This window comes from Pseudarthrobacter sp. BIM B-2242, from assembly GCF_014764445.1.
GTDB lineage: Bacteria > Actinomycetota > Actinomycetes > Actinomycetales > Micrococcaceae > Arthrobacter > Arthrobacter luteus_A.
In genome coordinates, this window is sequence record NZ_CP061721.1 from 2,741,585 (window position 1) to 2,856,927 (window position 115,343).

Consider the following 115,343-nt stretch of genomic DNA (forward strand, 5'->3'; position numbering starts at 1 on the left):
GCTTCGCGGACACCGGTAACAACGTCTGGCCGCTCGGCGACTACCTGCTGCACAACGTGCCTGTCCAGGAGGTGACCACGCCGGTCTCCGCGTTGAAGGTAAAGGTTGACGAGGCGATCAGGGACAAGAAGTGGGTGGTGTTCACCTTCCACGACATCCGGCCGAATCCAAGCCAGGACCCGGACTACTACCAGTACGGAACCGCCGAGCTTGATGAGCTCGCCGCGTACGTCAAGACCAAGGTGGCGGCTGGCGAGATCAAGAATGTTAATGTCAGCCAGGGCCTGGTCACGGGTTCGCCGAACATGATGCCGAACCCCACGTTCAATAATGGGCTCGGGGACGGCTGGCGGACCGACTCCGTGACTTCCATCGCAGCCGATTCGGGAAATAACGGCAGCTACCCGGACTCCACCAATTCCATCAAGCTCGTTTCCGGCGCGACCCCGACCCATCTGTTCTCGCCGCTGGTCAGCGTCTCCCCGACGACGACCTATCTGTTCAAGGCCTTCCTCAATGTGGCTGCGATCACGACCGGTACTGTCACGTTCTACGTCGACGAGTACGACACGTCCGGCGCCTGGATTTCGGGTCAGTTCAAAAAGGTGGAGGATTCGCGGTGGGTGGAAGCCATGAACTTCTCCTACACACCGACATCGGCCAATGTTGCCAAGGCGAGCCTGCAGGTCGCCGTAGAGGGCACCGGCATTACCGCCTATGTGGACAACGTGCAGATGCTGGCCCCGGGCTACCTTCCGCCAACGGTCTCGCCCTTCGCGGACGTGGCTACGACCCATGACTTCTACAAGCAGATTGCGTGGCTGGCGGAGAAGGGCATTTCCCGGGGCTGGACTGAGAATGGAGTGGTGACCTTCCGTCCGGCAGAGAAAATCAACCGTGACCAGATGGCAGCGTTCCTCTACCGGATGAGCGGCACGACCGACGCCCAGTACACGCCGCCAGCGGTCTCGCCGTTCGCGGACGTGGCTACCAACCATGACTTCTACAGGCAGATTGCGTGGCTGGCGGAGAAGGGCATCTCGAAGGGCTGGACTGAGAATGGAGTAGTGACCTTCCGTCCGGCAGAGCAGATCAACCGTGACCAAATGGCAGCCTTCCTCTACCGGATGAGCGGCACGACCGACGCCCAGTACACGCCGCCAGCGGTCTCGCCGTTCGCGGACGTGGCTACCAACCATGACTTCTACAGGCAGATTGCGTGGCTGGCGGAGAAGGGCATCTCGAAGGGCTGGACTGAGAATGGAGTAGTGACCTTCCGTCCGGCAGAGCAGATCAACCGTGACCAAATGGCAGCCTTCCTCTACCGGATGAGTAACCCGGAAGGATAGCAGCCCCAACAAACGCACGATATGAAAAACAAAATGCGGGCCCGGAGCATCCGGGCCCGCCTTTTGCTCACTAACCGGCTCAGCCAGCCCTACCGCGCCGTCAGGCTGAGGCGGATCTGCACAGCCGTTCCGCCTTCGTCGCGGGGGTGCCACTGGATGGTACCGCCGAGCTCGCTGGTCACGAGCGTCCGGACGATCTGCAAGCCAAGGCCCTCAACATGGGGCGTATCCGGCAGTCCCACGCCATCGTCGGCAATGGTGACCGTCAGCAGTTCCTCACCGTCTTCTTCCTCGGACCGGTCCGCGATGAGCCAGACGGTGCCCGCGCGCCCCGCCAGGCCGTGCTCGACGGCGTTGGTCACCAGCTCGTTGATGACCAGTGCCAGCGGGGTGGCGAAGTCACTGGGCAGTTCCCCGAAGAGGCCCGACCGCTCGGTCTTGACCTGCTGCGAGGGTGATGCCACCTCGGCGGACAGCCTGAACTGACGGCCAATGAGCTCATCGAAGTCAACACTCTGCGCCAAGCCCTGGGACAGGGTCTCGTGAACCAGGGCGATGGTGGCCACCCGCCGCATCGCCTGTTCCAGCCCCTGTTTGGCCTCATCGCTGACCATCCGCCGGGACTGCATCCGCAGGAGGGCGGCCACGGTCTGAAGGTTGTTTTTCACGCGGTGGTGGATCTCGCGGATGGTGGCGTCCTTGGTGACGAGCTCCATCTCCCGGCGCCGCAGTTCCGAAACGTCACGGCACAGCACCAGTGCGCCGAAGCGCTGCTGCTCATCCCGCAGCGGAATTGCCCGCAGGGACAGGCTCACGCCGCGGGATTCAATCTCACTGCGCCACGGCATCCGTCCCGTGACCACCAGCGGCAGCGTCTCGTCCACCAGGCGCCGGTCCTTCAGCAGCCCGGCAGTGACTTCGGCCAACGACCTGCCTTCCAGCGACTCGCCGTCGCCGAGCCGCCGGAAAGCGGAGACCCCGTTAGGGCTTGCGTACTGCACAATCCCCTCGGCATCAAGCCTGATGAGCCCGTCCCCCACACGCGGCGCACCGCGGCGCGAGCCGGTGGGCGACGCGAAGTCGGGCCACAGCCCCAGGGTTCCCATTCGCAGCAGATCGTAGGCGCACTGCCGGTAGGTCAGCTCCAGCCGCGACGGCATCCTTGAACTGGACAGGTCCATGTGCGTGGTCACCACAGCTAGCGTCCGGCCGTTGCGGACCATCGGCACAGCCTCCACCCGCAGGGCCATGTCCGAGCTCCAGTTCGTCTCACTGGACCGTTCGATGGACCGGCTCGCCCACGCCTTATCCACCAGCGGCTGCAGGTCCTGCCGGATCGGTTCGCCCACAAAGTCACCGTGGAAAACGGTGTGCGTTGTGGAGGGCCTGACGTGGGCCAGCGCAACATAGCCGTGATCCGGGTGCGGGAACCACAAGGCCAGGTCAGCGAACGCAAGGTCCGCCACCATCTGCCAGTCGCCCACCAGGAGGTGCAGCCATTCGGCATCGCCCGGCCCAAAATCAGCGTGTTCCCTGATGGGGTCCGTAAAGATTGCCACTGCACCTCCAGTTACGACGCAGGGGTTTCCTAGCGTCGGACGATTGACCTCAAGAGCCTCAATGCTACCGACAGTGAAGCCATGTCGTCGGCTTCGAGCGCGTTGACCTCATCAAACATGCTCTTCGCACGGCCCAGCTGCTCGGCATTTTGCCCCTCCCAGTCCTTTAGCCGGTTCTCCGCGGAGTCCTGGGACCCCGTGGACTCAAGCACCGCCGTCGTCATGTCCGAAACGGTGGAATACAGGTCATCCCGCAGGGCGGCCCGCGCCAGGGCCTGCCACCTGTCCTGGCGCGGCAGGTTGGTGATCCGCTCCAACAGGGCGTCGGCATGGAACCGGTTGAACACTGTGTAGTAGACCGCGGCGATCTCTTCCACCGGCTCGTTGCGTGCGTGCACGATCTTGGCAATGTCCAGCAGGACGAAGCTCTCGAACAGCTCTGCCCACCGGACGGCAAGGTCTTCCGGAAGCTCCCAGCCGCGTGCTTTCTCCAGCCAGCCCGCAACCCGCTCGCGGTCGTCGCCGCGCAGGTACTCAAGCAACCGGCCCCGCATCGGATCCAGGAGCGGCTTGAACTCCGCCACCACCCCGGCGATGGGACGGGAACTGCCGCCCTGGGCCAGCAGCCATCGGACGGCACGGTCCAGGATGCGGCGGATGTCCAGATGGACAGTGCTCCAGTGTTCGGTGGGGAATGAGGCCGGCAGACTGTTCAGTTCGTCCACCATGACATCGAGTTCGAAGATCTCACGGAGCGCCACGAACGCCTTAGCGACGGCCACCTCGGTAGCCGATGTCTCCTCCATGGTGCGGAACGCGAACGTGATGCCGCCCAGGTTGATCATGTCGTTGGCCACGACCGTGGCAATAATCTCGCGCCGCAGCGGGTGGGTGTCCAGTTCGGCGTCAAACCGTTCCCGCAACTGCGCCGGGAAGTAGGCGCGCAGCGTCGCCCGGAACCACGGATCATCAGCCAGGTCGCTGTCACGCAATGCCGACGCCAGCTCAATTTTCGCGTAGGCAGCCAGCACCGAGAGCTCAGGCGACGTCAGCCCCTGCCCCTGGCCAAGCCGCTCCTGCAGTGTCTCCGTGCTCGGCAGGGCCTCCAGTTCACGCTTCAGGTCAGCAGACTTCTCAAGCCAGTCCATCAGGCGCTCATAACTGGGACTCCACTCGGCCACTTTCTGTCGGTCGTTCAGGAGTAGGATGTTCTGGTCCACGTTGTCCTCGAGGACCAGCCGCCCCACTTCATCGGTCATGGAAGCGAGGAAGCCTGCGCGTTCCTCCGCGGACAGCTTGCCCGCCGCCACCATCCGGTCCACGAAGATCTTGATGTTGACCTCATGGTCCGAACAGTCCACGCCGGCAGAGTTGTCGATCGCATCAGTGTTCAGGATGACGCCCTGGAGCGCAGCCTCGATGCGGCCGCGCTGGGTCATGCCCAAGTTGCCGCCTTCGCCCACCACCTTGACCCGCAGGTCTTTGCCGTCCACGCGGATGGCGTCGTTGGCCTTGTCTCCCACAGAGGCATTGGATTCGGTGCTTGCCTTCACGTAGGTCCCGATCCCGCCGTTGTAGAGCAAATCGGCGGGGGCCAGCAGGATGGCCCGCAGCAGCTCCGGCGGGCTCAATTCGGTGGTCGCCTCGGGGAGCCCGAGCGCCGCGCGGACCTGCGGCGAAACCGGTACGGACTTTACTTGGCGCGCATACACGCCGCCGCCCTCGCTGATCAGGGACTTGTTGTAGTCGTCCCAGGAGGACCGTGGCAACTCAAAGAGCCGTTTCCGTTCCTCAAATGACGTTTCCGCATCCGGCGTCGGGTCCAGGAAGATGTGCCGGTGGTCGAAGGCGGCGACAAGCCGGATCTGACGGGACAGCAGCATGCCGTTGCCGAACACGTCACCGGACATGTCACCCACACCCACCACGCTGAACGGCTGCGTCTGGGTGTCTACGTCCAGCTCGCTGAAGTGGCGCTTGACCGACTCCCAGGCCCCGCGGGCGGTGATGCCCATGGCCTTGTGGTCATAGCCGACCGAACCGCCGGAGGCGAACGCGTCGCCAAGCCAGAAACCGTATTCAGCGGCCAGTCCGTTGGCGATGTCCGAGAACGTGGCCGTCCCCTTGTCCGCCGCCACCACAAGGTAGGAATCGTCGTCGTCGTGCCTGACAACGTCCGACGGCGGCACAACAGTTTCCGCCCCGTCCCTGGTGACGAGGTTGTCAGTGATGTCCAGCAGGCCGCGGATAAAGGTCCTGTAGCTCTCGGTGCCCTCGGCCAGCCAGGCAGCGCGGTCGGCAGCCGGATCAGGGAGCCGCTTCGCAAAGAAGCCGCCCTTGGCCCCGGTGGGCACAATGACCGCGTTCTTGACTGTCTGCGCCTTCACGAGGCCGAGAATCTCCGTCCGGAAGTCCTCACGCCGGTCAGACCAGCGCAGGCCGCCGCGGGCCACCTTGCCGAAGCGCAGGTGCACACCTTCCACGCGCGGGGAATAGACCCAGATCTCGAACATCGGCCGGGGGAACGGCAACCCCTCAATCCGGGCGGGATCGAGCTTGAAGCTCAGGTGCGGCTTGTACTGGTAGTAGTTAGTGCGGAGGGTGGCCTCGATAAGGTTGGCCATGGTGCGCAGGACACGGTCGGCGTCGAGCGTTGCCACCTCTTCAATCGCGGCCGCAAGTTCGGCACGGACCTTCCCCTGGGCTGCTGCCCGCTCATCACCGGACAAAGCCGGATCGAACCTGGCGGCGAACAGCGCCAGCAAGGCCTTGGTGACGCGCGGGTTGGCGAGGAGGGTGTCCGCCATAAAGCCGAACGAGTTGGAATTGCCCATCTGCCGGATGTACCGCGCGTACGCCCGCAGGACGGTGATCTGGCGCCAGTGCATCCCCTCACGCAGCACCAGCCGGTCAAAGCTGTCCGACTCCACTGCTCCGGAGACTGCGGCACCGAAGGAATCGCCCAGCAGCTCGCCGGTAGCCAGCGGATCGACGCCCGCCGGGTACTTCAGACCCAGGTCGTAGAGGAAGAAATCGCGGCGGTCCGCCGTCTCAATCTCAAACGGCCGCTCGTCCAGCACCTCAAGTCCCAAATTATGGAAGTACGGCAGGATCTGGCTCAGGCTCTTGGGCTCAAGCATGTACAGCTTAACCCTGGCGTCCTCTTCGAGATCCTCCCCGGCACCCTTCGGAAGGTACACGTGGACGCCGGGCCGCTCCTGCCGGGCACCGGCAATCCGCTCGGCTTCCGCCCCGTACTTCTCGAACCGGGCGATGTCCTCCAGCGCGTCCTCTACCTCGTAGTCCACCCGGTAGCCGGCAGGGAAGGCTTCGGACCAGATGGCGGCGAGCTCCTTCGACTTCCCGTCTGCCCCGCGGTCGCGCAGGACTTCGGCAATCCCCTCACTCCAGGAGCGGGCCGCCCGGACCAACCGCTTTTCGAGCTCCTCAACATTGACATGGCTGAGCTCGGCGTTTTTGGGCAGGCGGATCCGGTAGAAGAGGCGGGCCAGGGCCGATTCGGTCATCCTGGCTTCGTAGTCGATGCTTTCCGCTTTGAACGTGGACCGCAACTCATCCTCGATGCGGAGCCGGACGTTGGTGGTGTACCGGTCACGGGGCAGGTAGATCACCGCGGACATAAAGCGGCCGTAAATGTCCGGGCGCAGGAACAACCGCGTCCGCCGGCGCTCCTGGAGCCGCTGGATTCCGGACGCCGTGGCCGCCAGGTCCTCAATTTCGATCTGGAACAGCTCGTCGCGCGGGTAGGTTTCCAGGATCCCCAGCAGGTCCTTTCCGGAGTGGGAATCCGGCGGGAATCCCGCACTGTTCAGCACTGCGTCCACCTTCTCGCGGACGATGGGGATGTTCCGGACGGATCCGGTGTAGGCGCTCGTAGCGAACAGGCCGATAAAGCGGCGCTCGCCGTTCACGTTTCCAGCCGCGTCAAAGCTCTTCACGCCGATGTAATCCAGGTAGGCCGGGCGATGGACGGTTGAGCGGGAGTTGGCCTTGGTAATCACCAGCGCGCGCTTCTCGCGGGCCTTCCGCCGGCCTGCGTCGGTCAGGTGCTGCATGTGAGGCGCACCTGGTTTGGCGCGAAGCAGGCCCAGCCCGCTGTCCTCGCGCAGTTCCAGCAAATCTTCGCCGTCAACGGTGACCAGGTCGTACTCGCGGTAGCCCAGGAACGTGAAGTTGCCGTCATCGAGCCACCGCAGCAGGTCCTGAGCCTGCCGCAGCTCGGCGATCTGGGACGGGTGGGCCACCTGGTCAAGGCTCGCTGCGATCTGCATGGCCTTGTTCCGCATTTTCGGCCAGTCTTCGACGGCGGCGCGCACGTCCGCAAGGATCCGTTCCAGTCCCTCCTTGAGGGATGCCCGCGCTTCATCGGAGACGCGGTTGATCTCCACAGCGATCCACGACTCCATGTGGGACGTGTTTTCACCCTGCGCAATGAGGTGGGACATGAGGGGCATCGCGGCGGTGTCACCACTGGAGATCCCGATGTGGGACGGCACCCGGTCCACCTTCACCAGCTCTCCTGTTTCCCTGTTTCGGGTCACAACAAAGAGCGGGTGCAGGACGAGCTTGATCGCGGCGTTCTGGCGGACGAGTTCGGCGTTGACCGAGTCCACGAGGAACGGCATGTCGTCCGTGACGATATAAACGACGCTGTTGTCTTCTTCGCTGACGATCGAAATGTTCGCTTGTCCCGGCCGCCGTGTGGCGGCCATGTTGCGGTGGGTCTCCGCGCGGGTGGCCAGCAACTCCTGGGGGTAGCTCCGGGCATCCTCTTCAGCCAGGTGCTCGTAATAGTCTGCCAGGAATCCCTCCCGGTCTCCGACGGCTACGGACTGATCCTCCACGCTGGATCCAGACGACATCAACAAACGCCTCCATCACAAGAAATTGTTGCTGCACCGTTGCAGCACCTATGGCGAGCCTAACCCTTAACGAAGCGCCGCGAGGTGGAAGAAAATACAGAGGATTTAGCTGATCGTTGGGCAGGTGCACAAACCAAATCAGCTATTGCACGCCGGAGCTTGGACTCGGGGGCCGTTTCGAGCAATAAAGAGCCTCCCAAGAGGGCAGCATCGGCCGCGGAGCTGTCGGCAGGCAGGAAGGCGCTCAACCGAGGCGACGGGCCGTACCGTTCCCAAGCATCCTTCAGCTGACGTTCGGGCGACCTCCCGACAGCCGATGCCCGGACCTTGTTCAGCACCACAACAGGTGAAACGTGGGGCACGGCCAATTCAAGTTCTGCGAGCCCGCGGACCAGCCGCGGAACCCCTACAGGGTCGGCGGCCCCGACGGCGAAAACGGTGTCCGCCAGTTCCAGGCTCCGCAGGGTGGCCGCGTTCCGGCGCGGTGCCACCGTGTCGAAGCTGAGTTCTTCATCGGCTTCCAGGCAAAAGCCGGTGTCCACCACAACGACGTCGGCGATCTCCCTGGCGCGTTCCAGCACCAAGGACAGGGCTGCTGCCCGGAGCTCAGTCCATCTGTCAGCCCGGGTGATTCCCGTAAGCACCCGGAAGGTACCCAGCTTGGTGGCGACAGGAGACGCCACCTTGAGCAAAGCTTCGGCCTCGAGCAATCCCTGGTCCGCGAGCCTGCAGGCCTGGGCGATGCCGGCGGACTCGTCCAGGAGGCCCAGGACGGCCGCGATGCTGGCCCCGTAACTGTCCGCATCCACCAGCAGGACGGATTTTCCTTCTGCCGCCAGTTCCCCGGCGATGTTGGCTGCGACGAAGGTGCGGCCAGGCGAGCCGGCGGGTCCCCACACTGCGATGATCCTGCCGGCGCCCGAGGCCTCCGGCACCCCGGCGGATTCGGCAGCCAGCGGACGCAGAGCTGCACCCGTGTCGCCCAGCGCACTCCCGGACGTGGCGCCCCGGGTGGCGACGGCTGGCTGTCCCGTCAGCTGGGAAACGGCCTCGGCGATCCTGCCTGCCAAGGCGGCCGATTCGACACCGGTCAGTGCGGACGCCACGCCGATCCCGCGCAGCCTGGCGGCCTCTTCAGCGTTATCCGTCAGGGCAATGATGGCCACGCCCACTGCCCCGAGCCGGTCAACCAGGGAAGCGGTCAGCCCCTCGGAGCCGTCGGCCACCACTGCTGCCCGCGCCAGCCCGCTCTGGCAGGCAGCGAGCAGCTCGGTCAGTTCGGCGCAGCGCCGGACGACCGTGACGGGACCGTGAAGCCGTTCCAGGCCTCCGACGACGTCTTCCCGCGCCTGGCCGACTGTCACCACGGGGATGCTCATGAGGTGCCGCCGCCCGGGTTCCAGACCACGGAGATTTTGGCCTGGTTGGCCTGCGCTCCAAGGATGGCCGGCATTTGGCTGTCCTCAACAAGGACCATCAGCACCGTGTTGCGCGACGAGCCGAGGGCAGTGGATGCGGCAGTAACCTGGGCTATTTCAGCTCCGGACAACAGCAGCTTCGGCTCGCTGAATCCGTTCCTGGCATCGGGCGGCGCCACCCAGACATCCACCCGAGTACCCGCTACCGCCTGAGGGGGAAGGGGTTCGTCAATGGTCAGGGCGACAGGTTTGCGGTCCAAAGCGTCCACCGTGGCGAGGCTTTCCTTGGGCAGCAGCTGGTTCTTGCCGATTCGCTGGACCGCCACCATGTCCTCAGGCAGGCCCGCCTCCACGGTAACGTAATGCTCCTCAGTTTCACCGAGGCGGACCTTTGCCCTGACCACGCTGTCCGTGGTCAGTTTCTCTCCCACGGCGATGGAGTCCCGGGCAGCGTATACCTCAGTGGTCTTATCGGCACTGCCCACCAGCGAGATCACCCCCACTACGGACGCCAGGACCAACAGGACCCCCACCAGCAACCGCGGGTCCTTCCAGGAAGGCGGCTTCAGCCTGGCTCCCGCGGTTCCTGCATCGTGGCTCATGCCCTGCTCCCCCTAGCTTCGAGCCAGGCGGCTGCATGCGCCCGGACACCTCATTGTTGCGGCCCGGGCCCCGGAACAAAAGTCAAAAGCCCAAACAACATCAAACTGTGGATAACCACACCAGATCACACCTTCAGTGGCAAAATGGTTTTATGCCCAGATTCCTCACCCTCGCCGATGTTGCTGAGCAACTCCAGATCAACTCGCCGGCAGCTTATGCACTGGTCCGAAGCGGGGAACTCAAGGCGATCCAGGTGGGTGGCCGCGGTCAGTGGCGTGTTGAGGAAAAAATGCTCGAGCAGTACATCGAGGAGCGTTACGCCGAGGCCAGCCGAATGATCCAGGAAGCCAAGGCCAAGCAGGGCTGACCCGGGACCGCGTTCCAATCGGCCGGGTCCCGCGCGCGTTGTGTTGTTGTCCGGAGAATCTGCGCACGCGGGTCCAAAAAACTTGATGGGTTGGACACGCGCTGGCCGACGGCTACATCCCGCCGACGTGCCATGACCGGATTGCGCCCAGCGATCCGAAGGGAATTGTGGCAACCTGCCGGACCTGCGCGGCCCGCCGCGCCTCGCCCGGGGTGACCAGCGCCAGGTCCATAAAATCACCGCCCACGCGGTCAATGACGCCGGTGAGCCCGCCTTCCTTCGCCATGTCATGCCGCACCATGACTGCCACCCCGGCCCGATCGCGCGCCAGGCCCCGCAAGGCATGCGCCAGCCCGATCCGCCGGCGCACCTGCGAAGGCTCCGCAACCGAGAGCCGCCCCAGCCCGGCGTAGCGCGCCACCGCGCCATAAGGGATCAGCACCTGCTGCAGACCCTCGTCCAGGACCAGCGCGTCTGCTCCGGCATGGCTGAGCCTGCCTTCGAACGTCCGCCCGCCCAGGAGATGTACAGCCACCTGGCTCCCGAGGCCGGCGCGCAACCTGCCGGCCAGGACAACTGAGGCGGCCTCCACCCTGGCTCGCTCGGAGATCTCGGACTCAACCGCGAGCTTGCCGTCCTCGGCAAACTGGGCCTCCATGTCAGTGAACAGTGCATCCCAACGCATGGGCCCAAGCGTAGGGCGAGGCTTCACCGGCGGTCAACGCATCAATCCATTCCTTCCAGTCTCTGGACAAATCAAGAGCAGCGCAGTCAAACTGAACTCAGAAGGATCAAACAACATCAAACGACATTAAACATATCGATTGGGACCTCATGACCAGGGCTACGACACGCGAGCTTCGCGCTGATGCACTCATGGCACTTTCCATCCTGCTGCTGGGGGCATTTCTTTTCGCATCCGGACTGGGACTGCTGGATCGCTGGGAGCTCTCGGCGGCACGAGGGCAGTCACTCAGCGTGGACGACCTGCTGGGAGCTTTCGCCGCGGCAGCCGGGTTGGCGATCGTGGCGTGGTGGACCTTCGCCGTCATGCTGGCGGTGACAGTTGCCGCCTTGGCACGCTGCGGAAGGCCGCGGGCTGCCGCCCGGGCTGGCAAATATTGTCCGGCTTTTATGCGTCGCCTCGCCGTGGCGGCGCTTTCAGTGCAGCTCCTCGCAGCTCCGATGGCCCAGGCCGCCGTCCCTCCCACAGGACCTGCCTGGGTGCCAACGCAGGAAGCTGCGGTGCAGGCCCAGTGGTCCCCCACGGCGGCGCAGCTGGCCGCGAACCCACCGGAAGCGGATGTGCCCGCCGCACCGGTCACGCAACTGCAGGCCACACCGGAATCGCCCCTCGCCACACAATCCCGGATGGCAGAACCCCGGGCACCACAAACGCCACTTGCAGAAGCGCCGACACCACAACCGCTGCCCACGGACGACCCGGCAACAGAAACGCCGTCAACTGACGCTCCGCCGGCCGCGGTCCGGCCAGACTGGAGGCCCAGCGCACCCGTACCCGGCCCCGGGCTGCTGGCACCCCGGCCTGTCCGCGCCGCTCAGGACACAGCGTCGACGGGGAACGCGGTCACTGTGCTGGCAGGCGACACACTGTGGGACATCGCAAAGCGTCATCTGGGACCAGCTGCTTCCGATGTTGATGTCGCATTGCACTGGCCCCGCTGGTATGAGGCCAACAAGGCCCGGATCGGCGAAAGCCCGCATGTCCTGCTCCCCGGCCAGATCCTGAATGCTCCTTCCACCCGCTAGCCGTTCGTTCCGATCTTCATCAGCACACAACTAAGGGGAATCACATGAACGCAGTCACGCCAATCCGCCCCGCCCGGGCCGACGGAGGGCCGGCGGCAGCAGTCCCCCCTGTTCCGCTACGGCCCGCCAACACGCCGGGGGCTCCGGGCCTGCCGCTGCGCGCAGCGGACGAAACTTCGGAAATCCTCGCCATCACGCGCAGTACGGTGCAGGCCGCGATGGAGGTGCTGGCCGGCATCAGGCCGATCCACCAGCTGGCACGACGACTGGATCCCCGGTGTCTTGCATTGCTCCAGCACCGTGCAGGGCTGATCCGCCGCGAACAGGCCCGATCCTCGTCGCCTGCCCTGGCCAGGCTGCACCGGAACTCAGTGGTGCGCTCGGTCAGGGCATGCGAAGTCTCCCCCGGCATCTATGAGGCCAGCGCAGTGGTTATTGACGATGTCCGGGCACGGGCGGTGGCGGTCCGGCTGGAACGGGGCAAACAGGTCTGGCGTGTGACGGAATTCGTCGTTGGCTGAAGGTAGTTGCCGGGTGGAGGGAGACCGGGCGCTGGAAGGAGCCGCTTGCCGAAACAGACACCCAATGAAACAGGAAATGCCCGGAGCAGATGGTCCGGGCATTTCCTGTTGCCTGTCGTGCTGTCATGCCATGCCGCACGATCGCATGGTCCGCTGGGGTCAGCGGCGCTTCTTTTTCGCCTGACGCTTGGCGGTGTCCTGCGTTGCGGCCTTGGCCGGGTTGCCGGACCGGGACGAGGCGCGGCCCTCAACCCGGGTCTGGGAAGCGCCGTCTTCGCCGGGTGCCGTGTACTGCAGCTGTGCCGGCTTTTCGGGCGCTTCCAGGCCGGCGGCGTGGATCTGCGGTTCAACGTGCTCGGTGTGGCCACCGGCGGCATCCGCCACCACAACGTCCTGCGCCGGGGTGACCTCGACCTCCAGGTTGTAGAGGAAGCCGACACTCTCTTCGCGGATGGCCTCCATCATGGCCTGGAACATGGTGAAACCCTCGCGCTGGTATTCCACCAGCGGGTCACGCTGGGCCATCGCACGCAGGCCGATGCCTTCCTTGAGGTAGTCCATCTCGTAGAGGTGTTCCTGCCACTTGCGCCCGATGACTGAAAGCACCACGCGGCGTTCCAGTTCCCGCATGCTCTCCGAGCCAATGGCCTCTTCGCGGGCCTGGTAGACCAGCCGGGCATCAGAGAGCAGCTCCTCCTTGAGCATCTCAACGGTCAGCCGCGACTTGCCGCCGGCCTCCTCGATGATCTCCTCCGGGGTGATGCTCACGGGGTAGAGCGTCTTCAGGTTGGTCCACAGCTGCGTGTAGTCCCAGTCGTCACCGTTGCCTTCGGCGGTGGCGGAGTCGATCAGCGCGGTGATCGTGTCCTCGATGAAGAACTGCACCTTCTCGTGCAGGTCATCGCCTTCCAGGATCCGGCGCCGGTCACCATAGATGGCTTCGCGCTGGCGGTTCAGGACGTCGTCGTACTTGAGCACGTTCTTCCGCTGCTCTGCGTTGCGGCCTTCCACCTGGCCCTGCGCAGACGCGATGGCCCGCGAAACCAGCTTTGATTCCAAGGCCACATCGTCCGGGACGGAACTGTTCATCAGCCGCTCGGCGGCGCCGGAGTTGAAGAGCCGCATCAGGTCATCGGTCAGCGAGAGATAGAAGCGCGACTCACCCGGGTCGCCCTGGCGGCCGGAGCGGCCGCGGAGCTGGTTGTCGATGCGCCGGGATTCGTGCCGCTCGGTGCCCAGGACGTAGAGCCCGCCGGTGTTCAGGACTTCCTCGTGCTCGTCCTTGACGGCCTGTTTGGCCGCTTCCAGGGCGGCAGGCCACGCGGCCTCGTACTCTTCGGAATTAGCTTCCGGATCCAGCCCGCGCCTGGCCAGTTCGGCCACGGCGGTGAACTCGGCATTGCCGCCCAGCATGATGTCCGTGCCGCGGCCTGCCATGTTGGTGGCCACGGTGACAGCACCCTTGCGGCCGGCCTGGGCCACGATGGCGGCCTCACGCGCGTGGTTCTTGGCGTTCAGGACCTCGTGCCGGATGCCTTCCTTGGCCAGCAGCCGGGACAGGTATTCGCTCTTCTCCACGCTGGTGGTGCCCACGAGGACGGGCTGGCCCTTTTCGTGGCGTTCGGCAATGTCCTGCACCACGGCGTCGAACTTCACGGTCTCGTTTTTGTAGACAAGGTCCGGCTGGTCGATGCGCTGCATGTCCCGATTGGTCGGGATGGCCACAACACCGAGCTTGTAGGTGCTCATGAACTCGGCGGCCTCGGTCTCGGCCGTACCTGTCATGCCTGCCAGCTTGGAGTACATGCGGAAGTAGTTCTGCAGGGTCACCGTGGCCAAGGTCTGGTTTTCGGCCTTGATCTCCACGGCTTCCTTGGCCTCGATGGCCTGGTGCATGCCCTCGTTGTAGCGCCGGCCGGCCAGGATGCGGCCGGTGTGCTCGTCAACGATGAGGACCTCGCCGTCGAGGATGACGTAGTCCTTGTCGCGCTTGAAGAGTTCCTTGGCCTTGATGGCGTTGTTGAGGAAGCCGATCAGCGGGGTGTTCGCGGACTCATAGAGGTTCTGGATGCCCAGGTAGTCCTCCACCTTTTCGATGCCACTCTCGAGGACGCCGACGGTGCGCTTCTTTTCGTCCGTTTCATAGTCTTCGCCCAGTTTCAGGCGCTGGACGACCTTCGCGAATTCGCTGTACCAGCGGTTTGTGTCGCCCTGGGCAGGGCCGGAAATGATGAGCGGCGTGCGGGCTTCGTCAATGAGGATGGAGTCGACCTCATCCACGATCGCGAAATTATGGCCCCGCTGGACCAGCTCGGATTTGTCCCACGCCATGTTGTCGCGCAGGTAGTCAAAGCCGAATTCGTTGTTGGTGCCGTACGTGATGTCTGCGGCGTACATCTGCCGGCGCACCGAAGGATCCTGATTGGACAGAATGCAGCCGCTGGTCAGGCCAAGGAACCGGTAAACCCTGCCCATGAGATCTGACTGATATTCGGCGAGGTAGTCGTTCACAGTAATCACGTGCACGCCGTTGCCGGTGAGGGCGTTGAGGTAGGCCGGAGCAGTGGCGACGAGGGTCTTACCTTCACCGGTCTTCATTTCGGCGATGTTGCCAAGGTGGAGGGCAGCGCCGCCCATCAGCTGGACATCGAAGTGGCGCATCCCGAGCGTCCGTGACGACGCCTCCCGCACGGCAGCAAAAGCCTCCGGGAGAAGGTCATCCAGCTGCTCCCCGTCCTTGTGGCGGGCCCGGAGCCGGTCTGTCTCCTCACGGAGTTCGGCGTCAGTGAACGTCTGGAACGATTCTTCGAGAGCATTGATGGAGTCGGCATAGTTCCGAAGTTGCCGCAGGGTTTTTTTGTCACCCGTACGGAGAAGTTTTTCGATAAGTGATGCCACGTGAAGATACTCCCAGTCTGATGCTGCCGAATTCTGGCGTTTTTAGTCTACGGGAGAGACACAGGCCACGCGGCCGGTGTTCCCTCAGAGCGGATCGCTTCCCCGCCGCTGCGGAGGGCCGCCGCCACGGGCCCCGCCAGGTCCCCTGCCGGGGTGACCACAATGTCCCCTAGTCCCAGCCATTCAGCCATGAGTTCCAGCTCCCCGGCAAGTTCGACGGCGGTTCCCGGCGGCGCGTCCGGCTCACCGTACGCGGACCTGACCAGGAGCTTTCCTGCGGCACGGTCAGCCTTCAGGTCGACGCGTGCCACGATGGTCTCACCCAGGAGGAAGGGCAGCACGTAATACCCAAAGCGGCGCCGGTGTTCGGGGGTGTAGATCTCAATCCGGTAGTGGAATCCGAATAGTTCCTCGAGCCGGCGCCGCTCGAACACCAGCGAATCGAAGGGGCTCAGCAACGCCCGCCCGGCAGCCCTGCGGGGCATTCTGGCATCCGCATGGAGGAACACCTTCCGGTCCCACCCCGTCACCGACACCGGCTCCAGCCGGCCGGCCCGGACCAAATGCTCCACCGAGTCAGCCGCCGCCTTGATCGGCGTGCGGAAGTAGTCCGCGAAGCACCGCACGGTGCCGATTCCGTGGGCCTGGGCCGCAGCGTCGATCAGCCGATGCAGGGCTTCCACAGGATCCCGCTGGTCTTCCGCCAGCGGCCGACGGTCCGGCAGCACCCGCGCGGTGAGGGCGTATCTGCGCTCGAACTGCTCCGTCCTGGAATCGGCCGAGATGAGGCCCTCCTGGAAGAGGTCTTCGAGGACCCGCTTGACCGCGTTCCAGTTCCATCCCCAGTTCTCGGTGCTCCGGTCCTCCACATGCCCGATTCTTACCGTAAGTTCGGCCGCTGTCAGGGGCTTACCCGCGGCGAGGACAGCAAGGATCTTGCCGGCCACATCTTCGCGGAGCTCGGGCTCCAGCCGGCCGGCGCCTACCCACGTGCGTTTCTGCCACAGGACAAGGTCCGGGAAAAGTTCGGGTCGGATGAAGCTGGCCTCATGCGCCCAGTACTCCATCATGCGCCTGGGGTGCGTTCCGGACATCCGCTGCAGGATGGTGCGGTCGTAGTTGCCCAGCCTGGAAAAGAAGGGAAGGAAATGACTGCGGGACAGCACATTGACGGAATCGATCTGGACCACCTGGAGCCGGGCAAAGGTGCGGCCCACCGTCCGTGAGGTCACGGGGCCGGCGGGCCGTCCTTTGTCGAGTCCTTGTGCTGCCAGTGCGATCCGCCGGGCCTGATTAAGGCTCAGCGTCGCTGACACGACAGTCCTTTCATTGGCGGGTGTGAACCAACCTAGACTTTTGCAGCCTCATCGTCGGAACGGTAGGCAATGATCTTCTCTTCCACCACGGTGTCCCCGGGTTCGCATTCGTGGTCAAGGGTGATGACGCCGTATGTCCAGCCACGGCGGCGGTAAACGACGGACGGGGTGTTGGTGGCTTTGTCCACAAACAGGTAGAAATCGTGGCCGACGAGCTCCATGTTGTCCACGGCGTCGTCGAGGCTAAGGGAGGCCGCCGGGAAAACCTTGCGCCGGATCAGCACCGGGGAATTTCCTGCGGGAATGTCGTTCTCGACCTCATAAGGCGATCGTTCTGCAACCGGTTCCTGGGGCTCACTGCGATGGCTGGCCTCCACGTAAAGCGGTTCAGTGGTACTGGCTGGCTCAAGCGAAGCGGTTGCCTCGCGCACAGCCTTGGGAGTGTGGCGCCCGTGGTGGACCTTTTTGCGGTCCTTGGCCCGGCGGAGCCGCTCAAGCAGTTTGGTGTAAGCGAGATCAAAGGCAGCAAACTTATCTGCGGCGCTGGCTTCCGCACGGATCACGGGTCCGCGGCCCAGAACGGTGACTTCAACGGTAAGTTGGTCGCCGGTCTGGCGTGCGTTCGTTTCTTTGGACACCTTCGCATCCACGCGCTGGACCTTGTCGCCCAATGATTCGATCTTCGAGATCTTCTCACCGGCGTATTCGCGGAACCGGTCCGAGACCGTCAGATTCCGTCCGCTGATCATAAACTCCATGGTGCCCTCCAAATGACTTCGGTGACACGACGACGGCACATCCCAGAGGCCGATCTGATTGACAGTCAAGCCCCTTTCCGAGCCGCCATCGAAAGGTACAACTTGTTCTTGGTACCCACCACCGACGTTAGTTCATCGCCACCGCTTATTCATCCTTTCTTCATTTATTTTTTCCCAAGTCGGGCCGCTTTCCGCCAGCTGCCGGGGACGGCGGTCCGCTGCCGGCTGAATCGGGCGGGCGTGTCGCCGCAAGGACAACCGCGCCGGCCACACCGGCGCCGCCGAGGTGGAGCGCACGCGCCGCTTCCGCCAAGGTGGCGCCGGTGGTAAGGACATCGTCGACAATGATGCACCGGCGTCCGGCGACCTGCCTGCGCTTCCGGGACGGGACTGTCATGGATCCTCTCACCCGTGCAGCCCTGGCTCCCCTGCCGAGTCCTTTTTGGCCGCCCGGCAGTCGTTCCAGGGCCGCCAGGCGGCGCGATTTCCTGAGCACATCCAGCACAGGAGGCCCGCCGCCCGCGTGGCCTTGGCGCCATCCGGCCAGCAGGAGGTGAACGGGGCTGAAGCCCCGCTTGATGAACGCGCCGGTACTGCCGGGGACTGGAACCAGGCAGACATTGCCCGCGCCGGCAGCCGCGGTGGCAATGCCCTGGCCCAGTCCCTTCGCCAGCACTGACTTGAGCTGGTGCTGTCCGTGGCGCTTAAACGACAACAGTGCCTGGCTTAACTCCTCGCGGTACACCCCTGCGGCCACCACGGGAAGGATGATGCCGCCGTCGACAGTCATCAGCGCCGGCGCCTGTTCCTCGGCCCTGAACGGGTGCCTGGTCAGAATGCGTATCCGGCGTTCGCAGGCAACGCAGAGGGCCAGGTCCTCGGCGCCACAGCAGACGCAGTCCACCGGAACCCCCAGCGCCAGCATCTCCGCACCGGCACGCATAACGTGATCGGCAACCAGCAGCCAGGCGCTGCGCTGCACGCCGCGGTGCTTGCCCGACACCACGGGCGCAAGGAGGTCCGGGTCCGCGGCGGCCACCGCCCTACGGACAGGGCGTTTGGTTTCAGGACGGGGTGGCTGTTCAGCTCGCACACCTCATGCTCCCCCGGCGGCAGCGGGCCCTCCACCGGGCACGCGCCCTATGTGGACAAACCTATCCGGGAAACGACGGATCGATGGGGCCTTTGAGCTGGGGCGACCAGCCGTTGCCCAGCCGCTGGAAGATCCCTTCTGCGGACTGGCCATAGATCTCCTCAGCCCCGTTGCCGGCGCTGAGCCAGACCAGGCCCGGCCAGGGGGCCAGCTGCTGGGGCTGGCCTGAAGTGAGGGACAGCAGCTCAGGCACGACATTTGCCGTGGCAGAGCCCTTCATCACGGCCACCGTTGTGTCGTTAACCCAGACGCCCTGATCCGGGTCGCTGGCGGTCACGAGGGTGATCGGGGCCGTCAGTTCTCTGGGCGTCCCGTCGGCGTTGCGGATAATCCCTGCGACCTGAACCTTGGTCTGGCCGTTCTGTTCCGAGATGACCAGTACACGGACACCCTCGCGGGAAATCCGCAGGTCCTTGACCGTCCTCCCGGCAAGCCAGGCCGGAGTCAGGGTGACAGTGGGAACTGTTGCCCCGTCCGCCACCCCTGCCGGCCGGAATGCCACCACTTCGGTGCCGCCGGTGGCTCCGGGGCCGGCCGCCCATACCCAGTCGTGGAGGCTGAACGAAGGATGGGTGATGGTACTGCGTGTGGTCAGCGCACGTGCGGGCTGGCCCGGCACCATGCTGTAGAGCGTGGTTCGGCTTTCGTTGAGGAAGGCCACAGTCTGTGACACGGGTGACTCCGCCGGGTAGCGGGGTCCGAGCGAGGACACCGGCTGCATGTCCGGAAGCGGGGACACCCTGTTGTTTTCGTAGCGCACCAGTTCGTTGCCGCTGACGGCGATCTCCCGGGACGGCACATTCTTGTCCCGCACCGGCGGCAGGACCGAGCCGTTGTCCTCTACGCGCACCAGGTCCTGGTTGGCACGCAACTCAACGTTGACGACGTCGGGCTGGCTGCGGAAAGTCAGCGAGAGCTGGGTCTGCATCCGGAGCCTGTCCTCGGCAGACGCCTCAGTAAGTTCCTTGGCGGTAAGTTCCACCTGGGCCGCTCCCGATACCACCGGCACCGACTCCCGGGCCAGCTTGATGCCTGACGGGAAGGCACTCACTACGGCTCCGCGAAGGTACGGGGCGGGGCCGGCGAGCAGGGCACTGGTCATGGCCTTGACCGTTTTGTTCCTGATGAACCAGCGGACGTCGGGCACGGCGTACGTGAAGCTGGGATCGTAGAAGTAGATGGGGTAGGCGCCGTAGATGACCTTGAACGTCTCCTCCGGGATAGCGGTCCCGTCCGGGATGGCCGAAATCCGCCACTCACCGTCCACCTGGGTGACCGTTGCCGGAATGTTCTCGATGGTGCCTTCCGGTGACTGGGTGGCGATGCCGTCGACATCCACCGTGTAGGCCACATCCAGCTGATAGTTGTAGACGTTTTCGACGCCGGTGCTCACCACCTTTGCGTCGCGGTACACGAGTGCCCGCTGGTCAGGCTTCCACGCAACCGCGGCTGCCTGCGTCAAGTACTCGCGAGCCACGGCGTAATCGCCTTCATACCCCGTACCGGCCCGGTAGAAGTAATCGATGATGTTCTCCGGAGTTGCCCCCTGCTGCGGCGCCGCGGGAAAAAACACCGGGGCGTTGCTGTTGCCGTCGCTGCCCTGGTCACTCTTCCCCACGGGTCCGGACGTGGGGATGCGCGCACAGGAGGCCAGCAGCAGCGCCACCATGAGCAGTACAACGGCCTTCAGCAGTCCCCGAGAGACTCGTCCCGTCATGAAGACTCCTTTGCCGATGGAGCTGCCCCGGCCCCTGGACCCGCGCCGACGGCGGTTCGGGGTGCCGGTTCAAGAACATCCGTGCCTGCAGGATCGTCGGCCGGAACGGTGTCTTCCGGTTCAAGGGGGACCGGTGAGTTTTCGATTTCCTCGCCTTGGTGCAGCGGGATGGTCAGCCGGAAGCTGGACCCGCTGCCTTTCATGCCCCACGCCTGAAGCCAGCCATTGTGCAGTTTTGTATCCTCCATGGCGATGGAGAGGCCCAGGCCGCTGCCGCCGGTGGTCCGGGCACGGGCAGGATCCGCACGCCAGAACCGGTCAAAGACCCGGGCGGCTTCGGCGGGTGTCATGCCTATTCCCTGGTCCCGCACGAGGACTCCCACTGCTGACCGGTTGGCGGCAACGGTGACCGTCACCGGCCGCCCTTCGCCGTGTTCCACCGCATTCAGGATGAGGTTGCGCAGGATCCGGTCGATCCGGCGGGCGTCCATTTCGGCCACGATGTCTCCGGCCGGTGCCCGAAGGATGATGTCCGATCCGTATTCCGCGGCGACGGGCGCTGCTCCGTCAATGACGTGGTTGATGACCTGCAGTATATCGGCGGGTTCGGCGTCGAGCATTGCCACCCCGGCGTCGAAGCGGGAGATCTCCAGGAGGTCAGCCAGCAAGGACTGGAACCTCTCCACCTGGTTGTAGAGCAGCTCGGCCGAGCGCTTGTTGATCGGGTCGAAGTCATGGCGTGCGTCGTAGAGCACTTCGGCGGCCATGCGTACCGTGGTCAGCGGCGTTCGAAGCTCATGGGAAACGTCCGAAACGAACCGCTGCTGCATCTGCGACAGCGTGGCCAGCTGCGTGATCTGTTCCTGGAGGCTGGCGGCCATGTGGTTGAAGGAGGCGCCGAGGCGTGCCACTTCGTCCTCGCCTTTGACCACCATCCGCTCCTGCAACTGGCCTGCTGCCAGTTTTTCCGAGACGAGGGCGGCGTGGCTGACCGGGCTCACCACGTTGCGGGTTACATACCAGGCGATCGCGCCGATCATGAGCACCAGCACCGCGCCGCCGGCCAGGAGCACGCGCTGGATTTCATCGAGTGTCTGCTGGGCTGTGTTGAGGTCGTAGATCAGGTACAGCTCGTACACAGTGCCGTTGAATGTAACGGTGTTGCCTACCGCAATGCCCGGCCGGTCTTCCGTCCCCACCGGGATCACCGTTGACGCCCAGTATTGGTCCTTGGGTGAGTCCTGGACGGCGCGGCGAAGTTCGGGCGGGATGACACTCACCGTCAACTGGTCCGACGCGCGCGATTCCACCCACCTGTTCCGGGGCTTGGTCTGCTCCGGCATGGCCTCAAAGACGTACCGCCGCTGGATGACCGAACCGCGGCCCTCCACCGCGTTCAGGGTGTCATAAACGAGGGTGATGACGCTGGACTGGTCGGTGACCTGGGCGCCGTCGAACGTGTCCTGGACCTGCTTGACGTTGTACCGGGTTTCAGATTCGGCCTGCGTCAGGCGCTCCTGGAACAGGTTGTTGGCGATCTGGTTCGACAAGTAGGCGCCAACAGCCCCGAAGGACGTCACGGCCAGCAGCAGCGTGGTGAGGACGGTGCGGAACTGCAGGGACCTGCGCCAACGCCGTTGGAGGGAGCGTCCCACATAGCGCACGGCCGGGAGAAAACGCTTCAGCCCGACCTGGATGAGTCGCGCCACACGCAGGGCAACGATGATGGCACGTCGGCGCCAGATTCGGGCGCGCAGGGGCAAGGCGGCCAGGGCATCCGTATGCTCAGGCCCCTTGCCAGCCGCCGGGTCCGGTGCAGGGGCCCCTTCCGGTCCCGGGGACTCAGGAACCTGCTTTGTAGCCGACACCACGAACCGTCAATACAACTTCCGGGGCTTCCGGGTCGCGTTCAATCTTGGACCGGAGCCGCTGCACGTGGACGTTGACCAGCCGGGTGTCTGCCGCGTGGCGGTAGCCCCAGACCTGCTCCAGCAGAAGTTCGCGGGTGAACACCTGCCAGGGTTTCCGTGCCAGCGCCACGAGGAGGTCGAACTCCAGGGGCGTCAGGGATATGCGCTCGTCCGCACGTTTGACCGTGTGGCCGGCAACGTCGATGGTGATGTCAGCGATCCGCAGTGTTTCGGGCGCCTTCTGGTCACCGGGACGCAGGCGCGCCCGGACCCGGGCAACCAGCTCGGCGGGCTTAAACGGTTTCGGCACATAGTCGTCGGCCCCGGACTCGAGCCCGCGGACGACGTCGGACGTGTCCGATTTGGCGGTGAGCATCACGATGGGCACGTCAGACTCAGCCCGGATCTGCCGGCAGACCTCGATGCCGTCCACACCGGGAAGCATCAGGTCAAGCAGCACAAGGTCCGGCTTCGATGAACGGAAGACATCGAGCGCCTGGCCGCCGTCAGCACAAAAGACGGGGTCAAAACCGTCATTGCGCAGAACAATACCGATCATTTCGGCCAGCGCCTCGTCATCATCAACTACCAGAATGCGTGCCTTCATAGTTATATATTCCCTTATTGAACAGGGTTTGTCCTGTTCAACGCCGTTCCGGCATGGCGCAGCACGCGACGCCGGGCAGGGCCGGGGCCGCGTGACCAGCCGGTACATTGGGAACAAACCGCAGCGCAGCCGGCGGTACCGTCCAGGAGGTTACTGATGAATGTCCCCATCTACCAGCGGGCCCTGGGCGCAGATTTCAGCCGCCTGCAGCCGGAGCTGCAGGAATATTTTTCGATGCTGCCCGGATCAGGGCGGTACGGCGTCGGGGAGGGCGTCTTCGACGTCGCCGGCTGCCGGCAGTCATGGCTGAGGCCGCTGCTGAAGCTCAGCTCCGGGGAGGAAGCGTTCTTCCCGGAATTCGGCGCGAACGTCCCGTTTCGGATCGAAAACCATGCGCATCTTGACCCGTTCGGGCGTCCCAGCCTTACCGCCCGGCGGGAGATCCGGTTCCCCGGCCGCAGCAGGATTTTCCAGGACACCACCAGCCTGGTGGAATCCGACGGCACTCCGCGGTTGGTGGACTACCTGGGCCGGTTCCGGCGCATGGTCACCGACCTGAAGCTCAGCGTGACCGAGGAGGGCAGGCTGCGTGGCGTTTCCGAAGATTCGCGGCTGTTCCTTGGCCATCTTCGCCTGCCGCTGCCGGGAGCGTTGGATGCCAAAGCATATGCCGAGCAGTGGTGGGAAAACACCGCGGACGGGCAGGGGCGGCACCGGATCCAGGTCAAGGTCCTCCAGCCGCAGATCGGCGAAGTCCTGGTTTATGCCGGCCACATGCAATACCGGCTGCGTCCGTATGTCGGCGGCAGCTCAGCCCCGAGCTTCCTGCCCCGCTACGCCCAGCCGGACCGCTGGGAAGAGCGCGTGTAACTCCAGGCCCATTGCCGCTAGCCGTGCGCCCGCTGGTTCAGCCCGTCGGCTAACTGGGTGAGCCGACCCAGCACAGCCGTGGCGGCCGCCGGAGTGAGGCCCGCCAATCCGCCTGCCGGAGTGACACGCACACTGCCCAATGACGACGCCGGCAAACCCATCTGGTGCCATGGGCGCCACACCGCGTCGACGGCGTCGGCCACTTTTGGCAGGGTGCCGACGCGGGGGTCCAGCGCACCGGCCCAGACTTTCTTGCCGGCCTCCACGGCGGCAGCCAGCTGCTCCCACTGCCGCGAGGTAAGCGCCTTTAACGGCACTGCCACGCCGTCGGCGCCGGCCTGTACGATACGTTCGATCGGCGCTTCCACTTCAGGTACTGCCATAACAACCTCGACGGCGCCGGCCGCCCGGAGCGCCTCAATGACCAGCTGCCAGGCCTCGGTGACCTCCTGGCCGCCCACCGCCCGCAGCGTTCGGTATCCGCTCGCTGTCGGAATGGTTCCTGCCAGGACGGCGGCGATGTCGGGTTCATCGAGCTGGACCACAGGCCGGGCACCGGGAACTGCACTGGAGATCCGCGAAAGGTACGCGCCCACCCCGGCGGCCAGCGATTCGGCGATGTCCCGTCTGGCGCCGTAATCGATCAGCGAACGTTCGCCGTTGTGCAGGTGCAGGGCAGCGGCCAGGCTGAGCGGGCCCAGCAGCTGGACCTTCAGTTCAGGGGCGGGAGTGTCCTCGGTACCGGCGACGTCAGCCAGGACATTGATGTCTGTGGACAGCGCCGAAGCGGCCCGGCGGAAGTCCTTGCCCGGACGGTCCACCAGCCGCCAGCCATAGGGCTGCACATCCACGGCCAGTTCCACAAGTAGCGACGCGGTGCGTCCCACTGCGTCGGAGCCGACTCCGCGGTCCGGGAGCTCAGCCAGGAACGGCAGGTGCGGGCTGCCCAGTTCGCCCCGGATAATCCGCGCGGCCTCCACGGGGTCCTCTCCAGGCCAGGGCCCCAGTGCTGTGGCTGTTACTTCCACTCTGCAGCGGCCTCGTGGTCCTCGGCGATGGCTTCGTGGTGGCGGATGACCTCACCGATGATGAAGTTCAGGAACTTCTCGGCGAAAGCGGGGTCGAGGTGGGCATCCTCAGCCAACCGCCGCAGCCGGGCGATCTGGGCGCTTTCGCGGCCCGGATCCCCGGCCGGCAGCCGGTGCGCAGCCTTGAGGAAGCCCACCTTCTGCGTCGCTTTGAACCGCTCAGCGAGGAGGTAGACCAGCGTGGCATCGATGTTGTCGATGCTGGACCGGATGGACAGCAGTTCCGCCATCACCGAGTTGTCCACCTGGCCGGCGAGCGAACTCGCAGCGGCGTCGTAGGTTTCGGCGTCGGGAACATCATGGTTTTGCTGCGTCATGCTCCAAGTCTATGTGGCCAGCAGCGCCCGGTGCGCCGCCCGCCGCCGTGCCTGCTCGTCCGGATCCGGCACAGGCAGGGACGCGATCAGCCGCTTGGTGTAGTCGTGCTGCGGGGCCCCCATCACCTGGCTGCCGATCCCCTGTTCCACCAGTTTGCCCTTGTACAGTACGCCCACCCACTGCGAGAGGATGTCCACCACCGCGAGGTCGTGGCTGATGAACAGGGCCGCGAAGCCGAACTCAGCCTGGATCTCCTTGAACAGTTCCAGCACTTTGGCCTGGACTGACACGTCCAGGGCCGAGGTGGGTTCGTCAGCGATCAGCAGCCGCGGGTTCAGGATGAGTGCGCGCGCCAGGGACGCCCGCTGACGCTGCCCGCCCGAGAGTTCGTGCGGGTACCGGTCAGCGTACGACGCCGGCAGCTGGACTGATTCGAGCAGCTCACCAACGCGTTTGCGCGCCTGCGCCGGACTGGGTTTGGTGTGGATGATCATGGGCTCTGCTACGCAGTCGCCGATAGTCAGCTGCGGATTGAAGGATGCCGCCGGGTCCTGGAACACAAAGCCGATGTCCTTCCGGAGCGGTTTGAACGTCCGCTCCTTGAGGTTCAGCATTTCGTAGCCGAGCACCTTCAGGCTGCCGCCCGTGGTCCGGTTCAGGCCCGCAATGGCCCGGCCGATGGTGGTTTTACCCGAGCCCGACTCCCCCACCAGCCCAAAGACCTCGCCTTGGGAGAGGGTGAAACTGACGCCGTCCACTGCTTTGAAAGCAGGGGTGCCCAGCCGGCCGGGGTATTCGATGGTCAGGTTGGTGGCTTCCACCAGCACCGGCGAGTCCTGGTGCGCACGTTCCGCCAGCCCCGCCGAGGCTGAATTATGGCCCAGGTGCGGCACGGCGGCCAGCAGTTTCCTGGTGTAGTCCTGCTTCGGCTCGGCAAACAGCACACGCGCCGGCGCCTCCTCCACGACGTCGCCCTGATACATCACCACCACGCGGTCAGCCAGGTCCGCCACCACACCCATGTTGTGCGTAATCAGCACGATCGACGTGCCGTACTTGTCCCTCAGATCCCGCAGCAGTTCCAGGATCTCCGCCTGCACGGTGACGTCCAGGGCAGTGGTGGGTTCATCCGCCACAATAAGGCCGGGGTTCAGCGCCAGGGCTGCGGCGATGACCACGCGCTGCTTCTGGCCGCCGGAGAACTGGTGCGGGTAATAGTTGACCCGGTGCTCAGGGTCCGGGATGCCCACCTTACGCAGCGCCTCGATGGCCCGGGTTTTGGCTTCCTTGGCTGTGACCCGCTTGCCGGCCGCCCCGCCGGCATGGGCGCGGATGCCCTCGGCAATCTGCCAGCCCACCGTAAACACCGGGTTCAGGGCGGTGGAGGGTTCCTGGAACACCATGGCAACATCGCGGCCGCGGATTTGCCTCAGCTTCGAGGCACTTACGCTGATCACGTTGCTCCCGTTGATCAGGACGGCGCCCTCGCTGGTTGCGGTCTCCGGCAGCAGCCCCAGGATGGTTTTCGCTGTCACCGTTTTGCCGGAACCGGATTCGCCCACGATGGCCAGGACTTCGCCGGAGCGGACGTCCAGGCTCACGTCCTTTACGGCGTAGACGTCTCCCCCGTCGGTGGCGAACGTGACTTTGAGGTGGTCAATGGCCAGGACCGGCTGGTCCGCAGGCCGTGCCTGGTCCGGTATGGAATCAATATTAATGGTCAAAATCCCCTCACATCCGCTGAGATGGCCGCCTGCCCGGCTACCGATGAATCCGGCCCGCCCGTGGTGCCTGCGGCTTTGCGCCCGCGCAAGCGCGGATCATTTAGGTCATTGATGCTTTCCCCGACGAGGGTGAGTCCGACCACCGTTAACACGATGGCCAGGCCGGGAAAGAGGCCCGTCCACCAGATGCCGGAGGTGGTGTCGGCGAGCGCCTTGTTCAGGTCGAAACCCCACTCGGCGGCGGAGCTCGGCTCGATACCGAATCCGAGGAAGCCGAGCCCGGCCAGTGTCAGGATGGCTTCCGAGGCGTTGAGCGTAAAGATCAGCGGCAGGGTCCGCGTGGCATTTTTATAGATATGCCGGGTCATGATGCGGATGTTCGAGGCTCCCACCACTTTGGCGGACTCCACAAAGGGCTCGGCCTTCAGCCTGACGGTTTCGGCACGGATGACCCTGAAATACTGCGGAATGAACACCAGGGTGATGGCTGTGCCGGCCGCGAAGACGCCGCCGATGAGGCTGGACTGGCCGCCGCTGATCACGATGGCCATCACGATGGCCACAAGCAGGGACGGAAACGCGTACACCGCGTCGGCGATGACCACCAGGATCCGGTCCAGCCAGCCGCCAATGTAGCCGCTCACCAGGCCAAGGATCACCCCGATGACGATGGACATCAGGACCGCCACCACAATGACGAACAGGGCGGTCTGCGCACCCCAGACAACCCGGGAGAAGACGTCATACCCGCCCACGGTAGTGCCGAGGAGGTGCTTTCCGCCGGGGGCCTCCTGGGTGGGGAAGTTGCCGTCGGCATCTGAGAGCTGGGCGTAACCGTAGGGCGCCAGCAGGGGTGCGAAGCACGCTGTCAGGAGGAAGAGCGCGGTCAGGACGAGGCCTGCCACCAGCATGCCGCGCTGGAGTCCGACGCTTTTCTGGAAATGCGAAATCACCGGCAGCCGGCGGTAGAACGGTGCCCGGGGGTTCACCACGGGCTCGTTTGCGGGAAGGACGCTCATGTCAGTACCTCACGCGGGGATCGATCAGCGCGGCCACAATGTCCACGATGAAGTTGGTGACGGCCACAATGATGGCCAGCAGGACCACAATGCCCTGGACCGCCACAAAGTCGCGTGCCGTCAGGTAGTTGGCCAGCTGGAAGCCCAGGCCCTTCCATTCGAAGGTCTTCTCCGTGAGGACGGCACCGCCCAGCATCACTGCGATTTGCAGCCCCATGACCGTGATGATGGGAATCAGCGCCGGCTTGTAGGCGTGCTTGGTCACCAGCCGGAATTCGCTGACTCCGCGGGAGCGGCCGGCTTCCACATAGTCCTTGCCCAGGGTGCCGATCACGTTGGTGCGGACAAGCCGGAGGAAGATTCCCGCGGTCAGCAGACCGAGGGCGACGGCGGGAAGCACTGCATGTGCCATCACGTCGCCGAGTGCCGCCATGTTCCCGCTGCGCACGGCGTCCAGCCAGTAGATCCCGGTAGGAGCCTGGAGAGAGGTCAGGGCCAGTTCGCTGGACGTTTTGGCGCGCCCGGCCACCGGCAGCCACCCCAGCCAGACTGCGAAGGTCAGTTTGAGCAGCATTCCGGCGAAGAACACCGGGGTTGCGTAGCAGAGGATCGCGAAGACCCTGAGGATGGCGTCCGGAGCATGGTCGCGGCGCTGGGCGGCGATCATGCCCAGCGGAATACCCACCAGCAGCGCGATGATCAGGGCGTTGACGGAGAGCTCCAGGGTGGCGGACCCGTAGGTGGCCAGCATCTCGGAAACTGCCCGGTTGTCAGTCAGGGTCCGGCCGAAGTTGCCTGTTGCCAGCTGCCCGAGGTATTCGAAGTACTGCACCAGGATGGGCCGGTCGTAGCCGGCGTTGTGGATGCGTTCCTGCAGCTGTTCGGCGGGCAATCTGCCGCCCATGGCGGCCGTGATGGGATCGCCCGTGATCCGCATCAGGAAGAACACCATGGTGACGAGGATGAATATGGTGGGAAAGATCAGGAGGAACCGGACCAGGATGTACTGTCCCAGTCCGCCGCCTGAAGATTTTTTACTGGCCGGAAGGATTCCGTCTGCGTCGATGGGCGGCGCGTCAATCAAAGTTGTCATTGGTACCTAAATTCGTGGTGGCCAAGGCCAGCGGCTCCCCCACAGCGCTGGCCTCTGACCAACAGCGAGGCGGGACACCGGTAGGGCGTCCCGCCTCGCTGCCGTGATCAGAGCCGGATGAGCTGGGAACCTACTTGGACATCACGCCAAGACGGGTCTTGAACGAGGCGTCCAGCGTCATTTCGACACCCTTCACGTCCGTTCCGGCAACCATGACCTGCGCGCCCTGGAGCAGCGGGATGGTGGAGAGGTCCTTGGCGATGGCCTCCTGGGCTTCGCCAATGAGCTTGCTGCGCTCGGCCTTGTCCGTGGTGACCAACTGCTTGTTGATGATCTCCGTGACGGCCGGGTTCTCGTAGTGGTTTCCGAGGAAGTTGTTCGGAATGAAAAACGGCGTCAGGTAGTTGTCCGCATCGGAGTAGTCCGGGAACCAGCCAAGCTGGTAGACGGGGTACGCGTCGGCACGGCGCTCCTTGGTGTACGTGGTCCATTCCGTTGACTTCAGGTCCACGGTGAAGAGGCCCGACTGCTCCAGCTGCTGCTTCACAAGCGCATACTCATCTGCCGCGGACGTGCCGTAACGGTCGGTGTACTGGAGTTTCAGGTCCACCACGGAGCTGACGCCGGCGTCTGCCAGCACCTTCTTGGCCTTTTCGAGGCTGGGCTTGCCGCTGCCGTCGCCGTAAAGGCTCTTCAGCGGCTCGGATGCCCCTTCAAAGCCCTGCGGAACGTAGGAGTACACCGGGGTGTAGGTGTTCTTGAAGACCTGGGAGGCGATCACGTCCCGGTCCACGAGGTGGGCCACAGCCTGGCGGACGGCCAGGGCCTTTGCCGGATCGGCTTCGGGGGTCTTGGCCCCGAACGGCATGGTGTCGAAGTTGAATACCATGTAGCGGAGTTCGCCGCCGGGGCCCTTGTGGACCTTGACCTTGGAGTCCTTCTCCAGGTCGGCGACATCGGTTGCTGTCAGGATGCGGCCGGCGACGTCGATGTTGCCCTGCTGGACGTCCAGCTTGAGGTTGTTCGGGTCGGCGTAGTGCTTGAGGTTCGCACCGTCATTGGAAGCCGCGCCCAACAGGCCCTTGTACTCAGCATTAGGTTTGAAGCTGACAAGCTCGTTCTTTTTGTAGCTTTCAATTGTGTACTGGCCCGCGAACGGCTTGCCCTGGATGATGGCATCGTCATCCATGACCTTGTCTGCAGGGAACACCTGTTCATCCACGATGGGCCCGGGGTTGGACGCGAGGACGCCCGGGAACACCTGGTCGTTGGCCGCTTTGAGCGTGAAGACCACCGTTGTGGGGTCCTTGGCCTCAACGGTGCTCATATTCGATAGCAGGGAGGCCGGACCGTTGGGGTCATTGATTGCTACAACGCGCTTGAAGGAAAAGACCACGTCCGAGGAGTCGAGCGTGTTCCCGTTGGCGAATTTGAGGCCGGACTTGAGCTTGACCGTGTACTCGGTGGGGCTGGTGAACGAGGCTGACTCTGCGATGTCGGGGGTGGCGTCCGCAGTGCCGGGCTTGTAGTTCAGCAGGAACGGGTAGATCTGGTTCATCACCATAAACGACCCGCCATCGTACGAGCCTGCAGGATCGAGCGTGACTACTTTGTCAGTCGTTCCGTACGTAATGGTGCCGCCACCGGCGTTCTCTGTTGAAGTTCCGCCGCCGCCGGAGGGGCCCGTGCAGGCTGTCAAAGCGAAGGCGGAAACGCCTGCGAGCGCGATTGCGCTGCGCCAGGCTGGAGTGCTCTTGGTCATCTGTGAACTTTCTGTTCGATGAGTACGCGTCCGCCGCCCGCCTAGGGGTGTTTACTCGGGCGGGCAGCGCGCTGTCCTGATGCGTAGATTCAATCAGACGCCGGGCTCATCAACCGGCCAATTTGTGAGTTGAGACACAAACTTTACCTGCGGCGGCTCGACAGCCCCGCCACAGGCTCCCCTCAGGGCTCCCTAAAGTTCGGCGCGCTGCAGTGACCGCGCAGCATCGATGGTGGCCTGGCCGAGTACGCGGCTGCCCTGGTAGAGGACCACAGTCTGGCCGGGCGCGACACCGCGAAGCGGCTCGGTCAGCGTCACCAGAAGCTGGGCCGCATCCTCGCCGGGAACCGTCACCATGCGTGCGGTTGCCGGCACCGGGTCCCCGTGCGCCCGGACCTGGGCATGGCACTCAAACTCCGCCCCGGTTTCGATCTCTGCGATGGGCAGGCCGGCCCAGGAGACCTTGATGCCGCGGATCTCGTCGATGGCCAGGAGCGTCTGGGGCCCTACGACTACCTTGTTTTCCTTTGGCCGGATCTCCAGCACGAAGCGGGGCTTGCCGTCCGCTGCAGGGGTGCCGAGCTTCAGGCCGCGTCGCTGGCCGATGGTGAAGGCGTTGGCGCCCGGGTGTTCCCCCACCTTGGATCCGGTTTCGTCCACGATGTCGCCGGTGGTCATTTCGATCTTTTCGGCCAGCCACCCGGCGGTGTCGCCGTCGGGAATGAAGCAGATGTCATGGCTGTCCGGCTTGTTTGCCACCGAGAGCCCGCGGCGCTCTGCTTCCGCACGGACTTCGGCCTTGGAGGGGGTATCGGCCAGCGGGAACATGGAGTGCTTCAGCTGCTCGTGGGTCAGGACGCCCAGGACGTAGCTTTGGTCCTTGGCCCAGTCCGCTGCACGGTGGAGTTCGGGGTTGCCTTCGGCGTCGGTGATCACCTTCGCGTAGTGGCCGGTGCAGACGGCGTCGAAGCCCAGGGCAATGGCCTTCTCCAGCAGCGCAGCGAACTTGATCCGCTCATTGCAGCGCATGCACGGGTTGGGTGTGCGGCCGGCAGCGTATTCGTCGATGAAGTCCTGGACCACGTCTTCCTTGAACCGCTCCGAGAAGTCCCAGACATAGTAAGGGATACCCAGCACGTCACAGGCACGCCAGGCGTCGCGGGAGTCTTCGATGGTGCAGCAGCCCCGGCTGCCCGTCCGCAGCGTGCCTGGCATCCGGGACAGCGCGAGGTGAACGCCCACGACGTCATGCCCGGCTTCAACGGCACGTGCTGCGGCTACGGCGGAGTCGACTCCGCCGCTCATGGCTGCTAAGACTCGCATACTGGCTTTCTCTGGGGTTCGGGGGGCTGCGTGCATCAAGGGAGGGCTGCCGTTACCGGCAGCCGAATAAATATCACAATGCCTGCCGGTCTATTCTATCGGCACGCCCAATCCTTCCCAAAAGACCTTGACTGCACCTGCTTGCGCTTCTAAAGTCAGGCATAACCGTTTTAGAATTGGGCTCACCAGCGGGAGGCAGGGATGGGTGTCCGGAGCATCATCATTGCGGGCGGCGGGCTGGCCGGTGCCACGGCAGCCAAAACCCTGCGGGCTGAAGGGTTCACCGGGCAGGTAACCGTTGTGGGCGCCGAAAGCCACCACCCCTACCTGCGCCCGCCGCTGTCCAAGGAGTACCTGCTGGGCAAGGCTGCAGAGGACGCCGTCCCGGTGGTGCCGGCCGGCTGGTACTCGGAAAACGACGTCGACCTCCGCCTGGGCGTGCGGGTCACTGCCGTTCAGGCGCGGGAGCGCAGGGTCCAGCTCGACGACGGAACATCCCTGGCCTACGAGTCACTGCTGCTCGCCACCGGCGCATCTCCCCGGCGGCTGCGCCTCCCGGGTACTGAGCTGGCGGGCGTTTCTACCTTTCGCACCCTGGATGACAGCAGGCGGCTCCGCGACCAGCTGTCACCGGGCGGAAAGAACGTGGTGATGATCGGTTCAGGCTGGATCGGCATGGAACTGGCGGCCGCCGCGGCCACGTACGGCAACCACGTCACCCTGCTGGGCCTGGAGGAGATTCCCCTGGCCGGTGCCATCGGCCCGGACCTCGGACGGTTCTTCCGCCGCCTTCACGAAGCCCAAGGGGTCAGCTTCCGGCTGCCCGCCTCAGCGCGGGAGATCACCGGGACGGACGGGACCGTCACAGGGGTTGTGACGGACTCCCGCGAACTGCTCCCGGCGGACATTGTGATCATTGCCGTGGGTGTGGTTCCGGAAACCGGACTTGCCGACGCTGCCGGCCTGGCGCTGGACAACGGCATCCTTACAGACGCGTCGCTGCAAACCAGCGAACCCGGCATTTATGCCGCCGGCGACGTCGCCAACGCCCTGCATCCCTTCACCGGCCGGCACCACCGCAGCGAACACTGGTCCAACGCCCTGAACGGCGGCAAGGTGGCAGCGAAGGCGATGCTGGGCCAGCACGCCACGCTCAGCACAATTCCCTATTTCTATACAGACCAGTTCGATATCAGCATGGAGTACTCCGGCTTCCCCGCACTGGCTGCAGGCGCCGAACCTGTGATCCGGGGGTCGCTGGAGGACAAGGAGTTCATCGCATTCTGGCAGCAGGATTCCCGGGTTGTGGCCGGGATGAGCGTCAACTGGCCGCGGAAGGCCCAGCCCGGCGCGCAGAAGACCATCAAGGCCCTCATCTCAGCCCGGACGCCGGTGACAGCTGAACGCCTTGCCGACGCTTCCGCCGGACTCGATCAGCTCCTGCCGGCGCCTGCCTGACGCGCAACCGTACCGGCAGTCTGGATGGACGATTCATGTCCGGCCATTCCGGCCTGGCGGGCGCGCTGGTATGCCGCGGGGAGTGCTGCAAGCAGGGCATCCACATCCTCCCGGGTGGAGGCATGTCCGAGCGTAAACCGTTGCGCGCCGCGGGCCGTTTCCTCGTCCAGCCCCATGGCCAGAAGCACATGGGACGGGCGCGGCACGCCGGCCGTGCAGGCGGACCCCGTGGACGATTCGACCCCCGCAAGGTCCAGCAGAAAAAGCAGCGAATCCCCCTCGCAGCCCGGGAAGGTGAAGTGCGCGTTGCCCGGCAGACGCCCCTCTCCTGCCGCTCCGCGAAGCACAGCCTCCGGCACGCGCTCAAGGACACCGTCGATAAGCCGATCACGGAGTGCCGCGATGCGGGCCGCCTCGGCGGCGAGCCCGGTGGTGGCTGCTTCGGCTGCCGCGGCGAACGCGGCAATGGATGCCGTGTCCAGCGTCCCGGAGCGAACATCGCGCTCCTGGCCGCCGCCGTGCTGCACCGGCGTCAGCTTGACCGCCCGTCCCAGCAACAGGGCACCCACACCGACGGGGCCGCCGATCTTGTGCCCGGAGACGGACATCGCGTCCACGCCGGAGGCTTTGAAATCGACGGGCAGCGAGCCGAACGCCTGTACCGCATCGGAATGGACCGGGATGCCCGCGGCGTGTGCCAGTTCCACAATCCGGTGCACAGGCTGGATGGTGCCCACTTCGTTGTTGGCCCACATCACGGTCACAAGGGCTATCGATTCCGGTTCGCGCGCCAGTTCGGCGCCGAGGACGTCCAGGTCCACCACACCGTCCCCGTCCACCGGCAGCCAGGTGACCTCGGCACCTTCGTGCCGCTCCAGCCATTCGACGGTGTCCAGCACGGCATGGTGCTCGACGGCGGAGCATAGGATGCGCCGCCGGGACGGGTCCTCGCCGGAGCGGGCCCAATACAGGCCCTTGACGGCCAGGTTGTCCGACTCAGTGCCGCCGGAGGTGAAGATGACCTCGGAGGGATGGGCGCCGGCTGCCTTCGCGATTGTTTCCCTGGCGTCCTCCACGGAGCGGCGGGCGCGGCGGCCCGAGCCATGCAGGGAGGACGGATTTCCGGTGCGGGAAAGCTCCCGCGTCATGGCTGCCAGAGCCTCGGCAGAAAGCGGCGTGGTGGCGGCATGATCGAGGTAGACGGGCACGCATCAATTCTAGCGGCGTCGGCCGCAAAGAATTCAGGGCGGCGTGATCCGTGCACAGCACTGCCCGGGGACGCTGTTCGATGCAATGCGTCCTTCCGGCTCGCCGCATGCTGTGGCGGCCCCCTGCAGGAACGAACCGTTCATGGCGCAGACCACGTCCGGGTGACCGTCGGCGAGCCGATGGAAAGGGCAATTGTCCAACACCAGGCCTCCGTCGCCGTCGGGCCGTGGCTGATAGCCCTCCCCCGCCAGAAACTCTGCCAGGCCCGTCGCCCCGGCGGCCAGCTCCTGGCCTTTACGGTACGAGGTGGTCCGCAGCGAATCAGCCACGGGCTCGCCGGTTGCCGTGGAGTGTTCGACGGCGGCGGCGAGCAGATCCCCGGCGAGATCGTAATTCCGATCAGGCACCGAGGCACCCACTTCGTTGGCCGCAGGCCGATACATCTTGGCGGGCCGGCCCGAACCCGGACCGGATTTGCCGGCCGCTTTGTGGAATTCCACTGCCAGCAGCCCGTCCTGGACCAGCCTGTCGAGGTGGAAGGAAGCAGTACTGCGGGGCAGGCCGAGGGCCACGGCGGCTTCGTCGCGCCCCACCGCGCCGTCCGCCGAGGCAATCAGCTCAAACAACTGCCGCCGCTTGTCATCCCCCAGCGATGCCACGGCTGCCATGCGGCGTCCCCATGGAAGTCTGCGCATACGCACCACTTTCTAAAAGCAATCTTCATTGCTTAAACCCTTGGATGTTTCTAAAATGATAATACCTACTTTTAGAAGGAGTCCACCATGAAAACCACCACAGAAAACGTGTCACGTGGCCGCCTGCAGTCGATGACACCGGACCGGCAGGCATTCCTCCTGCTCCGCACAGTGTTCACCGTGGCGCCTGTCCTCTTCGGGCTGGACAAGTTCACGAACATCCTCACCGACTGGACCATCTATCTCGCCCCCGTCGCCACCGCCGTTGTGCCCGTCCCGGCGCAAACATTTATGTACGTCGTGGGCGTGGTGGAGATCATCGCCGGTGTCATGGTGGCCGTCCGTCCCCGGTTCGGTTCCCTGCTGGTGGCCGTCTGGCTGCTGGGCATCATCATCAACCTGCTCGTACTGGGCAGCTTCTACGATGTGGCACTGCGGGACTTTGGCCTGCTGGTCGGCGCACTGGCCCTGAACCGGCTTTCACCCGCCGGGTCCTGGCGCCGTCACAGCTAGTTCGACGGCGGAACCACCACGAGCCGCGCTGCCACCTCGGCCTGAGCCGCCGCAAGGGTGGCAGCGTCCGGGCAGGACACCGAGACGTACACCGACGATGCTGCGGTGCCGAAGACCCTGGCCAGCACCGCCGTTGATGTGGCGCCCGACTGCCCAGGCTTCTCGAGCATCAGGACTTCAACATTCGGACCCGGCTTCTCAGGCTGGCCGCCCCACCGAAGCGTTGCCGTCTTCAGGTAGGCGGGCAGGATAGTCGGGTCCAAGTAGGTAAAGAGGCCAACGGTTGACTCCCTGTCGTCACCGAGCACCAGCGGCGACTGATTACTGCGGACCTTGGCCGCCACCAGGCAGCCGTCGCCTTTGAGGTATTGGCTCTCCCCCGCCACGTTCTGCTTGACCGGCGTCCACCCGGGCGCATCCTTGAGTCCGTCCGAGATCCCCACCGGGACGCCACTGGCCAGCGTCGCACCGGCCGAGAAGGGCATATCCTTGGCGGCCACTGCCGCGGCGTCATGGCCCGGTGTGATGGTGGGAGTGGCCAGCGCGGTGGCGGTCGGCACCACTTTGGGGGCGGCGGGGTCCGGAACGCCAACACTGCATCCTGCCAGCACCGCGGCGCCAAGCAGCGCCCCCGCCATGAGTACAGCCTGTGCCTTCACGTTCACCCCAATATTCCTTCCGGACGGCCGGCCTGCCGTCGCCATCCACGAGTCTAGACGGCGGGCCGGTGCCCGCGCCGTCAGCGCCCCACCGGCACGGGAACCACTTCCCCCCGCGCAGTCGTTGTGTGGACAGGCCGCTAAACTGGGGCCCAACCGGGCTGCCTGCCGTGGACTGGCCAGACGAACCGAAGGATGAGTGCTTGACCGAGAGCAGCAGCTCCTACTACGAGGTGCTCCGCGTCGCGGTGACAGCCACCGACAAAGAGATCAAGGTTGCCTACCGCCGGGCTGCGCGGACGGCGCATCCGGACCATGGCGGGGACGCCGCGGCGTTCCGCCGGGTAACGGCCGCGTACGAAACCCTGATAGACCCTTCGCGCCGTAAGGCCTACGACCGCTCGTACGCGGCGGGGACGGCCGGAAACACCTTCGGTGCCGGCGACACCGAAGCACACTTCGACGCACCGGCCGCCGGCAGCCGCGCCTCCGCCACCGTGCACAGGCCCAACACGCCCCGCAATACCGCCGGGGACCCGGCTGTCTACATCCCGCCTTACGACACGGCCGCCTTCGAAGCCTCCGGCACGGTTCCGCTGATCCCTCTCAGCCAGGCTAGCCAACAGGTGCACGGTATGCCCCGAAAACGCGGAATATTTGGCGCGGAGGCGCGCATCCAGCGTGAAATGCGCACCGTTCAGCTCATCAGCCGGCAGGTGCTGCCGCCCATACCGGCGGCCCGGCTGATCAACGGCCTTCAATCTCCCGCAGACAACAGCCACATCGATCACGCGCTGCTCTCCGGCTACCGGCTGGCGCTCATCGGCTCCATGCTCCTGCCCAAGGGGGCTTATGCCTGGGACGGGCAGAGCCTCAGGCACGGCGGGCGTTCCATCGCGCCGCCACAACTTGCCCACGTGGTCCGCGCCATGCAGGACATCTTCCCGGAACTCAACGTCACCGGCTGGACGGTCATCCACAGCCCCGACGGCAACCTCCACGAGCCCGTCATCGACCGCCACAAGCGCTCAGCCGGCGCCGGCGAAACTGTGCAGGTGGTCAACGCAGCGGGGCTGGTGCGCGGCCTCAAGCAGTTCCTGTCCTCCGGCCCCGCTCCCAACACAGTCAATGTACAGATTCTCGCGAGGCTGCTGCGCGGCATGCACTGACCCGCGTCATCAAGAACGGCAGCCACTGGCGGGCGGCCACGGAACGGCAGCGGGGGCTGGACTGGCTAGGATTGGACCGTGTTCCGTATCCTCTTCCACTCCCCCGAAATCCCCGGCAACACCGGCAATGCGATCAGGCTGGCGGCCATCACCGGCGCCGAACTGCACCTGGTGGAACCCCTGGGCTTTGATTTTTCCGACGCCAAGCTCCGGCGGGCCGGCCTGGATTACCACGACCTCGCGGTGGTGACCATCCATAAAACAATCGAGGACGCCTGGCATGCGCTGCAGCCCGAACGGGTGTATGCCTTCACCTCCGACGGCACCGCCAGCTATGCGGATATCGCCTACCTGCCGGGCGATGTGCTGATGTTCGGCCAGGAATCCGTGGGCCTGCCCGAGCACGTAAAGCGGGATCCGCATGTCACCGCAACCGTGCGCCTGCCCATGCTGCCCTCCCTGCGATCGCTGAACCTTGCCAATGCTGCCTCCATCGCCGTCTACGAGGCGTGGCGCCAGCAGGGATTCGCAGGAGCCCAAGTCTGAGCTAAATTCGGGCACGCACGGGCCCATCCGCGCCGGTCACGGCACCGAATCCCTCCTGACAGCAATTCCAGGGCGATGAAGGAGCGGCAGGTGACTCTGTTGAAAGCCGGGCCGGCCGCGGTGCCTGCCCTACCCGCTGCTCTCTTCAGTCCCGGCGGTAATGCCCCGGATTCACCGCCCGGACACCTATGCTTAGTGGTGATGGAAACTCCCAACGCGCCGAATTTTGAGTCCCGGGCCGCAGTCACAGACACACCGGCGGACCCTGGCCAGCGCCTGGCCGGGCTGCTCGCCCGGATTGCCGGTGGCGACCAGGCCGCGTTTGCGGAGTTCTACCAGCTGACCTCGCGCCGGGTTTTTGGCATGGCGCGCCGGGTCCTGATCGATCCCGAACTCAGCGAAGACACAACCCAGGAAGTTTTCCTCCAGGTGTGGCAGAACGCCACAAAGTTCAACCCGGAGGCAGGCAGTCCCATGTCGTGGCTGATGACCATTTCCCATCGCCGGGCAGTGGATAAAGTGCGGTCCGCGCAGTCGGCCACGGACCGTGAGGCCAAGTACGGTGCCAGCAGCCAGGATGTGGACCACGACTCCGTTTCAGCTGAAGTGGACAGCAAGCTTGAGGCCGAGGCGGTGGTCCGGTGCCTGGAAACGCTGACCGATACGCAGCAGGAATCCGTGCGGCTCGCCTACTACGGCGGCCTCACGTACCGCGAAGTCGCGGAAAAGCTCAATGCAGCAGTACCCACCATCAAGTCCCGCATCCGCGACGGACTGATCCGATTGAAGACCTGTCTGGGGGTGAGTTGAGATGACTGAAATGAACAGCCCCGGAGGCGCCCGCCGGCCCGGGTCCTTCGGCCTCGAAATCGCTGCCGACCTGGATTCAGGGCGGGCCGTGGACCTGGCCGAGCTCTATGCCCTGGACGCGGTGACCGACGACGAACGCGCCGCCATTGACCGCTACATCTCCGCTGCCCCGGAGGCTGAGCGGAATATCTTCCTGGAGCGGGTGCGCCAGGCCCGGGAAACCCTGGCCATGTCGTTTACCGCAGAGGAGGAACCTCCCGCGGATCTGTTTGCACGCATCGTGTCGCAGTTGCCCGCCCTCGCGCAGCTCCCTGCTGACGGTTCTGCGGTGCCTGTTTCCGCTCCCGCAGCCGCTCCGGCCGTCCGGCAGCAGGCAGTAGCACCGGATGAGCTCTCGGCTGCGAGGCTTCGCCGTGAACAAGGCGGGCAGGCACGACGCCGGCCTGCCGGCGCACGCCGCTGGCTCGCCGCAGCCGCTGCGGCTGCCGTGATCGCGCTCGGTGGCGTGGCCGTCGGCAGCTACGTTGCCGATCAGAACGACCCCCTGAACCAGGTGGTCCGGGCCGAGGACGTCCAGGAAGCGACAGTCCCCGTGGCGGCAGGCGGAACGGCAACGGTCCTGATCTCGTCCTCCAAGGATGCGCTTGTAGTCAAGATGAATGACGTCCCCGCCCCGCCGTCGGGCAAGGTCTACCAGATGTGGCTGATCCCGAAAGACGGCTCGGCACCTGTCTCGCAGGGCCTGATGGATGAGGCCGCGCTGTCCAAGCCGGCCGTGGTGAAGGGGATCGCGTCGGCTGCATCCCTGGGAATCACCGTGGAGCCGGTGGGTGGCTCAGCTGCCCCGACCTTCCCCATCGTCGCAGCCGCGCCGCTGGGTGCCTGAGGATCCCGGGTTTCCCCGGGGTTTTTGTCCAGATAATGAAGTTTCAGGCTTCATTATCTGGACAGCTACTCCCTAAAAACCCGCGATGGTCTCCGGACTGTTGACCGCAACCACGTGGAACGCTTCGGCGCTGCGGCCCTCCGCCAGCCCTGCACGCCCCGCGTTGGCCAGCATCCCCTTCCGGACCGCCACCTCCATGGCCGCAACGTCGGGATGCTGGCTGACGTGTACGTGGATGGCGTCAAGCTTCGCAGCCACATGGTCCGTGACGTCTACAAAGTGGTTCTCCCGCGCATCCGGACCGGCGTACAGCCACAGCCAGGGCAGCTTGTACGCAGCCAGTCCTGCGTCGGCCAGTTCAGGGTAGGCGAACGGGTTTTCCACTGCGGGATACACGGCCCGGGTCACGGCCTCGCCCACTGCCAGGTGATCCGGGTGACTCTTCTGGATACGGTTCCAGTTCCGCTCCGGATGCATGGCAAGCACGACGTCGGGACGGACTTCCCGGATGAGCTTCACCACGCTTTTGATCACTTCGTGCGTCGGTTCGAGGTAGCCGTCGCGTTCATGCAGGTAATGGATGTCGCTGACGCCCACCAGCTCGGCTGCCCGGCGCTGCTCGGCAGCCCTCAAGGTGATGATTTCGGCGCGGTGCGCCGGATCGAATCCGCCGGCGTCGCCGTCGGTCATGATGCAGTAGCTGACGTGGACGCCTGCGGCTGTCCAGGCGGCGATGGTGCCGGCGGCAGCGAAGTCAATGTCGTCGGGATGGGCGGCAAAACAGAGCACCCGCTCAATCCGGTGTGTGGCCGGGTTGAACGGGCTCTGTGCAGAGGCAGCGGATTCAGCCACAATCAGCCTTTGCGCTTCTTGATCTCTTCCGTGGCCTGGGGCAGGACGTCGAAAAGGTCCCCGATGATGCCGAAGTCGGCGATCTCGAAGACCGGGGACTCGGCGTCCTTGTTGACGGCAACAATGACCTTCGCTGTCTGCATCCCGGCCTTCTGCTGGATGGCACCGGAGATGCCGGCAGAGATGTAGAGCTGCGGGGACACGGTCTTGCCGGTCTGACCCACCTGTGCATCGTGGCTGATCCAGCCGGCGTCGGTGGCTGCGCGCGAGGCGCCCACGGCAGCACCCAAGGCATCTGCGAGTTCTTCCACCGGGCCGAAGTCGCCGTCGAGGCCGCGTCCGCCGGCCACAACGATCCGGGCGTCGGTGAGGTCCGGGCGGCCGCTGGCCACTTTCTGCTCGCGGGCTGTGATGCGTGCTGCCGCTGCTGTGCCGTCGGCGGGCACCTCAACGGTGCTTGTCGAGGGGGCACTCGGTGCCGAGGCCGGCTCGGGGGTAACGCTGTTGGCCTTCAGGGTCAGCACGGAAACGGGCGTTACAGCCTTGGCAGCTGTGGTGTAGGACCCGGCGAGGACCGACTTATGTGCTGTGCCGTCGGCGTCGACCGCGACAACGTCGGTGATGACGCCGGCGCTGAGCCTGATGCCGAGACGTGCCGCGATTTCCTTGCCTTCCGGTGAATTGTCGAGGAGCACGGTGGAGGCACCGGCAGCGCCGACGGCAGCCGCGAGGTAGGCCGCCTTGGGCGCCACGAGATAGTCATCCAGGTCTGCAGCGGAGGGCTGGAAGACGGCACTGACACCGTAGTCGGCGAAGGCGGCCAAAACAGCGGGGTTCAGGTCGCCGTTGACGGCGACGGCGGTTTCGCCCAGGGCGCGGCCTACCGTCAGCAGTTCCAGGCTGCTCTTCTTGAGCGCGTCCCCGGGGTTGTCAATGAATACAAGTACGTTAGCCATGTCTGTGATCCCTCTTAGAGCAGCTTCTGGGCGGCCAGGAAGTCGACGAGCTTAATGCCGGCGTCGCCTTCGTCGGTGATGATGGTGCCGGCGGTGCGCGGCGGGCGCTCGGCCGCGGACGTCACGGTGGTCCACGATCCGGGGTGGCCCACCTGCGCAGGATCAACCCCGATGTCTGCCAGAGACAGCGTGGTGATGCTCTTGCGCTTGGCCGCGATGATGCCCTTGAAGTTCGGGTAGCGCGGCTCGTTGATCTGGTCGGTCACGGAGACGACAGCCGGCAGGGGCGCCTCGACGGTTTCCGAGAAGGTGTCCGCGTCACGGCGCGCGGTGAGCCGTCCGCCGTCGACCGTCAGCGATGACGCGAAGGTGACCTGCGGGAGGCCGAGGCGCTCAGCCAGTTGCGCCGGCACCAGCGAGGTTTCGCCGTCGGTGGAGGCCATGCCGGTGAGGACAAGGTCTACCGCGCCGAGGTGGCGGATAGCGGCGGCGAGCGCCAGTGACGTGGCGGCAGCGTCTGAACCGGCCAGCGCCGCGTCCGTGAGGTGCACGCCTTCGGTGGCGCCCATCTGGAGCGACTTCTTGACCGCGTTGACCGCGCCGGACGGGCCCATGCTCAGCGCGATGACCTGATTGCCGGCCTTGGCGCCGCCACGGGCTTCTGCCAGTTGCAGGGCTGCCTCCAGCGCGTATTCGTCCAGCTCCGAAAGGATGCTTTCATCGCGGTCCGTGGTGTAGCCCTCCCCGTTGAGGTGACGGTCGAACTGCGCGTCCGGTACATGCTTGACCAGGACGATGATCTTCAATGTCTCTTCCACTGTGTTTACAGCAGCCTTCCATGCTTGTGGACAGCCAGCCGGATGGGGTCATGGCCTCGGAACGCCCGGGGTACGGGTAGATCCTAGCTAACCATATAGCCGTGTTCCGTTGCCGCCCCGTTAACGCCTGTGTCACTGCGTTTGCCTGTCGGGGTCAGCGGGCAACGGACGACGGCGGCGCTCACCGGAGCGCCGCCGTCGTTGTTGCTTCGTGCCGTACTGCCTATTGGTCCGCCGCAGTGCCGAGCGTAACGTCAACCGTCTGCTCCTGGCCGTTGCGCAGGACAGTGAGCTTGGCGGTTGAGCCGCCGGCCTGTTCACGGACTGCTGCCGTCAGCTGGTTGGACTCGCTGATGACCAGGTCGTTGAACTTGGTGATTACATCGCCCACCTTGATGCCGGCCTTGGCAGCCGCCGAGTTGGCCTCCACCGTGGCCACGTCCGCTCCTACCGAGAAGTTGGAGGACGAACTCCCGGACGCCTTATCCCTGACGCTGACGCCAAGCTGGCCGTGCGAGGCCTTGCCGGTATCGATGATCTCCTGGGCAACACGCTTGGCGTGGTTGATCGGGATGCTGAAGCCCACGCCGATGTTTCCGCTGGATGAGGAATCGGAGCCGGCGGATGCGATGGCCACATTCACGCCGATGATTTCGCCGTCGGTGTTGACCAGTGCACCGCCGGAGTTACCCGGGTTGATGGCAGCATCGGTCTGGATCACGTTGATGGAAATGGAGCCCTGTCCCGACGTGCTTTGACCCTGTTCGCCGCCCGGGGGCGCGAACTTAAAGCCGCCTTCGTCGTCCTGGGACTCGTCGCCGTCCTTGGGGGCCGCCGCGGATGCCACGCTGATGGTCCGGTTCAGCGTGGAGACAATGCCGTCCGTGACAGTGCCGGTGAGGCCCAGCGGGGAGCCGATGGCGATGGCCGTGTCACCCACATTGAGCTTGCCGGAATCGCCCAGGGCGGCCGGGGTGAGTCCGGAAGTGTCGTCCACCTTGATGACCGCCAGGTCAGAGAGCGGGTCCGTGCCCACGAGAGTGGCCTTGAGGACCTTGCCAGTGCTGGTGCGGACCTCCAGGGCGGCGTTTGCGCTCTGGCCGTCGAGCGTCACCACATGGGTGTTGGTCAGGATATGCCCTTCCTTGTCCAGGACGATGCCGGAGCCCGTCCCGCCGGAACCGCCACTGGAGGCGCTGATGGTCACCACGCTGGGGGTGGCCTTCAGTGCGGCAGCCGTGATGGCATTGACGTCATCCTGGTTGTTGACGATGACCGTGCCGGGCTGGCTGTTGCTGCTGACCGCCGCCGGGGACCCGTTGTCGAACATGCCGCCCGTCGCCACCGCCCCCACCCCGCCGCCGACGAGGCCGGCAGCGAGGATGCTTGCCACGAGGGTGCCGACGCCGAACGCGGCCTTCCGCCGCGGGGCGTCAGCCGGGTTGGGGGTGGCGTTGTTGTATTGGTTTGAGTTGTACTGGCCCGAATAGCTGCCGGGAAGCGCTGGGTGCGCGCCGGGCTGGGCGTATTGGTGTCCGCTGGTGGACTGGCCGTACGGGTTCTGGTCCTGTTGGTTCTGGGACTGCTGGTTTTGGGACTGCTGGCCGTAGAAGGGTTCGCGGGGAGGATAAACCGGACGGGGTGCCCCGGGCAGTTCCTGCGTAGGGTTTTCAGTTGGCCCGGGACGGTCCAACCGCTCGGTCGGATAGGAGTGACCGCCAGCGTCGCTGCGGTCCTCCGCAGGGGTCCGGGCCGGATTCCGGTTCTCGTCCGGCTCCCGGTTTCCAGGCGCTGCACCCGGGGTTGGGTTCTCAGTCATGTGACTTCCTTTCATCCTCGTCTGCATTAACTATGTACCGTCTGACTGGAACTGGGGCGTGCGTTCGCTGAGAGGTTCCTGAGAGCGGTGTTTGTGCCGCTTTCCCGGCCGGCCGGAGGTTTCGCTGGTGGCATATTCCCCCCAATGGACGCACTGCCGGGTGCACCATAGAATCAAAAGGAAATGCCACAGCGACCTGCGGCTTTACACCAATGCGTGGGGGCGCTGCTGCATTCTGAGACGCTCATTCGTCCCGAATAGGTGTCAAGCGTGCTGAAGGGTTGCACATGCGGTCAAAGTTCAAGCGTATCCTCGCCGTAATCGGCCTGACCGGTTTGCTCGCGGTTCCTGCCGGCGCGGCTTTTGCGGAGGATCCTGTCGCGCTGGACCCGGTGACAAAGATTGTCGACAAGGCCGGAGTCCTTGGCGGCGACAAAGCCGAGGTTGAGTCAGCAATCAAGAAGTTGGGCACAGACCACGCGATGACATTGCACGTGGTCTATGTTAAGACCTTCACCAATCCGGATGTTCCCGCGGAGTGGGCCGCCGAAGTGGCAACGAATGCCAAACTGGGGCAGAACGCCCTGGTTCTTGCGGTTGCGACCGAGTCCAGGAAGTACCAGCTCAGCAAACCCGGCAACAGCAAAATCACCAACGCGCAGCGGGACAAGATCCTGTCGAGCGCGGTGGACCCACAGCTCCGCGCCGGCGACTGGGCACAGGCAGCCGTTGACGCAGCCGCCGCCATTGGCGATGCAGCAGGCGGCGGGAGCGGAACCGTTCCCTCCGGTGACGGCGCCGGCGCAGCCATCCTGGTTGGAACGGGCATTGCGGCCGCCGGTGGAGCCGGCGCGTATCTCTACTTCCGAAACAAACGCAAGAAGGCCGCCCAGGCATCCAGCGCCAGCTACGGTCCCCAGGGCGCGGAGCTCGATCCGCTGGCATCACTGAGCATCGAGGAACTCCGGCGCAAGAGCGGATCGCTCATCATCGAAGCCGACGACGCCATCAAATCCAGCGAACAGGAACTCGGCTTCGCAGAGGCACAGTACGGTGACGCCGCTGTAGGGAACTTCACCAAGGCTTTGGCCGAGGCAAAAGCCCACATGACCGAATCCTTCAAACTTCAACAGCAGCTCGATGACCACATCCCGGATACTGAGGAGCAGCAACGCAGCTGGTACGGCGAGATCATCCGCCGCTCCGAGGCAGCGCTCGGCTCGCTCCAGGAGCAAAAAGCAGACTTTGATTCCCTGCGTGAACTCGAAAAGAACGCCCCGCAGGCCCTGGCCACTGTCAGTGCCGGAGCACGCGAGGCCGACGCCAAGATCACCAGCGCCGAACAGTCACTGACGGCGTTGCGGGCCAAGTATGCCGACAGCGCCCTGGTACAGGTGGCTGACAACATCACCCAGGCCAAGGAACGACTGGCATTCGTTCAGAACGCCACGGCCACGGCCGAGGAAAAGCTCGCAGCCGGCGAAGGCAGCCTGGCAGCTGTTGCCGTGCGCGCATCTGAGGAGAGCCTGCATCAGACCAACGTCCTGCTTGATGCCATCACCAAGGTGTCCGCCAGCCTGGACGAGGCGCGCAGCGGTCTGGAGGCGGCCGTCGTCGAGACTTCCCAGGACCTTGCCCAGGCGAAGGCCATGATCCAATCCGGACAGCATCCCGAACTCGCCGGCCCGGTGGCCGGGGTTGAAGCCGCGCTTAGCCAGGTCAAGGCAGAAATCCAGGGCGGGAAGATTGACCCGATCGCCACCCTGCAGCGGGTTGAGACCGCGCACCAGTCCCTGGACCAGTCCCTTACCGGCATCCGCAACCAGCAGGACCAGGCCCGTCGCGCCCAGGCGTCCCTGCAGCAGACCATCATGTCGGCCCAGGCACAGATCAGTGCCACCTCGGATTACATCACCGCCCGTCGTGGCGGAGTGGGCACTGAAGCCCGGACGCGGCTCGCTGAATCGCAGCGCAATCTGGACTACGCACTGTCCATTTCCCGCAACGATCCCGTGACCGCCCTCACCTACGCCCAGCAGGCGCACGCCCTCGCAGCCCAGGCAGCTCAGCTGGCCCAGGCAGACGTCGACAACTTCGGGGGTTATGCCAACCAGGGCTTCGGCGGCGGGGGCATGTTCGGCGGACGGGGTGGAGGCGGCGGCGGCCTCGGCGGCGCCATCCTTGGCGGCATCCTGATCAACTCCATCCTCAACGGCGGCAGCGGCGGCGGTTGGGGCGGCGGTCACAGCGACGGCGGCGGCTGGGGCGGTGACGGCGGCGGTTTCGGCGGCGGAGACATGGGCGGCTGGGGCGGTGACTCCGGCGGCGGCGGTGACTTCTAAGCGCTGAAGGCGGGGCGCCGACGCTACCGCGCGCCGGCGCAAGGAAGCTGTACAACAACGGTTCACTGATTTCAGTGGCCACCACTGAGCAGGACGAAAGGTAACACTATGGTTAAGCAGTCCATTTTCGGCCGGATCGCGCAGCTTGCAAAGGCGAACATCAACTCTTTGCTGGACAACGCTGAGGATCCGCAGAAGATGCTGGACCAGATGGTCCGGGACTACACGAACAACATTGCGGAAGCTGAATCCGCAGTTGCCCAGACCATCGGAAACCTCCGGATGCTCGAGGACGACTACCGCGAAGACGTCAAGAACGCACAGGACTGGGGCAACAAGGCCCTGGCCGCCTCGCGCAAGGCGGACGAGTATCGTGCCGGCGGCGACACCGTTGATGCCGAGAAGTTCGACAACCTCGCCAAGGTGGCCCTGCAGCGCCAGATGTCCGCTGAGAACGAGGCCAAGGGCGCAGAGCCCAGCATCGCCTCGCAGCGCGAAGTGGTGGACAAGCTCAAGACCGGCCTGGACCAGATGAAGGGCAAGCTCAACGAGCTGACCAGCAAGCGCAACGAACTGGTGGCCCGCTCGAAGACTGCGGCAGCACAGTCCCAGGTCCACGACGCCATCAAGAGCATCGACTTCATGGATCCCACCAGCGAGGTTGGCCGCTTCGAAGAGAAGATCCGCCGTGAAGAGGCCAAGGTCCGCGGCCAGCAGGAACTTGCTGCGTCGAGCCTGGACGCCCAGTTCAACCAGCTCGAGGACCTCGGGGAGCAGACCGAAATCGAAGCTCGCCTGGCAGCCCTGAAGTCCGGCGGCGCCAAGCCTGCGCTCGGAGCCTCGGGCGACTCCATCCGGTCCGGGTCCACCGTGGACGAAGCCGACTTCGACAAACTGTAGCCACCGGCCTCCGCTGGATCAGCGGGCGGCGCCGTCAAGGCCGGGGTTCATCATGAACTCCGGCCTTTGCCGGCTGGCGCTGCTGGTTGGTGTGTAGCGTGGAGTCCATGGCTTCTTCCGTCGCATCGACCATCGTCTGGCTCCGTGATGACCTCCGTCTGGACGATAATCCTGCCCTCTCCCACGCCGCCGGGCTCGGCCTGCCACTCACGGTGGTCTACATCCTGGACGAGGAATCAGACGGGATCCGGCCCCTCGGCGGTGCCGTCCGGTGGTGGCTGCACCACTCCCTGACGTCGCTGGCGGCCGATCTGGAAAAAACCGGTTCGGCCCTCACCCTCAGGCGCGGTCCGGCCGCCAAGGTCATACGGGAGCTGGCGGAGGAAACAGGTGCCCGGCAGCTGGTCTGGAACCGCCGCTATGGCGGCCCCGAACGTGCGCTGGACGCGGACATCAAGGCCTGGGCTGCGGAGAGCGGCATCGAAGCCACCAGCTTCCAGGCGAATCTCCTGTTCGAGCCGTGGACCATCACCACCGGCAGCGGTGGGCCCTACAAGGTGTTCACGCCGTTCTGGCGCGCCTGTGGGGCGGCAGGTGAACCCCGCAAACCCCTGGATGCGCCGACGCGCCTGCCCTCCCCCGCTCCGGCGGGCCGCAGGAAAATGGCAGTCAGTGAGCCGTTGGCCGACTGGAGCCTGCTGCCCGTGTCACCGGACTGGAGCGGCGGCCTGGCAAAGACCTGGGAGCCCGGGGAAGCCGGCGCGCACCAGCGGCTGGATGACTTCCTGGACGGACCGGCCGAGGACTACGGTACGGGGCGGAACGTGCCCGGAGTGGAGGGCACCAGCAGGCTCTCACCCCATCTTCGGTTCGGCGAGATCAGTCCGTTCCGCATCTGGCACGAAATCCGTCTCCGCTTCCCGCCGGAGGCGGGTCCCGACATCGGGATTTTCCGGTCCGAGCTTGGCTGGCGTGAGTTCTGCTGGCAGCTTCTGTACGTCAACCCGCAACTGGCTACGCGCAACTACCGGCCGGAGTTCGATGCCTTCGAATGGCAGAAACCCACCCCGGGCGAACTGGCGGCGTGGCAACAGGGCAGGACCGGATATCCGCTGGTGGACGCCGGGATGCGGCAACTGTGGCAGACAGGCTGGATGCATAACCGGGTCCGGATGGCCGCGGCTTCCTTCCTGGTCAAAAATCTCCTGGCCGATTGGCGGCTCGGGGAAGAGTGGTTCTGGGACACCCTGGTGGACGCCGATGCCGCCAGCAACCCAGCGAACTGGCAGTGGGTGGCGGGCTCAGGCGCCGACGCGTCCCCCTATTTCCGGATCTTTAACCCGGTGACGCAGAGCAAGAAGTTCGACGCCGAGGGCCGCTACCTGCGCGAGTTCATCCCGGAACTGGCCCCGTTGGACAGCGAGGCCATCCATGAACCGTGGAAACAGCCCGACGTGGAGGGCTACCCCGCGCCCGTGGTGGGGCTGCCCGAGTCCAGAGAGCGCGCGCTGGCCACCTACCAGCGGCTCAAGGACCAGAAGCAGGACTAAGGCGAAGGCGTGCGCAGTGCCTGGACGGGCCGTTAGCGGCTGACTTTGCCCGTCAGCGAGGCAATGGGGCGGAGGAAGAGTGGGCGCGCCAGGAACCAGGCCGCCACCATCACCGCAACAGAGGCGACGAACACCCAGAAACCAAACCAGCCGGCGTCGTCACTGCCCCCGTACATGTGGTTCAGGTTGCGCAAAGCTCCCGTAGCCAGGACGAGGAACACGTGCACCACAATGAACGCCACGAAGTAGATCATGACCGGGAAGTGGATGGCCCGCGCCAGTTCCATGGGATAGGCCTTGTTCAGGGCCGGTGCCTTCTTGGGCCAGGCCGGGGACGTCCGGATGCCGGAGATGAACGCCAGCGGGGCGGCGATGAAGACCGTGGCAAAGTACGTCAGCAGTTGCAGCGCGTTGTAGTTCACCCAGCCGTTGTCCGTGGGCCAGTTCAGCGAAGCGTACTGAAGTGCCGCAGACAGCGCATTGGGGATGACGTCCCAGTTGGTGGGCACGATCCGCATCCACTGGCCGGTGGCAAACAGCAGGACCACGAACACGAGTCCGTTGAGGATCCACAGCGCGTCCAGCGTCAGGTGCAGCCACAGCTCCAGCGTGATTTTGGCGGGCGGGTTCTTGGTCTTGATCAGGCCCTTGTTGTTACGCGTCCAGTGCCCGCTGGGGCGTGTGGTGGTCCGCACCTGCCAGCCGGTCCTGATGATGAGCAGCAGGAAGAACCCGTTCAGGAAGTGCTGCCAGGCGAGCCAGGCCGGAAAACCCACTGGCGCACCATCGGGAAGTTCCGAATGCCCCGGATAGTCAGCCAGGAACGAGGCCACAGCCGGGAGTCCGGTCATCCACTTGGCCAGGAGCACCACAAGCACCAGGGCCACAAGAGCGGCCGGCACACCCCAGTACAGCCTGGACCGTTTGCCCGTCGCAGAACCGGGCTTCTTCGTGGGTGTGGACATCGAACAACATTCCTCTCGAGAATGACTGACCAGTGCTCAAATGGCTTTGCGAACGAGAATACTAGGAAGCAGCAGTAATCGGGCAAAAGAAGACCCCGGCCGGCGTAATGCCGGTCGGGGTCTTTCACATGGTTGCGGGGACAGGATTTGAACCTGTGACCTCTGGGTTATGAGCCCAGCGAGCTACCGAACTGCTCCACCCCGCGTCGCAAGATCAACACTACCCTAGTTTGGCGGAGGCAATTACCACCCGCCCCGGCGGCCATCAGTCAGCGGCCCCATCTCCGGCACCGTGGCAGCTTAAACCAGAAAGTCCGGATCCTGTTTCCAGAATCCGGACTTTCCACCAGTTGCGGGGACAGGATTTGAACCTGTGACCTCTGGGTTATGAGCCCAGCGAGCTACCGAACTGCTCCACCCCGCGTCGCAAGATCAACTCTACCGTCCGGTGAACGGGAGGCCAAATCCTGGTGGCGTGATGTGCGTCTCGCTGGGCCGTCGTCAGTTACTCGCTGCAGGCGAAGGCGTCGGCGTGGCTTCCGCTGAAGGGGTTGCCTCCGGCGATGGCGCGGTCTCAGGGGCCGCCACCGGGATCTTCACCTCGGCATCAAGGGCCTTCTGCAGGGCGGCAGCTAGTTTCTTCTGCTCTTCCCCGTAGGCGGCAAAGTCGCCGGCGGCCAGGGCCGCCTGCCCTGCCTTGACGGCTGCGTTCGCAGCTTCAAGTGCCGCCTTGAGGTCAGCCTGGGCACCCGCGCTCGGCGGCGGCGTCTCGCCGGGAGCAGGAGGCGTCTGGCCGGTGTTGTCCGAGTCACCGGCAGCAGCACCGGAGTCACCGCCGAAGAGTTGCTTCAGCGCGCCGTCGAGCGTTGGAGCGAAGCCCACCTTGTCACCGAAGGCAACCAGCACACGCTGCAGCGTGGGGTAGGACGTCTCACCCGTGGACTTGAGGTAAACAGGCTGGACGTACAGGATGCCGCCGCCCACGGGCAGGGTCAGCAGGTTGCCGTTGAGGACCTCCGAAGCACCCTGGCGCAGGAGGTTGAGGGCCTGGGACACGGTGGGATCGGAGTTGAACTTATTCTGGGCCTGGCCCGGACCGGGAACCTGGATCTCCGGCGGAATCTGCAGGAGCCGCAGCTGCCCATAACTTTCGGCTTTCACGCCCTTCTCATTGCCGGCGTCAGAGTCAGCCGCCAGGAAGCCGTACAGCACGTTGCGGGCCGTGCCGTTGACAATCTGGGGAATGAACGATGACGTCAGCTGGAAGGCCGGCGTCTCCTGGTCAGGCATCTGCAGCGACATGTAGAACGGCGGCTGTTTGACGTCGGTATCCACGGTGGGATCGTTCGGAACACTCCAGACATCCTTTGCCTGGTAGAAGCTGCCCGGATCGGTGACGTGGTAGCGGCCAAGGAGTTCACGCTGGACCTTGAAAAGATCCTCCGGGTAGCGGACGTGGCTCATGACGTCCCCGGACATCTCCGAGTAGGGCTTCAGAGACGAGGGGTAAACCTTCTGCCATGCCTTCAGGATGGGGTCCTGGTCATCCCAGGCGTACAAGGTCACCGCACCGTCGTAGGCATCCACGGTGGCCTTGACCGAGTTCCTGATGTAGTTCACCGAGCTGTTAGGCAAGGCGACAGACCGCCCTGCGGAGGTCTGTGAGTCGGCAGTCGCCGCGGAGAGCTGCTCCTGCTGTGAGTAGGGGTAGAACTGTGAGGTGGTGTATCCGTCGACGATCCACTTGACGCGGCCGTCCACAACCGCCGGGTAGGCGTTGCCGTCCACTGTCAGGTACGGTGCGACCTTCTCCACGCGTTCCCGCGGATTGCGGTCGTACAGGATCTGCGACTCTGCGTTCACGCCATCGGACAGCAGCAGGTCCGAGGACTGGAACTTGATGGAGTAAAGCACCTTATTGAAGAAGCTGCCCACGTTCGGACCGCCGTTGCCTTCGAACGTGTACTGGTTGTCCGCTTCACCTTCTTTACCGGAAGGCCTGTCCTGCTCGCGGGGTGTGGCGCCGTCCGGCGCGCCCACAATGGAGTACTCCGGCGAGTTCTCGCCGAAGTAGATCCGCGGCTGGTACGTGGAGTCGTCGCCCAGGACGCCCGTGGAGGGAATGCCCGACTGCAGGAACTCCGGCTTGCCATCGACAGTGAACTTGTTTCCCTTGGCCGCGACCACGCCGTAGCCGTGGGTGTAGACAACGTGCTGGTTGAGCCAGCCCTGCTGGTTCGTGGCGACGTTGGTCGGGTTGAGTTCGCGTACGGCGATCACAGTGTCCTGGACCTTGCCGTCAACCTCGTAGCGGTCCACGTTCAGCGCGTCCGGGAACTGGTAGTACGGCCGGTACTGCTCAAGCTGGGAAAACGCATCCGAGATCAGGTTGGGGTCCAGGAGCCGGATGTTGGCTGTGGTCTGGGCGTCCGGGGCCAGGGCCCCCGTGTTCGCGGTGTTTGTTGCGTCGTAGCGGTCCACCTGGATCTGGTCGAGGCCGTAGGCGGCCCGGGTCATATCGATGTTGCGCTTGATGAAGTCCCGCTCGTAGGTCTCTTCTGAAGGCCGTACCTGGAACTGCTGGATGACCCACGGGTACACCCCGCCCGCGAGGATCGAGGTGATGATCAGCATGGCGGTGCCGATGACCGGCAGGCGCCAGCGGCCGATGAACGCCGCAACGATGAAGAGGATGGCCACCAAAACGGCCGCGACGGCGAGGATCGCCTTGGTGGGGATGACGGCGTTGACGTCGGTGTACAGCGCACCCGCCCAGCGGCCGCCGTCGCTTTGCAGCGCGGAGTACCGGTCCAGCCAGAAGTTGACGCCCAGCAGGATCAGGAAGGTTGCGCCGGTCACTGCGAGGTGGATCTGTGCCGCACGGCTGGTGAACACGCCGCGTTCCAGCAGGCGGATGCTGCCGTAGAGGTAGTGGGTAAGGATTCCGGCGATGCCGGCCACCACCACAACGCTGATCAGGAATCCCGTGACGAAGCCCAGGAACGGCAGGGTCATCACATAAAAGCTGATGTCCAGGTCAAACAGGGGGTCCTTCTCGCCGAACGGCTCCTGGTTGAAGAACAGCAGGACCCGCTGCCATTGGCTGGCGGCCGCGCTTCCAGCGAACAAACCGAACAGGATGGGCAGGCCCACCATAACGACTCGGCGGACCGGTTCGAGCTGTGCCTGGTACCGGTTGAGGTTGTCACGCATTTCAGAGTCGGGCGCATAGACGGGCCTGGCGCGGTAGGCGATCCGGATGGCAAAGAAGACAGCGGCGAACATCAGGGCGAAGCCGGCCAGGAAGATCAGGATCCGGGAGAGGTTTTCGGTCACGAACACTTCGAAGTAACCGAGCTGCTGGTACCACAGGACATCAGTCCACACATTGGCGAAGAAGATAAAGCCCACAACTACAAGGGCAACGACTATCAGGGTGGGTGTCAGGGCCCCTCGTCGTGATGGGGGTCTTCCGGGCGGGATGGGGCTGGTGGGACGGGACAAACTCGGTACCTCATAGCTGATCGTCAGATTTACATTCGGAGCGTGCGTGCGGTTGACGTCCGGCACCGGTCAAGCGTGTGGCAACGTCCGTCATATCTGCCACGAGTGGCGGTAAAGCTTAGTTCCTGGCCTCAGTCTAGTTGGTGGTGCAGACGGGCAAACCCGCCGTGTCCTGGCCCGATCCGGCAAGTTCGACGGCGGAGCGCGCCTGGGCGAGATTCTCAACTTTGACCACCTGCAGTCCTTCCGGAATGTGTCCCGGAACTTCGTCACAGTTTTCTGCCGGTGCCAGGAAGAGTGTGGCCCCGCCGGCACGCGCGCCCTGCATTTTCTGCTGGATGCCGCCAATGGGACCCACAATGCCGTCGGGATTGATGGTCCCGGTGCCGGCGACGTGCTTGCCGCCTGTCAGGTCACCCGGTGTGACGGTGTCGATAATGCCCAGCGAGAACATCAAGCCGGCGCTGGGACCGCCCACCTTGTCCAAGGAAATTGTCACGTCGAACGGAAAGTCGAACAGATACTTCAGCATGACGCCGAGGATGTAGCGGCCCGCGCCGTTGTCCATGGGAGTGATGGTCTGGCTAACGGACTCCCCTGCCCGCTGAACAACGAGTGTGACTGGCGCGCCCTTTCCGGCGGCGAGTTCTTCCTGCACCACCGCGAGGGACGTGATCGGCTTGCCGTTGATCGTTTCGAAGATGTCGCCGTTTTCGATTTTGCCCGTCGACGGCGACCCATCGGTCAGCCCTGCTGCCTGCAGTTGCTGGCCGAAGGGGATGTCGAGCTCCCGCAGCGCCGAAGCCACCGCGTTCTCCTGGGATGTGGTCATGGCCACAGAGCTCTGTTCCTCGGCCTGCTCCCTGGTGGTGCCCGTGGGGTAAATCAGCTCTTGGGGGTAGACGGATTTGGACCGGTCCAGCCATGCACCAAACACGCCCAGGATGCTGAGCGGGCCGTTCGGGCCGCCTTCCACATACACGGTGGTCAGGTCGAGGTTGCCTTTGGCGGGATAGGTCTCGTGTCCCTTAACGCTGATCACGGGGTTCTCCCCGGTCCGGTCGAGGGTGTTGAAGGTGGGTCCGGCCTTCTCCACAACGTACGGCACAGGAATGGTGCCTGCCGCGATCCCCAGCCCCAGTGCCAGCATTCCGGCCAGCATCATCACGGACACCCGCCGATCCCCCTGCCGGGACTCCCGCGGAGTATATTGCCCGGCAGGAACTCTCTCCGGTGCTCCTGCCGGTGCTCCTGCCGGGGCTCCGGCACCTGAAGTTGCGCCGGCGTCGAGCTCTGGAGCGTGGTCCTCGTTGGGATGGTCGCCACGGGTTGTAGTCACTGAACCAACACTACGCGGTGGCGCCCGCGGCCAGCTCTTTGCCTACAGCGAACGCCGCCCCTGTCCGGCAGACAGCCGCCGCGGCCCGGGGTACCGTGAAGTTGAATGCTCAAACCGACGATCGGCGGGACCATGACCTCCAACCCACTCAATCCGTCCAACGGCGATGACACGCCCAAGGATCCGTTGACCGAGATGCTGCAGAACCTGATGGGCGGCAAGGGTATGGAGAACTTCGACCCCGCCGAACTGGCGAAAGCAGCCGGCCTGCCGGACGACCCCAACCTCCTGGCACAGATGTTTTCACAGGTCCAGGCCATGATGAGCGCCCCCTCCGAGGGGCCCGTCAACTGGCAGCTCGCGCATGAGAATGCCCGCCGGGTTGCCGCCAGCTCCGCCGACCCGTCAGTCACTTCCCTGCAGACCCGGGAAGTGGACGAAGCCCTCCGGCTCGCTGAACTCTGGCTGGACCCCGTGACAGACCTGCCTGCCACCGGGCTGATTGGCCGGGCCTGGTCCCGTGCCGAGTGGGTCGAAGCCACCCTCGGTACGTGGAAGCGCCTGACCGAACCTGTTGCCAACAGCATCGCCAACGCGCTCTCCAGCGCCATGACCGAACAAATGCCCGAAGAGATGAAGTCCATGATGGGCGGGGCATCATCCATGCTCCAGAACATGGGCGGAGCGATCTTCGGCATGCAGCTGGGCCAGGCCATCGGCGCACTCTCCGCCGAGGTAGTCAGCTCCACAGACATCGGTGTTCCCCTGGCCGACCTCGAAATGGCCCTGCTGCCGGCAAATGTCAGCGCATTCGGCGAGGGCCTGAGCCTGCCGGAAAACGACATCCGCCTGTTCCTTGCCGTGCGCGAGGCAGCCCATGCCCGCCTGTTCGTCCAGGTTCCCTGGCTGCGCGGCCACCTGCTCGGCGCCATCGAGGCGTACGCGCGGGGCATCCACATTGATACGTCGCGCATTGAGGAACTCGCCCGGGACCTTGACCCGAGCAACCCCGAAGGCATCCAGGAGGCGCTGTCCAAGGGCGTGTTTATGCCGCAGCGGACGCCCGCCCAGGAGCAGGCCCTCGAAAAGCTCGAGACCGCCCTTGCCCTCGTTGAAGGCTGGGTGGATGAGCTCACCGCTTCCGCCACGGAGAAGATGCTGCCCTCCGCGGCTGCCCTCCGTGAAACGGTCCGGCGCCGCCGCGCCACCGGCGGCCCGGCCGAACACGCGTTCTCCTCCCTTGTGGGACTGGAGCTGCGCCCGCGCCGGCTGCGGGAGGCCGCCACCCTGTGGGCCGTCCTGAAGGAGGAGCGCGGCATCGAGGGACGCGATGCCATCTGGCAGCATCCCGACCTGCTGCCCACGGCTGCGGACCTCGATGACCCGCAGGGCTTCGGCGGGCGCCGTCAGCTGGCAGAGGCCAGCGAAAGTGAAGTGGATGATGCCCTGCAGAAGCTGCTGAGCGGCGGCTTCGACGCGCCGCAGGATGACGCGGCGAAGGATGATGCGACGCAGCCCGGTTCCGGCGCCGATGGCTCCAAGGCCGGTGCTTCCGAGGCCGGCGCCTCTGACACCGGCGACGGGCCATCCGACGCTGGTTCGTCCGACGCCGGTGATGCGGACAAGCCCAAAGGCTAGCCAGGGATCCTAGTCGGCGTCGCCGTGGCTATGCCCGGTGCCGCCGGCTGGACAGGTGCCGTCGTCGCCGGCAAGGCCCCGGGACGTCGCGAACGAGACGCCTTCAAGGAATGCCTTGGCGCGCATGGTGTCCGGATAGGCTTCCAGCAGCTTCCAAAACGCGGAGTTGTGGCTGGCCACCAGCAGGTGGGCGAGCTCGTGCAGCAGCACGTAGTCGATAACCCACTGAGGCATGGGCCGGAGTTTGTCAGAGAGCCGGATGGTTCCTTCCGACGGCGTCGCGGAGCCCCAGCGTGAGTTCTGGTTGCTGACCCAGCGGACCGACGTCGGGACTGCCCTGCCGCCTAAATACCGGGCTGAAAGATCCGCTGCGTGGGAAGCCAGCGCGGAATCGGTGGCCGGCTGTTTCCGTGTTTTGTCGGTGCGTTTTTCACCCTGGCGGTGCAGCTTCTCCAGCATGCGGTGGACCCATTCGGATTCCTGGGCCGCCGTGAACCGGGCAGGAATGGCCACCACGGCCGTCCCGTTTTCCCAGAATGCTGCAACAGTCCGGGTCCGGCGGGCCGACCTGCGCACTTCCACCGGAGCCCCGCCCGGAGTGGTCAGCCGCAGCGGCTGCCTGCTGCCCTGGCCGCTCACAGGACGCTGCTTTCGACCAGCACCCGCAGCACTTCTTCCCCATAGCGTTCGAGTTTGGACGGGCCGACGCCGGCCAGCGCGGCGAGTTCCTCCAGCGACGACGGTTTAGCCTCCGCGATGGCAGTCAGCGTTGCATCGGTGAACACCACAAAGGCCGGGACTTCAGCGGCCAGCGCGGTTTCCTTGCGCCATTGCCGGAGGGCGTCAAAGGTCTGTTCCTCGTAGCTGGGCGGACAGTCGTTGCAGCGTCCCACTTTTCGCTCGGCGCCGCTGGCCAGCATGCTCCCGCAGACCCTGCAGGTGGCGGGTGTGGCAGCTTTGCGGCGCGGAGCCGGTCCTTTGCCACGGACACTGGAGCTGGCCACGGAGTTGGGCCGCAGGCCGTCAAGGAAGCGTGAGGGCTTGCGGTTGGCCCGGCCGCCGGGGGTCCGGGCCGTTGACCAGGACAGGGCCAGGTGCTCGCGGGCGCGGGTGACTCCCACATACAGGAGGCGGCGTTCCTCGTCCACGGCTTCGGGAGTGTCCGCGAAGGAGATGGGCATCAGGCCTTCGCTGAGGCCTACCAGGAACACAGCGTCCCATTCCAGGCCTTTCGCTGCGTGCAGCGACGCCAGGGTCACACCTTGGACCGTGGGGGCGTGCTGGGCGAGGGACCGTTCCTGGAGTTCATTTACGAAGTCGGCCAGACCGAATTGCCCGCCCCGGACCTGGACCAGTTCGTCCGCGAGTGCCACCAGTGCGGCCAACGACTCCCAGCGTTCGCGCAGGGCGCCGCCGTTATGGGGCGGGGCCTCCGTGTAGCCGAGGGATGCAACAATATCCCGCACCAGCTGGCCCAGCGGTTCGGGCGTGCCAGATTCAGCCACGGCCCTGGTAGCCGCCCGCAACTGGAGGATGGCATCGCGCACTTCCTTTCGCGCGAAGAACCGTTCCCCGCCCCGCAGCTGGTATCCGATCCCTGCCGCTGCCAGGGCCTGCTCGTAGGCCTCGGACTGACCGTTGGTGCGGAAGAGGACCGCGACTTCGCTTGCCGGAGTGCCGGCGTCGAGCAGTTCCCGGACCTTGAGGGCCACGGTGGCGGCTTCGGCTTCATCATCGGAGCATTCGGTGAACTGCGGTACCGGCCCGGCCGGGCGCTGGGCGACCAGCTGCAGCGGGGTGGCCCAGGCAGAATCGGCCACCGGGCCGCCGCTGCGCCGTGCGGCCAGGAGGTCGTTGGCCAGTTTGACCACTTGCGGCGTGGAACGGTAATCGCGGATCAGCTTGACCACGTTGGCGTCGGGATACTGCGCCTTGAAGTTGAGCAGGTGTTTGGGGGAAGCGCCGGTAAAGGAGTAAATGGTCTGGCTGGCGTCGCCCACGACGCACAGTTCGTCCCGGCCGCCAAGCCACAGTTCCAGGAGGCGCTGCTGCAGCGGGGAAACGTCCTGGTACTCATCAACCACGAAGTGCCGGTACTGTTCGCGGACAGTGGCGGCCACTTTCTGGTCCTCCTGCAGTATCCCCACCGTAATCAGCAGTACATCCTCGAAGTCGATTACGTTGCGGTCAGTCTTGACATCCTCGTAGGACTGGAAGACCCGCGCGACGGCGGTGAGGTCGAAACCGCCGGGGGTTCCCCTCCCCTGCGCGTTCTCCAGGTAATTGGCCGGGGTCAGCATGGATACCTTGGCCCACTCGATCTCCGAGGCGAGATCGCGGATGGACGCACGGTCGGTGCTGAGCCGCAGCCGGCGGGACGCTTCGGCGATCATCTGTGCTTTGTGGTCCAGCAGGTTGGGCAGCGTGCCGCCCACGGCCTGCGGCCAGAAAAACTGCAGCTGCCGCAAAGCCGCTGCGTGGAAGGTGCGGGCCTGCACGTTGCCCGCACCAAGGTCCCGCAGCCTGCTGCGCATTTCCGCGGCGGCGCGGGCGGTGAACGTGACGGCGAGGAGCCGCTGCGGACTGTAGACGCCGGAGTGCACACCGTAGGCGATCCGGTGCGTGATGGCGCGGGTCTTTCCCGTTCCGGCGCCGGCCAGGACGCACAGCGGGCCGTTCAGGGTGCTGGCGACTTCCCGCTGTTCGGCGTCAAGTCCCCCGAGGATGCGTTCCTCGAGGGACTGTGAACTATCTGGATTCTCTGTGGTCACGTCTGCTGCTCTGGTTGTGGGGTGTGTAAGTGGTACTGCCGCCTGTCAGCGCCAGGGATGCCGCCTGGCCGGGGGTCAGGTTTCGCTGCGGTCCAGGATTCGGCCGCCATACCAATGCTCGATGAGGGAACGCGCAATGGACAACCGGCTGGAGATGGTGATCTCCCCGGCGAGTACGGCATCCTGCAGCTGCTCCCGCGTGAACCAACGCGCCCGGGTGACTTCCACGCCGTCGGGCGTTGCCTCGGTGTCTTCCGTAACCGCAGAAAACCCGAGCATCAAAGATGCAGGGAAGGGCCATGACTGGGAGCCCAGGTATTGGCAGCGGGTGATCCTGACGCCCACTTCCTCATGGATTTCGCGGATGACGGCCTGTTCAAGGGATTCTCCCGGCTCCACAAATCCGGCCAGCGTGGAGTAATTCTTCGCATCCACCGGGCCGCCGCCGCCCAGGAGGAGCCGGCCGTCCGGGCCGACGACGGTGACAATGACGGCGGGGTCGGTCCGAGGATAATGTTCTGAATCGTCCTGCGGGCAGCGGCGCACCCAGCCGCCGGCCTCAACCACTGTGGGGGCACCGCAGCGGGGACAGTGCGTGTGGGTGGCGTGCCAGTTGGCGATGGCGCTGGCTTCAACGAATAGGGCCGTATCGGTGGGGTTCAGGACAGCAGCGACATCGCGGAAGCCGGCCCATTCAGCGTCCAGCGGGATCCCGGCCGTACCCGGGGTAACGGCCTCGGGCAGGATGACCAGGACAACCTCCGTGCCGGCAGGCAGGTCCGAGCCAGCCAACGCCGCGCCCAGATAGATGGCCTGCTTCGGGACCGTACCCAGGGCTCCGAGACCGGCGAGCAAGTGTGACGCTGCCGGCAGGAACAGCTGGTTTCCCTGCACAAGGGCCTGCCTCCCGGCCAGGACAACCGCCCGCGTCTGCCCGCTGGCCAGCAGTTCCTCAACCATCCCGGGCCGGACACGTTCAACGGAGCCCCGGTCCACCCGGGCGGGCCGCACCGGCAGGACGGTGTCGACGAGGTGGTTGGCCGGCAGGTGGACTGCCTGCGCCTGAAAGGCCGGTGACGCAGACTCCGCATGACTCATGTGTCCACCGTACTGACTCGGACCGACAATTTACATTTACGGAGGCGAATCCGGGGAACATGTGGCGAGGACCTCAGGCCCGGCAACCTACCCTACTTTCCACGGTATCTGGAGACTCGCCGCCGCACATCGTTGTGTTGGACGCCAGCCAATCTACCGTGGAACGGTGAGAAGAAAACCGATCGAACTGGCAGCCGTAGCAACCGCGGCAGTCCCCGGGCTGACCCCCACCGCCGTCAGCTCCGCCGCGGACGACCCCGCGGATTTCGACTCCGCCCTGCTCCTTGATTCAGAAGGCAAGCGCTGGCGGGTCAGGTCGCCCCGGCATGCGGAGGCCAGCGCACGGCTCGAAACCGAGTTCCTGGTCCTGCGGGCGTTCGCCCCGGCCATCCGGGCCGAACTGCCCTTCCTGATGCCCACTGTGGCGGGAAGTGTCCGCCTCGGCAGCCTGAGCACGTTCGTCTACTCGCACCTGGCGGGCAGCACGCGCAGCGTTGAGGAACTGACCGCCGGCCCGGCCGCACTCGCCAAGGAGGTGGGTACCGCGCTGGCCGCAATCCATGATCTTCCGCGGTCCCTGGTCAGCAACGCCGACCTCCCCAGCTATACCCCCAACGAGTTCCGTCAGCGCAGGCTGAACGAACTGGACCAGGCGGCCACCACCGGAAAGATTCCGGCTTCGCTGCTGCGCCGCTGGGAACATGCCATGGAGGACGTCTCCCTTTGGCGGTTCAACCCGAGCGTTGTCCACGGCGACCTTCATGAGGACAACCTGCTGGTCGACGGCAGCCGCGTCACGGCGGTGACCGGCTGGACCGACCTCCGGATCGGCGACCCCGCAGACGACTTCGCGTGGCTGGTTGCTTCCAATGAACAGGATTTCGTGGACGCCGTTCTGGCCAGCTATACCGACAACCGCCGGGATGCTCCGGACCAGCACCTGTTGCGCCGGGCCGCGCTGTCCGCTGAGTTCGCCCTCGCCCAATACCTCGTCAAGGGCATTGCGGCCGCTGACGGTGACATGGTCGCCGAAGCTGAAGGCATGCTCGAAACCCTCGCGGCCGACGTCGAAGAACACGGCGGGCAGGCCATCAGCGTTGAGCCGCTGCCGGGCAAGGCACCTGCCGCGGCCGGTTTAACGGCCGACGCCGGGCCGTCGGCGGCAGTGAACCCCGTACCGTCTGTGACCCTGGCACCGGGAGTTGCCGCGTCACCTGTCTCTGCCGTGAGCGTAGCTCCAGTACCGGCGGTCACGGTGGTGCCGGTACCTGAAGTAGCTGAACCTGAGGTGGCTGTACCTAAGGTGCCTGTGGCCGTGCCTGGCGCGAGGGCATCCATCGCGGGGCTGGAGTCCGCTCCGGCGCGGCCCGCCGTCGAGGTAAGCCCCATCCCGGCGGATTCGATGCCGGCTGGAGCGGTTTCGGCCGCTGACGAATCAGCGGCCGAAGACACCTCCACCGCGGCGATCAGCATCGTGGACGTCAGGAAACACTAGGTCCGAGGGCGGCCGCCACGATCAGTTCCAGTTCTTCGGCGGAACCCAGATCGTGCGGCCGCACCACCTGGTTATCCGCGACATAGAAGAATGCGGCACGCACTTCGTCGACCGGTACGCCTTTGAGCCGGGCCCATGCGAGCCGGTATGCGGCGAGCTGGACGGACTTGGCGCGCAGCTGGGATGCGGAGGGCCGGCGTCCGGTTTTCCAGTCCACAAGGTCCCAGCGGCCGTCTGCATCCTGGAAGACGGCGTCGATGCGCCCACGGACCACCACGTCCCCGACTCGGGTTTCGACCGGAACTTCAACAAACGCCGGTGACCTGTCGGCCCACTCCGAGGCCTTGAACGTGGCCACCATTGCATCGAGGTCATAAGCGGCGTCGATGTGGTGGTCCGACCCCGGGGCCTCGCCAAGATCCAGCATCCCGGCGGTGCCGAAGTATTCCTCCACCCAGGAGTGGAAGGCAGTGCCCTTCCGGGCGGACATGCCCGGCTCGCGGGGCACCGGCCGCCTCAGCCGGCTCACCACTCCCCCGGGGTCTTCACCCAGGTCCACCAGGGTGGACGCGGAGATATGGCCTGGCAGGTGCACGTCCTGTCCGCCTGCCCGGCGGGACCGGCGTTCCAGCAGCAGGGCAGCCTCCCTGGCCCAGTCGGCGGCATGCCCCCGGAGCGCCCTGTCCTGCGCGCCGATTCGCCCGGCCTCCATGGCGGCCAGCACACGTGCCGCCGCGGCCTCCATGGCAAGCCTCCTGCCAGGGACAGTGCGCAGGCGTTCACCCGTCCGGGGATCGGCCGGGCCTTCGAGGGGGTCATAAGGCCACCCGGCCAGCTCCGTCTCGGTGGTCAGCGGGCTTTTCTCCGGCAAGGAGGCTTCCTCCACCGACGCGGGGTGCACAACGGCACCGGCGGGGTTCCCACCCTTCACCGGGTTGCCACCCTGCAGCGGAGCGACAAGCCGCTCCAGCTCAGCCAGGAACGGCGACATCTCCGCGCGGCCGGCCCGGGACCCTACCCAGGCTGCACTGGAAACCCACAGCACGTGTTTGGCCCTGGTGTAGGCCACATACGCGAGGCGTCGTTCCTCACCTTCACCGTGGACCTGGACCGCTGCCTTGAAGTCCTTCTCCGCGTCCAGCCAGCCTTTTTTGTCAGGCTGGTCGGTATCCCATTGGGGCAGGTCCGAGCGGTCCCCGCGAAGGGGCCACGGCAGTGCGGCCGAGCCGCTGCTCCAGCGGGAGTCCTTGTTGCTGGGGAAGGCGCCGGCATTCAGGCCAGGGACAAAAACAACGTCCCATTCCAGACCCTTTGAGGCGTGGACGGTCAACAGCTGTACGGCCTCGCGGTTGATATCCGGCGGCGGCGCTTCAAGGCCGTTCTCTTCTGCGGCGGCAGCTTCGAGCCAGGCAAGGAACGCGAGGATATCCACGCGGTGGGAAGTCCGCAGGAAGCCGGCCGCCGCGTCCTGGAACGCGTCCAGGTTGCGGCGGGCCTGATGGATGCTGATACCCGGGCGGGCCGCCACTTCGATGTCGAGCAGCATGGCCCGTTCCACCTCGCCCAGCAAAGTGGTCAGGTCATCGCCGAGGTACCCGCGCAGCTGCCTGAGCTCAGCCGACAGCCTCGCGAGCCGTTCGCGCGCCTCGATGGTCAGGGCGCGGCCGTTGGCGGAGACCCAGTCTTCACGTGGCAGCCAGTCGAGCGCCTCCACCAGGCTGGCCCCGTCAGTCAGGTCGCTTTCAATAACGGCGTCATCGGCAGCCTCCCCGCTGTCGCCATCCGGAGACGATGCCTCCGCCAGATGTCCGCGGCGGCGCGCAAGCTGGCTGGACCAGTCGCGAAACGCCATCAGATCTGCGGGGCCGATCCGCCACCGGGCTCCGGCAAGGAGGCGCATCAGCGAGTCCGACCGCCCCGGGTCTGCCAACACACGCAAGGTGGCCACGAGGTCAACAATTTCGGGGGTGTCCAGGAGTCCGCCGAGTCCCACAATTTCGTAGGCGATTCCCCTCGATTCGAACTCGCGACGGATGGTTTCCATCTGGGCCCGGCGCCGGCAAAGCACCGCAAGGGCAGGCGGAACCGGAGTCCCGTCCGCCTCGCGTTCGAAGTCCGTGATCCGGTATTTCAGGACGTCCCCGGCCAGGGCCGTGGCTTCATCCACGTCGGTACCGAAGCGGCCCAGCACCACCTGGCCCTCCACCGCGAACGGGCTGGGCTGCAGCGGGGGCACGGTTGCGGCTTCCGGAGTTGTGCCGGCCGGCGCCTTGAGCGCCTCCGCCCTGCCCAGGGCTTCTGACATGATGTTGGCCGCGGAGAGAATCGCCCTGCCGTTGCGCCAGGCCGTGGTGAGGTAGGACGTTGGCGCCAGTTGGAACCTGGCCTGCCCGTCCCCGCCCTCCGGGCTCTCCAGACGGACGGGAAATTCGCGGACAAAGTGGAACAGCTGTCCGGCGGATGCACCGCGGAAACCGTAGATCGACTGGTTCGGGTCTCCCACGGCCGTGACGGCATGGCCCTCGCCGAAGAGGCGGGAGAACAACACCAGCTGGGCATAGGACGTGTCCTGGAATTCGTCCAGGAGCACCACTTTGTACCGCTGGCGTTCCATTTCGGCGGCCACAGGAACCTCCCGGGACACGCGGGCGGCGAGCGCCACGAGGTCCCCGAAGTCGAGGGCTCCCCTTGCCCGCTTGGCTGCCGTGTAGCGCCCCACCATGTCCGCGACGCTGGCCCGCGTACGCAGCATGGCGGCCAGTTCGCCGGCGGCCTGGGGTCCGTTTTTGGCGGCACCGGCCACGTACGGCAGCCCCTCGAATTCCTCGAGCCGCGCCATCAGCCAGGACTCGACGCCGGCCGGTTCCTGCAGGTGCTCCGCACACTCGCCCGCCAGCTGGATGACTGCCTTGACCAGTGTGGACTTTGCCGCCTTGAAGTGGCGATAGTCGCCGTCGAACGCTTCCACCACCTCGGTGGCCAACTGCCACGCCTGGGCACCGCCCAGCAGCACAACGTCCCGTTCCACGCCGAGCCGCAGCCCGTAATCAGACACGACTCCACTGGCGAAGGAGTGGTATGTGGACACCTTGGGCTCCAGGGCGTCGGTGCTGAGCAGACCCGCCGGGAAGACGGCATGCCCGGTGTCCTGGGCCGCGATGCGCTGCAGCGCAGCCAGTTTCGCCCGGATCCTTGTGGCAAGTTCGCCGGCAGCCTTCCTGGTGAACGTGACACCCAGGACTTCTTCGGGCCTGACCCACCCATTGGCGACAAGCCACACCACGCGGTCGGCCATCGTGGCGGTTTTGCCGGAACCTGCTCCGGCGATCACCAGCCGGGGTGCCAGGGGCGAAGAGATGATGGCGGACTGTTCGGGCGTGGGAGTGTTCTTTTCACCCAACAGCGCCGACAGCCGTTCCGGGCTGAAGAGGGGCTCGGGAGGCTGCAGGCTCATTCCGTGACCTGCTTTCCGCGGATGCAGAGCGGACAGACCTCCGGGAGCCGGCAGCCATGACCGCCGTGGCCGCCCTTCGCGGGATCGTGCCTCGCCTCGAAGCTGTTGCCGGCCATCAGCGCGGCCGCATCGTTGACCATGTCCAGCGCCCAGTTTTCCTGCGGGTCCAGCGGTTCCTGTTGCTGGACTCCGGGGCTCTTCGTTGTGGTGCCCAGCTGTGCCAGCACAGCACCACCCGGCTCCGCTGCGCCCGGCCCGGCGGTACCCGGCGCGGCAGCAGCGGCCATGCCGGGGGCGTCCCCAAAACCGCCGGCCAGGACGGCAGCCTGATAGGCCCCCAGCTGCGGGTGGCGAGACAACTCTGTCTTGCCAGGCTGCCTTTTGCCTGTTTTCAGGTCCACCACGACCAGCCTTCCTTCGCTGTCGATCTCCAGCCGGTCTACCTGCCCGCGAAGGACCGCGGCACGGGGTTCGGGGTGGCGGAAGTCAGCGATACCGGTCCCGGGCACCGCAGTTTCTGCGCCCGGACTGGCGGTTCCTGCGCCCGGACCTGTGGTTTCGACGGCCGGCACGGGCGGGAGGTCAGGCAGGCGTACCTCGAAATCCTGTTCGACGCCCAGCAGGCTCCTGCCCTCGCTGCGCATTATCAGGACGTACTGGGCGAGCTTGCGCACCATTGTTTCGGCCCGTTGGAAGTCGAGCTTGCCTTCCCAGTTGTCCTTCATCCCGAGCGAGGGCCAGCGACGGATGAGTTCCTCGACGTACTGCCCGCCGGAAGCTTCCGGCAGGTCCTGTGCGATGGCGTGGACCAATGTTCCGAGGCTGCGGGCGAAATCAGTGGCGGCCTCGCCCCCGGCAGCCTGGACAAACCAGTCAAGCGGAGATTTCTGCACGGATTCCACCTTGGAGGGCGAAACATAGACCGTCCCGCCGTTGGGGACCACGGGCTCCGACGTGCTCAGCGGCAGCAGCCCCCACCACGTATCCGGGTGGGCTCCGGGTACGGGAGGCTCTGCCGTTGCCAATCCCGCAAGAACCCTGGCGGCCTCGGCGGCTTCCGGCTCGAACTTTCCGTCCAGCTGGGCGTACTGGCGCAACTCGGCCACGAGTGCACGCAGCGTCATGGGGCGTTCCACCGGAGTGAATCCCCGGCCCTCCTGCCCGGGTTCCAGCGGCGCCACATAATCGAGGAAGGACGACGGCTGGTCGTCCTCCGAGGAGACAGCCGTGCAGATCAGGAGCTGTTCCGCCCTGGAAACGGCGGTGGAGAAGCTCCGGAGTTCGTCGTAGCGGATTTCCCGCAGCCGGCTCAGGGGGTCGAGCTGCAACGCGTAGCTGACCCCGTGTTCCACGGCGTCTGCGTACAGGCTGCTGCCCAGCAGCTCCCCGCGGAGCCGGGTGTTGGGCCAGACGCCTTCCTGCAGCCCCGCCACAATGACGACGGGCCACTGCCGTCCGGCGGCACTCGCCGGAGTCATCAGTTCCACGGCGTCATCCACCTGTGCCCGTGCGGCGAGCGTGTCCATGGGCAGTTCCTGGTTCAGGAGGTATTCGAGGAACTGCTCAGGGCCGGCGCCCGGCATCTGGTCCACGTACCGCTCGGCGGTGTGGAAGAGTGCCATCATGGCGTCCAGGTCGCGGTCTGCCCGTGCCCCGTGAGAACCCCCGGACAGGGCGGATTCAGTCCACGCATTGGCCAGCCCGGTGGAGTGCCAGAGGGCCCAGAGCACGGTCTCTGCGTTGGCGCCGGGCCGGGCCGCGGCGTTCTGTCCGGCCTGAATCATGCGGGCGGTGCGCCGTGCGGACCTGCCCTCCACGCCCAGGGTCACCAGCGCACCCGGCTCCAGGAGCGCCTCAACCAACAGGGCATCACTGGTACGCCCGCCCCCGCCCTGCAGCTCCTCGCGCCGCAGGGATTGCCGGAGGCGGCGCAGTTCGATCGACGTCGCGCCGCCGATCCGGGACGTCAGCAGCGCGACGGCGGCCTCCGGCGTCAGCAGCGCGGGGTCAAGTGCGATGGCGTACGCATCCAGCAGCGGACGCACCGCCACTTCGTCACGGACCGCAGATTCGGCAACCGGAACGCGCACCGCTATCCCTTGCCCCGAAAGGTACCGCTGCAGCTCGCTGAGCTGTCCGCCGTTTCGGACAATCACCGCGATCTCCGCAAGGTCGCGGCCATGGTTGACGTGCTGGTCCAGGATGCGCTGGGCCACGTACCGCAGCTCATGGACCGGGGACGGGACCAGGTGCGCTTCCACCGTTCCGGCAGCCGCCGGGGTTCCGGAAGCGGAACGTTCGACGGCGGCGGTTCCGGCGTGCGGGGCGTTATCCGCGGAACCGGGCTGCTCAAGCCGCCGGGCCAGTTGCCCGCCGGCGCGCTGTGAGATCCGGCTGGCCACTCCAAGCCAGGCCTCGGCAATGGCGGGAGCGTGCCGGTGGGTGTGCCACAGCGGCCGTTCCACGACGCCGGACCCGGGCGACAGCAGCCGAGGAAGGTCAGCGACGAGGTCCGGCCTGGCTCCGCGGAAGCCCTGCACCACGGTGTCCGGTGAGAACGCAACGTAGCAGTCCTTGCCGGCCGCAATGTCAGCCAGCAGTTCAAAAACGGCGGGGTTTGCCTCCTGCATATCGTCCACCAGTACCAGCTGCAGGCGTTCGCGTTCGGCTGCCAGGAAGCCAGGCTCGTCCTGGAAAATCTGGCGGGCGGTGGTGATGATCCCCGCGGGGTCGAATGCTTCGGGCATCCGCAGGTCCAGGACATCCCGGTACTCCGAATAGAGGGAAGCGGCGGCGATCCAGTCCGGCCGTGCACACTGCCGTCCGAGTTCCTCGAGATCGGCTGCTGTCCGGCCGGATTCGATGATCCGGTCAAAAAGCAGGCGCACTTCGTGCCGGAAACCGCGCGTTTCCAGGGCCGCTTCCAGATCAGCGGGCCACGGAAGTTCGAGACCGGGCATCCGGTGGCCCTCCAGCAACTCCCGGATGATGAGGTCCTGTTCCGGGCCTGACAGGAGCCGTGGCGCCCGCGGGAGCGGCAGGATACCCTCCGCTTTGGCCCGCCGGATCAGGTCAAAGGCGTAGGAAGCCCACGTCCGGGCCGGTGTGGTGCTCAGGCTCGTGTCCAGCCTTGCGGTAAACCTGTCCCGGAGCGAGTCCGCGGCCAGACGGCCCGGCGCCAGGATCAGGATCCGTTCCGGATCCACCCCGTCCTGCACGGCACGGCGAACGGCAGCTTCGATCAGAACGGTGGACTTGCCGGTTCCGGGCGCGCCGGGGACCATCACCGGTCCCGAGCCGTGAGGCACGGAGACGGCCTGCCGCTGGTCAATGGACAGCACCGGAACCTCGGCATGGACCTGCCTGGGCGGGAGGAGCCGGAGGCCCGTGCCCCCGGCTCCTCCCGGATGGAACCCCGTACGGGCCTCGCCAAGGGGGTAGCCGGCGGGATCAAGATCTAAAGCTGTTACGGTCACACAGACATTCCATCATCAGCCACTGACAATCGATGAAGGCGCAGCTCAAGGTGCTCGGCAATTGCATCAATCCGGTCGAAATCGTCATCAGTCGGCGACCAGCGCGCCGCGGTGACGTCAACCCGCCAGCGCCCTTCGCCTGTCAGAAGATACTCATCGGGATGGCCGAGGAGCGGCGTCCCCTCCTGCAGGTAGTGGCGGAGGGCTTCGGTTTCATGACCTTCGGGGGCGTGCCCGCTGGATTTCAGGACGCGCCACCAGGGTACGGAGCTGCCGTAGTGGCTCATCACGCGCCCAACCTGCCGGGGACCGCCGGATCCCAGCAGCTCGGCCACATCGCCGTACGCGAGTGCGCTCCCGGGCGGAACCAGCTCAACCACCGCCAGCACCGCCTCGACGTACTCAATCCGCATGGATCCAGACTAGCCGCAGTGGCGCTGCCGGGTCCTGTCGGTGCCGGCCGGTAGCGTTGAAGCATGACCACTTGGAACACCCTCCCCCGCGCAGCCTTCGACCTCGAAACCACCGGACGCAATTCGCGGGCCGCACGGATCGTCACGGCGTCGGTGACGGTGGTGGACCACCAGGGCGACGTCATCAAGGAACACGAATGGCTTGCCGATCCGGGGGTTGAAATTCCCACCGAGGCCAGCGATGTGCACGGCATCACCACCGAACAGGCTCAGCGGGAGGGGCGCCCTGCCCACGAAGTAACCGGCGAGCTGGCGACCGTTCTGCAGGAACTGTTCGACGCCGGCGTTCCGGTCATCGCGTTTAATGCCAGTTACGACTTCACGGTCCTGGCCGCTGAATCGGCCCGGTACGGCGTCCGCCAGCTCACCCGGTTTCCGGTGCTGGACCCCTACATCATGAACAAACAGGTAGACCGCTACCGCAAGGGCAAGCGCACCCTGACCGCGCTCTGCGAGGAATACGGCATCACGCTGGACAACGCGCACACCTCCGCGGCCGATGCCTTGGCCACGCTCCGGATGCTGGACGCCATGGCCATCAAGTTCCCTAAGCTCAAGATGCCGGCCAGCCAGTTGCACGAGATGCAAAAGGACTGGGCAGTCAGCCAGGCGGCAGACTTCCAGAACTACCTGCGCAAGACCAAGCCCACGGCCGTCATTGAAGGCGAATGGCCGGTCCTTCCCCCGGAGGATGCCAGCCGCGGAGATTTTTAGGGAGAGCTAACTCACACGCTCGCGCGGACTTCAAGGGGCCCTGCATCAAACCGCGCTATTCGATGTCATGGACAACATCCATTCACCTGACGTTCACACCGCTTTTCAGTACATCACTAATTCGGCGATCATGCCGATATTTCCTTGCGTTATTCGATAAAGACGCCGGAATCGCGGGAATGAGATAATTATGTTCTGCGGTATTCCCGCTCCCGGCCGGTCTGCATCCTGGGAGCAAGGCTCCAGGCGCTCCACGCGCAGCCTTTCGGCCCGGTTGAACTTATGACTCAGATGAAAGTGACTACCTCATGAAGACTAAAGCCATGAAGTGGCTGACCGGCGTTCCCGTTGCGCTGGCGCTGGCGGTATCGCTGGCCGCCTGCGGCACGGGCACCGCTGAGCCGAGCGGCACACCGACCGATGCACTCGCCGGCAGCGACCAGCAAACGCTGGACAGGTACACCACCGCCGACGTCACCCCGCTCGACCAGATCGACAAGACGAAGCTTGGCCTGAACACCGACGGCAAGCTCGAGGTGGGCACGCTCTCCGACGCGCCGCCGAACATCTTTATCGACCCCTCCGGCAAGTTCACCGGCTACGACAACGAGCTGCTTCGCGCCATTGCCGGCAAGCTGGGCCTCGAAGTTGAATTCGTCGCCACTGACTTCTCGGCCCTGCTTTCCCAGGTGCAGACCAAGCAGTTCGACGTCGGATCCTCCTCGATCTCCACAACGGACGCCCGCCGCGCCAACGTGGGCTTCACCAACGGCTATGACTTCGGCTTCATGGCTGTGGTTGCCAAGACCGACAGCGACGTCAAGGGTTTCAAGGACCTCAATGCTGACGTCCGCATCGGCGTTGTCCAGGGCACGGTCCAGGACGACTACGTCACGAACACCCTCAAGCTTGAGCCGGTCCGCTTCCCGGACTACGCCACCGTCTACGCGAACGTGCGCAACGGCCAGATCGATGCGTGGGTAGCCCCGTCGCAGCAGGCCACCGGCCAGGTCAAGGAAGGCGACGGCACCGTCATCGCCGAGTCTGTGGTCAACACCCAGAACTTCACGGCTTACGCCGTGGCCAAGGACAACCAGCCGCTCATTGACGCGCTGAACTCGGGCCTGGACGCTGTTATTGCTGACGGCACCTGGTCCAAGCTGACCAAGGAGTGGTACCCGGACCGCGAGACCCCCGCCGACTGGAAGCCGGGCAGCAAGGCTGCTTCGGTTCCCCAGAGCTGACCCGGGCCTCATCCTCTATGGATCTCCTGGAGCAGCTTGGTGATACGTTCCTCAACTGGGAAGAAATGGCCAAGGTCATTCCCTCCCTTCTTATGGTGGGCTTGCCCAACACCCTGATCCTGGCGGTGGCGTCAGGCGTCCTCGGTTCCCTGCTTGGCCTTCTCCTGGCCCTCATGGGTATTTCGCGGAATCCGGCAGCCCGTTGGGCGGCGAGGATCTACACCGACCTGTTCCGGGGGCTTCCGGCCATTCTCGTGATCCTGGTGATCGGTATCGGGCTTAGCCCCATCGCCCGGGAACTCACCGGTTCACGTAACCCGTACCCGTTGGGCATCCTGGCGCTGACCCTGATCGCCGGCGCCTACATCGGTGAGATCTTCCGGTCCGGTATCCAGAGCGTGGAGAAAGGCCAGCTGGAGGCTTCCCGTGCCTTGGGCTTCAGCTACGGAAACTCGATGCGGCTGGTTGTGGTGCCGCAGGGCATCCGCCGCGTGCTTCCCGCACTGGTGAACCAGTTCATCTCGCTTTTGAAAGACTCATCGCTGGTGTTTATGCTGGGGCTGGCGTCATCGGACCGCGAGATCTTCCGGATCGGAAATGACGCCATGGCCAACACCGGAAACCTCTCCCCCCTGGTGGCCGCGGGCATTTTGTACCTGATCCTGACCGTTCCGCTGACGCACTTCGTGAACTTCATCGATAACCGGCTCCGCACCGGCCGGCCGGAGAAGAAGGAACCGGACGAACTGGCAGCACCTATCGGCAAGGGAGCCCACGCATGACGGAATTTACCTCCGGCACCCTGACCGGCAAGAACCTGCACCTCTCGTTCGGGCACAACCATGTTCTCCGCGGCATCGACCTCCACGTGGAGAAGGGCACCACGGCTTCGGTCATCGGCCCCTCCGGCTCGGGGAAGTCGACGCTGCTGCGGGTCATGAACCGGCTGATCGAACCCGACCAGGGCGACATCCTGCTGGATGGCCGGTCCGTCCTCAAGGACAATCCGGACGAGCTGCGCCAGCGCATTGGCATGGTGTTCCAGCAGTTCAACCTCTTCCCGCACAAAACCGTGGTGGAGAACGTCAGCCTGGCCCTGCGCAAGCTCCGCAAGCTGCCCAAGGACCAGGCCCGGGCCGAAGCCCTGGAGCAGCTGGACCTGGTGGGACTCAAGCACAAGGCGGACGTGCGGCCGGCCAACCTTTCCGGTGGCCAGATGCAGCGTGTCGCCATCGCCCGCGCTTTGGCCATGAAACCGGAGGTGATGTTCTTCGATGAGGCCACCTCCGCACTGGACCCGGAACTGGTCAAGGGCGTCCTGGCACTCATGACCGATCTCGCCAAGGGCGGCATGACCATGGTGGTGGTGACCCATGAAATGGGCTTCTCCCGCAACGTCTCCGATACCGTGACGTTTATGGACGCTGGCGTGGTGGTGGAATCGGGACCTCCCGAGAAAATCTTCAGCGCCCCCGAGACGGACCGCCTCAGGGGCTTCCTCTCGGACGTCCTCTAGGCTCCGCTACAGAAAATCCCCGGCTCCCGGACTTATCCCCCTCGCATGAGGCAGGGATTTGTCCGGGAGCCGGGGATTTTGCATTAGCCAGGCGGGGTATACCCGACGGCGGCCCTAGGCTTGTGCGGCTGCGGCGGCTTTTGCGGCGGCCGGGAGTGCATCGAAGATCCGGTTCATGGCGGCGTCGTCGTGGGCAGCTGAGAGGAACCAGGCTTCGAAGACGGACGGCGGCAGGTACACACCGGAGTCCAGCATGGAGTGGAAGAACGGCGCGTACCGGAAGGTTTCCTGGGCCTGCGCATCAGCGTAGTTGTGGACGCCGGTGGCAGAGGTACCGAAGGCAACGGAGAAGAGGTTCCCGGCGAACTGGATGGAGTGGTCCACCCCGGCCCCGTCAAGGGCTTCGGACAGGGCTGAGGACAGCTCCAGGGAGCGGGCGTCCACAAACGAGTAGACGTCGCGGGTGGCGTGCGTCAGGGTGGCAACGCCTGCCGCCATGGCCACGGGGTTACCGGAGAGCGTACCCGCCTGGTAGACCGGGCCGAGGGGCGCCAGGTAGTCCATGACGTCGGCACGCCCGGCCAGGGCCGCCGTCGGCATTCCCCCGCCGATGACCTTGCCGAAGGTGAGCAGGTCCGGGGTCCACGGCTCGGCCGCGTCCGGCGCGCCGCCGGTCAGGCCCCAGTAGCCTGAGTAGCCGGTGCGGAAACCGGTCAGAACCTCATCAACGATCAGCAGGGCGCCGTGCTCGCGGGTGATGCGCGACAGACCCAGGTTGAAGCCCTCCCCCGGTGTCACTACACCCATGTTGGCCGGCGCGGCCTCGGTGATCACGGCGGCGATATTGGGTCCGTGGGCGGCGAACGCAGCCTCGACTGCAGCAAGATCGTTGTACGGGAGGACCAGTGTTTCCGCGGCCGTGGCTTCGGTTACACCGGCCGAGCCCGGCAGCGCCAGGGTGGCAACACCCGATCCGGCGGCGGCCAGCAGCCCGTCCAGATGGCCGTGGTAGCAGCCGGCAAACTTGATGATGAGGTTTCGGCCGGTGAAGCCGCGGGCCAGGCGGACCGCCGTCATGGTGGCCTCGGTGCCGGTGGACACCATCCGCACGCGCTCGGCCGCAGGCACGCGCTCCTGCACGATGGCGGCGAGGTTGGCCTCGTCAGGGGTGGATGCGCCAAAGGACAGGCCGCGGTCCACGGCTGCGTGAACAGCCTCGAGGACGGCCGGGTGGGCGTGACCCAGGAGCGCAGGCCCCCAGGAGCAGACCAGGTCAACGTACTCGGTGCCGTCGGCGTCCGTCAGGTACGGTCCCTTGGCGGAGACCATAAACCGCGGCGTCCCTCCTACCGATCCGAAAGCCCGGACGGGCGAATTGACGCCTCCGGGCATCAGGGTCTGGGCACGGGCAAAGAGGGCATCGGAACGAGTCATGCCCCTATTCTCCCATCCCGGCAGTGCCCGCCGGAGCCCACGCCACGCGCGGGCCCCGGCTGCTTCCCGGTGGCGTCAGCGGCGTGCGGGGATGTCCGCCAGCTTGTCTGCGACGATAGGTGCCACCTTGGAACCAAACAGTTCGATCGAGCGCATCATCTGTTCGTGCGGCAGGGTGCCGCTGCTGTATTTCATCTCGAAACGGTCCGCGCCGAGTGTGCCCTTCAGCCGGACCACCTTCGCGGCCACCGTTTCCGGCGAACCGATGAACAGGGCGCCGTCGTCATCCGCAGCGGCTTCGAACTCCCCGCGCCCGGCCGGGCCCCAGCCGCGCTCCGCCCCCAGCTTGTTCCGCACGGCGAGCCAGTGCGGGTAGTACTCCTCAAGGGCCTGTTCGTCGGTCTCGGCCACATATCCCGGCGAGTGTACGGACAGTGCCTGCGGTTCCTTGCCTGCCTCGGCAAGGGTTCGCCGGAAGAGGTCGGCATACGGGCGGAAGCGCTCCGGTTCGCCGCCGATGATCGCCAGCACCATCGGGTAGCCGTAGGAAGCGGTGCGGACCACGGACTGCGGCGAGCCACCAACACCGATCCAGGTGGGCAGCAGCCGGCCTTCCACGTGCGGGTAGACCATCTGGCCGCGGAGGCTGGCCCGGGTCCGCCCGTCCCAGTTGACCGGGTTCTGGGAGCGCACCTGGTCGTACAGCGCCAGCTTCTCCTCAAACAGGATGTCGTAGTCGGCGAGGTCCTGGCCGAACAGCGGGAAGGACTCCGTGAACGAGCCCCTGCCCAGGATCACTTCCGCGCGCCCGTTGGAGACGGCGTCCAGCGTGGCAAACCGCTGGAAGACACGGATGGGGTCATCGGAGCTCAGGACGGTGACGGCGCTTCCAAGGCGGATGTTTTCCGTCGCCGTGGCGATGGCAGCCAGCACCACGTCCGGCGCGCTGACGGCGAAGTCCTTGCGGTGGTGCTCGCCGACGCCGAAGGAGTGGAGACCCACGGCGTCCGCCACCTTGGCCTGTTCCACCACCTGGCGCAGCACCCGGGCGTGGTGCTTGGGTGCGCCGTCGGCATCGAGGTCGACGTCGCCGAACGTGCTGACGCCCAGCAGGATGGTGTCAGCCGGGACGGGCGCGGTGGGGCTGGCCGGGGTTGAAGGAGTGGTTCCGGAATGCTCGCTATTTTCATGCATACGCATACAAACTACCCGCACTCCGAAAACATTCCCAACCAGTCATGATTCCTTGAGCCAACCCGCAAGTTCGGCGGCCCAGTAGGTCAGCACGGTGTTGGCACCCGCCCGCTTGATGCTCAGGACAGATTCCGTGATGGCACCGCGTCGGTCGATCCAGCCGTTCGCCGCGGCAGCCTCGATCATCGCGTACTCACCCGAGACCTGGTAGGCGGAGACGGGCACGGGGCTCATCGCGGCGACGTCGGCCAGGATGTCCAAATAGCTCATGGCCGGTTTGACCATCACCATGTCGGCGCCTTCTTCGAGGTCCAGTTCCACCTCAAGGATGGCTTCACGGCGGTTGGCAGCATCCATCTGATAGGTGCGCCGGTCCCCCGTGAGCTGCGAGTCAACGGCTTCACGGAACGGGCCGTAGAAGGGCGAAGCGTACTTGGCCGCGTAGGCCAGGATGGCGGTGTTCTTGTTGCCGGAGTCCTCAAGGGCCTGGCGGATCACGGCCACTTGGCCGTCCATCATGCCCGACGGGCCCACAACGTGGGCGCCGGCCTCCGCCTGGGCCACAGCCATCCGGCCATAAATTTCCAGGGTGGCGTCATTGTCCACATAGCCGTCGGCGTCCAGGACACCGCAATGGCCGTGGTCAGTGAATTCGTCCAGGCACAGGTCCCCCATGATGACCAGGTCATCGCCCACTTCGGCGCGGACGTCGCGGATGCCCTTGTTGAGGACTCCGTCCGGGGCCAGGGAGGCGGTGCCGCGGGCGTCCCGTTCCGCAGGTACACCGAAGATCATGATTCCTCCCACGCCCAGCTCTACGGCTTCCGCGGCGGCGCGCTTGAGGGACTCGGTGGTGTGCTGCACCACGCCTGGCATGGAGGTAATGGGGGCGGGCTCGCCGATGCCTTCGCGGATGAAGACAGGCAGGATCAGATCCGCCGGAGCCAGGCGGTACTCGGCGGTGAGCCGGCGCATGGCGGGCGTGGTGCGGAGGCGGCGCGGGCGGTGACTCGGAAAACTCATCGGATGTTCCCTTCGTTGGCGAATACTGTGCCCAGGGCTGCCACTATGCCGTCCGGGGTGGGTACTTTGGCGGTGGCGGCCACCGGAATGCCGAGCGTGACGGCTTCTGCCGCCGTCGGGCGCCCGATGGCGATGAAGCGGCACCTGCCCAGCGGGAGCAGGGCCGCGGCGATGCGGCGTGCGGCGCTGGGCGATGCGGCCACGACGGCGTCGATGGTCCCGGCGTCGAGCTCTCCCCGTGCCTGCAGCGGGCTCAGTTCCTCAGCCGTTGTGTGCCTGGAACGGTCGACGGCGGCAGGTAGTTCCGCCTGCAGGCGGAATCCCGGCCGCGCCGGGAAGTCCACTGTATGGTACGCCACCACGGAGGTCACGTCGGCCCCCTTGGCCGCAAGGCCCTCGCGTAGGCCAGGCGCAGCGATGTCCGCCTGCGGCAGCAGCACGCGCCCGGAGCCTGCCGCCCAGAGGCCCACGAGCCCTTCGGCGGACTGGTTGTCCACCGGCGCCAGCGCCACGGGAATGCCCGCTGCTTCCAGGACCTGCCGGGAGGACGGCCCGATGGTGGCCACCCGCGTTCCGGTCGGGACCAGGCCAGCCGGCGTTGTCCCGCGCCCGGCAGCCTTTTCCACGAGCACGCGCACCGTGGTGATACTGCTGACCACAAGCCAGTCGAAGCCGCCGGCAGCGAGGGCGTCCAGGGCGGCATCCAGCGCTGCCTGGTCCGTTGCCCGTTCGAAGTCGATGAGCGGCAGGACCAGAGGCTCGGCCCCAAGGCCGCTGAGCAGCGAGGCCAGCGGCCGGGCACGGTCGGCGCTCCGGGTGATCAGGACACGCCTGCCGCCCAGGGCGCCTGCCTGTGCGCCCACGTCCTCAGGAGGCAGCAAGGTCCGCGATCTCCGCGGCACCGGCGGCCAGCAGAAGCTCAGCCACTTCGATTCCGAGCAGGGTGGCACCGACCTCAGTCAGCCCGTCCGTCGCCTTCTTTTCGCGAACCGTGCGGCTGCCGTCGACGGCGCACACCGCTGCCTCGAGGTACAGCATGCTGCCCTTTCGGAAGGCGAAGGCCCCTACGGGAGCAGCGCAGCCTGCCTCAAGGCGGGCCAGCACGGCACGCTCGGCGGTCACGGCGAGGCGGGTGTCCTCATCGTCAAGGGCGGCCAGCGCCTGGGCCAGGACCCCTTGGGAGCCTTCGGTTGAGCCGGCCCGGCGCGGCGCGTCAGCCGTCCGGCATTCAATAGCCAGTGAGCCTTGTCCGGGTGCCGGAAGCATGACGTCCATCTCGAAGAATTCGCTCACGGTATCCAGGCGCCCGATGCGTTCCAGGCCGGCTGCCGCCAGGACAACGGCGTCTAGGTCGCCGCGCGCGTCTGCAGCGTTGCCGGGCAGGCCCGGGACGCGGCCAAGGCGGGTGTCCACATTGCCGCGGATGTCCTGCACGTCAAGGTCCGGGCGGGCTGCGCGCAGCTGCGCGGCGCGGCGCGGCGAGCCGGTGCCCACCTTGGCGCCGTGCGGAAGGTCTGCCAGCTTCAGGCCGTCCCGTGAGCACAGCACGTCCCGGACGTCCACGCGCCTGGGCGTCGCTGCGATGGTCAGGCCGAGCGCCGCACCGGTGGGCAGGTCCTTGAGCGAGTGCACGGCGACGTCGCAGGTTTCCTGCAGCAGGGCATCGCGCAGGGCGGCGACAAACACCCCGGTGCCGCCCATCTGGGAGAGTGATCCGGTCTTGACGTCACCCTCGGTGGTGATGTGAACCAGCTCCACCGGGAAGCCGCCCACAGCGGCCAATTGGTCAGCCGTCTGCTGGGTCTGGGTCAGGGCAAGTTTGCTCGCCCGGGTTCCGATCCGGACGGTCACAGGACGCCTTCTCCCGCGGCCGCTCCCGCGCCGCCTGCCGGGTACCCGTCATGGCCTGTGCCAACGGTGGTGTCGGCTCCGGCGATGGTTGGCTTCTCGCCACGGAAATTAGCACAGCAGCCGGGCCGGCAGACGTCGTACCACGGGCCCAGCCCGGTGAGGGCGGGCCGGTCGCTGATGTTGTTGGCACGCGTGCGTTCGGAGATCAGGTCCACGAGTCCGGTCACGAACTTCCGGTGGGTGCCGGGCGTGGGAACGCGCGTGGCTGCCAGGCCGAGGTTGCGGCAGGTCTCCAGGGCTTCGGTATCCAGGTCCCACACAACTTCCATGTGGTCGCTGACAAACCCCAGCGGGACGATGACAATGCCCTTGACACCCTGGCCCGCCAGCTCCTCGATGGCGTCGTTGATGTCCGGTTCCAGCCACGGCACGTGCGGAGCACCCGAGCGGGACTGGTAGACCAGCGACCACGGAGCGGTCAGGCCGGATTCGGCCTTGACCCTTTCAATGACCTTGGCACCGGTGGCCAGGTGCTGCGCAACGTACGCGGACCCTTCCTCGAATTCGCGCGGTTCGCCCTCGGACCGGCCGGCTGCCTCGGCGTCCCGGGTGGGGATGGAGTGCGTGGCAAACAGGATGTGCACCGGGGCGTCGGGGGTGCCGGCGGCGGCGAGTTGCTTCTGCACATCGGCCAGGCCGGCGGCCGTACCTTCGATGAACGGCTCAACAAAGCCCGGGTGGTCGAAGTACTGGCGGACCTTGTCCACCTCAAGCCGGCCGTCCAGGCCGCTCTCAGTGAGCGCAACGCCGATGTCCTCGCGGTACTGGCGGCAGCTGGAGTAACAGGAGTAGGCACTGGTGGTGACCATCAGCAGCCGGCGGTGGCCGGCGTCGTACGCGTCCTGCAGTGTCTGCGGGATATAGGGGTCCCAGTTGCGGTTGCCCCAGAGCACGGGGAGTTCGATCCCGCGTGCGGCGAGCTCTGCTTCGAGGGCGGCCTTGAGCTGGCGGTTCTGCTCGTTGATGGGGCTGATGCCGCCGTTGGCGCGGTAGTGGTGCGATACTTCTTCGAGCCGCTCATCGGGGATGCCGCGGCCACGGGTGACGTTGCGAAGGAACGGCAGGACGTCGTCCTGGCCTTCGGGGCCGCCGAAGGAGGCGAGCAGCACGGCGTCGTAGTCCTTGGGCGCCATCCGCCCGGCCTCAGTGACCGGGTTGACCGCGGTGGTTGTCGGGCCCGCCTGGGGATCAGCCTGTGTCATGCGAGGACCTCTGCAACCTCGGACGCCGTGATGCGCCGGCCGGTGTAGAACGGGATTTCCTCCCGGACGTGGTGCCGGGCCTCTGTGGAACGCAGGTGCCGCATGAGGTCAACCAGGTCTACGAGCTCGGGTGCCTCCAGACCGAGGATCCATTCCCAGTCGCCCAGGGCGAAGCTGGACACCGTGTTGGAGATGACCTGCGGGAAGTCCCGGCCCAGCATGCCGTGATCGCGCAGCATCTTGCCGCGTTCGGCATCGGGCAGGAGGTACCACTCGTAAGAGCGCACGAACGGGTATACACACAGCCATTCAGCCGGTTCCACACCGCGGGAATAGGCAGGGGTGTGGTTCTTGGCGAATTCGGCCTCGCGGTGCACGCCCATGGCCGACCAGACAATTTCGGTCCCGGCGAAGAGCTTGCTGCGGCGGATGTCGCGGATGGCCTGCTGGAGGGCTTCGGGCTTGGGGCCGTGGAGCCACACCATGACGTCGGCATCGGCGCGCATGGCGGAGACGTCGTAGCTGCCGCGGTGGGTCACGCCGGCGTCGGCCAGACGGGACAGCAGGGCGTCAAAGTCGGCGGCAGCGTCAGCGCTGCGCACCATGTCCTCGGAGCGCTTGAACACGGTCCAGAGGGTGAAGAACTGCGTGGCTGATTCTTCGGTTTTAGTGACAGATTCGGCAGAAGTGTGGCTCATGGTTACCAGTTTGCCCGTTCCCCACCCTCAAGTCGAAACCGGGCACTTCTACAAGACGTAGAAGTGCCCAATTTCACAAGTTGTATTACCGGACCCCCAATACAGATCCGGTAATAAGTCAGAAGTTGCGGATCCTGGCGAAAAGGAGCCCGGCGGCACCGGCCGAACCCACCAGCCCCACACCAAGCCATACCTTGGCGGTCTCAGCGGCCGGTTCAGGTGCCGGGATCATCTTGTGCCGGGCCGCGGGAGCTCCGGCGGCCGTTGGCTGTCCGGCCGCCTGGTCAGAGCCCGTGGCCGCGGACGTTTCGTCCGCGGTGGCGGCCGGTTCCTGGCTGCTCCCGGACAGGCGGGATCCCTCGCCGCCGGACTGCTTTTCCGTTCCCGGCGCGGCAGGACCGCCGTCGCTCTCTGTCCTGTCGCTTCCTGTCCCGTCGCCCTCGGTTTCCCCGCTCCCGGTCCCGTCGCCGGGCGCCCGGCCGGTGCCTGCGGCCGGCGCGGCGGGCGCCGCTGTAGAGGTACCTGAGGCCGGCGCGGCGGTTTCCTGGCCGGGCGTTGCCGGCGCTCCTGTGCCCGGGGCCGAGGGGGCAGGAACAGCCCGGGCGGGCGCCGAAGTGGGGGCAGCCGACGTCGGCGCAACAGGTGCGGGAGTCGGCGACGCGGTCTCCGGAGGCGCTGGCTGGGCGGTGCGTACCGGGGAGGGGCGGGCGGCGGGACTGGTGGGGACCGGCGAGGGTGCGTCTTCGCCCGGTTTCGGCCGGCCGTCCGAACCGCCCAGCAGGCCCTTCAGCACGCCGTCGATTACGGTACCGTCCTTGGGTCCCTTGGCGTGGGCCGGCCTTCCGGGATCACTTCGGCCTTCGGCCGCTTGGGACGCTGGGATTCCAGCAGAAAAGACCAGTACCGCTCCGAGGGCGGCAGTTGCCGCGCCACGCCGGAGTCCCCCATGGATACTGGTCCTGGAACGGGAAGGTTCGGACCTGAAAATAACCATAGTCATCGACCCTAGCCACATGTCCGGAAGGACCTGAAACCGGAAATATGGCTCCCCGGGGGCGGCCGGCAGACCGATATTCCGTTGAACAGGGGCGATGATCAGCTGAGCAGGCTGCGGACCTCTTTCCGTGTGTCGAACACAACAGCGGCCAGCCCGTTGCCGGCAACCCACCCGCCTACAATGCATAGCCCGTTCTCCGCCGCGCTGACTTCGCGTATCCCGGCCACCCGGGCCTTGTGGCCCACAGCCGCGAACGGCAGCGCACCCTGCCACCTGACCACATCCCAGCCGACGACGTCCCTTTCCTGCACCGGCACGTCAAGCAACGCGGACGCATCGCGGAGGGCTGCCGCAAGGAGTTCAGAATCGGCGGCCGGGGCATTGGCGCCCCCACTGCCCACGGCGCCACTGCCCTCGGCGCCACTGCCCTCGGCGCCACTGCCCTCGGCGCCACCGCCCTCGGCGCCACTGCCCTCGGCGCCACTGCCCTCGGCGCCACTGCCCTCCAGGCGGCCGTACGACAGGCGCAGCACATGGGTTCCCGGCCCCGCAGCAGCCGCCAGCCAGTCCCACTTTGCGGTGGCGTGCGTCAGTGCCTTTGCCTGGATTCCTGGCGTCTGGGGTGCCACGAGGACCCCGGTGCCCCGGGGCCTGCGGTCCAGTTCAGGGAGATCAACCACCAGCGTGACAAGCCGGACGTCGGGACCGTGGCCGGGACTTCTGCCAGCGAGCGCCGGAACCGCCTCCTGCAGCAGCCCCACGGCGTCCGGGCCCGGCAGCGCAACGACCAGCAGGCCGCCGTCGTACGTTGACTCCCCCGCCGTGACACGCCAGCCATCTGCGGTCCGTTCCACGGCGCGCGCAGGGACACCGGTCAGCAGCGTGACGCCGCGTTCCCGGAGATCGTTGAGGAGGGCCGTCACCAGGGTGTGCATGCCGTCTTCAAGACCGGCGACGGCGGAACCCGCCTTCGCGACGGAAGGCCCGATGGCACCGCGGCGCTGGGCGGCCACAGCGGCCGCCAGCGAACCGTGCGTGCGGATCCCGGCGCGGAGGCCGGGGGCCACCATGTCCACGTCAAGAAGGCCGGGGTCTGCGGAGTGCACCCCGCCCACCACCGGTGCCACCAGCCGCTCCAGCACCCGGCGGCCCATCCGCGCCCGCACCAGCGCCGAGACGCTCGTGACGTCCGCGGCCGCTCCCACCCGGGCCGGCAGGTACCTGTCCAACGATGCCCGCAGGGAACCGACAAAACCCAGGGAACGCCGGACCTCCGGGTCCCACGGGTTGGCGGGGATGCCCAGGACACCCGTCTTGGGCAGTTCCCTCGGCCCCTCCGGAAGCTGCACCCAGGCTCCGCCGGGGCGCGGCGGAACGATCTTGCGGGCGAGCCCAAGTTCAGCGGCAAGCTCAGCCACTGCCGGGGAGCGCGTGGCGAAGGACTCCGCTCCGCTGTCCAGCGTGAGGCCGGCCACCACGTGGCTTCCCACACAGCCGCCCCAGGTGCCGCTGGCTTCCAGGACGGTCACGGCGTGCCCGGCCGTGGCCAGTTCCCGCGCTGCCAGCAGGCCGGAGATTCCGCCGCCCAGGACCACGGCCGGCTTCAGGACGGCCGGATTCAAGGAGCTGCCCACGGGACTACTCCGGGGAGATGGAGTGGATGAGCTCAACAACCCTGGTCAGGACGCTGGCGTCGGTTTCGGGCGGCACCCCGTGGCCAAGGTTCAGCACGTGCCCGGGCGCAGCAGAGCCTGCCCTGATGACCTCACGCACATGAGCCTCCAGGACCTCCCACGGCGCGGACAGCAGCGCCGGGTCGATGTTGCCCTGGAGCGGCACCGTTCCGCCCAGCCGGCGGTTCGCTTCGTCCAGCGGCAGGCGGTAATCAACACCCACCACGTCCACGCCGACGTCGCGCATGGCAACCAGGAGTTCGGACGTGCCCGTGCCGAAGTGGATCAACGGCGCACCCAGATGACGGACGTGGTCCAAGGCCCGGGCCGAAGCCGGTGCGACGTACTTGGTGTAGTCGGCTAGGCCCAGTGACCCTGCCCAGGAATCAAACAGCTGCCCGGCCGAGGCGCCTGCTTCAAGCTGTGCACGGAGAAACAGCCCGGAGGCGTCCGCAGCCCAGTTGGCCAGCGCGGCCCAGGTTTCCGGGTCCGCGTGCATCATGGTGCGCGGGCCCAGGTGGTCACGGGAAGGCTTGCCCTCCACCATGTACGCCGCGAGCGTGAACGGCGCGCCGGCGAAACCGATCAGCGGCGTCTTGCCCAGTTCGGCCACCGTGAGGCGCACGGCTTCGCGGATCGGCTCCAGCGCCTCCCACGTCAGTTGCGGCAGAGCCGCCACGTCCGCTGCCGTGCGGACCGGTTTGTCCAGAACCGGTCCCACGCCGGGAACGATGTCCACGCCGATGCCCGCGAGCTTCAACGGGATCACAATGTCGGAGAAGAAGATGGCCGCGTCAACGTCGTGGCGGCGGACAGGCTGCAAGGTAATCTCGGATGCCAGTTCCGGCCGCAGGCACGAGTCCAGCATGGCCACGCCTTCGCGGACCTTAAGGTATTCGGGCAGGGAGCGCCCGGCCTGTCGCATGAACCACACCGGCCGGCGCGACGGCTTGCCGCCACGGTAGGCGGTGATCAGCGGGGAATCGGCGGTGCGGCCGTCCATCAGCGGATGGCTGGCGGCAAGGGCGCCATCGTGAGTCAGGGCATGAGGCGCGGCTGGGCTGGAAGTCATGCCTTCGATTGTGCCCAAAGTCGGCCCCAAAAGATAACGACAGCCTGTCACGTGGAACGGCTTTCGGGCAGGCGTGGCAGGAATCACAGCCGTTCCGCAGCCACGCTCGCGCCCCGGGTTGTTCTACCGGGCAACGAAAAAGCTATGATTGGTCTGCTGTGGTTCTTTTTTCATTGGTGGCTACACACGCCGACATCGATCTTGAGACCGTTGCTCAACTGAGCAGCGGCGCTTCGGGGATCGCTACGTCCGCACTCTCCGGATCGCCGGCAGTGAAGGGCGCGATAGTGCTTGCCACCTGCAACCGCTACGAAATCTACGGCGAGGCCCCCCATGCGGACGACGTTGAAGCAGCCCGCGCCGCCCTGGTCGCCGAGATCAGCGGCCTGAGCGGCCTCAATGAACAGCTCGTCTCCCGCGCCTTCAGCACGCGCACCGGCCCGGAAGTCAGCCAGCACCTTTTCACCGTAAGCGCAGGACTGGATTCAGCCGTCGTGGGCGAACGCGAAATTGCCGGCCAGGTCCGCCGGGCCCTGATCACCGCCCAGCATGAGGGCACGGCCAGTTCCGGCCTTGTCCGGCTGTTCCAGGCAGCATCCAAAACGGCCAAGGATGTCGGCGCACAAACCGCCCTCGGCTCGCGCGGGCTCTCCATCGTCTCGGTCGCCCTCGACCTGGCTACCGACCTTTCCGAAAGTCCTGACTGGTCAACCAAGAAGGTTGTCCTGTTCGGAACCGGCGCCTACGCGGGGGCCACCATGGCTTTGCTCCGTGAACGGGGCTGCACGGACATCTCAGTATTTTCGTCATCGGGCCGGGCCGAAGCATTCGTCGCCACCCGCGGAGGAACGGCCCTGGACGCCGGGTCCCTGCCCGTGGCGGTAGCCGCGGCGGATGTCATGATCGGCTGCAGCGGCTCGGACAACCGGGTGGAGGCCGATGAACTGCGGCAGGTCCGCGCAATGTCCACGCAGCCGCTGATCGCAATCGACCTCGCCCTCACCCACGACTTTGACCCGGAAGTGGGCCAGCTCGACGGCGTTGAGCTGCTCACGCTCGAATCCGTGCGTTTGGCGGCTCCGCAGGAACAGGCCGAGTCCTTGAACCAGGCCAGCGGGATTGTGTCCGGCGCCGCCAAGGCCTTCGAGCAGGAACGTGAAGCCCGGTCTGTGGACTCCGCCATCGTTGCCCTCCGCCGGCACACCATGAACGTCCTTGACGCAGAGATGGAGCGGGTCCGTGCCCGCCATGGCTGCACCGCGGCTGCCGAGGAAGTGGAGTTCGCGCTCCGCCGGATGGTCAAGCAGCTGCTGCACGTTCCCACGGTCCGTGCCCGCGAGCTGGCAGCGAACGGCCAGCAGGACGACTACGTGTCGGCACTTGAAACGCTGTACGGCATCACCGTGGAGCAGCCCGCCGCTGCGGCCCAGGCTGAATGCCCGGCAGATCACGCGATCGCGGACCACCGCGGCACCGCCACCGCCTAACCCCCGCCCCTGCCCCCGGGACGCTCTCTCACATAATGCGGGTTTTTTGGAAACGCTCTCTCACTTAACGCAGGTTTCTCGACGATGCTCTTTCACTTTCTTCAAGAAAGTGAGAGAGCGTTGCGGTTTTAAGCGCATTAAGTGAGAGAGCGTCTGACCGGGGAGGGGCCTAGTACACCGGCTTTTCCGGCTCCACGTCCCGCACCCAGGCGAGAATGCCGCCGTCGAGGTGGCTCACCCGCTGGTAACCGGCCTTCCGCGCAGCTGCCAGGACGTTGGCAGACCGGGTCCCGGCCTTGCAATGGAACACGATGTCCTTGTCCTGCGGCAGCTCGGCCCAAGCCTCACCCGCCAGGATCCTGCCCTGCGGAATAAGCACCGAACCCTCGATGCTCACGATGTCGTGTTCGCCGGTTTCCCTGACATCCACCAGCTCAAAATCCTTCAGTCCGGCATTCCGGGAGGCCAGCATCGTAGCCAGCTGGGTTGCCGTGACAGTGTGCTCCGTGTCGGCGGACACCGCGGGGGTAATGCCGCAGAAGGCCTCGTAGTCGGTCAGTTCGGTAATGGGTTCCGTTGCCGGGTCCTTGGAGACCCGGATCTCGCGCCAGCTGCCGCCGAGCGCATCAAAGAGTGCCACCCGGCCCAGGAGGGAACGCCCGACGCCGGTAATCAGCTTGACGGCCTCCGTCACCATGAGTGATCCCACGGCAGCGCAGAGCATCCCGAAGACGCCGCCCTCCCCGCAGGAGGGCACGGAGCCGGCGGGCGGGGCTTCAGGGTAGAGGTCGCGGTACGTGGGGCCGTGCTTTTCCCAGAACACGCTGACCTGGCCGTCGAAACGGAAGATCGAACCCCAGACGTACGGTTTGCCCAGGATGGCGGCGGCGTCGTTGACCAGGTAGCGGGTGGCGAAGTTGTCGGCTCCGTCGAGGATCAGGTCGTAGTCCTTGAACAGGTCCAGGGCGTTGGAAGCGTCGAGCCGGACGTTGTGCAGCCGTACCTCCACCAGCGGGTTCAGCGCAGCGACCGCGTCCCGGGCGGATTCGATCTTCGGCCGGCCCACGTCCGCGACGCCGTGGATCACCTGGCGCTGGAGGTTGCTGAGGTCAACGCTGTCGTCATCGATGATTCCCAGTGTCCCCACGCCCGCGGCCGCCAGGTAGAGCAGGGCCGGCGAGCCCAGTCCCCCGGCACCGATCACCAGCACTTTGGCATTCTTCAGCCGCCGCTGCCCCACTGCACCGATTTCGGGAATGATGAGGTGCCGCGAGTATCTTTCCACCTCAGCCGGGGTTAGCTCACCGGCGGGATCAACCAGCGGTTTAAGCGAGACAGAGGAATCAGTTGCGGTCAAAGTCGAAGCCATACCTCAATGTATGCCCCGAGATACCGCCGGGTCATATTACCGGGCAGTATTGTGTAAGTAACGGCAAGGGAAAGTAGGGCAACTGTGGTCCATGAAACACGGGCTGACCGGGCGTCCGGAGGGGAACCTCCCGCACCGCAACGCGCACCGGGCCAGCGATCCGCCAGGCTCCCCCGGGACGAACGCCGGGCGCAGCTCCTGGCGGCAGCCCAGGAGGTATTTGTCGCCAACGGCTACCACGGGGCCGCGATGGATGAGATCGCCGAAACGGCCCATGTGAGCAAACCCGTGCTGTACCAGCATTTCCCGTCCAAACGGGAGCTGTACCTGGCGCTGCTGGACAGCCATCTGACTTCACTGACCGACCTGATGCTGGGCGCCCTGAACTCCACCACGGACAATGACGAACGTGTGCAGGCAGTGATGCGGGCCTACTACCACTTCATCGCCAGCGACGACCAGGCCCACCGCCTGGTCTTCGAATCGGACCTCATCAACGACCCCGATGTCAGTTCCCGGCTGGAGACTTTCAACAAAACCTTCGCGGACGCCGTCGCCCGCGTTATTGCCGAGGACACCAAGCTTCCGCACCTGGAGGCACAGCTTTTGGGAAGGGGACTTGCCGGAATGGCACAGGTCAGCGCCCGTTATTGGCTGGAAACGGACGGCAATCTGGACCTCGATGTGGCAAGCGACCTCATTTACCGTTTAGCTTGGCGCGGAATTTCCCGCTTCCCTAAAGAGTCCTAGACTACAAATAAGAGAACCCAAAGAAACTTTGATTGGCTGGGAGGCCCCCGTTTTGGAAATTAAAATTGGCATTCAGAATATTGGCCGCGAAATCGTGCTCGAATCGGCGCAGGATGCCGACGCCGTAGCCACGGTCGTTGAAGAAGCCATCACCAAGGGCACCGAGCTCCGGCTCAAGGACGACAAGGGACGCATCATCATTGTCCCCGGCAACGCCCTGGGCTACGTTGAAATCGGAGCCGAAGAGGCCCGCAAGGTCGGTTTCGGCCAGTTCTAGCACAAGAGCTCTAGCACACAAGCGGGCCACCGCCCCCGGCGGTGGCCCGCCGCTTTCCGAGGGAGACCCATGCTTTCGCTGACCATCGTTGTCCTGGCCACAGCCGCCGCAGGCTTTATTGTCTGGGCCAATGACAAACGCCACGCCAGGTACGGGATGGGACTGCCCGCCGGTATCGCCGTGGCGGTGGGTGCGTTCAGTTGGATCCTCCTGATCACGGCCGGCCTTGGCTACCGGCCCGGGATGACTTGGATTCCGTGGGTCGCACCGATGATCCTGGGCACCGCGGCGGCCGTCGGGGCCGTCATCTACCTGGGACGGACCCGCGAACGCCACGACATCCAGCGGCTCACACAGGCCCTGAAGCTGTAACAAAAGCTGTAACCATCGGGAGCCGGTGCTTAGGAGTGCTCCGGCTCCCGGCCTTCCTCCGTGCACAGGTACAGCCGGTTTTCCTGCGCATCCGTGACTGCCACCCGGCCGGGTGCGTGGTCACGGTTCATGTCGGCCCCGCTCGCAGCGGCCTTCTCCAGGACAGGCCCTGATTCGGCAAGGCTCCAATGGACGTCAACACTGAGCCTGCCGGTATCAGGATTCTCTATTGGCCGGAACCGGATGGCTGGTCCGCGGCCATAAGGATCCACCAGGTCGCCGCCCGGGCCGTTTTTGTAGCCCAGCGCGACCCGCCACACGTCGGCAATTTCCGCCGGGTCCGCCGTGTCGATGCCCACCTCCACCGTCCTGAACAGTCCCGGCTGGGCTGTAGCCCCAACCTGGGCCGCCGCTTCGCTGGCGGCTGCCGCCGCTGTGGTGTCCCGCGGTGTGACCTCACCGCCGACGTCGTGCGAGGTGTACCGGACGAACACCCGGTTGTACCGCCAGTCAAGATCGGGATGGTGGTTCTGCTCTTCGGCCAAGCGTCCGACGGCGGCAATCAGCTCCAGTGCGGCAGCCGCCGTCGGCGCTTTGAAGACCGTGACGAGCCCGCCCAGCCGGTACCTCCAGTCAGGAAGCCCCGCCAGGGCGGCGGCAATCTGATCGCGGGTGAGGAGGTCTTGGGTGCCGGCCATAGCGGACTCCTTGGTTGATCCGTGAGCCCGTCCCGGCCGACACGGCGGAAGGTCGCGGCCTAGAGGAATTCGGCCCGGTTTTCCATCGCCGATGACGCCAGGGCGTGCTCGCGGCGCGGTATCCTCCCGGCCGCTTTCGCCAGCCTACCGGCGATCACGGCGTGTTTGAAGGCCTCCCCCATCAGCGCGGGATTCTGGGCGCGGGTCACGGCCGTAGCAAGCAGGACGGCGTCACAACCCAGTTCCATGGCCAGCGCCGCGTCCGACGCCGTGCCGATGCCGGCGTCCAGCACCACAGGTACCGAGGCGCGCGAGACGATCAGTTCGATGTTGTGCGGGTTCAGGATCCCCAGGCCTGTGCCGATCGGCGCGCCAAGCGGCATGACCGCGGTGGCACCAAGGTTTTCCAGTCTGAGGGCGAGCACCGGATCATCGTTGGTGTAGGCGAATACCTTGAAGCCCCGGTTCACCAGTTGTTCGGTGGCGTCCACGAGTTCGACGGCGTCCGGCAGCAGGGTCTGTTCGTCGGCGATGACTTCCAGCTTGACCCAGTCCGTTTCCAGCGCCTCGCGGGCAAGCTCCGCGGTCATGACGGCGTCTTTGGCCGTGAAGCAGCCGGCAGTGTTGGGCAGGACCCGGATCCCGTGGTCCACCAGGAGCTGGAAGAGGGACCCGGACTCCGCCGGCGAGTACCGCCGCATCGCCACAGTGGTCAATTCCGTTCCTGATGCCAGGAGGGCGGCGCCCAGCCCGTCGAGGCTGGGCGCTCCGCCGGTGCCCATGATGAGGCGCGAGCCCAGCTCAACCCCGTCGATGACCAGCCGGTCCGCAACTGCGGAGTGGTTCGTTGTGCTGATGCTGGTGGTTACTGTCATGATTTAGCCACCCTGAACTGCGGTGACCAGTTCTACGTTGTCACCTTCGGCGAGCGCCGTGGCATGCCACTGGCTGCGCGGAACTACTTCGGAATTGTGGGCGACGGCCACACCGAGCTTCTGTCCGTCAGCCGCCTGGCCGTTGACGCCGAGGCGGCGGCCGGTGATCTGGCTGACGAGGCTGGTAATGGACGCGTCGTGCGGCACGGCATGCTGCGCGCCGTTGAGGGTGATGTTCATGCTGTTTCCTTTGTGGGTTGAGAAGTTACTCGGGGAAGGCCGGAGAATCTGCCCGGGCTGAGGGCGTCCCAGCGGGCTTCATGCCGGCCGTCCAGCAGGTCCCGGCAGATAGCCGCCGCACCAGGGGTCAGCAGGACGCCGTGGCGGAAGAACCCGGTAGCAATAATCAGCCCGGGGATGTGCCCGGTGCCGGCTGCGCTGGCAGGCACCCGGCCAAGCAGCGGTGCATTGTCCGGCGTGGCCGGCCGCGCCCGGGCGGTGGATTCCAGGAGTTCCAACTCGGCGACGGCGGGCAGCAGCGCCTGGGCATCGCGCAGCAACTGGTAGACGCCGCCGGCCGAGACCGCAGAGCCCGCCCCGGTTCCGTCCCCCGCCGCGGACAGCGCGTCCTCCCGCTGGGTTGCGCCGATCACCACGGTGCCGTCCTGCCGCGGAACGATGTAGACCGGCACCCCGTGGACCAGGCCACGGACGGTGGAGGTAACCAGCGGGCGCAAATGCCGGGGAACGGCGAGGCGCAGGATATCGCCGTAGACAGGCCGCAGCGGCAGATGCAGCCCGTCCGGCAAGCCGGCGAGCGAGGCCGCCTGCACGCCGTTGGCCACAATGGTCTCACCGGCGATGACTGTGCCGCCGTTGGCCAGCGTCACCCCGTTGACACGGCCGCCCTCCCAGCGCAGGCCAGTTGCGAGGTGATCGACGGCGAACCCGTCACGGGCACCGGCCACGGCGGTTCCTGCCCCCGGTTTATGGACGGCCAGGACCTGACGGAGCGAGGCCACCAGCTTCCGCGGATCCACCTGGTGGTCCGCCGGGATGTCCAAGGCGCAGGAAATTGCCGGGCTCAACAGCGGTTCCCTGGCCCTCGCTTCCCGGAGGGGCAGCGGCTCTACCAGAAGCCCGTTCGCCTGCTGAACGCTCCGCAGGTCCATCAGGGTGCGGCGGTCCGCAGCGTCGGCGCCGATGGCGAGGGTCGGCGTCGTAATGTACCCGGTGTCCGCCGCCCCCGCGCGGGCGAGGTCGGCTGCAAACGCGGGCCACCGGCTTGAGGACTCGAGCATGACGTCCAGGAGGTCTTCCTCCTGGTAATGCAGTTCACTGACGGGGGCGAGCATGCCGGCGGCCGCCCAGCTGGCCCCGGAGCCGGGCGCGTCATCGATCAGGACCACGGACCGGCCGGAGCGCCGTGCCTCCCAGGCGATGCCGTGGCCAATGACTCCGCCACCGATCACGGCGACGTCCGCGTGCAGGACCATGTGTTTCCTTCCCTACGCCGGTACTAGCCGGATCAGGTCAAGCGGTCGGCTCTGATGCCCTCTCAGCCCGGCCGCTTTGTGACGGCTGTTACGGGCTCCCGCAGTACTCGCCCAGTTTAGGGGAACTATGGTGGTTTTCATGAACGCGCACTCCAGTCCCCACATCGTGCCCAGCTACTCCGCCCAGGCGACGGGCGGCACCCTGCCCGCCACCGCACGGTTATACCTGTGCACTGATGCCCGGCGGGACCGCGGTGACTTCGCTGATTTTGTGGACGCGGCATTCGCCGGCGGGGTGGATATCATCCAGCTCCGCGATAAGGAAGTCGAAGCCGCCGAGGAACTGGAACTGTTGGCCGTACTGCAGGCAGCCGCAGCCCGCCACGGACGGCTCTGGGCAGTCAATGACCGCGCAGACATCGCCATGCTGTCCGGCGCGCCCGTCTTCCACATCGGGCAAAAGGACCTGCCCGTGGCGTCGGCCCGCACCCTGCTCGGCGCCGGGGCAGCAGTGGGCCTGTCCACCCACACCTCCGAACAGATCGAAGGTGCCATCCGGATGTCCGCGGCGGTGACTGCCGACGGCGGTCTGGACTACTTCTGCGTCGGACCGGTATGGGCCACCCCCACAAAACCCGGCCGGGCCGCCGTCGGCCTTGACCTTGTGCGTTATGCCGCGGAGGCCGTCTCCGCAGCAGACAGCACCCTGCCCTGGTTCGCGATCGGGGGCATCGACCTGGGCAACGTCGAACAGGTGGTTGAAGCCGGAGCCGGCCGGATTGTGGTGGTGCGGGCCATTACGGAAGCCTCCGACCCCACGGCAGCAGCCGCAGCGCTCGTGGCAGCCCTGGATGCCGCCGCATCCTGACGGTCCGGCGCCCGGCTCTTGAGAATCCGGCGCGCAGCGGGGCGGGGCGTGCACGAATCAGGGAAACCGGGCTAACCTGACTTTCGTGTCCCATCATCGGTTGGCCCCCAACGTCCACGAGCAGACCAACGCCCTCGCGGCAGCACTGAGCGCCCTCCGGACCGAGCTGGAACTGCCGGGTCCTTACCCGGCAGAAGCGGTCCGCGACGCCGAAGCGGCCGTTGCTGCGCACCAGCTACCCGCCACCGACATGACGGACGTTGAGTTCCTGACGATCGATCCGGCGTCGTCCACGGACCTGGACCAGGCACTGTTTATCGAACGCGCCGGCGCAGGCTACCGGGTGCTGTACGCCATCGCGGATGTACCCTCGTTTGTCCGCCCCGGCGGCAGCCTGGACACCGAAACGCGCCGCCGCGGCCAGACGTTCTACGCCCCTGACGGCCGGATTCCGCTGCACCCCGAGGTCATCAGCGAGCAGGCCGGCAGCCTCCTGGCGGACCAGCTGTGTTCAGCGTTCGTGTGGGATTTCGGGCTCGACGACGCCGCGCAGGTCTCCAGCGTCTCCGTCCGGCGTGCAACCATCCGCAGCCGGGCCAAGCTGGACTACAAGGGCGTCCAGGCGGACATCGACGCCGGAACCGCCAATCCCGTCCTGCAGCTGCTGAAAGACGTCGGCCTTAAACGCGTTGAGCTGGAACGGCAGCGCGGCGGTGCCAGCCTGAACATGCCAGAACAGGAAATCGTGCAGACGCCCGACGGCGGCTACCGGATTGCCGCTGCCCCGCAGCTCCCGGTGGAGGACTGGAACGCGCAGATTTCGCTGATGACCGGAATGGCGGCCGCCAACCTGATGCTCGCCGGAAAAGTCGGCATCCTGCGCACCATGCCCGCCCCTGACGAGCGCTCACTCCGGCATTTCCGGCTCCAGACCGTGGCCCTCGGCAAGGCCTGGGACGGGAAAATCAGCTATGGCGAGTACCTTCGCAGCCTCGATCCCACCGAGCCCCGGCAACTGGCCATCATGCATTCCGCCGGCATGCTGTTTCGCGGAGCCAGCTACACGGCCTTTGACGGCGATGTCCCTGACGATGCCATCCAGTCGGCGATCGGCGCCGCCTACGCCCACACCACGGCGCCACTCCGGCGACTCATAGACCGCTTTGTCCTGGTGATCTGCGAGGCCCTCAGCAACGGCAAGCCGGTGCCGGACTGGGCGCGGGAAGCCCTGCCCACCCTGCCGGAAATCATGGCCGGCTCGGACCAGCTGGCAGCCCGGATGGAGCGCATGGCCCTGGACACCGTGGAGGCGGCGCTCCTGGTCAACCACGTTGGCCAGGACTTTGATGCAATCGTCATTTCAGGATCCAAGCCCCAGAAGGACAACGGAAACGGCGGCGCGGGCAAGAACGGAAACGGCAGGAACGGTGCCGCTAAGAATGGAAACGGGCCGTCGGGGATCATCCAGATCGCCGAGCCAGCCGTCACGGCGCGGTGCGCAGGCGACCTCGAGTCCGGGACCAAGGTCCGGGTCCGCCTGATCTCCTCCGACATCGCGGCCCGTGAGGTCCACTTCGAGTTGCTGTCCTGAGGTGCACCGGCCCTGCCTGAACGGGCAAAAGCCGGTATTTGGGGTCCGTGCGGCTAGACTGGAGAAGTAGATATGGATGCCCGGTCGTTGATTTCCTTGATTTTGAATTCAACAAGCCCGCCCCTACGCGATCTTGAGATTGACCCGCTGGTCACCAGTGCCAGCATTTAGATAGCCCGCGATCGGCTTCCACTGGATTTGCTTGCGCGCTTCGAGCGTGCTCCGGTCCGGCCACGTTGGCCGGCCGTTGAGCACGCAGCGCCAATGCCCAAATGAATAAGGAAACTCCCCTGTGAGTGAATTGCATACCCACCAGATCCTGACTGACGATTCCGGCATCGAAACAATCGAACCCGAAGAAACCATCATCTCGGATGAGAAGCCGCATGAGATCGCGGAGAAATCCTTCGCCGACTTCAACGTCCGCGCCGATATCGTCGAATCCCTTGCTGACGCCGGGATCACCCACCCCTTCCCCATCCAGGCCATGACCCTGCCCGTAGCCCTCTCCGGCCACGACATCATTGGCCAGGCCAAGACCGGCACCGGCAAGACCCTCGGCTTCGGCATCCCTGCGCTGCAGCGCGTGGTGGGCCCGGACGACGCCGGCTTCGACAAGCTCGCCGTTCCCGGTGCGCCGCAGGCCCTGGTCATTGTGCCTACCCGCGAACTGGCTGTCCAGGTGGCCAACGACCTCCAGAACGCGTCGCGGAAGCGTAATGCCCGCATCGCCACCATCTACGGCGGCCGTGCGTACGAGCCACAGGTGGAGGCCCTGCAGAAGGGTGTCGAGGTGGTGGTGGGCACCCCCGGCCGCCTCATCGACCTGTTCAAGCAGAAGCACTTGGTGCTGAAGAACGTCAAGATGGTCATCCTTGACGAGGCCGACGAAATGCTGGACCTGGGCTTCCTCCCGGATGTGGAAACGCTCATCGCGGCTACGCCGGCGGTCCGTCAGACCCTCCTGTTCTCCGCCACCATGCCGGGCCCGGTCATCGCCATGGCCCGCCGGTACATGACGCAGCCCACCCACATCCGGGCAGCTGATCCCGACGACGAGGGCCTCACCAAGCGCGACATCCGCCAGCTCATCTACCGTGCCCACAGCATGGACAAGGTTGAAGTTGTTGCGCGCATCCTGCAGGCCCGCGGCCGCGGCCGCACCATCATCTTTACCAAGACCAAGCGCACGGCCGCGAAGGTGGCCGAGGAACTGGTGGACCGTGGCTTCGCCGCCGCCGCCATCCACGGCGATCTGGGCCAGGGTGCCCGTGAGCAGGCACTCCGGGCCTTCCGCAACAACAAGGTGGACGTCCTGGTGGCCACCGACGTCGCCGCCCGCGGCATCGACGTGGACGACGTCACGCACGTCATCAACTACCAGTGCGTTGAGGACGAAAAGATCTACCTGCACCGCGTGGGCCGCACCGGCCGCGCCGGCAACAAGGGCACCGCCGTGACCTTCGTTGACTGGGACGACATGCCGCGCTGGGGCCTGATCAACAAGGCACTGGGCCTGAGCTACCCCGAGCCGGTGGAGACGTACTCCTCCTCCCCGCACCTGTACGAAGAGCTGGACATTCCGGAAGGCACCAAGGGCCGGCTGCCCCGCAACAAGCGCACGCTCGCCGGTGTTGACGCCGAAGTCCTGGAGGACCTGGGCGAGACCGGCAAGAAGAACACGCGCGGCAGCGCAAGGGACGGCGCAAGGGACGGCGGACGTGACAGCGGTCGCGACGCCGGCCGTTCAGGCGGGCGTGACTCCAGCCGCCGCAGCGGCTCCGAAGGCGCCCGCTCAGGCGACCGCCGTCGTCGTACGTCCGATGCGGCGACCGCCGCCACCGGGCCCGCCGCCGAACCCGCTGCTGCGGCTACGGCCGATGGCGAAGTGGACCCCCGCGCCCGCCGCAGCAGGACCCGCACCCGCCGCCGCAACGGCGAAGTGGTAGCCGGAGCCGACAACGGCCCGCAGCAACGCAGCACTGAGGCATAACAGCCTCGATGACTGACACCGTCTGGGCGCCGGACGGCAGCAACCTGGTGGTTCACGCGGACAACGCGGAGTTCCTCCCCTCGCTGCCGGACGGCGCCTTCACACTCATTTACGTGGATCCGCCCTTCAACACCGGCAGGGCCCAGACGCGCCAGGAAACGCGGATGGTGCTCAACGCCGGCGGTGACGGGGACCGCGTGGGCTTCAAGGGCCGCTCGTACGACACCATCAAGGGCGCACTGCACCGCTATGACGACGCCTTCAGCGATTACTGGTCTTTCCTGGAGCCGCGGCTCGTGGAAGCCTGGCGGCTGCTGGCTGACGACGGCACGCTCTACCTCCATCTGGATTACCGGGAAGTCCATTACGCCAAGGTGATGCTCGATGCCATCTTCGGCCGCGAGTGCTTCCTGAACGAGATCATCTGGGCGTACGACTACGGTGCGCGGGCGAAGTACCGCTGGCCCACCAAGCACGACAACATCCTCGTGTACGTCAAGAACCCGGCCAAGTACCACTTCGACAGCGCGGAGGTCGACCGGGAACCGTACATGGCTCCCGGGCTGGTGACCCCGGCCAAGCGGGAGCTCGGGAAGCTGCCCACCGACGTCTGGTGGCACACCATCGTTTCACCCACCGGCAAGGAAAAGACCGGCTACCCGACGCAGAAGCCCGAGGGCCTCATCCGCCGGGTGGTGGCCGCGTCCAGCCGGCCCGGTGACTGGTGCCTGGACTTCTTTGCCGGTTCCGGAACTCTTGGCGCGGTGGCGGCCAAGCTGGACCGGAAGTTCGTGTGCGTGGACCAGAACCAGCCCGCCATCGATGTCATGGCCAAGCGGCTGGGTGCCAAGGCGACCTTTACGTCCTTCCCGCCCAAGTAAGTAGCAGCAGATGTCGCTACGGCGGCTGATAAAGACATCTGCTGCGACCTACTTGCGGTCAGTTGTGTCAGGGGCGGACGACGGCGGTCCCTGTCGCCATCTCCTCGATCCGGGCCAGCACCTCCGCTGTGGTGAGATTCTCCCCGAGCAGGTTGGGTTTTCCCGTGCCGTGGTAATCCGAGGACCCGGTCACCAGGAGTCCATGCCTGGCAGCCAGACCGCGGAGGAATTCACGGCCCTCTTCAGGGTTGTCGCGGTGCTCGATCTCCAGGCCCGCCAGGCCGGCGTCGATCATTTCCTGGTATACACGCTCCCCCACAATGCGGCCGCGGGCAGACGCCACCGGATGGGCGAAAACGGGGACGCCTCCGGCCGCACGGACAAGTTCGACGGCGGCTGCCGGGTCGGGTGCGTAGTGCTGGACAAAATAGCGCGAACGCGAGGTGAGGATGGAGGTGAAGGCCTCCGACCGGTCCGACACCACGCCGGCCGCTACAAGGGCATCAGCGATGTGCGGACGCCCCAGCGTGGCACCGGGAGCGACGTGGTGGATGACGTCGTCCCAGGTCAGCGGGTAGTCCTCGGCGAGCAGGCTCACCATGCGCTCTGCCCGGGTGAGACGCGCGTCCTTGGCCTTGGTGATTTCCTCGAGAAGCCCCGGATGGGCAGGATCGTGCAGGTAGCTCAGCAGATGCACACTGATTCCCTGCTCCGTCCGGCAGGAGACTTCCATCCCCGGCACGAGGGCAACCGCGTGGTCCAGGGCCGCGCGGGATGCCTCCGCCCAGCCGTCCGTTGAGTCGTGGTCCGTCAGGGCGATGACGTCCAGGCCCGCCCTGGCGGCAGAGGCCATGACGTCAGCAGGGGTTTCCGTGCCGTCGGAAACGTTGGAGTGGGCATGCAGGTCAATCCTCACTTGCCCAGCCTAGTAGACCGCGCCGGTCCGGGCATTGACTCCTGTGTTCGCGCACGCCCCGCCGCTGGTGAGACGATGGTGCCGTGAACGATGCCGGAAATACCCTGAACTCTGCTTCCCAGCCACTCGACGAGCGCGTCAACAACCGCTCGCAGCGGCCCAGTTCTGATGCTTTCAAGGCCTTTATGGCCAGCAACTGGGCGCCCGCCGACCAGCAGCCGCCGGCCCGCGACGCCGTGGCCAACTACGCCGCGGCCCGGCGCAGAGCCATTTCAGACCAGTTCAAAGGCGAACGCCTGGTCATCCCCGCCGGCCCGCTGAAGGTCCGCTCCAACGACTGCGACTACCGCTTCCGCCCGCACTCCGGCTTCGCGCACCTCACCGGGCTGGGCCTTGACCACGAGCCGGACGCCGTCCTGATCCTGGAACCGGCAGGCGAAGGAAAGGGCGACGACGGCGGGCACCACCGCGCTACCCTTTACTTCCGGCCGCTGGCCGGCCGGGATACGGAACAGTTCTACGCCGACTCGCGCTCCGGCGAATTCTGGATCGGCGGCCGCCCCACGCTTGCTGAGTTCGAGGCCCGGTTGGGCCTGCCCACCGCCCACATTGACGGGCTGGAAACGGCCATCACCAAGAACGTGGGGGCCCCGGAGATCGGCGGCATTTCCGTCCGCCTCGTCCGCAAGGTGGACGAGAACATCGACGCCCTGGTGGACACTGCCCGCTACAACACGGCCAAGGACCCGGACAACCTGGACCTCGCCGTTCTGGATGCGTTGGACGAGAAGCTGTCCGAGGCACTGTCCGAGCTCCGCCTCCTGAAGGACGAGTGGGAAGTTGAACAGATGATGACGGCGGTAGCAGCCACCGTCGAGGGCTTTGTGGAAGTGGTTAAGACGCTTCCCCGCGCACTGACCCACGCCCGCGGCGAACGCGTTGTGGAAGGCGCGTTCTTCGCCCGTGCCCGCGAGGTGGGCAATGAACTCGGCTACGACACCATCGCCGCAGCCGGCAACAACGCTACCGTGCTGCACTGGACGCGGAACACCGGCCGGGTGAACGCCGGCGAACTGCTCCTGCTGGATGCCGGCGTGGAGGTTGATTCGCTGTACACCGCCGATGTCACCAGGACCCTGCCGGCCAACGGCACGTTCACCGACATCCAGCGCAAAATCTATGAAGCGGTTCTCGACGCGGCCGACGCCGGATTCGCCGCAGCCCGCCCGGGCACCAGGTTCCGCGATATCCACACTGCCGCCACTACGGTGCTCGCAGAACGCCTCGCCGAGTGGGGCCTGCTCCCCGTCAGCGTCGAGGAAGCCATCAGCCCCGAGGGCCAGCAGCACCGGCGGTGGATGCCGCACGGCACCAGCCACCACCTCGGCCTCGATGTCCACGACTGTGCCCAGGCCAAGCGGGAACTTTACCTCGACGGCGTCCTTACGGCAGGCATGGTTTTCACCATCGAACCCGGCCTCTACTTCAAGAACGAGGACCTGGCCATTCCGGCGGAGTATCGCGGCATCGGCGTGCGGATCGAGGACGACATCCTGATGACTGAGGACGGTCCGGTCAACCTCAGCGCCGCACTCCCCCGCACGGCTGACGACGTCGAATCCTGGATGGCAGGCATCTACGGCGAGGTGGACCACGCCGTGGCGGGCAGGCACACCGCCTGACGAAGGACGGGGCATGCCCGGTTCCCGGGCCGCTCCCTGTCCGTTCCCATGATGAAGCTCCGGTAACGGTTTTTGGCAATCGCTTGCCAAAGTTTGGCTCCGGTGAATACGCTGTGCGCGGAGAAAGAAATCGTAGACTGTGGTTCAGTCTGGGGTCTCTGCCGCAATGTATGTCTTCAAAGGAGAAGTCTCATGGGTATGTCCAAACCACGTCGCCTCGGTGCAGTTGCCGCAGCGGCTATTTCGGTCCTGATGCTTGCCGCGTGTGGCGGGTCGGGCGATACAGGAGGCACTACCTCCGGCGCTACCGGCGGGAAAGTGGATGGCGCCGGCAAAACGCTCAACGTCCTGATGAACGTCACGGCGCAGTATCCCCAGGAGCAGCAGGCCTGGTTCAAGGAGATGAGCACCAAGTTCAAGGCCGAGACCGGGGCCGACATCGAGTGGGAGACGTTCGCCACGGCCAATGACGAGATGACCCGGATCCAGACGTCAGTCGTCTCCGGACAGGGCCCGGACGTTTACGGCCTGGGCACCACTTTCACTCCCACTGCGTACTCCACCGGGGCATTCGTGAAGCTCGGCGACAACGAATGGAACGCGCTCGGCGGCAAGGACAAGTTCGTACCCGCTGCACTGGGCATTTCGGGTCCGGATGATGGCAACCAGATCGGCATTCCCTTCGTGAGCCGGCCGTTCGTCATGGCCTACAACACCGAGCTGCTGGCCGCGGCCGGGATTGAGAAGCCCGCCACCACCTGGGATGAATTCACTGAACATGCCAAGAAGCTCACCACCGGCGACCAGTACGGCGTCGCAGTGGCTTACAAGGACAACTTCGATCCTTGGAAGTACATCTGGGGCATGTCCATCCAGGCAGGCAACCCCATCATCGACGGCGACAAGGTCCGCCTCGACGACCCCATCACCAAGAAGGCCTACGAGACCTATTTCGGCTGGGTGACCAAGGACAAGGTGGTTGACCCGGCTTCCGTCGGTTGGGCCAACCCGCAGGCCCTGGCAGCCTTCGCCGCAGGCAAAGCCGGCTACTTCCCCATGACCTCGCCGCTGTCCATCCCCGCGCTGGACGCCTCGGCGGTCAAGGGCAAATACAAGTATGCGCTGATGCCCACCGTCCCGCCGGGCGAGACCGCAAACCCTTCTGACGGCAAGCCCGCGTCCAGCATCCTCTCCGGTGACAACCTCGTGGTTGCTGACTACTCGAAGCAGAAAGACCTCGCTTTTGCGTTCATCAAGATGATCACGGAAAAGGATGTGCAGCTCAACTACTTCAAGGTCTTCGGCCAGCTCCCTGCCAACCAGGAAGCAGCGAACGAACTCGCCAGCAACGAAGTTATTGCACCGGCCCTTGAGTCAGGCGCCAAGTCTGTAGCAACACCGTTCAGCGGCGCATGGGGCGACGTCCAGCTGTCACTGACGAACGTGGTGGTCCAGTCCATCCCTGACCTCTCCTCCGGCGAGGTCAGCGAATCCAACCTGACCCAGCGGCTCAAGGACGAACAGGCCAAGTCGCAAACGGCATTGGACCGGGCCAAGAAGTAGGACCGACCGGACACCTGCGGAAGGTTACCGAACATGGCTAGCAGCGTGACAGAGCCCCGGCCGTCGGACAGCAGTCCGGCGGCCGGGGCGGCCGCCGCCCCCGGCGGTCCCACCCCCGGCGGGAAGCGCCGGAAGGCGCTCAGCGAAAAGAACAGGCCACTGTGGCTGCTGATTCCCGGCGGGCTGCTGATGACGGTCGTCATCCTCATCCCGCTGGCCATGGGTATCTGGATGTCACTGATCGACCTCGATCAGTACACCCTGCGCCGGTGGGTCAGTGCCGAATTCATCGGTGTCCAGAACTACATCGAAGCGGCGCTGAGCAGCGACCTGCTCCGCTCCATTTGGCTCTCCGTGTCCTTCGCGGTGATCTCCACCCTGGTCACCGTCCCCCTGGGCGTGGCCGCCGCCGTAGTCACCCAGAACGCCTACCGCGGCCGGGCACTGGTGCGTTCGGTCTTCCTGATTCCCTACGTCCTGCCGTCCTTCGTGGTGGCCAGCGTGTGGCGAACGATGCTGCAGCCGGACGGCATCGTGAATGTGACGCTTACCAACATCGGCATGGATGGCGGTCTGTGGCTCAACGGTCCGAACGCGTACTGGACGCTGGTTTGGGTCGAAATCTGGGCGGCCTGGCCGTTCATTTACCTGCTGGCGCTGTCCGGACTGCAGGCGGTCGACCACGAGGTCCACGAGGCGTCCGCGCTCGACGGCGCATTGTGGTGGAACAAGCTGCGGTACGTGATCTTCCCCTACCTAAAGGGGCCCGTCTCGCTCGCCTTCCTGCTTGCAACCCTGAACCACATCAACAACTTCACCCTCCCCTACGTGCTGTTTGGGGCGCCGGCCCCATCAGATGTGAACGTGCTGCCCATCCTGGTCTATGTCACCAGCTTCCAGAGCTTCCGCTTTGGCCTCAGTGCAGCCATGGCGGTGGTCTCGCTCATTCTGATTGCCATTCCGCTCTTCATCTACCTGCGCGCAGTCCGGCTTGATGTGCACGAGGGAGGAAAGAAATGACCGTCGACGCAGCAAACCCGATCGAGCGGCAGTCAAAACAGCCCGTCCGGCGCCATGCGGCCCTGGAGGTCACCCGCCTCATGCCAAGGCCGCTGCTGGCTGTCATCACCGTCCTGCTCTGCGCCCTGGTTCTGATTCCCATCCTGTACATCTTCCTGGCCTCGCTGAACACGGACGTGGGGGTAGCCAGCGGGGAGTTCTGGCCGAGCAGTTTCTCTCTGGACAGCTACAACAAGATCTGGGATTCGGTGGGCCTGGCGAAAGCCATTGGGAACAGCCTGATCGTTTCCGGTGCTACAGCTGCGGTCTCCGCCCTGATGGCCATCGGCACGGCGTATGTGCTGGTCCGATTTGAGTTCCGGGGCCGGCTGACCGTGCTCCGCGGCCTGCTGGGGCTCCAGTCCATCCCCGGAACGCTGATGCTGCTCCCCGTGTTTGTCCTGTTCTCCTCCGCCGGAACCTACCTGGGTGTGACCGTCATCGGAACCCTGTGGGGCCTGTTCATCGCCTACCTGACGTTCGCCCTGCCGTTCTCAACCTGGGTGATGGTGACCTATCTGCGCGGCCTGCCGCGCGAACTCGAGGAGGCGGCTCGCATTGATGGCGCTTCCAACCTCGGGATCCTCTTCAGGATCATCATTCCGCTCAGCTGGCCCGGAATTATCGTGTCGGCAATCTTCGCGTTCCTGCTCGGCTGGAACGACGTCCTGTTCGCGTCGGTCTTCACCCGGCCGGACACGCACACCGCAGCAGTGGCCCTGCAGGTCTTCGCTTCAGCCGTCGAGGGCGGGGCGATCCCCGTCTATTCACAGATGATGGCGGCGTCGCTCGTGTGCGCCGTACCCGTGGTGGTGCTCTACTTCATGTTCCAGAAGTACCTTGTAGGCGGCCTGACAGCCGGCAGCGTGAAATAGCGGGAGCGACTGCTCCAGGCAAAAAGAACTCCGCCCGGACCCGGTGATCGCCGGGTCCAGGCGGAGTTCATTTGTGTGCCGTTCGTTCTCCGCGTTGCCCCTTACGGCGCGGAGTCCCCGTTGTCCTTTGAGGAATCAGGGTGGGCCTGGGGCTGTCCGTCGGCCTGCCGGGCCGAAGCGGACTGGCCTGCTGCCGGCTGATCGGTCACGCGGACACCATACTGGGGGCGGCCGTCCGGTAGATCCGGATAACGGACCGCTGCCACGGGGGCCTTGGCGGGCTGGGCCGCGCCCTCTGTCTGCGCGCCCTGCGCCGGTTCCGCCGGGTTTACAGCGCTTTGCCCCTGGTCGCCGGGAGCGGGTGTCCCCGCGCCCTGCTGACCGTAGGGGTCGTTCCAACCCGCGGGCCGGGCTGGTGCTTGGCCTGGCTGGCCATACTGGCCCTGCTGGTTGCCCGGCTGGCCGTACTGCGGGCCCTGGTAGCCCTGCGCGCTGTAAGGAGCGGCGGCCGCATCCGAACGGGTCATGGGCAGCTGCTGCAGCAGGCGCCGCGCCTCGTGGGCTGCCTCAGCCGACACCACAACGTCGTAGTTGGTGGCAACCACCTGGCTGGTGGAGGTGAAGTCACGCTTTCCACGCTGCATGGCATAGGTGACAATGCCGAAGAGCATAAAGAAGGCAGCACCCATCAGTACCGAAGCCAGGATGGAAAAGTAGCCGGGCGACGGCGCAAAGAAGGACAGCATGACGCCGACGAACAGACCGAACCACATGCCGCTGAGCGCGCCGGACAGCGCCACCCGCGGGTAGCTGAGGCGGCCGGTCACCCGCTCCACCATTTTGAGTTCGTTGCCCACGATGGACACCATCTGGACCGGGAACTGCTGGTCTGCGAGGTAGTCCACCGCCTTCTGGGCATCCAAGTAGGAGGTGTACGAGCCGACGGTGTCACCGGAAGGGACCGCGCGGGCGTCGTCCGGTCCGGCGGGGCCACCGGCCTTGGGAGCACCAAAAATGTTTGACATACACCCATTCTTGCCCATCTGTATGTGTGCCGCCTGCAAATTCAGCTAAAAGAGAGCAGACTCGGTAGCCTGTAGGCGTGAGCACAAATCTTTCGCGCGTCTTTGTGGCCCGCCTTCTGGGTCTTGATGTCTTCGACCCCTTGGGTGACCGCCTGGGACGGTTGCGCGATGTTGTGGTCCTCTCCCGCGGCAGCCGGGGCGCGCCGCACGTGGTGGGTATCGTCGTCGAAGTTCCGGGCAAGAAGCGCGTCTTCGTCCCCATGACGCGCATTACCTCGATCGACCAGACGCAGATCATCTGCACCGGGCTGGTCAACCTTCGGCGCTTTGAGCAGCGCGGCGCGGAGACTCTGGTCGTTGCGGAAATGTTCGACCGGCGGGTCACGCTGCGGGACGGCAGCGGCGACGCCACCATTGAGGACATCGCCATGGACCAGCACCGCTCCCGCGACTGGTTCGTCAGCAAGCTGTTTGTCCGGCGGGGCCACTCGCTCTCGCCGCTCAGCCGGCTGAGGCGCAACGAGACCATGATCATCGACTGGGCCGACGCCCTCCAGGGCGCCCGCACCGAGCCACAGGCTGCTACGCAGTTCGTGGCCAACCACGAGGACCTCAAGCCCGCGGACTTTGCCGAAGCGCTGCAGGAGATGAGCGACAAGCGCCGGTTCGAGGTGGCCAGCGAACTCCAGGATGAGCGGCTCGCCGACGTCCTGCAGGAGATGCCCGAGGACGACCAGGTGGAGATCCTTTCCGCCCTTGACGTCCAGCGCGCGGCTGACGTCCTGGAAGAGATGGATCCGGACGACGCCGCCGACCTCCTTGGCGAGCTTCCTTCCGCCCAGGCTGAGCAGCTGCTGCAGCTGATGGAACCCGAAGGCGCCGAAGACGTCCGGCGTCTGCTCGAATACGACGAAGACACTGCCGGTGGCCTGATGACACCGGTTCCGGTCATCCTGCCGCCCGAGGCAACCGTTGCCGAGGCCCTCGCGCATGTCCGTCGCGAGGAGCTCTCCCCCGCCCTCGCATCGTCCATCTTCATCACCCGGCCGCCGCTCGAAACCCCCACCGGACGTTTCCTGGGCGTAGTCCACATCCAGCAGCTCCTGCGCTTTCCGCCCTTCGAACCGTTGGGCAACCTGGTGGACAAGAACCTTGAGCCGGTGTCGGACCAGGCCCACATCAGTGAGGTCGCAAGGACCCTGGCGACGTATAACCTGAACTCCCTCCCCGTGGTCAATGACGACGGCCGCCTTGTGGGGGCGGTGACTGTTGATGACGTTTTGGATCATCTGTTGCCGGATGACTGGCGCGCCTATGATGGCGAAGCCCCGATAAGAAAACTGGGAGGCCGTATTGGCTGACACCGGCGCCCCAAAGAACTCCGGCGGCCAGCGCGGCCAGGGGAAAGCACCAGCCAAAGGTGGCCTGGACACGCCGCTGAGCGGCCGCCAGCGCATCCTGCCCAAGTTCTCACCCAATCCGGATGCCTTCGGCCATGCCACCGAAGGCTTCGCCCGGTTTATGGGCACGCCGCAATTCCTCGTCTATATGACGGTGTTTGTGGTGGTCTGGCTTGTCTGGAACACGTGGGCCCCGTTGGAGTGGCAGTTCGACTCCCGCGCGCTGGGCTATACCCTGCTGACCCTGATGCTCTCGCTGCAGGCTTCCTATGCCGCCCCGCTGCTGCTGCTGGCCCAAAACCGGCAGGATGACCGCGACCGGGTATCACTCCAGCAGGACCGGCAGCGGGCCGAGCGGAACCTTTCCGACACCGAGTACCTCACCCGGGAGCTTGCATCGCTGCGGATTGCGCTGCGCGAAGTGGCCACCCGCGATTACGTCCGGGCGGAACTTCGCTCACTCCTTGAGGACATGCTGGAAGCGCAGGAGGAACTGCGCACCCATGACCCCGCAGGAACGGGGAGCCACGAGTCGCCGCGGGACAAGGTCAAGGAGAAGTTGAAGGAAAAGCGCGACAAACAGCGGAACCCGCGCACGCAGCAGATGCCGAGGGTCAAACCAAGCCATGTCGCCACCGGCCCCTCCGCTGCCGGGCCCGCCACCGGCGCGGCTGAGGCAAAAGACACCGCTGCCGGCCCCAAGCACACCCCTACCCCCGAAAGCTGAGCCCTGCCCGAATGAGCGCCACCCTGGAGCAGGCAGTCCACGCTGCGCTGGCTACCGTGATCGATCCCGAGCTTCGCCGTCCCATTACGGAACTGGGCATGGTGGAGTCCGTGGATATCTCCGACGATGGCAGCGTCCGGCTGGCTGTCCTGCTGACCATCGCCGGCTGTCCGCTGCGGGACACCATCACGGCTGACTCCGAAAAGGCCCTCTCCGCGGTTCCCGGCGTGACCGCCGTCGAGGTCGAATTGAAGGTGATGAACCAGGCACAGCGGGACGCCCTGAAGGAGCAGTTGCGCGGCGCCGGCGGCCAGCGCGGCATTCCCTTTAATGAGCCGGGCTCGTTGACCAAGGTCTTTGCTGTGGCCAGCGGGAAGGGCGGCGTGGGCAAATCCTCGGTCACCGTGAACCTGGCCTGTGCCCTCGCAGCCCAGGGCCTCCGGGTTGGAATTGTGGATGCCGATGTCTACGGCTTCTCGGTTCCGGGCCTGATGGGCATCACCCAGGCGCCTACCCGGGTGGACGACATGATCCTGCCCCCGGTGGCCTATGGCGTCAAGGTGATCTCCATCGGCATGTTCGTCGCAGGCAACCAGCCTGTCGCCTGGCGCGGCCCGATGCTTCACCGCGCCCTGGAGCAGTTCCTGACCGACGTGTACTTCGGCGACCTCGATGCCCTCTTCCTTGACCTGCCGCCCGGCACCGGGGACATTGCCATCTCTGTTGCTCAGCTGCTGCCCAAAGCCGAGATCCTGGTGGTCACCACGCCACAGGCCGCGGCCGCCGACGTGGCCGAGCGGGCCGGTGCCATCGCCACCCAGACGGGGCAGTCGGTGGCCGGCATCATCGAGAACATGTCCTACCTGGAGATGCCCGACGGCGGGAGGATGGAACTGTTCGGCAGCGGCGGCGGGGCGGTTCTCGCCGAAAGGCTCACCGCAACAGTAGGTGCCGACGTTCCGCTGCTGGGGCAGATTCCGCTGGACATCCTGCTGCGGGAGGGCGGCGACGCCGGCTCGCCGATTGTGCTGAGCCGGCCGGAGACTCCGGCGGCCATGGCCTTGAACGGAATAGCGGGGAAGCTGGCCGCCAAACCCCGTGGCCTGACGGGACTGAAGCTGGGGCTCCAGCCCCGCTGACGCCCTTGGGTGAGGCGGTTGGGGCTTACGTGGCTTCGGTGTCGAACGGGGCGGCAGTGCCCGGCGGCAGCGTCTGTACCACGCGCGCGGGCCGGGAGGTCACTGCCGGTGCGGCTGCAGCCGCGGCAGCGCCGGAAACGGCAGCTACAGCCGCAGGGGCCCCGCTGCTGACAGGTTTGGTGTCATCGTCCAGCAGCGCTTCCTTGATGATGCGCCGCGGATCATACTGGCGGGGATCGTACTTCTTCCAGTCGACATCGTCGATGTCAATGCCGACTTCTTCCTTGATCTGCTCCCGCGCGCCGGATGCCATCCGGCGGACTTCCTTAACCAGGTTCGCAAGTTTCTGGGTGTATTCGGGCAGCCGTTGGGGACCGATCACCAGGATGCCGATGATCAGGAGCAGGAAGAACTCAGGGCCGTTGATTCCAAACACTTTAGGAAGATTACCCTCTCCGAAGCGTCTCTGACGATTCGTGCCCGCCCGGTCCGGAACGTGCCCCGGTCACCGCGTCAGCAACTCCCCGATTTTACGGATTCCGCGCTCCAGCCGGGCGGCCGGCGAATCATCTTGCACCGTATCCGGCACGGCGTCCGGGGACGTGCCGGCATCGATCCCTTCGACGGCAACAGCACTGAGCCGCTGGAGCACCGGAAGGGCGTCGTCGGCCACCTCGGCAGGAAGATCGGACTCGAGCGTGAACCTTCCTGCCGCCGTTTCATACGTGGCCGTCCAGGGAGCCTGCTTGCTGACCACCAGGCTCCCGACGTTTCCAGCAGGGTCCACGGGATGCTGTTCCACGACTGTGGCGTAGTGCTGTCCGTCTGAAAGGTGCAGTTCAACCGCAGGCATGCCGTTGACGGTAATGGCATTCGCGCTCCGTACGTGGAAGCCGAGGCTCTCAAGCTCCGGGCAGACCCACCCCTCGGAGCGAAGTGCGGACAATTGCGGGGCGGTGAGCTCCCTCCCGTCAGCGGGCACCTGGGCGGCCTGCTGCAACAGGTTCCCGTTCAAGGCAGGTCCCGCCAACGGAAGGCTGTCCCCCGCCAGCGCGAAGGCGCCCACGGCAAGGAGACCCGCGGCGGCGGCTGTCCCGCCGGCCGTCAGTGCCAGGACGCGCACTGCTGAGGGCTGGCCGGGCGACGGCGACGGCGTGGCCGCGAGGAGTTCTGTCCTGGCCAGCAGGCGGGCTGTGAGGTCATCGCTGGCTGGCGGAACGGAAGCTTCGCGGAGCCGCCGGATGTACTGGCGTTCACGCTGGACGGCGGCCGCGCACTCTCCGCAGCTCTGTAGATGCCCGGCACCGCGGTGATGGCGGCGGCCGAAGGGGTTCTGGAGCGTCATGGTGCCGATCAGAGAATGCTGGCGATGCGCGGCAGTGACAGCTTGGGCTTCCGGCCCTGCTGCGGCCGGGGATCACGATGGGCCAGCTTTTCACGCAGCATGGTCCGCCCGCGGTGGATCCGCGACCGCACCGTCCCGAGTTTTACCCCAAGGGCGGCGGCGACCTCGTCATAGGAAAGGCCCTCCAGGTCACACAGCACGACGGCGGCGCGGAAGTCCGGCGGCAATTCCTCCAGGGCTGCCTGGACGTCAAGGTCGAGGTTGTTGAGCTCGAAGCTCTGCTCCGGCCCTGGTTCCCGTCCCGGGATCCGGGATTCTGCGTCTTCCGCCAGAGCGTCGAACCTGATGCGGCTCTTCCGGCGCGCCTGATCGAGGAACAGGTTGGTGGTGATGCGGTGCAGCCAGCCGTCGAGTGTTCCCGGCTTGAAGTTTTCCAGCGAACGGAAGACGCGCACGAAGACCTCCTGCGTGAGATCCTCGGCGTCGAACTTGTTCCCGGTCAGGCGGTAGGCAAGCCGGTATACCTTGGCGGAGTGGTTGGCCACCACTTCCTCCCAGGTCGGCCTGACCCATACAGCGGCAGAAAGGTCGGTTGCAGGGACAGGTGCCGCATCTGCTGACATCGTCCACTCCCATCGTGGATTACTATCGCCCGGATACTGTTGACATCTCTGGTTCGGCGCCGATCACCTCACGGATGAGCGGATCTCCATCATTTCAAAGTTCGCTGGGAATTTCCTGATCGGCTGGGGTCTTCAGCCGAAGGCGCAACGGATTCCTTCCGCTGCTGGCAGCCACGGACGCAGTACGCTGTACTAGACACTCCCCCTGCCGCCCAGAAAGCGAATCCCCCATGAGCGCCGACAAGTCCACGAGCTGGTCCTACGCAGAAGATCTGCCCGCCGAGGATGAGGTCATGCTGCGGGCCAGGGAGCGCTCCTTCGAGTTGGGCGTGACGCCGATCGGCGCAGGCGTGGGAGCCGTCCTGACGGTCCTGGCTGCAGGCTCCAAGGCCCAGACGGCCGTCGAAATCGGAACCGGCGCGGGCGTTTCGGGTGTGTGCATCCTGCGGGGATTAGGCCCGCAGGCGGTGCTGACCACCATCGACGTTGACGTGGAGCACCTGAAAGCCGCGCGCGAGGCATTTTCGGAGGCCGGCAGCCCGGCCAACCGCACGCGGACCATCTCGGGCCGTGCCGGCGACGTCCTGCCGCGCCTGACCGACGCCGCCTATGATCTGGTGTTTATCGACGCCGACAAGCCCGGCTTGCCCGGCTACGTGGAGCAGGCTGTCCGGCTCCTGAAGACCGGCGGGCTGCTGATCATCAACGACGCCCTGGACAAGGACCGGGTTGCCAACCCTGCTGCCAGGGACGCCAACACGGTGGTCCTGCGCCAGGTCGGCAGGGCGATTCGCGACGACGAACGGCTGGCTTCCGCGATGCTGCCCACCGGCGACGGCCTGCTGCTGGCGGTCAAGAAATAGCGGCAGTCACGACATAGAAAAGGGTCCGCAGCCAATCGGCTGCGGACCCTCGCCCAGCGAAGTTATTCGGCCACCAAATTACTCGGTAACGCCGACGAGGCATTCCTTAAGATTGGCCGCCTCCGCCGCGTTAAGTTCCACCACAAGGCGTCCGCCGCCTTCGAGCGGAACGCGCATAATCAGGCTGCGGCCCTCCTTGGTAACTTCCATAGGGCCGTCGCCGGTGCGAGGTTTCATAGCCGCCATGAGGAATTTCCCCTCCAATTAGTCCCAGAACATATCAGCCCGGACGGGCTGTATCCGCGTAGTCAAATCAAGCCGCCATGGCGGCCCGTACTGATGCCGCCATGCGTGAACATTTCTGAATCCTGTTGTCCTTGCTTACTCCCTATTATCCTGTAATTACCCGCACGTAGCTAATCGATGGACATTTACGGCCACGTCGGATTGTCGGATTTGTCAGACCGGCCCCGCCAGTGATCAGGGCGGATAATCTCCGCCGCCCGGAAGCTGGGCCCACGCCCACAGCCAGACGATCCATACGATCTGGAGCAGGAAAAACATGGTCAGGACGGTGCCGCGGTAAGCCCGTGACCGGGACAGCAGCGCCGCGGCGAGGGCCAGCGGAAACAGCGGAAGCAGCATCCGGAAGGTGCTGGTCTGCGGGTGCAGGAAAAGAAGCAGATACGCCATGTAGCAGGCACACCACAGGCGGAGCTCAGCACCCAGGCGCATCACTGGCCGGGAGAAAAGCAGGAGCGCAAAGAGCCCTGCAAAGACGAACGGCGCCAGCACCCCAAGGACGGGACCGAAAAGGTCCACGCCCGTATCGAACCAGGGTTTGAAGAGCACGAGGTCGTGGCCCCGCCACACAGTCTCCGTTTTGGTGTAGGCAGCAATGTCTCCTGTGGCGGCCCAGGCCGCTGCCGGCCAGACCAGGGCTGAGGCACCGCACACGGCGGTGAGTCCCGCAAGGGAAACGAGTCCCCGCGGGCTGTGGGAGCCCTCCGGCCCCTTACGGAAACGTTCCACCGTGCGCGCGAGGAAGAGCAGTCCCAGCATGGCCGCAAATGGAACCCCCACCGGGCGGGAGAGGCACAGGAGCACCACCACCGGCATGGCCAACAGGTAGTTCCGGCGGATGACCAGCATGAGTGCGGTGGCCAGCAGGAAGAGGGTCAGGGGTTCGGCGTAGGGGACCTGGAGAATGGCGGAGGCGGGAAAAGTCGCGAAGAACGCCGTCCCCCATAACGCTGCGCTGTGTGAAGCCTTGTGCCTGAAAAGGCAGTACACGGCAAGGGAGGCGCCCAGCCCGGAGAGCATTGCCACCACTGTGAGCGCCGCCGCCGGGCTTGCCCCGGTCAGTCCGGCGAGCGCCCTGCCAAGGGCCGGAAACAGCGGGTAGAAGGCCCATTCATTTTCCAGCACATTGCCCGCGGCGTCCGTCGGCAGCGGGGCCGGGTACCCTTCGGTGATGATCCGCGCATACCAGCGCGCATCCCAGATGTTGATGAAATTCCAGTAATCGGGCTTGGGAGGAAACCAGGGATTGGGTCCCTGGTGGAGGGCCGCCGCCATGAAGATGCACGCGGTGACCAGCCTGGCAGCGACGTACAGGACTGCCACCTGCAGCCACCACGGCCAGCGCCGGACCGCACCCGCGGCTCGCACCCCGAGTGCGGTGATTGACGCCGTCGGGCCCGTCCGGTCCCCTGTGTCAGTACTCAAGCGCCTGCCTCCGGCCGGGCTGCCCGCTCAGCCCCGTCCAGACGCGCCCGGAGCTGCGCCAGTTCCGCATCCTTGGCGGCGAGCTGGTCGCGAAGTTCGTCGAGGACCTGGTCCACCTGATCCATGCGATAACCACGGAGACCGAGGGAGAACCTGACATGGTCTATGTCCGCCGGGGCGGGGTTGGCGGGCAGCAGCACAGGCGGCAGGTTGGCCGGGGGCTGGGTGAAACCGCCGTACAGCAGCCCCGTCCCGGGCGGCTGATGGCCGGCCGGGTCCGCGCCCGGATCAGGTTCGGAGCTGCGGCGGACGCCGCGCAGGATGCCCCGACGTCCGCCGACGCCTGCCCAGAGGGTGGCACCGATCAGCAACACGGCGAGGAAGACCAGGAAAAAACTCACAGCACCCATCGTGCCAGATGTGGACGCACCGGCTATTCGGGCCGCTGCTCCCCGTTGGTGGAGGGGACCGGGGCTGTTCCCAGCACACGCTCCACCGCTTCGGCGGGATCGTCCACCACCTGGATAAGGTCCAGGTCCTTTTCCGAAACCATGCCCTCGGCCACCAGGGTGCCCCGGATCCATTCGATCATCGGACCCCAGAAGTCGACGCCGAGGAGCACGATGGGGAACGAGGTTACCTTCCGCGTCTGGACCAGGACCATTGCTTCGAACAGTTCGTCGAGCGTCCCGAGGCCGCCGGGGAGGACGATGAAGCCTTGGGCATATTTGACGAACATGGTCTTCCGGGCGAAAAAGTAGCGGAAGTTGATGCCGAGGTCCACCCACTGGTTCAGGCCCTGCTCAAAGGGCAGTTCGATGCCCAGGCCAACGGAGACGCCGTTCCCTTCAACAGTGCCGCGGTTGGCAGCCTCCATGGAACCGGGACCGCCGCCGGTAATGACGGCCACGCCGGCTGCCGCCAGATGGCGGCCCACGGCCATGCCCATTTCGTAGTACTGGCTGCCCGGTTTTGTCCGCGCTGACCCGAATACGCTAACGGCCGGTCCCAGATCGGCGAGGGCACCGAACCCTTCCACAAACTCGCTCTGGATCCGGAGGACACGCCAGGGATCCGAATGGACGAACTGCCCGGCTCCCTTGGTATCAAGCAGATGCTGATCGGACATCTCGACGGCTGCCTGCTTACGGCGAAGTTCGAGGGGCCCCTTACGGCGCGGCTGGGAAGTTTTGGCCGGTTCTGCGTTGATGCTCATCCCCCAAGGCTAATGCCACGCTGCCGCGCCGGTGGCAGGTATCTCTTGAATCACGATCCGCGGCAACATGGGGTGATTCCCGTCATATGCGGTCTTTGTTCGCTAGATTCTTCTTATGACTACTCATGTGCCCGGCGACGCGCTCGTCTCCCTGAATGGTGTGAATAAGCATTATGGTCAGCTGCACGTTCTGAAGGACATTAATCTTCAGGTCAAGAAGGGCGAAGTGGTTGTTGTCATCGGCCCCTCAGGCTCGGGCAAGTCCACGCTGTGCCGTGCCATCAACCGCCTGGAAACCATCGAGGCCGGCACCATCAGCATTGATGGCAAGGTGCTGCCGGAGGAAGGCAAGGAGCTCGCGCAGCTCCGCGCCGACGTCGGCATGGTGTTCCAGTCTTTCAACCTCTTCGCGCACAAGACCATCCTTGAGAACGTGACGCTTGGACCCATCAAGGTCAAAGGCGTAGCCAAGGCGCAGGCAGACAAGGAAGCCATGGCCCTGCTGGAGCGGGTAGGCGTGGGTCATCAGGCCCCCAAGCTCCCGGCCCAGCTCTCCGGCGGACAGCAGCAGCGTGTGGCCATCGCCCGCGCCCTGGCCATGAAGCCAAAGGTCATGCTTTTCGATGAGCCCACGTCTGCCCTCGACCCCGAGATGATCAACGAGGTCCTTGATGTCATGATCCAGCTGGCTAAGGAAGGCATGACCATGGTGGTGGTCACGCACGAGATGGGCTTCGCCCGGAAAGCCGCCGACCGGGTGGTCTTTATGGCCGACGGCCAAATCGTCGAAGACGCCAAGCCCGAGGAATTTTTTACCAACCCCAAGAGTGACCGTGCCAAGGACTTCCTCTCCAAGCTGCTCACGCACTGATTCCCCTTACCGAACACACACTCCAGTTCGCATCCTGGCCGTGCCCCACGGCCAATCAATGAAAGGAATGTCATGAAGGCATTTATGACCCGCCGGAAGTCGTTCTTCGTGGCGGCTACCGCCGCCCTTGCACTGTCCCTGAGCGCCTGTGGCGGCGGCACGCCGGGCGCCACCGACAACCCCACCGTGGCCGACAAACCAACGTTCGCCGCAGGCACCACCATGGAGAAGCTGGCCGCTGCCGGCACCATCAAAATTGGCACCAAGTACGATCAGCCGCTCTTCGGCCAGGTTGGCCTGGACGGCAAGCCGGTCGGCTTCGACGTCGAGATGGGCAAGCTCATCGCCGCCAAGCTTGGTATTGCAGCGGACAAGATCGAGTGGTCCGAAACGGTCTCCGCCAACCGCGAGCCCTTCATCGAGCAGGGCAAGGTTGACCTGGTGATCGCCACGTACACCATCAACGACAAGCGCAAGCAGGTTGTCAGCTTCGCCGGGCCGTACTACGAAGCCGGGCAGGCGCTGATGGTGAACAAGGACAACACCTCCATCACCAAGCCTGAAGACGTTGCGGGCAAGAAGGTCTGCTCCGTGACCGGCTCCACCCCGGCAGCCACCATCGTGGACAAGTACGGTGCGGAGCTTGTTCCGGCCGCCACCTACTCCGCGTGCCTTGAGCCGCTGCGCAACAAGCAGGTTGAAGCCATCACCACCGACAACGTGATCCTGGCCGGCTTTGTGGACAAGGAGCCGGAGGCCTTCAAGCTGGCCTCGGATGAAACCTTCACCAAGGAGCCCTACGGCATCGGCCTGAAGAAGGATGACACGGAATTCCGTAACTGGATCAACGACCAGCTCGAGGAATTCGCGAAGGACGGGTCCTACAAGAAGGCCTGGGAAGCCACTGCAGGTTCGGTCATCAAGACCGCCCCTGAGCTTCCCGCCATCAACCGCTACTAACTAACACCAGGTAGCAACGGCGGTTTCCGGGGACAAGGTGCACAGCGCCTCCCCCGGAAACCGCCAGCCTGTTTTTCGACCCTCTACGCCCAGAGCCGAAGGATCCTATGGAAGTCATTCTCGAAAACCTCCCGCTGTATTGGGAAGGCCTTCTCCGCACTCTTTTCCTGTCTGTCGTCTCCGGGATTATCGCCCTGATCGTCGGAACCCTTCTGGCCGCCGCCCGCGTCTCCCCCGTCGCGGCCCTGCGCGGGTTCAGCATGGTTTACGTGGAAGTCCTGCGGAACACGCCCCTGACCATCGCCTTCTTCTTCGCGGCTATCGTCCTGCCTCGGCTCGGCGTGACCTTCGAACAGTTCGAGGTCGCCGCCATCATCGCCCTCAGCGCGTATACCGCGGCCTTCATCGCAGAAGCTGTCCGCTCCGGTGTCAACAGCGTGCCGATCGGCCAGGCGGAAGCAGCGCGAAGCATTGGCATGAAGTTCGGCCAGGTGCTTTCACTCATTATCCTGCCGCAGGCCCTGCGGACGGTGATCCCGCCGCTGATCAACATCCTCATTGCCCTGGTAAAGAACTCCTCCGTCGCGGGCGCGTT

Annotated in this window: 98 protein-coding genes, 2 tRNA genes and 1 riboswitch (2 of these 101 running past the window's edge); of the genes, 39 read left to right on the top strand and 61 right to left on the bottom strand. The window is 65.6% G+C overall.

What is annotated here, in order from left to right; genetic code table 11:
• Window positions 1-1,349, top strand: the 3' portion of a protein-coding gene (locus IDT60_RS12595) for an S-layer homology domain-containing protein (RefSeq protein WP_191079309.1). The gene continues 565 nt to the left of window position 1, outside the view; only the last 1,349 of its 1,914 coding nucleotides appear in the window; its start codon lies beyond the left edge, outside the window; it ends in the stop codon at window positions 1,347-1,349.
• Window positions 1,350-1,438: 89 nt separating this feature from the next.
• On the opposite strand, the gene IDT60_RS12600 is transcribed toward IDT60_RS12595, so the two are convergent.
• The 4 genes from IDT60_RS12600 to IDT60_RS12615 are packed head-to-tail and all read right to left on the bottom strand — an operon-like array spanning window position 1,439 to window position 9,811.
• The gene (locus tag IDT60_RS12600) at window positions 1,439-2,908 is read right to left on the bottom strand and encodes a sensor histidine kinase (RefSeq protein ID WP_191079310.1); all 1,470 of its coding nucleotides are present in this window, start codon (window positions 2,906-2,908) and stop codon (window positions 1,439-1,441) included.
• Window positions 2,909-2,937: 29 nt separating this feature from the next.
• Entirely contained in the window at window positions 2,938-7,791 is a 4,854-nt protein-coding gene (locus tag IDT60_RS12605; RefSeq protein ID WP_191079311.1) for an NAD-glutamate dehydrogenase, read from the bottom strand.
• Window positions 7,792-7,850: 59 nt separating this feature from the next.
• The gene (locus tag IDT60_RS12610; RefSeq protein WP_191079312.1) at window positions 7,851-9,170 is read right to left on the bottom strand and encodes a P-loop NTPase; all 1,320 of its coding nucleotides are present in this window, start codon (window positions 9,168-9,170) and stop codon (window positions 7,851-7,853) included.
• A complete protein-coding gene (locus IDT60_RS12615; RefSeq protein ID WP_191079313.1) occupies window positions 9,167-9,811 on the bottom strand; it encodes a hypothetical protein in 645 nt (214 codons plus the stop codon). The genes IDT60_RS12610 and IDT60_RS12615 overlap by 4 nt, the downstream gene beginning before the upstream one ends.
• Before the next feature lie 152 nt (window positions 9,812-9,963).
• On the opposite strand from IDT60_RS12615, the gene IDT60_RS12620 reads away from it, so the two are divergent.
• The gene (locus IDT60_RS12620) at window positions 9,964-10,179 is read left to right on the top strand and encodes a helix-turn-helix domain-containing protein (RefSeq protein ID WP_104062208.1); all 216 of its coding nucleotides are present in this window, start codon (window positions 9,964-9,966) and stop codon (window positions 10,177-10,179) included.
• Window positions 10,180-10,291: 112 nt separating this feature from the next.
• On the opposite strand, the gene IDT60_RS12625 is transcribed toward IDT60_RS12620, so the two are convergent.
• A complete protein-coding gene (locus IDT60_RS12625; RefSeq protein WP_191079314.1) occupies window positions 10,292-10,864 on the bottom strand; it encodes a hypothetical protein in 573 nt (190 codons plus the stop codon).
• 149 nt (window positions 10,865-11,013) lie between these two features.
• On the opposite strand from IDT60_RS12625, the gene IDT60_RS12630 reads away from it, so the two are divergent.
• Window positions 11,014-11,949, top strand: a complete 936-nt coding sequence (locus IDT60_RS12630; RefSeq protein WP_191079315.1) for a LysM peptidoglycan-binding domain-containing protein — start codon at window positions 11,014-11,016, stop codon at window positions 11,947-11,949.
• A gap of 44 nt (window positions 11,950-11,993) precedes the next feature.
• The gene (locus IDT60_RS23270) at window positions 11,994-12,470 is read left to right on the top strand and encodes an Rv3235 family protein (RefSeq protein WP_223883711.1); all 477 of its coding nucleotides are present in this window, start codon (window positions 11,994-11,996) and stop codon (window positions 12,468-12,470) included.
• A 159-nt stretch (window positions 12,471-12,629) separates the two neighbouring features.
• On the opposite strand, the gene secA is transcribed toward IDT60_RS23270, so the two are convergent.
• The 7 genes from secA to mtrA all read right to left on the bottom strand — a co-directional run bounded on the left by secA (window position 12,630) and on the right by mtrA (window position 22,829).
• On the bottom strand, window positions 12,630-15,368 hold the full coding sequence (gene secA, locus IDT60_RS12640) for a preprotein translocase subunit SecA (protein ID WP_191079316.1): 2,739 nt from the start codon (window positions 15,366-15,368) through the stop codon (window positions 12,630-12,632).
• A gap of 47 nt (window positions 15,369-15,415) precedes the next feature.
• Window positions 15,416-16,684 carry a winged helix-turn-helix domain-containing protein gene (locus tag IDT60_RS12645; protein WP_191079317.1) on the bottom strand — a complete coding sequence of 423 codons (1,269 nt, stop codon included), beginning with the start codon at window positions 16,682-16,684 and terminating at the stop codon, window positions 15,416-15,418.
• Window positions 16,685-16,716: 32 nt separating this feature from the next.
• The gene (gene hpf, locus IDT60_RS12650; protein WP_191079318.1) at window positions 16,717-17,442 is read right to left on the bottom strand and encodes a ribosome hibernation-promoting factor, HPF/YfiA family; all 726 of its coding nucleotides are present in this window, start codon (window positions 17,440-17,442) and stop codon (window positions 16,717-16,719) included.
• A 160-nt stretch (window positions 17,443-17,602) separates the two neighbouring features.
• Window positions 17,603-18,535 carry a ComF family protein gene (locus tag IDT60_RS12655; RefSeq protein WP_223883712.1) on the bottom strand — a complete coding sequence of 311 codons (933 nt, stop codon included), beginning with the start codon at window positions 18,533-18,535 and terminating at the stop codon, window positions 17,603-17,605.
• A gap of 61 nt (window positions 18,536-18,596) precedes the next feature.
• Window positions 18,597-20,312 (bottom strand): LpqB family beta-propeller domain-containing protein, encoded by a 1,716-nt coding sequence (locus tag IDT60_RS12660; protein ID WP_191079319.1) that lies wholly within the window; start codon window positions 20,310-20,312, stop codon window positions 18,597-18,599.
• Window positions 20,309-22,183 carry an MtrAB system histidine kinase MtrB gene (mtrB, locus tag IDT60_RS12665; protein ID WP_370590686.1) on the bottom strand — a complete coding sequence of 625 codons (1,875 nt, stop codon included), beginning with the start codon at window positions 22,181-22,183 and terminating at the stop codon, window positions 20,309-20,311. Before mtrB ends, IDT60_RS12660 begins: the two co-directional genes overlap by 4 nt.
• Complete coding sequence (gene mtrA / locus IDT60_RS12670; RefSeq protein WP_164198828.1) at window positions 22,155-22,829, bottom strand: MtrAB system response regulator MtrA; 675 nt, start codon at window positions 22,827-22,829, stop codon at window positions 22,155-22,157. The genes mtrB and mtrA overlap by 29 nt, the downstream gene beginning before the upstream one ends.
• 156 nt (window positions 22,830-22,985) lie before the next feature.
• On the opposite strand from mtrA, the gene IDT60_RS12675 reads away from it, so the two are divergent.
• Complete coding sequence (locus IDT60_RS12675; RefSeq protein ID WP_191079320.1) at window positions 22,986-23,699, top strand: DUF4166 domain-containing protein; 714 nt, start codon at window positions 22,986-22,988, stop codon at window positions 23,697-23,699.
• Window positions 23,700-23,716: 17 nt separating this feature from the next.
• Here the strand turns inward: IDT60_RS12675 and IDT60_RS12680 are convergent, their stop codons facing one another.
• From IDT60_RS12680 to mnmA, 7 genes are all read right to left on the bottom strand, one after another.
• Entirely contained in the window at window positions 23,717-24,727 is a 1,011-nt protein-coding gene (locus tag IDT60_RS12680; protein WP_191079321.1) for a hypothetical protein, read from the bottom strand.
• The gene (locus IDT60_RS12685) at window positions 24,718-25,104 is read right to left on the bottom strand and encodes a chorismate mutase (RefSeq protein WP_164198823.1); all 387 of its coding nucleotides are present in this window, start codon (window positions 25,102-25,104) and stop codon (window positions 24,718-24,720) included. Before IDT60_RS12685 ends, IDT60_RS12680 begins: the two co-directional genes overlap by 10 nt.
• 9 nt (window positions 25,105-25,113) lie before the next feature.
• The gene (locus IDT60_RS12690) at window positions 25,114-26,829 is read right to left on the bottom strand and encodes an ABC transporter ATP-binding protein (RefSeq protein WP_191079322.1); all 1,716 of its coding nucleotides are present in this window, start codon (window positions 26,827-26,829) and stop codon (window positions 25,114-25,116) included.
• The gene (locus tag IDT60_RS12695) at window positions 26,826-27,848 is read right to left on the bottom strand and encodes an ABC transporter permease (RefSeq protein WP_191079323.1); all 1,023 of its coding nucleotides are present in this window, start codon (window positions 27,846-27,848) and stop codon (window positions 26,826-26,828) included. The genes IDT60_RS12690 and IDT60_RS12695 overlap by 4 nt, the downstream gene beginning before the upstream one ends.
• Window position 27,849: 1 nt before the next feature.
• Window positions 27,850-28,941, bottom strand: coding sequence for an ABC transporter permease (locus IDT60_RS12700; protein WP_191079324.1), 1,092 nt, complete (start codon window positions 28,939-28,941; stop codon window positions 27,850-27,852).
• A 130-nt stretch (window positions 28,942-29,071) separates the two neighbouring features.
• Window positions 29,072-30,703, bottom strand: a complete 1,632-nt coding sequence (locus tag IDT60_RS12705) for an ABC transporter substrate-binding protein (RefSeq protein WP_191079325.1) — start codon at window positions 30,701-30,703, stop codon at window positions 29,072-29,074.
• Between the two features lie 192 nt (window positions 30,704-30,895).
• A complete protein-coding gene (gene mnmA / locus IDT60_RS12710) occupies window positions 30,896-32,026 on the bottom strand; it encodes a tRNA 2-thiouridine(34) synthase MnmA (protein ID WP_191079326.1) in 1,131 nt (376 codons plus the stop codon).
• Window positions 32,027-32,227: 201 nt separating this feature from the next.
• Between mnmA and IDT60_RS12715 the strand changes: the two genes are divergently transcribed.
• Complete coding sequence (locus tag IDT60_RS12715; RefSeq protein WP_191079327.1) at window positions 32,228-33,484, top strand: NAD(P)/FAD-dependent oxidoreductase; 1,257 nt, start codon at window positions 32,228-32,230, stop codon at window positions 33,482-33,484.
• Here the strand turns inward: IDT60_RS12715 and IDT60_RS12720 are convergent.
• Together IDT60_RS12720 and IDT60_RS12725 are read right to left on the bottom strand one after the other, a co-directional pair.
• The gene (locus IDT60_RS12720) at window positions 33,460-34,692 is read right to left on the bottom strand and encodes a cysteine desulfurase family protein (RefSeq protein WP_191079328.1); all 1,233 of its coding nucleotides are present in this window, start codon (window positions 34,690-34,692) and stop codon (window positions 33,460-33,462) included. The genes IDT60_RS12715 and IDT60_RS12720 overlap by 25 nt on opposite strands.
• A gap of 33 nt (window positions 34,693-34,725) precedes the next feature.
• The gene (locus IDT60_RS12725) at window positions 34,726-35,388 is read right to left on the bottom strand and encodes a metalloregulator ArsR/SmtB family transcription factor (RefSeq protein ID WP_191079329.1); all 663 of its coding nucleotides are present in this window, start codon (window positions 35,386-35,388) and stop codon (window positions 34,726-34,728) included.
• A gap of 87 nt (window positions 35,389-35,475) precedes the next feature.
• On the opposite strand from IDT60_RS12725, the gene IDT60_RS12730 reads away from it, so the two are divergent.
• Window positions 35,476-35,901, top strand: a complete 426-nt coding sequence (locus tag IDT60_RS12730; RefSeq protein ID WP_191079330.1) for a hypothetical protein — start codon at window positions 35,476-35,478, stop codon at window positions 35,899-35,901.
• On the opposite strand, the gene IDT60_RS12735 is transcribed toward IDT60_RS12730, so the two are convergent.
• A complete protein-coding gene (locus tag IDT60_RS12735) occupies window positions 35,898-36,566 on the bottom strand; it encodes a hypothetical protein (protein WP_370590687.1) in 669 nt (222 codons plus the stop codon). The two genes, IDT60_RS12730 and IDT60_RS12735, sit on opposite strands and share 4 nt — an antisense overlap.
• 197 nt (window positions 36,567-36,763) lie before the next feature.
• On the opposite strand from IDT60_RS12735, the gene IDT60_RS12740 reads away from it, so the two are divergent.
• The 4 genes from IDT60_RS12740 (at window position 36,764) to IDT60_RS12755 (ending at window position 39,971) form a co-directional block, all read left to right on the top strand.
• Window positions 36,764-37,729, top strand: a complete 966-nt coding sequence (locus tag IDT60_RS12740) for a J domain-containing protein (protein ID WP_164198814.1) — start codon at window positions 36,764-36,766, stop codon at window positions 37,727-37,729.
• Window positions 37,730-37,807: 78 nt separating this feature from the next.
• Window positions 37,808-38,275 (top strand): tRNA (cytidine(34)-2'-O)-methyltransferase, encoded by a 468-nt coding sequence (locus tag IDT60_RS12745; protein WP_164198813.1) that lies wholly within the window; start codon window positions 37,808-37,810, stop codon window positions 38,273-38,275.
• Window positions 38,276-38,476: 201 nt separating this feature from the next.
• A complete protein-coding gene (sigK, locus tag IDT60_RS12750) occupies window positions 38,477-39,085 on the top strand; it encodes an ECF RNA polymerase sigma factor SigK (RefSeq protein WP_191079331.1) in 609 nt (202 codons plus the stop codon).
• 1 nt (window position 39,086) lies between these two features.
• Window positions 39,087-39,971 (top strand): anti-sigma factor domain-containing protein, encoded by an 885-nt coding sequence (locus IDT60_RS12755; protein ID WP_191079332.1) that lies wholly within the window; start codon window positions 39,087-39,089, stop codon window positions 39,969-39,971.
• Between the two features lie 72 nt (window positions 39,972-40,043).
• Here IDT60_RS12755 and IDT60_RS12760 read toward each other — a convergent pair whose 3' ends face one another.
• The 4 genes from IDT60_RS12760 to IDT60_RS12775 form a co-directional block, all read right to left on the bottom strand.
• On the bottom strand, window positions 40,044-40,823 hold the full coding sequence (locus IDT60_RS12760) for a PIG-L deacetylase family protein (protein WP_191079333.1): 780 nt from the start codon (window positions 40,821-40,823) through the stop codon (window positions 40,044-40,046).
• Between the two features lie 2 nt (window positions 40,824-40,825).
• Entirely contained in the window at window positions 40,826-41,779 is a 954-nt protein-coding gene (locus IDT60_RS12765; RefSeq protein WP_164198809.1) for an electron transfer flavoprotein subunit alpha/FixB family protein, read from the bottom strand.
• Between the two features lie 14 nt (window positions 41,780-41,793).
• On the bottom strand, window positions 41,794-42,585 hold the full coding sequence (locus IDT60_RS12770; protein WP_191079334.1) for an electron transfer flavoprotein subunit beta/FixA family protein: 792 nt from the start codon (window positions 42,583-42,585) through the stop codon (window positions 41,794-41,796).
• Between the two features lie 235 nt (window positions 42,586-42,820).
• Window positions 42,821-44,416 carry a S1C family serine protease gene (locus IDT60_RS12775; RefSeq protein ID WP_191079335.1) on the bottom strand — a complete coding sequence of 532 codons (1,596 nt, stop codon included), beginning with the start codon at window positions 44,414-44,416 and terminating at the stop codon, window positions 42,821-42,823.
• Window positions 44,417-44,703: 287 nt separating this feature from the next.
• Here IDT60_RS12775 and IDT60_RS12780 point away from each other — a divergent pair, with 287 nt between their 5' ends.
• The 3 genes from IDT60_RS12780 (at window position 44,704) to IDT60_RS12790 (ending at window position 49,208) form a co-directional block, all read left to right on the top strand.
• A complete protein-coding gene (locus IDT60_RS12780) occupies window positions 44,704-46,758 on the top strand; it encodes a TPM domain-containing protein (RefSeq protein ID WP_164198807.1) in 2,055 nt (684 codons plus the stop codon).
• Between the two features lie 108 nt (window positions 46,759-46,866).
• Entirely contained in the window at window positions 46,867-47,658 is a 792-nt protein-coding gene (locus IDT60_RS12785; RefSeq protein WP_191079336.1) for a PspA/IM30 family protein, read from the top strand.
• Between the two features lie 107 nt (window positions 47,659-47,765).
• Window positions 47,766-49,208 carry a deoxyribodipyrimidine photo-lyase gene (locus tag IDT60_RS12790; protein ID WP_191079337.1) on the top strand — a complete coding sequence of 481 codons (1,443 nt, stop codon included), beginning with the start codon at window positions 47,766-47,768 and terminating at the stop codon, window positions 49,206-49,208.
• Between the two features lie 32 nt (window positions 49,209-49,240).
• Here the strand turns inward: IDT60_RS12790 and IDT60_RS12795 are convergent, their stop codons facing one another.
• The 5 genes from IDT60_RS12795 to IDT60_RS12815 all read right to left on the bottom strand — a co-directional run bounded on the left by IDT60_RS12795 (window position 49,241) and on the right by IDT60_RS12815 (window position 54,842).
• The gene (locus IDT60_RS12795) at window positions 49,241-50,173 is read right to left on the bottom strand and encodes a cytochrome b/b6 domain-containing protein (protein WP_191079338.1); all 933 of its coding nucleotides are present in this window, start codon (window positions 50,171-50,173) and stop codon (window positions 49,241-49,243) included.
• Between the two features lie 129 nt (window positions 50,174-50,302).
• Window positions 50,303-50,379 (bottom strand) — tRNA-Met (locus tag IDT60_RS12800).
• Between the two features lie 144 nt (window positions 50,380-50,523).
• Window positions 50,524-50,597: transfer RNA gene (locus IDT60_RS12805), tRNA-Met, on the bottom strand.
• A gap of 77 nt (window positions 50,598-50,674) precedes the next feature.
• Window positions 50,675-53,656: a UPF0182 family protein gene (locus tag IDT60_RS12810; protein ID WP_370590751.1), complete on the bottom strand. Its 2,982-nt coding sequence runs from the start codon at window positions 53,654-53,656 to the stop codon at window positions 50,675-50,677.
• Window positions 53,657-53,813: 157 nt separating this feature from the next.
• The gene (locus IDT60_RS12815) at window positions 53,814-54,842 is read right to left on the bottom strand and encodes a PDZ domain-containing protein (protein WP_191081945.1); all 1,029 of its coding nucleotides are present in this window, start codon (window positions 54,840-54,842) and stop codon (window positions 53,814-53,816) included.
• 306 nt (window positions 54,843-55,148) lie between these two features.
• Here IDT60_RS12815 and IDT60_RS12820 point away from each other — a divergent pair, with 306 nt between their 5' ends.
• Window positions 55,149-56,654 (top strand): zinc-dependent metalloprotease, encoded by a 1,506-nt coding sequence (locus tag IDT60_RS12820; protein WP_223883979.1) that lies wholly within the window; start codon window positions 55,149-55,151, stop codon window positions 56,652-56,654.
• A gap of 9 nt (window positions 56,655-56,663) precedes the next feature.
• Here the strand turns inward: IDT60_RS12820 and IDT60_RS23570 are convergent, their stop codons facing one another.
• The 3 genes from IDT60_RS23570 to nudC all read right to left on the bottom strand — a co-directional run bounded on the left by IDT60_RS23570 (window position 56,664) and on the right by nudC (window position 60,523).
• Entirely contained in the window at window positions 56,664-57,293 is a 630-nt protein-coding gene (locus tag IDT60_RS23570; RefSeq protein ID WP_191079339.1) for a M48 family metallopeptidase, read from the bottom strand.
• Complete coding sequence (locus IDT60_RS12830; RefSeq protein ID WP_191079340.1) at window positions 57,290-59,425, bottom strand: ATP-dependent DNA helicase UvrD2; 2,136 nt, start codon at window positions 59,423-59,425, stop codon at window positions 57,290-57,292. Before IDT60_RS12830 ends, IDT60_RS23570 begins: the two co-directional genes overlap by 4 nt.
• 75 nt (window positions 59,426-59,500) lie before the next feature.
• The gene (gene nudC / locus IDT60_RS12835) at window positions 59,501-60,523 is read right to left on the bottom strand and encodes an NAD(+) diphosphatase (protein ID WP_191079341.1); all 1,023 of its coding nucleotides are present in this window, start codon (window positions 60,521-60,523) and stop codon (window positions 59,501-59,503) included.
• Window positions 60,524-60,689: 166 nt separating this feature from the next.
• On the opposite strand from nudC, the gene IDT60_RS12840 reads away from it, so the two are divergent.
• Window positions 60,690-62,018: a macrolide 2'-phosphotransferase gene (locus IDT60_RS12840; RefSeq protein WP_191079342.1), complete on the top strand. Its 1,329-nt coding sequence runs from the start codon at window positions 60,690-60,692 to the stop codon at window positions 62,016-62,018.
• Here the strand turns inward: IDT60_RS12840 and IDT60_RS12845 are convergent.
• From IDT60_RS12845 to IDT60_RS12855, 3 genes are all read right to left on the bottom strand, one after another.
• Window positions 62,005-65,472 (bottom strand): ATP-dependent DNA helicase, encoded by a 3,468-nt coding sequence (locus IDT60_RS12845; protein ID WP_191079343.1) that lies wholly within the window; start codon window positions 65,470-65,472, stop codon window positions 62,005-62,007. The genes IDT60_RS12840 and IDT60_RS12845 overlap by 14 nt on opposite strands.
• Complete coding sequence (locus IDT60_RS12850) at window positions 65,469-68,813, bottom strand: ATP-dependent DNA helicase (protein WP_223883980.1); 3,345 nt, start codon at window positions 68,811-68,813, stop codon at window positions 65,469-65,471. The genes IDT60_RS12845 and IDT60_RS12850 overlap by 4 nt, the downstream gene beginning before the upstream one ends.
• A 131-nt stretch (window positions 68,814-68,944) precedes the next feature.
• Window positions 68,945-69,361 (bottom strand): MGMT family protein, encoded by a 417-nt coding sequence (locus IDT60_RS12855; RefSeq protein ID WP_191079345.1) that lies wholly within the window; start codon window positions 69,359-69,361, stop codon window positions 68,945-68,947.
• A 63-nt stretch (window positions 69,362-69,424) separates the two neighbouring features.
• Here IDT60_RS12855 and IDT60_RS12860 point away from each other — a divergent pair, with 63 nt between their 5' ends.
• From IDT60_RS12860 to IDT60_RS12875, 4 genes are all read left to right on the top strand, one after another.
• Window positions 69,425-70,135 (top strand): 3'-5' exonuclease, encoded by a 711-nt coding sequence (locus IDT60_RS12860; protein ID WP_191079346.1) that lies wholly within the window; start codon window positions 69,425-69,427, stop codon window positions 70,133-70,135.
• A 308-nt stretch (window positions 70,136-70,443) separates the two neighbouring features.
• Window positions 70,444-71,379 (top strand): ABC transporter substrate-binding protein, encoded by a 936-nt coding sequence (locus IDT60_RS12865; RefSeq protein WP_164198794.1) that lies wholly within the window; start codon window positions 70,444-70,446, stop codon window positions 71,377-71,379.
• A 17-nt stretch (window positions 71,380-71,396) separates the two neighbouring features.
• A complete protein-coding gene (locus IDT60_RS12870) occupies window positions 71,397-72,161 on the top strand; it encodes an amino acid ABC transporter permease (RefSeq protein ID WP_191079347.1) in 765 nt (254 codons plus the stop codon).
• The gene (locus IDT60_RS12875; RefSeq protein ID WP_191079348.1) at window positions 72,158-72,895 is read left to right on the top strand and encodes an amino acid ABC transporter ATP-binding protein; all 738 of its coding nucleotides are present in this window, start codon (window positions 72,158-72,160) and stop codon (window positions 72,893-72,895) included. The genes IDT60_RS12870 and IDT60_RS12875 overlap by 4 nt, the downstream gene beginning before the upstream one ends.
• Before the next feature lie 114 nt (window positions 72,896-73,009).
• Here the strand turns inward: IDT60_RS12875 and hemL are convergent, their stop codons facing one another.
• The 10 genes from hemL to hemE all read right to left on the bottom strand — a co-directional run bounded on the left by hemL (window position 73,010) and on the right by hemE (window position 84,099).
• Window positions 73,010-74,329, bottom strand: coding sequence for a glutamate-1-semialdehyde 2,1-aminomutase (gene hemL / locus IDT60_RS12880; RefSeq protein WP_191079349.1), 1,320 nt, complete (start codon window positions 74,327-74,329; stop codon window positions 73,010-73,012).
• 75 nt (window positions 74,330-74,404) lie between these two features.
• Window positions 74,405-75,523, bottom strand: a complete 1,119-nt coding sequence (locus IDT60_RS12885; RefSeq protein ID WP_191079350.1) for an LLM class flavin-dependent oxidoreductase — start codon at window positions 75,521-75,523, stop codon at window positions 74,405-74,407.
• 42 nt (window positions 75,524-75,565) lie between these two features.
• Window positions 75,566-76,546: a porphobilinogen synthase gene (gene hemB / locus IDT60_RS12890; protein ID WP_191079351.1), complete on the bottom strand. Its 981-nt coding sequence runs from the start codon at window positions 76,544-76,546 to the stop codon at window positions 75,566-75,568.
• Complete coding sequence (locus IDT60_RS12895) at window positions 76,543-77,409, bottom strand: uroporphyrinogen-III synthase (protein WP_191079352.1); 867 nt, start codon at window positions 77,407-77,409, stop codon at window positions 76,543-76,545. Before IDT60_RS12895 ends, hemB begins: the two co-directional genes overlap by 4 nt.
• A 4-nt stretch (window positions 77,410-77,413) precedes the next feature.
• Window positions 77,414-78,397, bottom strand: coding sequence for a hydroxymethylbilane synthase (gene hemC, locus IDT60_RS12900; protein WP_191079353.1), 984 nt, complete (start codon window positions 78,395-78,397; stop codon window positions 77,414-77,416).
• Window positions 78,394-79,659: a ferrochelatase gene (locus IDT60_RS12905; RefSeq protein WP_164198786.1), complete on the bottom strand. Its 1,266-nt coding sequence runs from the start codon at window positions 79,657-79,659 to the stop codon at window positions 78,394-78,396. Before IDT60_RS12905 ends, hemC begins: the two co-directional genes overlap by 4 nt.
• A complete protein-coding gene (gene hemQ / locus IDT60_RS12910) occupies window positions 79,656-80,357 on the bottom strand; it encodes a hydrogen peroxide-dependent heme synthase (RefSeq protein WP_164198785.1) in 702 nt (233 codons plus the stop codon). The genes IDT60_RS12905 and hemQ overlap by 4 nt, the downstream gene beginning before the upstream one ends.
• A gap of 118 nt (window positions 80,358-80,475) precedes the next feature.
• Complete coding sequence (locus IDT60_RS12915; protein WP_191079354.1) at window positions 80,476-81,351, bottom strand: hypothetical protein; 876 nt, start codon at window positions 81,349-81,351, stop codon at window positions 80,476-80,478.
• Window positions 81,352-81,452: 101 nt separating this feature from the next.
• Window positions 81,453-82,988 carry an NAD(P)/FAD-dependent oxidoreductase gene (locus IDT60_RS12920; RefSeq protein ID WP_223883714.1) on the bottom strand — a complete coding sequence of 512 codons (1,536 nt, stop codon included), beginning with the start codon at window positions 82,986-82,988 and terminating at the stop codon, window positions 81,453-81,455.
• Window positions 82,989-82,992: 4 nt separating this feature from the next.
• Window positions 82,993-84,099 carry a uroporphyrinogen decarboxylase gene (gene hemE / locus IDT60_RS12925; protein ID WP_164198783.1) on the bottom strand — a complete coding sequence of 369 codons (1,107 nt, stop codon included), beginning with the start codon at window positions 84,097-84,099 and terminating at the stop codon, window positions 82,993-82,995.
• Window positions 84,100-84,257: 158 nt separating this feature from the next.
• On the opposite strand from hemE, the gene IDT60_RS12930 reads away from it, so the two are divergent.
• Window positions 84,258-85,586: a glutamyl-tRNA reductase gene (locus IDT60_RS12930; protein ID WP_191079355.1), complete on the top strand. Its 1,329-nt coding sequence runs from the start codon at window positions 84,258-84,260 to the stop codon at window positions 85,584-85,586.
• Window positions 85,587-85,755: 169 nt separating this feature from the next.
• On the opposite strand, the gene moeB is transcribed toward IDT60_RS12930, so the two are convergent.
• Window positions 85,756-86,955 carry a molybdopterin-synthase adenylyltransferase MoeB gene (gene moeB / locus IDT60_RS12935; RefSeq protein WP_191079356.1) on the bottom strand — a complete coding sequence of 400 codons (1,200 nt, stop codon included), beginning with the start codon at window positions 86,953-86,955 and terminating at the stop codon, window positions 85,756-85,758.
• An 84-nt stretch (window positions 86,956-87,039) separates the two neighbouring features.
• Here moeB and IDT60_RS12940 point away from each other — a divergent pair, with 84 nt between their 5' ends.
• The 3 genes from IDT60_RS12940 to IDT60_RS12950 all read left to right on the top strand — a co-directional run bounded on the left by IDT60_RS12940 (window position 87,040) and on the right by IDT60_RS12950 (window position 88,354).
• On the top strand, window positions 87,040-87,705 hold the full coding sequence (locus IDT60_RS12940) for a TetR/AcrR family transcriptional regulator (RefSeq protein ID WP_164198780.1): 666 nt from the start codon (window positions 87,040-87,042) through the stop codon (window positions 87,703-87,705).
• 52 nt (window positions 87,706-87,757) lie between these two features.
• The gene (locus IDT60_RS12945) at window positions 87,758-87,982 is read left to right on the top strand and encodes a DUF3107 domain-containing protein (protein WP_056343932.1); all 225 of its coding nucleotides are present in this window, start codon (window positions 87,758-87,760) and stop codon (window positions 87,980-87,982) included.
• Between the two features lie 69 nt (window positions 87,983-88,051).
• The gene (locus tag IDT60_RS12950) at window positions 88,052-88,354 is read left to right on the top strand and encodes a hypothetical protein (protein WP_191079357.1); all 303 of its coding nucleotides are present in this window, start codon (window positions 88,052-88,054) and stop codon (window positions 88,352-88,354) included.
• Window positions 88,355-88,383: 29 nt separating this feature from the next.
• Here the strand turns inward: IDT60_RS12950 and IDT60_RS12955 are convergent, their stop codons facing one another.
• From IDT60_RS12955 to thiO, 4 genes are all read right to left on the bottom strand, one after another.
• The gene (locus tag IDT60_RS12955; protein ID WP_191079358.1) at window positions 88,384-89,052 is read right to left on the bottom strand and encodes a 4a-hydroxytetrahydrobiopterin dehydratase; all 669 of its coding nucleotides are present in this window, start codon (window positions 89,050-89,052) and stop codon (window positions 88,384-88,386) included.
• A 59-nt stretch (window positions 89,053-89,111) separates the two neighbouring features.
• Window positions 89,112-89,927, bottom strand: coding sequence for a thiazole synthase (locus IDT60_RS12960; protein ID WP_191079359.1), 816 nt, complete (start codon window positions 89,925-89,927; stop codon window positions 89,112-89,114).
• Between the two features lie 3 nt (window positions 89,928-89,930).
• Window positions 89,931-90,167 (bottom strand): sulfur carrier protein ThiS, encoded by a 237-nt coding sequence (thiS, locus tag IDT60_RS12965; RefSeq protein WP_164198776.1) that lies wholly within the window; start codon window positions 90,165-90,167, stop codon window positions 89,931-89,933.
• Window positions 90,164-91,423, bottom strand: coding sequence for a glycine oxidase ThiO (gene thiO, locus IDT60_RS12970; RefSeq protein ID WP_191079360.1), 1,260 nt, complete (start codon window positions 91,421-91,423; stop codon window positions 90,164-90,166). Before thiO ends, thiS begins: the two co-directional genes overlap by 4 nt.
• Window positions 91,416-91,535, bottom strand: a riboswitch (TPP riboswitch). (Overlaps the previous gene by 8 nt.)
• Before the next feature lie 27 nt (window positions 91,536-91,562).
• Here thiO and thiE point away from each other — a divergent pair.
• The 4 genes from thiE (at window position 91,563) to IDT60_RS12990 (ending at window position 96,756) form a co-directional block, all read left to right on the top strand.
• The gene (gene thiE / locus IDT60_RS12975; protein WP_191079361.1) at window positions 91,563-92,291 is read left to right on the top strand and encodes a thiamine phosphate synthase; all 729 of its coding nucleotides are present in this window, start codon (window positions 91,563-91,565) and stop codon (window positions 92,289-92,291) included.
• 85 nt (window positions 92,292-92,376) lie between these two features.
• A complete protein-coding gene (locus tag IDT60_RS12980) occupies window positions 92,377-93,882 on the top strand; it encodes an RNB domain-containing ribonuclease (RefSeq protein WP_191079362.1) in 1,506 nt (501 codons plus the stop codon).
• 292 nt (window positions 93,883-94,174) lie between these two features.
• The gene (locus tag IDT60_RS12985; protein ID WP_191079363.1) at window positions 94,175-95,875 is read left to right on the top strand and encodes a DEAD/DEAH box helicase; all 1,701 of its coding nucleotides are present in this window, start codon (window positions 94,175-94,177) and stop codon (window positions 95,873-95,875) included.
• Window positions 95,876-95,883: 8 nt separating this feature from the next.
• Complete coding sequence (locus tag IDT60_RS12990; protein WP_164198771.1) at window positions 95,884-96,756, top strand: site-specific DNA-methyltransferase; 873 nt, start codon at window positions 95,884-95,886, stop codon at window positions 96,754-96,756.
• A 67-nt stretch (window positions 96,757-96,823) separates the two neighbouring features.
• On the opposite strand, the gene IDT60_RS12995 is transcribed toward IDT60_RS12990, so the two are convergent.
• Window positions 96,824-97,672, bottom strand: a complete 849-nt coding sequence (locus IDT60_RS12995) for a PHP domain-containing protein (RefSeq protein ID WP_164198770.1) — start codon at window positions 97,670-97,672, stop codon at window positions 96,824-96,826.
• 83 nt (window positions 97,673-97,755) lie between these two features.
• On the opposite strand from IDT60_RS12995, the gene IDT60_RS13000 reads away from it, so the two are divergent.
• From IDT60_RS13000 to IDT60_RS13015, 4 genes are all read left to right on the top strand, one after another.
• Window positions 97,756-99,354, top strand: a complete 1,599-nt coding sequence (locus IDT60_RS13000) for an aminopeptidase P family protein (RefSeq protein WP_191079364.1) — start codon at window positions 97,756-97,758, stop codon at window positions 99,352-99,354.
• 192 nt (window positions 99,355-99,546) lie between these two features.
• Window positions 99,547-100,917 (top strand): ABC transporter substrate-binding protein, encoded by a 1,371-nt coding sequence (locus IDT60_RS13005; RefSeq protein ID WP_370590688.1) that lies wholly within the window; start codon window positions 99,547-99,549, stop codon window positions 100,915-100,917.
• Between the two features lie 33 nt (window positions 100,918-100,950).
• Window positions 100,951-101,937, top strand: coding sequence for a carbohydrate ABC transporter permease (locus IDT60_RS13010; RefSeq protein ID WP_191079366.1), 987 nt, complete (start codon window positions 100,951-100,953; stop codon window positions 101,935-101,937).
• Window positions 101,938-102,017: 80 nt separating this feature from the next.
• A complete protein-coding gene (locus IDT60_RS13015) occupies window positions 102,018-102,851 on the top strand; it encodes a carbohydrate ABC transporter permease (protein WP_223883981.1) in 834 nt (277 codons plus the stop codon).
• 101 nt (window positions 102,852-102,952) lie between these two features.
• Here the strand turns inward: IDT60_RS13015 and IDT60_RS13020 are convergent, their stop codons facing one another.
• Window positions 102,953-103,876, bottom strand: coding sequence for a general stress protein (locus IDT60_RS13020; RefSeq protein WP_223883715.1), 924 nt, complete (start codon window positions 103,874-103,876; stop codon window positions 102,953-102,955).
• Window positions 103,877-103,953: 77 nt separating this feature from the next.
• Between IDT60_RS13020 and IDT60_RS13025 the strand changes: the two genes are divergently transcribed.
• Genes IDT60_RS13025 through IDT60_RS13035 form a run of 3 tightly spaced genes read left to right on the top strand, consistent with a single transcriptional unit; the run spans window position 103,954 to window position 107,142 of the window.
• Window positions 103,954-105,237 carry a magnesium transporter MgtE N-terminal domain-containing protein gene (locus IDT60_RS13025; RefSeq protein ID WP_164198766.1) on the top strand — a complete coding sequence of 428 codons (1,284 nt, stop codon included), beginning with the start codon at window positions 103,954-103,956 and terminating at the stop codon, window positions 105,235-105,237.
• Window positions 105,230-106,003: a DUF1003 domain-containing protein gene (locus IDT60_RS13030; RefSeq protein WP_370590689.1), complete on the top strand. Its 774-nt coding sequence runs from the start codon at window positions 105,230-105,232 to the stop codon at window positions 106,001-106,003. The genes IDT60_RS13025 and IDT60_RS13030 overlap by 8 nt, the downstream gene beginning before the upstream one ends.
• Window positions 106,004-106,014: 11 nt before the next feature.
• Window positions 106,015-107,142 carry an Mrp/NBP35 family ATP-binding protein gene (locus IDT60_RS13035; RefSeq protein ID WP_164198765.1) on the top strand — a complete coding sequence of 376 codons (1,128 nt, stop codon included), beginning with the start codon at window positions 106,015-106,017 and terminating at the stop codon, window positions 107,140-107,142.
• A 25-nt stretch (window positions 107,143-107,167) separates the two neighbouring features.
• Here IDT60_RS13035 and IDT60_RS13040 read toward each other — a convergent pair whose 3' ends face one another.
• From IDT60_RS13040 to sigE, 3 genes are all read right to left on the bottom strand, one after another.
• Window positions 107,168-107,578, bottom strand: coding sequence for a Sec-independent protein translocase TatB (locus IDT60_RS13040; RefSeq protein ID WP_191079368.1), 411 nt, complete (start codon window positions 107,576-107,578; stop codon window positions 107,168-107,170).
• Window positions 107,579-107,647: 69 nt separating this feature from the next.
• Window positions 107,648-108,487 carry an anti-sigma factor gene (locus IDT60_RS13045; RefSeq protein WP_191079369.1) on the bottom strand — a complete coding sequence of 280 codons (840 nt, stop codon included), beginning with the start codon at window positions 108,485-108,487 and terminating at the stop codon, window positions 107,648-107,650.
• A gap of 8 nt (window positions 108,488-108,495) precedes the next feature.
• Window positions 108,496-109,110: an RNA polymerase sigma factor SigE gene (gene sigE / locus IDT60_RS13050; RefSeq protein WP_191079370.1), complete on the bottom strand. Its 615-nt coding sequence runs from the start codon at window positions 109,108-109,110 to the stop codon at window positions 108,496-108,498.
• A 230-nt stretch (window positions 109,111-109,340) separates the two neighbouring features.
• On the opposite strand from sigE, the gene IDT60_RS13055 reads away from it, so the two are divergent.
• Entirely contained in the window at window positions 109,341-109,973 is a 633-nt protein-coding gene (locus IDT60_RS13055) for an O-methyltransferase (protein WP_164198762.1), read from the top strand.
• Window positions 109,974-110,051: 78 nt separating this feature from the next.
• Here the strand turns inward: IDT60_RS13055 and IDT60_RS13060 are convergent, their stop codons facing one another.
• The 4 genes from IDT60_RS13060 to IDT60_RS13075 form a co-directional block, all read right to left on the bottom strand.
• Complete coding sequence (locus tag IDT60_RS13060; protein ID WP_009357720.1) at window positions 110,052-110,219, bottom strand: DUF3117 domain-containing protein; 168 nt, start codon at window positions 110,217-110,219, stop codon at window positions 110,052-110,054.
• A gap of 234 nt (window positions 110,220-110,453) precedes the next feature.
• The gene (locus IDT60_RS13065) at window positions 110,454-111,701 is read right to left on the bottom strand and encodes a hypothetical protein (protein ID WP_370590690.1); all 1,248 of its coding nucleotides are present in this window, start codon (window positions 111,699-111,701) and stop codon (window positions 110,454-110,456) included.
• Window positions 111,698-112,111, bottom strand: coding sequence for a DivIVA domain-containing protein (locus IDT60_RS13070; protein WP_164198761.1), 414 nt, complete (start codon window positions 112,109-112,111; stop codon window positions 111,698-111,700). The genes IDT60_RS13065 and IDT60_RS13070 overlap by 4 nt, the downstream gene beginning before the upstream one ends.
• Before the next feature lie 23 nt (window positions 112,112-112,134).
• Window positions 112,135-112,917, bottom strand: a complete 783-nt coding sequence (locus IDT60_RS13075; RefSeq protein WP_191079371.1) for a TIGR00730 family Rossman fold protein — start codon at window positions 112,915-112,917, stop codon at window positions 112,135-112,137.
• 115 nt (window positions 112,918-113,032) lie between these two features.
• On the opposite strand from IDT60_RS13075, the gene IDT60_RS13080 reads away from it, so the two are divergent.
• The 3 genes from IDT60_RS13080 to IDT60_RS13090 form a co-directional block, all read left to right on the top strand.
• Window positions 113,033-113,788 carry an amino acid ABC transporter ATP-binding protein gene (locus IDT60_RS13080; RefSeq protein ID WP_164198759.1) on the top strand — a complete coding sequence of 252 codons (756 nt, stop codon included), beginning with the start codon at window positions 113,033-113,035 and terminating at the stop codon, window positions 113,786-113,788.
• Between the two features lie 72 nt (window positions 113,789-113,860).
• Complete coding sequence (locus tag IDT60_RS13085; protein WP_191079372.1) at window positions 113,861-114,748, top strand: glutamate ABC transporter substrate-binding protein; 888 nt, start codon at window positions 113,861-113,863, stop codon at window positions 114,746-114,748.
• 107 nt (window positions 114,749-114,855) lie between these two features.
• Window positions 114,856-115,343 carry the 5' portion of an amino acid ABC transporter permease gene (locus IDT60_RS13090; RefSeq protein ID WP_164198757.1) on the top strand. It continues 163 nt past the right edge of the window, so 488 of the gene's 651 nt are visible here — the first part of the coding sequence; the start codon lies at window positions 114,856-114,858; its stop codon lies beyond the right edge, outside the window.

Excerpts from the sequence above, each read along its gene's own strand:
- IDT60_RS12605 (WP_191079311.1), bottom strand. The coding sequence starts at position 7,791 with ATGTCGTCTGGATCCAGCGTGGAGGATCAGTCCGTAGCCGTCGGAGAC.
- IDT60_RS12610 (WP_191079312.1), bottom strand. The coding sequence starts at position 9,170 with ATGAGCATCCCCGTGGTGACAGTCGGCCAGGCGCGGGAAGACGTCGTC.
- IDT60_RS12615 (WP_191079313.1), bottom strand. The coding sequence starts at position 9,811 with ATGAGCCACGATGCAGGAACCGCGGGAGCCAGGCTGAAGCCGCCTTCC.
- IDT60_RS12620 (WP_104062208.1), top strand. The coding sequence starts at position 9,964 with ATGCCCAGATTCCTCACCCTCGCCGATGTTGCTGAGCAACTCCAGATC.
- IDT60_RS12625 (WP_191079314.1), bottom strand. The coding sequence starts at position 10,864 with ATGCGTTGGGATGCACTGTTCACTGACATGGAGGCCCAGTTTGCCGAG.
- IDT60_RS12630 (WP_191079315.1), top strand. The coding sequence starts at position 11,014 with ATGACCAGGGCTACGACACGCGAGCTTCGCGCTGATGCACTCATGGCA.
- IDT60_RS23270 (WP_223883711.1), top strand. The coding sequence starts at position 11,994 with ATGAACGCAGTCACGCCAATCCGCCCCGCCCGGGCCGACGGAGGGCCG.
- hpf (WP_191079318.1), bottom strand. The coding sequence starts at position 17,442 with ATGGAGTTTATGATCAGCGGACGGAATCTGACGGTCTCGGACCGGTTC.
- IDT60_RS12660 (WP_191079319.1), bottom strand. The coding sequence starts at position 20,312 with ATGACGGGACGAGTCTCTCGGGGACTGCTGAAGGCCGTTGTACTGCTC.
- mtrA (WP_164198828.1), bottom strand. The coding sequence starts at position 22,829 with ATGAAGGCACGCATTCTGGTAGTTGATGATGACGAGGCGCTGGCCGAA.
- IDT60_RS12675 (WP_191079320.1), top strand. The coding sequence starts at position 22,986 with ATGAATGTCCCCATCTACCAGCGGGCCCTGGGCGCAGATTTCAGCCGC.
- IDT60_RS12685 (WP_164198823.1), bottom strand. The coding sequence starts at position 25,104 with ATGACGCAGCAAAACCATGATGTTCCCGACGCCGAAACCTACGACGCC.
- IDT60_RS12695 (WP_191079323.1), bottom strand. The coding sequence starts at position 27,848 with ATGAGCGTCCTTCCCGCAAACGAGCCCGTGGTGAACCCCCGGGCACCG.
- IDT60_RS12700 (WP_191079324.1), bottom strand. The coding sequence starts at position 28,941 with ATGACAACTTTGATTGACGCGCCGCCCATCGACGCAGACGGAATCCTT.
- IDT60_RS12705 (WP_191079325.1), bottom strand. The coding sequence starts at position 30,703 with ATGACCAAGAGCACTCCAGCCTGGCGCAGCGCAATCGCGCTCGCAGGC.
- mnmA (WP_191079326.1), bottom strand. The coding sequence starts at position 32,026 with ATGCGAGTCTTAGCAGCCATGAGCGGCGGAGTCGACTCCGCCGTAGCC.
- IDT60_RS12715 (WP_191079327.1), top strand. The coding sequence starts at position 32,228 with ATGGGTGTCCGGAGCATCATCATTGCGGGCGGCGGGCTGGCCGGTGCC.
- IDT60_RS12725 (WP_191079329.1), bottom strand. The coding sequence starts at position 35,388 with ATGCGCAGACTTCCATGGGGACGCCGCATGGCAGCCGTGGCATCGCTG.
- IDT60_RS12730 (WP_191079330.1), top strand. The coding sequence starts at position 35,476 with ATGAAAACCACCACAGAAAACGTGTCACGTGGCCGCCTGCAGTCGATG.
- sigK (WP_191079331.1), top strand. The coding sequence starts at position 38,477 with ATGGAAACTCCCAACGCGCCGAATTTTGAGTCCCGGGCCGCAGTCACA.
- IDT60_RS12755 (WP_191079332.1), top strand. The coding sequence starts at position 39,087 with ATGACTGAAATGAACAGCCCCGGAGGCGCCCGCCGGCCCGGGTCCTTC.
- IDT60_RS12765 (WP_164198809.1), bottom strand. The coding sequence starts at position 41,779 with ATGGCTAACGTACTTGTATTCATTGACAACCCCGGGGACGCGCTCAAG.
- IDT60_RS12775 (WP_191079335.1), bottom strand. The coding sequence starts at position 44,416 with ATGACTGAGAACCCAACCCCGGGTGCAGCGCCTGGAAACCGGGAGCCG.
- IDT60_RS12780 (WP_164198807.1), top strand. The coding sequence starts at position 44,704 with ATGCGGTCAAAGTTCAAGCGTATCCTCGCCGTAATCGGCCTGACCGGT.
- IDT60_RS12785 (WP_191079336.1), top strand. The coding sequence starts at position 46,867 with ATGGTTAAGCAGTCCATTTTCGGCCGGATCGCGCAGCTTGCAAAGGCG.
- IDT60_RS12790 (WP_191079337.1), top strand. The coding sequence starts at position 47,766 with ATGGCTTCTTCCGTCGCATCGACCATCGTCTGGCTCCGTGATGACCTC.
- IDT60_RS12795 (WP_191079338.1), bottom strand. The coding sequence starts at position 50,173 with ATGTCCACACCCACGAAGAAGCCCGGTTCTGCGACGGGCAAACGGTCC.
- IDT60_RS12815 (WP_191081945.1), bottom strand. The coding sequence starts at position 54,842 with ATGATGCTGGCCGGAATGCTGGCACTGGGGCTGGGGATCGCGGCAGGC.
- IDT60_RS12820 (WP_223883979.1), top strand. The coding sequence starts at position 55,149 with ATGACCTCCAACCCACTCAATCCGTCCAACGGCGATGACACGCCCAAG.
- nudC (WP_191079341.1), bottom strand. The coding sequence starts at position 60,523 with ATGAGTCATGCGGAGTCTGCGTCACCGGCCTTTCAGGCGCAGGCAGTC.
- IDT60_RS12845 (WP_191079343.1), bottom strand. The coding sequence starts at position 65,472 with ATGAGCCTGCAGCCTCCCGAGCCCCTCTTCAGCCCGGAACGGCTGTCG.
- IDT60_RS12855 (WP_191079345.1), bottom strand. The coding sequence starts at position 69,361 with ATGCGGATTGAGTACGTCGAGGCGGTGCTGGCGGTGGTTGAGCTGGTT.
- IDT60_RS12860 (WP_191079346.1), top strand. The coding sequence starts at position 69,425 with ATGACCACTTGGAACACCCTCCCCCGCGCAGCCTTCGACCTCGAAACC.
- IDT60_RS12865 (WP_164198794.1), top strand. The coding sequence starts at position 70,444 with ATGAAGACTAAAGCCATGAAGTGGCTGACCGGCGTTCCCGTTGCGCTG.
- IDT60_RS12870 (WP_191079347.1), top strand. The coding sequence starts at position 71,397 with ATGGATCTCCTGGAGCAGCTTGGTGATACGTTCCTCAACTGGGAAGAA.
- IDT60_RS12875 (WP_191079348.1), top strand. The coding sequence starts at position 72,158 with ATGACGGAATTTACCTCCGGCACCCTGACCGGCAAGAACCTGCACCTC.
- hemL (WP_191079349.1), bottom strand. The coding sequence starts at position 74,329 with ATGACTCGTTCCGATGCCCTCTTTGCCCGTGCCCAGACCCTGATGCCC.
- IDT60_RS12885 (WP_191079350.1), bottom strand. The coding sequence starts at position 75,523 with ATGCATGAAAATAGCGAGCATTCCGGAACCACTCCTTCAACCCCGGCC.
- hemB (WP_191079351.1), bottom strand. The coding sequence starts at position 76,546 with ATGAGTTTTCCGAGTCACCGCCCGCGCCGCCTCCGCACCACGCCCGCC.
- IDT60_RS12905 (WP_164198786.1), bottom strand. The coding sequence starts at position 79,659 with ATGACACAGGCTGATCCCCAGGCGGGCCCGACAACCACCGCGGTCAAC.
- hemQ (WP_164198785.1), bottom strand. The coding sequence starts at position 80,357 with ATGAGCCACACTTCTGCCGAATCTGTCACTAAAACCGAAGAATCAGCC.
- IDT60_RS12915 (WP_191079354.1), bottom strand. The coding sequence starts at position 81,351 with ATGGTTATTTTCAGGTCCGAACCTTCCCGTTCCAGGACCAGTATCCAT.
- hemE (WP_164198783.1), bottom strand. The coding sequence starts at position 84,099 with ATGACTTCCAGCCCAGCCGCGCCTCATGCCCTGACTCACGATGGCGCC.
- moeB (WP_191079356.1), bottom strand. The coding sequence starts at position 86,955 with ATGGCTTCGACTTTGACCGCAACTGATTCCTCTGTCTCGCTTAAACCG.
- IDT60_RS12950 (WP_191079357.1), top strand. The coding sequence starts at position 88,052 with ATGCTTTCGCTGACCATCGTTGTCCTGGCCACAGCCGCCGCAGGCTTT.
- IDT60_RS12955 (WP_191079358.1), bottom strand. The coding sequence starts at position 89,052 with ATGGCCGGCACCCAAGACCTCCTCACCCGCGATCAGATTGCCGCCGCC.
- IDT60_RS12960 (WP_191079359.1), bottom strand. The coding sequence starts at position 89,927 with ATGACAGTAACCACCAGCATCAGCACAACGAACCACTCCGCAGTTGCG.
- thiS (WP_164198776.1), bottom strand. The coding sequence starts at position 90,167 with ATGAACATCACCCTCAACGGCGCGCAGCATGCCGTGCCGCACGACGCG.
- thiO (WP_191079360.1), bottom strand. The coding sequence starts at position 91,423 with ATGGTCCTGCACGCGGACGTCGCCGTGATCGGTGGCGGAGTCATTGGC.
- thiE (WP_191079361.1), top strand. The coding sequence starts at position 91,563 with ATGAACGCGCACTCCAGTCCCCACATCGTGCCCAGCTACTCCGCCCAG.
- IDT60_RS12990 (WP_164198771.1), top strand. The coding sequence starts at position 95,884 with ATGACTGACACCGTCTGGGCGCCGGACGGCAGCAACCTGGTGGTTCAC.
- IDT60_RS13005 (WP_370590688.1), top strand. The coding sequence starts at position 99,547 with ATGGGTATGTCCAAACCACGTCGCCTCGGTGCAGTTGCCGCAGCGGCT.
- IDT60_RS13010 (WP_191079366.1), top strand. The coding sequence starts at position 100,951 with ATGGCTAGCAGCGTGACAGAGCCCCGGCCGTCGGACAGCAGTCCGGCG.
- IDT60_RS13015 (WP_223883981.1), top strand. The coding sequence starts at position 102,018 with ATGCCAAGGCCGCTGCTGGCTGTCATCACCGTCCTGCTCTGCGCCCTG.
- IDT60_RS13020 (WP_223883715.1), bottom strand. The coding sequence starts at position 103,876 with ATGTCAAACATTTTTGGTGCTCCCAAGGCCGGTGGCCCCGCCGGACCG.
- IDT60_RS13035 (WP_164198765.1), top strand. The coding sequence starts at position 106,015 with ATGAGCGCCACCCTGGAGCAGGCAGTCCACGCTGCGCTGGCTACCGTG.
- IDT60_RS13045 (WP_191079369.1), bottom strand. The coding sequence starts at position 108,487 with ATGACGCTCCAGAACCCCTTCGGCCGCCGCCATCACCGCGGTGCCGGG.
- sigE (WP_191079370.1), bottom strand. The coding sequence starts at position 109,110 with ATGTCAGCAGATGCGGCACCTGTCCCTGCAACCGACCTTTCTGCCGCT.
- IDT60_RS13055 (WP_164198762.1), top strand. The coding sequence starts at position 109,341 with ATGAGCGCCGACAAGTCCACGAGCTGGTCCTACGCAGAAGATCTGCCC.
- IDT60_RS13060 (WP_009357720.1), bottom strand. The coding sequence starts at position 110,219 with ATGGCGGCTATGAAACCTCGCACCGGCGACGGCCCTATGGAAGTTACC.
- IDT60_RS13070 (WP_164198761.1), bottom strand. The coding sequence starts at position 112,111 with ATGGGTGCTGTGAGTTTTTTCCTGGTCTTCCTCGCCGTGTTGCTGATC.
- IDT60_RS13075 (WP_191079371.1), bottom strand. The coding sequence starts at position 112,917 with ATGAGCATCAACGCAGAACCGGCCAAAACTTCCCAGCCGCGCCGTAAG.
- IDT60_RS13080 (WP_164198759.1), top strand. The coding sequence starts at position 113,033 with ATGACTACTCATGTGCCCGGCGACGCGCTCGTCTCCCTGAATGGTGTG.
- IDT60_RS13085 (WP_191079372.1), top strand. The coding sequence starts at position 113,861 with ATGAAGGCATTTATGACCCGCCGGAAGTCGTTCTTCGTGGCGGCTACC.